Origin of the sequence: Novosphingobium sp. AAP83 (assembly GCF_001295795.1) — a bacterium.
In the GTDB taxonomy this organism is placed as follows: domain Bacteria; phylum Pseudomonadota; class Alphaproteobacteria; order Sphingomonadales; family Sphingomonadaceae; genus Novosphingobium.
This window is the reverse complement of record NZ_LJHY01000018.1, coordinates 1-115,343: the sequence shown is the minus strand read 5'-3', so window position 1 is coordinate 115,343 and position 115,343 is coordinate 1. Positions and strand designations below refer to the sequence as shown.

Sequence of the window (115,343 nt, the reverse complement as noted above, 5' to 3'; positions counted from 1 at the left end):
TCGAGAAGGGTGAGACGAAGCTTGATCATCCTTTGGCCAGTGAGATTGCGACCAAAGTTGCTTCGCGACGCGTCCTTTATATGGCCACGCTTCTGCATGACATTGCGAAGGGGCGGCGTGGCGATCATTCAGTGCTAGGCGCAGAAGTTGCGATGAAACTGTGTCCGCGCCTTGGCATGTCGGCGGCAGAGACCGAACTGGTCGCATGGCTGGTGCGCTGGCACTTGTTGATGAGCGCCACTGCGTTCAAACGCGATCTGGCCGATTACAAGACCATCGCCGATTTCGTGAATACGGTGCAAAGTCAGGAGCGGCTGCGTTTGCTGGCGATCCTGACCATCGTGGATATCCGCGCGGTGGGGCCGGGTGTGTGGAATTCGTGGAAACGGCAGCTGCTTACCGATTTGTTTGTAGCCGCCGAGGAAATGCTGCGTCTGGGCCACAAGACCCATGGCCGCGCTGAACGTATTATTGCCAAGAAGAAGGCCGTGGGCGCGCTCCTGAAGGAACGTTATGCCCTGATCGGCACGGTGGGCAAGCAATTGGGCGATGCTTACTGGATTGCCGAGCCCGAGGACATCATCGCGCTGAACCTGCAACAGATGGATGGCGCATTGGGCGAGCCGCTGTCAGTCGAGGCGCACTGGTATCCGGCGCGCGGCGCTACGCTGGTGACGGTGCTGGCGGCAGATCATCCGGGCCTGTTCTATCGTATTGCTGGTGGCATTCACCTTGCGGGCGGCAACATTATCGATGCGCGCATTCACACCGCGCGCAATGGCACCGCGGTGGACAACTTCCTCGTGCAAGACCCGCTGGGCCGACCGTTGAACGAGGCAAACCAGATTGCGCGGCTCAAGAACGCGATTGCCGATGCCTTGGCCAACCGCGTTAAACTGCAGCCGCAATTGGCCGCGCGCCCGCTCGCCCGTCCGCGCGCCCATGCGTTTGATGTGCGGCCGATCGTGATCTTCGACAACAAGGCGTCGAATCGCTTTACCGTCATTGAGGTTGGCGCGCGTGACCGGCCGGCGCTGCTCAGCACGCTGGCACGTGCTTTGTTCGAAGCGCGGCTTGTCGTTCACTCGGCGCATATCGCAACGTATGGTGAGCGCGCGGTGGATACGTTCTATGTTACAGACGTATTGGGCGAAAAGATTGATAACGAAACGCGTATGAAAACCATCGAGAAGAAGCTGCTCGAGGCTGTCGAGGAGCGCAAAGTCAAAGCGGCTGCTTAAGGGCACCTCGCAATTGCCCCGCCTTGTGCCTATCTGGTGCGATGATGAGCGAAGGTGAATATCTTGGTGGCAGGCTGCTGCTGGCGATGCCCGGAATGGGTGATCCCCGGTTTGACCATGCGGTGATCGCGATGTGCGTGCATGATGCGCATGGCGCGCTGGGCATTGGCGTGGGGCAAGTGCGCGATGGCATTACCTTTCACGGCTTGCTCGAAGATATCGGCATTGATCCCGGCGTTGCGCCCGATGTGCCGGTGCTCAACGGCGGGCCGGTTGAAACCGCACGCGGGTTTGTGCTCCATTCCAGTGATTGGGGCGGCGAGGGCAGCGTGACGGTCAATCCGCTGTGCCAGTTATCGGCATCGCTTGATGTGTTGCGGGCGATTGCCGAGGGGCGCGGCCCGTCCAAGTTCCTTGTCGCGCTGGGCTATGCCGGTTGGGGGGCAGGCCAACTTGAGGGCGAGATGCGGCGCCATGGCTGGTATGCCGCCAAGGGACATCCCGAAGTGCTGTTTGAAACGCCCACCGGCCGTCGCTGGACCACCGCCTGGAAGAGCGAGGGCATCGACCCTGCGCATCTCGTCGCACAGACTGGCAGCGCTTAAGGGGCATTTTCGCGATGCATCCTGTTGCATCGCGAGTATATCGCTCCTAGATTGACCGCACATCGAGAGTTGGGGTGACGCTCCAACGCCAACCTGCCGTTCCGGGCAAGGTGGCGCTTAATCTTGGGAAACCGGGGTTAAGGATGTGGCCGATCCGGCAACGAAACGGACGCAGGTTTGGCCACAGGTTCCAGCGTCTTCCAGCCACAGGTTGAACAGAAAGACGCAGCACCGTGCCGATCAGGATTGCCGACAATCTCCCCGCCCGCCGCACGCTCGAAGCCGAGGGCGTGATCGTGATGAGCGAAACCGAAGCCGCGCGGCAGGATATCCGCCCCATCCGCATCGCGCTGCTCAACCTGATGCCCGACAAGATTACCACCGAAACGCAGATCGCGCGTGTGCTGGGCGCAACGCCTTTGCAGGTTGATCTTGAATTGGTGCGCATATCCGATCACGTCAGCAAGACCACGGCTGCGGGCCACATCGCCTCGTTCTATCGCCCTTGGGAGGATGTGAAGGCCGAGAAGTTCGACGGGCTGATCGTCACCGGCGCGCCGGTTGAGACGATGGCGTTTGAAGACGTTACCTATTGGGACGAACTACGCCGCATCTTTGATTGGTCGCAAAGCCACGTCCACCGCACGTTGACAGTGTGCTGGGGCGCGATGGCGGCGCTGCACCACTTCCACGGCATCCCAAAGCATAACCTTGAAGCCAAAGCCTCGGGCGTGTTCCGCCACGAAAACAAGGCGCCCGCCAATCCGTGGGTGCGCGGGCTGCCCGATGTGTTCGACGTTCCGGTATCGCGCTGGGCCGAAGTACGCTGCGAAGACCTGTCCGAAGGCCGGGGCCTGAGCGTTCTGGCCGAAAGCGCGGAAACCGGGCTGTGCCTGATCGATGACCCCGCGCATCGCACGCTGCACATGTTCAATCACCTGGAATATGATACGCTGACGCTGGCCGGTGAATATGCGCGCGATGCAGCAGGCTATATGCCGCGCCACTATTTCCCCGGCGATGATCCGCAGGCGCAGCCGGTCAATTCATGGCGCGGGCATGGCCATCTGCTTTACGGGAACTGGATCAACGAGGCTTATCAGACCACCGCTTTTGATCTGGCAGACATCGGGGGCTGACGACTCTTCTTGCCTTTCCCGGCAGCTTACCCTATCGGCCCCGCTTCAACCGACACGGATTCGATGATCGGCCTGGCCACAAGGGCTGCCAAGGCGGATCGGACGCGTCGTATACAGGAGACCAAAATGCCCAAGATGAAAACCAAGAGCGGCGTGAAAAAGCGCTTCAAGCTCACTGCCACCGGCAAGGTGAAGCATGGTGTTGCTGGTAAGCGCCACCGTCTGATGAGTCACAACGCCAAGTACATCCGCCAGAACCGCGGCACTGACGTGATCTCCGATGCTGATGCACGGACGATCAAGAAGTGGGCGCCCTACGGGCTGAACTGAGGAGCGCTGACTTATGAGCCGTATCAAACGTGGTGTTACCACCCGTGCCAAGCACAAGAGGATTTTGGATCAGGCGAAGGGCTATCGCGGCCGTCGCAAGAACACGATCCGCGTCGCCCGTCAGGCCGTTGAAAAGGCCGGACAATACGCCTATCGTGACCGCAAGGTAAAGAAGCGCAGCTTCCGCGCCCTGTGGATCCAGCGCATCAATGCCGCTGTCCGCGAAGAAGGCCTGACCTATTCGCAGTTCATCCACGGCACCAAGCTTGCCGGACTTGAACTGGACCGCAAGACGATGGCCGATCTCGCCATGAACGAGAGCGCCATTTTCACCACGGTTATCGCGCAAGCCAAGGCTGCTCTTCCAGCCGCCTGATCTTTGCAGCGTTCCGGATTTAAAGAGGGGTGGGTTCGTCATGAACCTGCCCCTCTTTTTCGTTGCATCAGGGCCAAATGCCGGTCAAGTTGATCCAAAATGGGCTAAAGTGAATGTAAGGCCCGAGCAAAAACAGGGGCGCACCATTTGTCGGCGGACTGTACTGTCCAAGTCCGGTTCCATCGGCCGATTGAGCCGTTGAACCGTTACTTCACAACGTTTTACCTGACCGAGCTTGATGTGCCCGGCGATGCGCGCGTGACGGATTATCTGCACCCCGAATGGGCCAATTTTAGAGCCTACCAAGGCGACTTGCCTGATTCGCAGCTTCCCGACGGCCCCGCAATTTCCGGTGTGACGGCGAACGTTACGGGGCCGACCAGCACAACCTTACGCTTTACGGTTGGCAGTACCCGAATCTGGGGCATCGGCATCTTGCCGTTGGGCTGGGCACGGTTTGTGGGCACGCCCGCAAATCTCCATGCCGATCGTCATTACACAGTGGCAAGCGAGCCGTTCTTGACTCCGTTTCGTGGTCTTGCCGATAGCCTGTTTGGCGAAAAACCCGATGAAACCGCAGAGCTTGGCCGGATTTCCGCCTTTTTCCTGCGGGCATTGGCGCGCAGTGATCGCGAGGATGATCCGCGCATTCTGGCCTGCCATGCCGCGCTGCTGGACCCTGACATCTCCAGTGTCAGCGAAATGGCCGAGGCAGCGCACCTGCCGTCGCATACGCTGGAGCGGATTTGCCGCAAGCACTTTGGCTTTACGCCGCGCCTTTTGCTGCGCCGCCAGCGCTTTATGCGCAGTCTGGTGCAATACATGATGGACCCTTCGCTGCACTGGATCGGGGCGATTGACAGCAGTTATCACGATCAGGCCCAGTTCGTGCGCGACTTCCACCGGTTCATGGGTACCAGTCCCAGCGAATATGCGGCGCGGCCCAAGCCGGTGCTGGAAGCGGTGATGAAAGCGCGGCAGGAATTCATCGGAAGCGCGGTGCAAGCGTTGCACGCACCTTCGGCTGCATGAACTCCACACTTTGATTCTGTCGCATTTGCCGCTAGCGGCTTGCCGCATGGAACAGCTTGATCAACAGCAGACCGAAACCCTTGCCGCCATCGCCGATGCCGCGACGCCTGACGCTTTGGAAGCGATCCGCGTTGCCGCGCTTGGCAAACAGGGATGGGTGAGCGCGCTGCTCAAATCGCTGGGCGGGATGACGCCCGAACAGCGCACCAGCGAAGGCCCGAAAATTCAGGGCGTTCGCGAAGCCGTGACGGCGGCGCTGGCATCGCGCAAGGCGGTGCTGGAAAGCGCTGTGCTGGAAGCGCGGCTGGCGGCAGAGACGGTCGACCTTTCGCTGCCAGCACCCGAAATGCCCAAGGGATCGATTCATCCGGTTTCCCAGGTGATGGACGAACTTGCTGAAATCTTTGCAGATATGGGCTTTGCCGTGGCCAGCGGACCCGAGATCGAGGACGATTGGCACAACTTTACTGCGCTCAATATGCCCGAAACGCATCCGGCGCGCGCGATGCATGATACGTTTTATTTTCCGGACAAGGATGCAGATGGCCGCTCGATGCTGCTGCGCACGCATACCTCGCCGGTGCAGATCCGGACGATGCTGAAAGAGGGCGCGCCCTTGCGGATCATCGCGCCGGGCCGGGTTTATCGTTCGGATTCAGATGCTACGCACACGCCGATGTTCCACCAGATCGAAGGTCTGGTGATCGACAAGGGCATTCATCTGGGCCACCTCAAGTGGACGCTTGAGACTTTCCTCAAGGCATTCTTTGAGCGCGAGGATATCGTCCTGCGTTTGCGCCCGAGCTATTTCCCGTTCACCGAACCTTCGGTTGAGGTGGATGTCGGGTACACTTTGGTGGCGGGTAAGCGCGTTGTTGGTGGCAGCGGTGACGCTGAAAACGGCGGATGGATGGAAGTTCTGGGCTCGGGCATGGTCAACCGCAAGGTGATCGAGTTTGGCGGGCTTGATCCCGATGAATGGCAGGGCTTTGCTTTCGGCACCGGCGTCGACCGGCTTGCTATGCTGAAATATGGCCTCGACGATTTGCGCGCCTTCTTTGATGGCGATGCGCGGTGGCTTGGCCACTATGGTTTCGGCGCGCTTGATGTGCCGACGCTTTCTGGCGGTGTTGGAGTACGCTCGTGAAGTTCTCGCTTTCATGGCTGAAGTCGGTCCTTGATACCAAGGCCGATGCGCGCACCATCGCGGAAAAGCTGACCTCGCTGGGGTTGGAAATCGAAGGCGTCGAAGATGCCTCTGCCGCGCTGACGCAGTTCCGCGTGGCCCGCGTGTTGAGTGCGGAAAAACATCCGCAGGCGGACAAGCTGCAAGTGCTCTCGGTTGATCTGGGGGATGGCACGCCGCTGCAAGTGGTGTGCGGTGCGCCCAATGCGCGCGCGGGGCTTGTCGGTGTGCTGGGCACGGCGGGGGCAGTGGTTCCGGCCAATGGCATGGTCCTGCGCAATTCGGCGATCCGTGGTGTCGAATCGAATGGCATGATGTGTTCGACGCGCGAGCTGGGCCTGGGTGAAGATCACGATGGCATCATCGAACTGCCTGAAGACGCGCCGGTGGGCACAAGCTTTGCCGATTACGTCGGCTCCGATCCGGTGTTCGATGTGGCGATCACGCCGAACCGGCCCGATTGCATGGGCGTTTACGGCATCGCGCGCGATCTGGCGGCGGCTGGCCTTGGCGTGTTGAAGCCGATTGCGGCGCAAGCCGTGGCGGGCAGCTTCCCTTGCCCGGTTGAAGTGCGCACCGATGATGCGGAAGGATGCCCCGCATTCTATGGCCGCGTCATTCGCGGGGTGAAGAATGGCCCCAGCCCGAAATGGTTGCAGGACTTCCTGAAGTCTGCGGGCCAGCGTCCGATCTCGGCGCTGGTCGATGCGACCAACTTCGTCATGCTCGGCTATGGCCGCCCCGCGCATGCTTATGATCTGGCCAAGCTTTCGGGCGCGGTTGTGGCGCGCAAGGCTGTGGCGGGCGAGAAGGTCGTCGCGCTCAATGGCAAGGAATATGGGCTTGAGCCGTGGATGACGGTGATCGCCGATGATGCTGGCGTGCATGACATTGCCGGGATCATGGGCGGCGAGCATTCGGGCTGCGCTGATGACACCACCGATGTGCTGCTGGAGATCGCCTACTTCGACCCGCCTTCGATTGCGCGGACGGGTCAGGCGCTGGCGTTGGCATCGGATGCGCGCGGACGGTTTGAACGCGGGGTTGATCCGGCGTTCCTCGATACCGGGATGGACCTGTTGACCGCGCTGATCCTTGAGATTTGCGGCGGTGAAGCGTCTGAAGTGATCCGTGCGGGCGAACCGCCGGTCGCGCGCAAGAGCGTGGCCTATGATCCGGAACTGGCCGGACGGTTGGGCGGGATCGATGTGGCCGATGCCGAACAGAAGCGCATTCTGGCGGCATTGGGCTTTGAGGTCGCATCAGACTGGGCGGTAACCGTGCCAAAATGGCGGCCCGATGTGGATGGCGCGCCTGATATTGTTGAAGAAGTGATCCGTGTTCACGGACTGGACGCGGTACCTTCCACACCGCTGCCGCGCGCCGATGGCGTGGCCAAGCCGACGGCAACGCCGGTGCAGATGCTTGAGCGCCGTGTGCGCCGGGCAGCGGCGGCGCGCGGGCTGCATGAAGCGGTTACGTGGTCGTTCCTGCCCGAGGCAGAGGCTTCGCACTTTGCCGATGGTGAAGCGTTGTGGACGCTGGCCAATCCGATTTCAGAAGACCTGAAGACCATGCGGCCTTCGCTGTTGCCGGGGCTGCTTTCGGCGGTGAAGCGCAATCTGGATCGCGGCGCATCATCGGTGCGCCTGTTCGAGATCGGGCGGCGTTATCTGCGCGGTGAGGGCGGCGCGAGCGACGAGAAGTTGAGCCTTGGCGTGGTGCTGGCAGGCGAGAAGGTTGCGCGCGGCTGGGCCTCGGGCAAGGCGCAAGTCTTCGATGCGTTTGACGCCAAGGCCGAGGCGGTGGCGCTGCTGGCCGAAGTCGGTGCTCCGGTGGATAACCTGCAAGTCATGGGCGAGGCGGGGCCGCAGTTCCATCCGGGACAGTCTGCGACGCTGCGTTTGGGTCCGAAAACGGTGCTGGCGCGGTTCGGCGTGCTGCATCCGGTGACAGCCAAGGCGTTCGACATTGATGGGCCGGTTGTGGTGGTGGAACTGTTCCTTGACCGGATTCCGGCGAAAAAGGGCGCGGGCGCATTTGCCCGTCCGCACTTTGCGCCGCCGCCGTTGCAGGCTGTGACCCGCGACTTTGCGTTCCTTGTGGCGGCCGATGTGGCGGCGGGCGATCTGCTGCGCTCGGTCAAGGGCGCGGACAAGGCCAATATTGTAGCCGCGCGCGTGTTTGATGATTTCCGTGGGGCTGGTGTGCCGGGAGGCCAGAAATCGCTGGCCATCGAGGTGACGCTGCAACCGGTCGAGAAGTCGTATGACGAGGCCGCTTTGAAGGCGATTGCCGACAAGGTTATTGCAGCCGCCGCCAAACAAGGTGCACAGTTGCGCGGATGACCGAACTGATCGCAATCACCAATGGCGAGCTGACCGCGCGGATCAATCCGCTTGGCGCGGAACTGTGGTCTTTGACGGATGGCGATGCCCGCGAATACCTGACTGATGCCGATCCGGCGTTCTGGGGCGGGCACGCGCCGCTGCTGTTCCCGATTGTTGGGTCGCTGAATGGCGATGTGTTGCGGCTGGATAGGCGCGAATATGCGCTGCCGCGTCATGGCTTTGCCCGCCGCAGCATGTTTGCGCCGGTGCATGTTGAAGGGGCAGAGGCGCGGTTTCGGCTGACTGATTCGCCAGATACGCGCAAAGTCTATCCGTTCGGCTTCGTGCTGGAGATGGCATACCGGTTGGACGGAATGACGCTGGTGATGGAAGCCAGCGTGACCAATCCCAATGGCGAGGCTTTGCCGTTCAACTTTGGCTATCATCCGGCCTTCGCGTGGCCGCTACCGGGCGGGGCGGATAAGGCTGCGCACAAGCTGGTGTTTGAAAAAGCGGAGCCGCAGGATGTGCGCCGCGTTGCCAGCGGCACTGGCGTTTTGCTGCCGGAGGCCGAAGCAACGCCGGTTACGGGCCGCGAACTGGCGCTGTCCGGGGACTTGTTCCGCACCGATGCGGTGATCTGGGACCAGCTTTCCAGCCGGTCGCTGTCCTATGGCGTCGAAGGCGGGCCTTGGCTCGACATTGGCTTTCCCGACACGCATGCGCTTGGCCTGTGGCAAGTGCCGGGTGCCCGCTATATCTGCATCGAACCTTGGGCTGGCCATGCCGATCCCGAAGGCTTTGCTGGCGATTTTCGCGACAAGCCGGGTGTGGTCCTGCTGGAACCTGCCCAATCGCGCAGCTTCCGCATGGACGTAAGCCTTCGCCCCCGCTAGGTGGCAGCCCCATGTCCAATCGCCGCACCTTCGCCATCATCTCCCATCCTGACGCCGGTAAGACGACGCTGACCGAGAAGCTGCTGCTTCAAGGCGGCGCGATTCACTTGGCGGGCGAGGTCAAGGCGCGCGGGGCTGCGCGGCGGGCGCGGTCTGACTGGATGAAGATCGAGCAGCAGCGCGGAATTTCGGTGACGTCCTCGGTGATGACGTTCCAGAAGGATGGCATCGTCTTCAACCTGCTGGATACGCCGGGCCACGAAGACTTTTCCGAAGACACCTATCGCACGCTGACCGCAGTTGATTCGGCGATCATGGTGATCGATGCCGCAAAGGGTATCGAGCCGCAGACGCGCAAGCTGTTCGAGGTGTGCCGGTTGCGGTCGGTGCCGATCATTACCTTTGTGAACAAGGTGGACCGCGAAGGCCGGTCTGTGTTCGAGACGCTCGACGAAGTGGCTGATGCGCTGGCGCTGGATGTGGTGCCGATGTCCTGGCCGATCGGCATGGGCGGCCTTTTTCAAGGCGTGATGAGCTTTGCCGACGAGACGATTGCGCGCCCCGATGGTGATAGCCGCGAGTTTCTGGGAAAAGTTGAGCCTGCCGTTGATATTCCCGACGACATTGCCGAAGAAATCGAGCTGGCGCGGGCAGGCTATCCCGAATTTGACATGGAAGCCTATCGCAATGGTGATCTGACGCCGGTCTATTTCGGATCGGCGCTGAAGAACTTTGGCGTGATCGATCTGATCGAGGCGATTGCCAAGTTTGCGCCGCCGCCGCGTCCGCAATCGTCCGATCAGGGGATTATCGATCCCGAGCGCGCCGATGTGACCGGCTTCATCTTCAAGGTGCAGGCCAATATGGACCCGCAGCACCGTGACCGCATCGCCTTCATGCGCATGGTTTCGGGCACGTTCCGGCGCGGCATGAAGCTGACGCCTTCGGGCCTTGGCAAACCGATTGCGGTGCATTCACCGATCCTGTTCTTTGCGCAGGACCGTGAAATTGCCGATACGGCCGAGGCAGGCGACATCATCGGCATTCCCAACCACGGCACCTTGCGCGTGGGCGATACGCTATCGGAACGCAACGATGTGCGCTTTACCGGGTTGCCCAACTTCGCGCCGGAAATCCTGCGCCGCGTCCAGTTGAAAGACCCGACCAAGACCAAGCAACTGCGCAAGGCGCTGGATGACCTTTCGGAAGAGGGCGTGATCCAGGTGTTCTATCCCGAGATTGGCAGCCAGTGGATTGTCGGCGTGGTGGGGCAATTGCAGCTCGAAGTGCTCGTTTCGCGGCTTGAGGCGGAGTACAAGGTCGAGGCGGTGCTTGAGCCATCACCGTTCGATACTGCGCGCTGGATCAAGGGCAGCGAGACAGCGCTGAAGGGCTTTACAGATTTTAACATGTCGAACCTGGCCAAGGACCGCGATGGCGATCCGGTATTTATGGCGCGTTCTTCGTGGGATGTGAGCTATCAGCAGGAGCGCAATCCTGATTTGATCTTCTCGGCGACCAAGGAAAGGTAGCCCTGCTTTGTTCGGCGCGGGGGTTGAATCCCTGCGCTATCAAGGGCAGGTAGCTGCGATGCAACTCCTTGGCCCCACATCAAACACGTTTATCTCGCAGCGCCAGCGGCTCCACTATGTGGATTGGGGGAATCCCGAGAAGCCCCCGTTGCTGCTGGTGCACGGCGGGCGTGACCATTGCCGTTCGTGGGATTGGACCGCAGAAGCGCTGCGCGAAGATTGGCACATCATCGCGATGGATCATCGCGGCCATGGCGATAGCGAATGGAATTCGGACGGCAATTACCGGACGATGGACCTTGTTTACGATCTTGCGCAACTGGTCCGGCAGCTAGATTTAGCACCGGTGACGATCGTTGCGCATTCATGGGGGGCCAATGTCAGCCTGCGCTATGCGGGGCTTTTTCCAGAAAACGTACGCAAGCTCGTGGCTATTGAAGGTATTTTCCCGACCAATGCGAGCGAGACGTTGATCAAGAATGTGCCGTTTGCGCGGCGGGTCCGCGAATACATCGGCGAAAAGCGCAAAGCAGCCGGGCTTATGCCGCGTCGCTATTCAACGCTTGAAGATGCCTATGCGCGAATGAAAGCGGCCAACCCTTATCTGACTGACGATCAGGCCCGACATCTGACGCTGCATGGCATTAATCGCAATGAAGATGGCTCATTCACTTGGAAGTTTGATCCGCATCTTCACGTCGATGGATCGCCTTACGATATTGCGCCCGGGTTTGTGCAACAGTTGTGGAGCGCGATTACGTGCCCGACGCTGCTGTTAAACGGGGCGGATTCATGGGCTGATAATCCTGATACAGATGGCCGGATCAAGCATTTCAAAACCGCGCAGGTGGTGGAGTTTGAAAACGCGGGGCACTGGTTGCATCATGACCAGTTCGACATGTTTATCAAAACGCTGAAGGATTTCCTCTGAGCGGCGTTACGCTCAAAGTCGCCAGTTACAACATCCATAAGGGCGTGGGGCTGGACCGCAAGCGCGATCCGGATCGTATCCTCAGGGTCCTGCGCGAAATTGATGCCGATGTGATCGCGCTGCAAGAGGCCGACCGGCGCTATGGTATGCGTGAAGCGGTGCTGCCGCGTGCGGCGCTGGATGATCACAGCCCATGGCAAGTGATTGAGCCCGGTCATTACGATAGCGCGCGCACCGCAGCGAGCATGGGTTGGCATGGCAATGCCTTGTTGGTGCGGCGTGATATTGAGGTGCTGGGTGCCTGCGCGGTGCCGTTACCGACCATCGAGCCGCGCGGCGCGGTTTGCGCTTCACTGCGCATAGCAGGCCAAGTGGTGCGGGTGATTGGCATGCATCTCGATCTGTCTGGTCTGCGGCGGTGGGCGCAAGTTGAGGCGGTGTGTTCGCACGTCGCGGACCATGCTGTACAAGGTCACGCCGTGATGATGGGCGACCTTAACGAGTGGTCAGTGAAGGGCGGCGCGTTAGCAGCGTTCCGCCCGCCATTGCGGGTTTTGGCACCGGGTCGCAGCTTCCCTTCGCGCCGGCCGCTGGCGCAATTGGACCGGATTGTGATCAGCCAAGGCTTCGAAGTTGAGGATGCAGGCGTACATCGTAGCGCCTTGGCGGCGGTGGGTTCTGATCATTTGCCGGTGTGGGCCAACTTGCGATTGCCTTGAATTTAGGCGGGCAGATGTGCCTAAACTTTAGGCATTGCTGAATTGTTGCTCAAGAATCGGGCGCGTTCAATTCATGCACGATCAACTTGGTTCCCATAAATACCTGATTCCGTGAAAAATACGTGTTTGGCATGACCCTTGCTTTACTACCTCTGCCGGCAGGTCGCCCGGCGTGAAGGTTCATGAAGGGGGGCGTGAATGAAATTCATCATAGCCATCATCAAGCCGTTCAAGCTCGATGAAGTGCGTGAAGCACTGTCGGCGCTTGGCGTTGCCGGGATGACGGTGTCGGAGGTCAAAGGTTTTGGTCGGCAGAAAGGCCAGACTGAAATTTACCGTGGCGCTGAATATTCAACCAATATGCTTCCAAAGGTGAAGATCGAAATCGCAGCTAGCGATGATCTTGCGCCGCAGATCGTGGAAACGATCCAGCAGGCAGCCAGCACCGAAGCTATTGGTGACGGCAAGGTGTTCGTGCTCGACCTCGCGTCGGCCACCCGCATCCGCACCGGCGAAACCGGGGATACCGCGCTGTGAGCGCGCCTTCCAATTCCGACCTTAGGGGAACCAACATGATCCGTAAGATGATCGGTGGCTTGGCTGGAACGGGCGCTTCGCTCTTCGCCGCAACAGCTGCTTTTGCACAGGATGGGCCGATCAAGGCGCCAACCGTTGAACAGATGGCCGGTATGGTCGATAAGGGCGATACGACCTGGATGCTCATCAGCTCCGCGCTCGTCCTTATGATGAGCGTACCTGCTCTTGCACTTTTCTACGGCGGTCTTGTCCGCACCAAAAATATGCTCAGCGTGCTGATGCAGGTGTTCATGATCGTTTCAGTCGCAGCGCTCGTCTGGGTAAGCTGGGGCTATTCGATGGCTTTCACCAGCGGCGGCCCGTTCGTTGGCGGTTTTTCGAAAATGTTCCTGATGGGCGTGGATGCCACGACCTATGCAGCAACCTTCTCGAACAACGTATATATTCCCGAATACGCGTTCGTGATCTTCCAGATGACCTTCGCTTGCATCACGCCAGCGTTGATCGTCGGTGCTTTTGCGGAACGTGTGAAGTTCAGCTCGCTGATGGTGTTCACGGTCCTTTGGCTGACCTGCATCTATTTCCCGATGGCGCACATGGTTTGGTACTGGGCTGGCCCAGACTTCCTGCCTGACGCTCCTACCGACGCCGGTTTCCTTTGGGCCATGGGCGCGCTGGACTTCGCTGGTGGCACGGTTGTGCACATCAACGCAGGTATCGCAGGCCTTGTTGGCTGCATCATGATCGGCAAGCGCATCGGTTTCGGCAAGGAAGCCACCCCGCCGCACTCATTGACCATGACCATGATCGGCGCTTCGCTGCTGTGGGTGGGCTGGTTCGGTTTCAACGCCGGTTCCAACCTTGAAGCCAACGGCGTAACCGCAGTTGCATTCATCAACACCTTCGTCGCCACCGCTGCCGCAGCCGTCTCCTGGGCGATTGTCGAACAGCTTCACCACGGCAAGCCTTCGATGTTGGGCGCTGCAACGGGTGCCGTCGCCGGTCTCGTCGCCATTACGCCAGCTTCGGGCCTTGGCGCTCCGATGACTTCGATTGTTCTCGGCCTCGTCGTCTCGCCCATCTGCTACCTGTTCGTCAGCACGCTGAAGAGCAAGCTGAAGTATGACGATACACTCGACGTGTTCGGCGTACACGGCGTGGGCGGCATCGTCGGCGCAATCGCCACCGGCATTGTTGCGGCTCCGTCGCTCGGTGGCCAAGGCGTGTTCGATTACACCGTGTTCCCTGCAGGCTTCGACGCTGACAGCTACAGCATCGGCACGCAGGTGATGACCCAGATCAAGGCTGTCTTGTTCACGGTCGTCTTCTCGGGCGTCGGCTCAGCGATCATCTTCTTCATCGTCGACAAGACCCTTGGTCTGCGTCCTTCGGAAGAATCCGAGCGCGAAGGTCTCGACATCTCCGAGCACGGCGAACGCGCTTACAACTACTGAGTTTTTACCGAATTGGCGGAGTGGGGGTTAACAGACCCTCTCCCTCTCAACACCCTCTCCGCCAAACCTTGTTCCTCCTGCGAACATACTAAGGCCGGAAGCGCTAGCCCGCTTCCGGCCCTTTTTTTGTTTTGCGATGGGCGGTCTTGTGAACCGTAAGTTTGCCATTGCGAGCGCAGCGCATAGCCGCTCTGGATTGCTTCGTCGGCTTCGCCTTCTCGCAATGACGAGGGTATGGGTTTCATTTCAAAAATTCCCTTTTTTGGCCCTGTTCCGGCGGGCCGCTTGCCGCAGGGCTGCGCAAACACTAAAGCCCCCACACTATGGCAAACGCACCGCAACCCAAGGACTGGATCCTCGGCATTCACGCTTATGTTCCCGGCAAATCGACCGGGGCCGACGGCAAAGTGCTGACCAAGCTTTCCGCTAATGAAAATCCGCTGGGCAGCAGCGCCCAGGCCTTGGATGCGCGCCTCCATCTGGGCGATCCGGCGCGTTATCCTGATCCCGACAGCGTTGAACTGCGCCGCGCGATTGGCGAGGTGCATGGCATTGATCCCGCGCGCATCGTGATGGGCACAGGGTCTGACGAATTGCTGAATCTTGCAGCCCAAGCCTATGCTGGCCCCGGCGATGAAGTGCTTTACGTTCGCTATGGCTTTTCGGTTTACGACATTGCCGCGCGGCGTTGCGGCGCGGTGCCGGTTATCGCACCCGATGCCGATTACGGCACGGATGTTGATACGCTGCTGGCCTGCGTGACCGAACGCACGCGGGTGGTGTTTCTGGCCAATCCCAACAATCCCACCGGAAGCTGGCTACCCCGCGCGGAAATCGCGCGGCTGCACGCCGGATTGCGCAGCGATATTCTGCTGGTGCTTGATGGCGCTTATGCCGAATACCTTGATCCCGAGCATGATGACGGCGCGCTGGAACTGGCGGCCAATGCGAGCAACGTGCTGGTCACGCGCACGTTCTCGAAAATCTATGGCCTTGCCGGAGAGCGGATCGGCTGGGGCACCGGTCATGCCGATGTGGTTGATATGCTCAACCGTATACGCGGGCCGTTCAATATCTCGATCAGCGGACAGGCAACCGGCCTTGCCGCAGTGCGCGATCAGGCCTTTGTCGAAGCATCGCGCCGCCACAATGCCGAGCAGCGCGCGCGTTTTGTCGAAAAGCTGGAGGCGTTGGGCAATCATGGCGTGCGGCCATTGCCGAGCCAAGCCAACTTTGTGCTGATCCTGTTTGAAGGCAAACTAAGCGCGGAAGCGGTCTATACCGGTCTGATGGACCACGGTTACATCACGCGCTGGTTGCCGGGGCAAGGCCTGCCGCAAGGCCTGCGCATCACCATCGGCACGCCCGAACAGATGGACGAGATTGCCGCCGCGATCCGCGCGATGTGCGAGGCTACGAAGTGAGCGCTGCATCCTTTGCCCAAGTGACGATTGTCGGTTTGGGATTGCTTGGTGGGTCGGTAGGCCTTGCGGTGCAGCGGCATATGCCGGGCGTGCGCGTGGTCGGGTATGATGCCGATGCCGACGTGCGCGGCCAGGCGCGCGAATTGGGCCTTGCGCACAGCATTGCCGAAACGCCGGTCGAGGCCGCACAAGGCGCTGATCTTGTGATACTCTGTGTGCCAGTAGGCGCGATGGGCGCAGCCGCTACGGCGCTGGCGGGAGGCTTGTCTCCTGATGCGGTGATCAGCGACGTCGGCTCGTCCAAGGGTTCGGTTGCGCGCGCTTTGGCCGAGGCTTTGCCGGGCCACCATATCATCCCCGCGCATCCGGTAGCGGGCACCGAACGCAGCGGGCCGGACGCGGGCTTTGCTACGCTGTTCGTCAACCGCTGGTGCATCGTCACCCCGCCGGACGACGCCGATCCTGCGCTGGTGGCGCGCGTCGTGGCGTTCTGGGAGGCGCTGGGCGCGCGGGTCGAGACGATGGATGCCGATCATCACGACAAGGTTTTGGCCGTGACCAGCCACTTGCCGCACCTGATCGCCTATACCATCGTCGGCACCGCGTCCGATCTTGAGGCGGTAACGCAGAGCGAAGTGATCAAATACTCTGCCGGTGGCTTCCGCGATTTCACCCGCATTGCCGCATCCGATCCGACGATGTGGCGCGATGTGTTCCTTTCGAACCGCGATGCCGTGCTGGAAATGCTCCAGCGCTTCACCGAGGACTTGACCGAATTGCAAAAAGCCATCCGCAAGGGCGATGGCGATGCCCTGTTCGATCAATTCACCCGCACCCGCGCGATCCGGCGCGGTATTATCGAGATGGGCCAAGACGATGCACGGCCAGACTTTGGCCGTTCGGATCACAGCGGCAAAGCGTAACCCTCGATAGTTCTGGCCCAAACAGGGCTTGAGATGGTCAATGCGCCGTTGACCGGTCAGATACTTACGGGGTAAGTACGCTGTCAGTACCTTTTGGAGGCGCTGCCATGAAAGATGCTGTGTTTACGATGAAGCTGGAACCGGACTTGCGGGCTGCATTTATGGCAGAGGCCGAGGCCAGCCACCGCCCGGCATCGCAAGTGGTGCGCGAGTTCATGCGTGCATTCGTCGATGAACAAAGAGCAAAGCGCGAGCATGAGGATTTCCTCCAGCGCAAAGTGGAAGCTGCGCGCGCCGCGATGCAGAGTGGATCGGGCCGCACGAATGAAGAAGTCGAAGCTGTGTTTGCTGCCCGGCGTGCTGCCCATTCGTGAAAATAGTCTGGACGCCTCAGGCCGAACAGGATCGCAATGCGGTCTGGGACTATCTTGTTGAATACGATGTTGCCGCCGCGCTTCGCATCGATCAGCTTATCAGCGATTGTGTCGCCCGATTGGCGGATTTCCCCACGCTGGGCCATGTTGGTGCCGTTCCCGGAACGCGTGAGTTAACACCTCACCGGAGCTATCGCATTGTTTATGAAATTGCCGATGACACGGTCTGGATACTGGTCGTCATCCACACGGCCCGGCAGTGGCCGCCTTTGCTTGATTGAAGCAGACTTCGAACGGGCGTTCTGACCTCTATCCGCGTGCAGGGTTAACCAAACAAAAACAGCAGTGCAACGCCGGACATGACCGCAGTCGATAGCCAGCCGCCGATGGCAAGGCTGCCCGGGATGGTGAGGCGGCCCATGATGCGCGGGTTGCGCGCGATCATCATGGTGACGATCATCAGCGGCGGGGCGAGCAGGCCGTTGATCACGGCGGACCAATAGAGCGCGCGCATCGGATCAATGCCGGTGAAATTGAGCGCAACGCCGCCCAGCGTGGCCAATGCGATCACGGCATAGAAGGCTTTGGCTTCGCGCGGTTTGCGATCGAGGCCTTCTGTCCACTTGAATGTCTCGCTGACGGCATAGGCGGCGGAACCGGCCAGCACCGGCACGGCGAGCAGGCCTGTCCCGATGATGCCCAGCGCAAACAGGGCAAAGGCAAATTCGCCCGCGATGGGGCGCAGCGCCGATGCGGCTTGCTGGGCGGACTGGATATCGGTCATGCCGTTGGCGTGGAGCGTGGCGGCGGTTGCCATCATGATCGACATTGCGGTGATGTTGGAAAAGCCCATGCCGAACAGCGTATCGTTGCGGATGCGGCGCAGTTCCGGCCCTGCCTCGCGCGGGGTGATGCACAGCGGCTTGGCGTGGCGGCGCTTGCGCTCTTCCACTTCCTGCCCGGATTGCCAAAAGAACAGGTAGGGGCTGATCGTGGTGCCGAAGATCGCGACCAGCGCCATCGTGTGATCATTGTCGAGCGCGAAGGTTGGCACGGTGAGGCCGCGCACAGCATCCGCCCAATTAACATCGGCGACGAGCACGACCGCGATGTAAGAGAACAGCGAGAGTGTGGTCCATTTGAGGATGCTGGCATAACGCTCATAACTGACCAGAACTTCGGCCAGAATGCTGGCCAGCCCGAACAGAACGACGAACAGGTGCACCGGCCCCGGCAGCAAGAGCGCCAAAGCTGCGGCCATGGCACCAAGGTCTGCGCCCAGATTGATCACATTGGCCACGACGAGCAGCGTGACCATCGTGCGCAACAGTACCGGTGAGTAATGGCGGCGCAGGTTGTGCGCGATGCCTCTGCCGGTTGTGGCCCCGATACGTGCGCAGATTGATTGGATCGAGATCAGCAGGGGCAGCGCCATGACCATTGTCCAAGCCATGCTATAGCCGAACTGTGCGCCGATCTGGCTATATGTGCCGATGCCGGAAGGATCATCGTCCGCTGCCCCGGCAATCAGTCCGGGGCCGAGATTGGCCAGAAGCGGGTGGTCTTCTTGCGTTGAACTGTTCGCGTTATCCACGGTCAACCGTTCAGAGCATTGATGGCGGCTTCAACGCGGGCTTCGATTTCTTCGCGAGGCAGGCCGGGCGGTATCTCTTCGCCGAAGAGGTAGCGGACCGTGCCGGGTTGCTTCCATCGGCGATGATAGAGCGCGCCGGTATCAACCGCGACGGGGATGACGGGCAGGCCTAGCAACTTATAGATCCCGGCAAAGCCTGATTGCAGTGCGCGGCGCTGGCCGTGGGGAATGCGGGTTCCTTCGGGGAAGATCACCAGCGGGCGGCCTTCGGCAATGCGTTGGCGGGCTTCGCTGAGCATCGCGCGCAAGGCTTTGGCCCCGCCATCGCGATTGACCCCGATCAGGCCGAAACGCGCAGCAGCAGGGCCCCAGCCGGGGATGCGCAAAAGCTCGGCTTTGGCAAAGACGACCGGATTGAGGAACAGCCACGGCATTTCAATGGCTTCGAAAAAGGCTTCGTGTTTGACCGCGTAAAGCACGCCGGAGCGGAACACGGGGTTTTCGAGTTCTACCTTGATGCCAAGGATATAGCGGCAGCACAGGCGATGCCAGTGGCTCCATCCGCGCACGATCCGGCGGAGCGTTGGCACCGACAGCTTCATCACCGCCAGTGCGCTCAGCACATAGGGCACCGATAGCGTATAAAATACGGCATAGAACAAGAGGCTACGCAGGATAGACACCAGATTGCGTATCATTACCAGCCTATGGTCCAGGCTAGCAGCCGCGCCACCAACTTGTTGTATTCAAGGAAGAGAATGCGAAAACTGGGGCGCGAGACGACCGCATCTTTGATGATAACGGTGCCTTCGGGCGCTTCTTCGGCAATATCGAAAATCGCGCGGCGCATGTGCCAGTCGGTTGTGACCACGCGGATGGATTTAAGCTTGTTGTCCTTGATCCAGCGCGCGGTTTCCAGCGCATTGGAGCGGGTATCGACGGCATCGTAGCCCAGCGTGATGCAGCAGGACATCTGACCGGAGGGTACTTTGTATTCGGCGGCGAATTCGCGCGGGCGTACTTCGCGGTCTACGCCTGATACGAGCAATCTTTTGGCCGTTCGCGCTTCGAGCAGTTGCAAGGCGCGCGGGATGCGTCCGCCGCCGCCGGTTAGCGCGACAATGCCATCAGTGCGGGCTGTTGCTTCAGCGTGGCGAGGCAGAGCCATGGCGAACCATATGAAGCCCAGTGCCCAGATCACCAGCAACAGCGAAAGCAGCCTGCGGAAGATGCCACGCTGTGTCACAGCATGCCCCGCAGCGCAGCCAGCACGGTAAGCCGCGCCGTGATGACGGCGAGCAGGACACCGGCGAGCGGGATGCAACAGATAATCAGCCAATCCGACACCCCGAGGCCGACAGATGTCATCATGCCCGAGCCGAGCGCGGCGAACTGGTGGCCCAGCAGCGAAATCGCGACCAGCCCCAGCAGCAAACCGCCAATGCCGCCCGCCGCCGCATCGACCGCCATGGAGCGCTGGAAGATGCGGGCGATCTGGGTATCAGTACCGCCGAGCATGTGGACGATCTCTATCGTGCTGCGATGATTGCCAAGCGCATTACGCGATGCGAGCAAAACGGTGGCGACCGTGGCGAAAGCCAACAATGCGATCAGGCCGCCTGCCAGCCATTGCAGCCCGCCAATCGCCTCGAAAACGGGGGCGAGCCACGCGGCCTGGGCATCGATTCGTGCCGCAGGTGCAGGGGATTTGAGGCGCTCGCGCAAAGCTTCGAGTTGCGCCTGATTGGCCGCATCTGACAGGCGGACATCGATCAGCGCAGGCACGGGCAGGGCGTTGATATCATCACCGGCATTGGTGCCCAGCCAAGGTTCGACCAAAGCATCGAGTTCGGCCTGAGGGACGAGGCGTGCAGACAATATGCCTGGCGCACTTTGCACGCTGGCAAGCGCTGCTTGTGCCTGCCGGTCGCGTTCTTTTGGGGCACCGTGGACGATCTGGACCGTGACGCCGCCGGCAACATCGACGCTGGCGACGCGGGCGGTATTGCGCAGGGCAAGGCCGCTGGCGGTGGCAACGACGGTAAGCCCGATCATGATCGCGATGACCCACGGCATCGGGCCGGACAGCTTGCCTTGCGGCAGCAACCGGCTTTCGGCGCGGGCACGTTCGCGCCATTCGCCGCGGACGGATTCCCATGCAGCGGGAAGAATGTTCATGCGCTGGGCAATTCGGGACGCGAGAGCGTGGAGCTTTTGCGTGGGGGATAGCGTAGTGCGCCGGTGGGGTCGGACAGGCGGCCCTTATCCAGCCGCATGATCAGCGATTCGGGCATCTTTTGAATCAGGTGAATATCGTGCGTGGCCACCACCACAGTGGTGCCCAAACGGTTCAGCGCTTCAAACAGGCGGAGCAGCTTTTCCGCCATATCGGGATCGACGTTGCCGGTCGGTTCATCGGCGATCAGCATATCGGGGCGGCCGATGACGGCGCGGGCGATGGCGACGCGCTGTTGCTCTCCGCCCGAAAGCGTTGCGGGGCGTGCATGGCTGCGATCACCCAAGCCCACCCATTCGAGCATATCGTTGACCGGGCGGACGATGTCTTTTTCGGGAACGCCAGCGACACGCAAAGGCAGCGCGACATTATCGAAGGCCGAGAGATGCTGGACCAGGCGGAAGTCCTGGAACACTACGCCTAGGCGGCGGCGGAAACTGGGCAGCCTTTCGCGCGGCAGGGTGATCGCGTCGGTGCCGAACATGCGGATCAGCCCGCGCGAGGGACGCTGTGACAGGTAGAGCAGTTTGAGCAGGCTGGTCTTGCCTGCGCCAGATGCGCCGGTGAGGAAATAAAAACGACCGGAAAACAGGGTGAAACTGACATCGGTCAGCACCTCTTTGCCTGTGCCATAGCGCAAGCCAACATTGTCGAAATGGACAATCTCTGCATCATCGGTTTGGTTCATGTGCAGAAGACTATATCCGGTTGTTGCGGGCATTTGGCTATGCCGAAATGGCTATACGCGGCAATCCATGTGGAAAAAAGGGTATGAAAGCGTTTCTTCGTGGTTGTTGCTATTGTTTCTTTCGCAAAGGACATGCTTTACCAAGATTATGATCATCGCGTGCCCAGCCTGTTCGACGCGCTATGTCGTCCCTGATACTGCAATCGGTGTGGACGGCCGTACCGTGCGGTGTGCCAAGTGCCGCCACTCTTGGTTCCAGCACGGCCCCGAGCTTGCCGAACGCCCAGTGGCGGACCCTGAGGCCAGTGTTAATGCGCAGCCTTCGCCAGCAACCCCGCCAGTTCCGCAACCAAGTGTTGCAGCGGCTGCCGCACCCAGGCTTGTGGCTGAACCCGACCTGCCATTCCGGCAGGCTGCGGAAGAGCCGCCAGCACCGCCGCCACTGCCGCGCTCTATCCGGCGCAGCAGCGAGGCAGATTTCGATGACGGGCATTCGCCGTTCGATCATGAACCGCCGTTCCGCCCACGGCGCAATCCGGCGAAGCTTTGGACAATTGCAGGGGTGGCCTTTGCGGTGTCGATTGCGGGACTGGGTGCTGCGGTGTGGCATTTCGGGGTGCCGCAGTGGCTACCCGGTGCCGGGCAGACCTTTGGCGCGGATCGGCCCGATCTGGAATTGTCATTCCCACCCGAAAAGCAGGATCGCCGCCAGTTGCCCAATGGCACGGAATACTTCGGTGCAAGCGGGACGGTGAGCAATGTGGGCAAAGATGTGCGCACAATTCCTGCGATCCTGATCGTTTTGCGCGATTCGCGTGACAAAATCGTGAAGACCTGGGAAGTTCCGGCACCGCAAGAAGAGCTTGCGCCGGGTGACAGCGTGACAATCAATGCCGCCGTGACTGATGTTCCCAAGAGCGCGAAGGTCGCCGAAATTGGCTGGAAGCCGGATTAATCACCGGGCGGGACATAAAAAAGTTCCGATGGTTGTTGCGCCCTTCAAACCTGTTTGCTAGTGGCGCGCTCCTACCCCCCACAGGGAGCCCTGCTTCGGTCAGGCACTCTGTATGATTATGCGGTCGTGGCGGAATTGGTAGACGCGCAACGTTGAGGTCGTTGTGGGCGAAAGCCCGTGGAAGTTCGAGTCTTCTCGACCGCACCATCACCCTTGAAATCCTCCTTATCCTGATGAAATCGCCAAAACTGGCGCGGGCTGTCTTGGCCAGCAGAAGGTTACATCGCCTCGTCCGGGGCTGCGAGCAAACATGTAGAAATATCCAAAAAAGAATCCACAACGGATTTAACCTTGTTTATGGCTTTCCATTCCGGTGATCGGGTTTGAGTCGTTGGCGGTGCATTCTTGTTGGGGGCAATAGCTTGGTACCTTCGGCGAAACTGGCTCGTGCCGGTTGGGCGCTTTGTGCGTTTGGTTCTGCACCCTTCATTTCGGGCGAGGCTTTGGCGCAAGCGGCACCGGGCCGTATCGCCCCTGAAACCCTGCGCCCGCAAACCCCGCAGACCGGGACCGACATCGTCCTGCCAGAAGTCCAGTTCGGTGCAGTCCCCGCAGGGGCTGCCGATCTGTCGGTCACGGTGTCTTCGATCGTAGTGGATGGCGGCACTCCTGAATTCCAGCCTGCGATTGATGAAGCGACGGCCACTGTCGTCGGCAAGCAGGTTACGATTGCCGAACTCTATGCCGTCGCGAGCCGGATCGAGGCGGCTTATGCGCGGGCAGGCCATGTTCTGGTGCGGGTGACGGTGCCGCCGCAGCGCATCCGTGATGGCGAGGCGTTCCGCATCATGATCGTCGATGGCTTCATCGAAGCAGTAGATGTCAGCGCGATCCCGGCTCGCGCGCGTGAGGCGGTACGCAGACGCGCGGCAACTCTGATCGGCGCGCGCGGGCTCACCCTGTCGAAGATCGAAAGGCATGTGCTGCTGGCAGGCCAGGTGCCGGGCGTGACCTTGCGCAGCACCTTGGTGCGCGGCGAGGCAGTGGGCGCGACCCGGCTGGTGCTCAATGCGGAATGGAAGCCGCTTGCGCTGACCGTCAGCGCCGAAAACAACATCGGCAGCGCCTTTGGCAATCTGGCATTTTCGGCGCAGCTTTCCTTGAACAACGTGTTCGGTCAGGGTGAGCAGGTTTATGCGCAGGCGACGACAGGGCGCGATCTGGGTACGTTATTCCAGCCCTTCCCGAACCGGCGCGTGGTTGGCGTTGGTGCAGTGGTGCCGCTGGGCGCAAACGGGCTGACGTTTAACCCTGAATATACCGTGGTCGATACCAACCCGATGGTACCCGCAAGGGCGTTGACGACCACCGGCAAGTTCAAGCGGGTCGCGCTGCGCCTACAATATCCGCTGGTCCACAGCCGCTCCCAAACGATCGATCTGACCGGCGGGCTTGATCTTGTCAGCGAATTGTCGGTTGCAAGCCAGTTTGGCGTGGCGCTTAGCCGAGACCGGCTGCGTATTGCCAACTTTGGTATCAAGTGGTCCGGGCGTGTAGGCAGCAATAGCGGCTTTACCAGCGACTTGCAGTTCAGTCAGGGCTTGGCTGGCCTTGGCGCGCGGACACAGGCTGATGCGCGGGCCAGCGGCACCCCGCTTAGCCGCCAGGGATCGCAGCCCGATTTCAGCAGGCTTTCTGCGCGGCTGCGGCTGGACCGGCAACTGGGCGCTGGCTTTACCGCCACCGGAATCGTGCGGGGGCAAACCTCTTTGAGCGGGGCGCTGCCGACGGTGGGGCAATTCTCGCTCGATGGTGGTGAAGGCCTTTCGGGCTTGTCACAAGGCAGCGTCAACGTGGATACCGGCATGGCCACCCGTGCGGAACTGTCACGCGCGGTTGCAATCGGCAAGAAGGCCCCGCTCGTGGTTACGCCCTATGGCTTTGCGGCTTATGCCACCGGCCGATTGAGCCAGCCGACCGTGGCTGAAGCGCGCAGCCGCGAAGGCTGGTCTGCCGGTGGTGGCGCGCGGGTGCTGTTGAATCCCGGCTTCGGCGGCGTGATCGGCTATGGGGCGGTCGAGGTGAGCCGCAACCATGTTTCGACAGTGCCAAGAGACACCACCCGCGTCGTAGCGAGCCTGTCTTTCCGGGTCTAAAGAACAACGGCACCGCGCTGGTTCAATTCGCGCCGCCGCCAGAAGGCGGCTTCCTCGTGCTGGTTGAACAGATCGGGCGGGATCGCCAGCGGACGCGGTGCCGCTTCCAGTTTCGGGCGCACGCGGTGCAGTCCTGGCAGGCCAATCTGCGTATCATATTCGGGGGTATCAAACGCCAGGTTATCGAAATCGTGGGCAAACGGTTCCTCGCCCAGTTCCTTGTAGAGTGCGGCGATGATCGCGCGCGGGTTGGCGGTCAGGCGTTCGTAATCGATCACGATCAGCGCCGGGGCCAGTGCGCTGAACCATGCCTCGCGCATCAGGCTCCATGGTTGGCCGATCAGCCCTTTTTCGGCGTTAAGCAGATAACTCGCCCGCTGGTAGAGTGATGATTCCGCCGGCAGCCCGGCAAACAGCGTACTTTGTTGCAGAGGGTTGGCGCGTACCAGCCGTTCGATACTGTCGATGATCCAGCCGACATGGCGCACGCAGCAGATTACCCGCGCGTCCGGGTAAAGCGCGCGAAGGATCGCCAGCTTGCCCGTCCACAACCGGTTGCTGTCAAAAGCCACACCGTCCGGTGCTGGCCGGTGATAGCCATCGACAAGGCTGCGCAGCACCCCGGCGCGGCGTTCGTCGTCGAAGAAGGTGGCAAATTCGCCCGCCCCCATGACCGGCAGCACGCCGTTGAACATGCCTTGCACCGGACTGACGACCCCTGCCGCAAAGCGCGGGTTCTGTGCCAGCAATGCGCTGAGCAGTGTCGAGCCGGACCGGGGAAGGCCCGAAATGAAATGGATCGGTGACCGGTTCACCAGTCCTCGCCTTTGGGCATCGCCTTTGGCTGTCATTACGATGCTTTCCTTTGTGCTGCGCCATGTGCGCTTCCCCGATGGAAGCAAGCCGGTTGCCCCACAGCAACCCGAATACGAGGGAAAGTCTCCATTCTGGACAAAAAATATTAATGGTAAGTAAACGAATTTTACATCTGGCAAAAGTGAGGCATAGTAAAGGTACTTAGTGAAATGCGCTTCTCTTCCGAGTCGCGCTTAAGTTTTGGGGCATTTCAAGACGGTAAATTGTTCACGCAGCAAGAATTTTCTGCGCGAAAATGGGTGGACCTGAGTGGGTTCAAGTCCCGGTCGAACAAGGCTGCTGCACCCCGGTGTAGCGGCCGAAATAGTTAATGTTTTTAGATGGGTCTGCCTGCCGAACCAATGCCCTTGTTTCAGAATTCCGTCGTCTACGTACGCAATACCCGGAGCCTAATTCGATGACCAACCGCTTCCTCCGTCGCAGCCTCGGCCTTTCGGGCAGCACCATCGCGATGCTTGCGGGGGGGCAAATGGCACCAGCGCATGCGGAGGATGTCCCTTCGACGGCCATGCCGACCGCCGGTAGCGTGGTGAGCGGAAGCGTGGCGCTGCCGGTGCCGACATTCGGTAACCAGACGGTTACCCAGACGAGCGAGCGGGCGGTAATCAACTGGGGCAGCTTTAGTGTTGGCTCGGGCCAGACGCTGACTTTTGCGCAGCCAAGCGTGAATTCGGCCACACTGAACCGGGTAACGGGCGATACCACTTCGACCATTGCGGGCACGGTCAATGCCACCGGCAGCGTGTTCCTCATCAACCCGAACGGCATCCAGATCACCTCATCGGGCGCGGTCAATGTCGGGCGCGGGTTTGTGGCATCGACGCTGGACATCAACGACGCCGACTTCATGAGCGGCCAGGGCACTTTCACCGGCAATGGCGGCCTTGTTAGCAACAGCGGAACGATCACCGTCACCGGCAGCGGCGGTTTCGTTGGTCTGCTTGGCGGTCAGGTCAACCATACCGGCCTGATCGCTGCTCCAGCAGGTCAGGTTACCATCGGCGCGGTGACCAAGGCGACGCTTGACCTTAACGGTGGTGGGTTTCTCAGCATCGCCCTGCCCGATGCGGCGCGGGTAAATGCCGATGGCACGGCCGCGCTGGTCAGCACGGCAGATGCGCAAAACGCGGTGCGCAACATCGTCAACCTGCCGGGCAGTGTCGCCGCGCAAAGCGCCAGCGGCAACAACGGCGATGTCACGCTTTCGGGCACGGTCGATGTTTCGAATGACGCCGGCAAGGGTGGCACGATCATGGCCATCGGCAACGCGATGACCGCCAACGGCACATTGCTGGCGCGCGCCACCGGGACAACCGGCGATGGCGGCTTTATCGAAACATCGGGCAACACGGTCGATTTCGCAGGGCTGACGGTTGACACGTCGGCGCGCGGCGGCGCGCTGGGCACTTGGTTGATCGATCCGGTTGACATTACGGTTGATGAAGCAGCGGCAGCAACGATCAGCAACGCGCTGGACACCAGCAACGTTTCATTGCTCACTACCGTCGACTCTGCCAGCGGCCCCGGCACGCAGTCCCCCGGCTCGGGCGATATCAACATCAACAGCGCGATTAGCTGGACCGGTAATGGCGAACTGACGTTAACAGCCTTTAACGAGATCAATTTCAACGCCTCGATCACCGGCAATAACGGCTCCCTCATTCTATCGGCCCGGCTGGTCAATCCGAACAGCGCTATTTCTGTAAACAACTTCTTGCTGCAAAGTGGTACCTGGTCCCAGAATTCCGCCGCATTGCCGGGCTTCACGGTGCATCGCGATTTCACCATTGCCCAGAACGGCACGGCCTTCTTCAACCGGGTTCTGGGTGGTGATGGCGAAGCGGCAACGCCCTTACAGATAGCAGACGTCTATGGCCTCCAGGGGTTGTTTGATAAAACGTCGGCGACGAGCATCGTACTGGCCAATGATATTGACGCCAGCGGCACGGAGTTCTGGAATGGCGGGGCCGGCTTCGACCCGCTGGGTGGCGAGACTTACGGATCTTTCACCGGCAGTTTCGATGGTCAGGGCCACTCGATCACAGGGCTGACCATCAACAGGGAGAATGCCGACAATATCGGCCTTTTCGGCAGGGTCTTCGGAGGTTCGATCCGGAACGTCGATCTTGTCAACGTGCAGGTAAACGGTAGAGTAAGCGTCGGTGGCCTGTTCGGCCACGCGGTTTTTGCAACAATCGAAAATGTATCCACATCCGGTCAGGTTACCGGGGGGGTCTCGGTTGGTGGCCTCGGTGGCTATGTCTACTCAGGCAGTGTCAGCAACGCCTCTTCATCGGCAACGGTGACTGGAACCCAGTCAAACTACAGCTTTGGTACAGGCGGGCTATTTGGTTATGCTAACGGCTCCACTATCAGCGGCTCCCACGCAACCGGCTCGGTCACTGGCGTTGATGCCTATTACACTGGCGGGCTTGTCGGGTTTTCTTCAGCTTACATCTCGAACTCATACGCCACGGGCAACGTCTCGATGTACGGTTATGGTGGTTATGTCGGTGGTCTGACAGGCTATAACGCAGGCGGCACAATCGTTGATTCGTATGCCAATGGCAATGTTGAAGCACACAATAGCTCCGGCAACAATGCAGGGGGGCTGACCGGCATCAATACCGGCACGATCGAACGCGCCTATGCCAGCGGGAATGTCAGCAACTCGGGCGGCGGCTTTACAGGCGGTCTTGTCGCCGACAATTATGGCTTGATAACCGATGCTTATGCCACAGGCGCGGTTACCCGCGCTAACCTTGATCTGCCTTACGCCTATTCCGGCGGTTTGGTTGGCACCAATTACGGTACAATCAACAGGACTTATGCCACAGGTGTGGTGGCATGGGACGGTAACAGTGCAGGTGGTCTGGTGGGCAACAACTATGGCCAGGTGGAGAACAGCGCCTGGTTAAGCGGCAATGCCAATGGCGATAGCTCCGCGACCGAGTTGACCGCGTTCGAGATGCAGGATTCAGGTTTCTTCCAGGGCAGCGGTTGGGATATCGCCAACACGGGCGGATCATCTTCCGTCTGGCGCATTTATGAAGGGCAAACCGCGCCGCTGCTGCGCTCCTTGCTCACCCCGCTGACCGTCGCCGCCAACAGCGCCACGGTCACCTATAATGGCTTTGCGCAAATGGTCACCGGCTATACGCCCTCGATCAGCGGTGCCAGTTTGCAGGGCAACGCAGTTTACAGTGGCGGCACCGGCACCAATGCCGGTAAGTATGATCATAGTGTCAGCGGGCTCTATTCAGGCCAGCAGGGCTACGACATCACCTTTGTGACGGGTGCGCTTACCATCAATCAGGCACTGTTGACCGCGATCACCTATTCGGTCGCCGATGCCACATCCACGTTCGGCACGCTGGCAACACTGGGCGCTGTAACGCTGAGCGGGCTGGCATCGGTTGACATCGGGAATGTCAGCGGCACGGTCGGGCTATTCTCAGGCCCTACAGAATATGCGCTCAGCGCCACGCTGGGCGCTGGCACGTACTCGCAGCGCGTCACCGGCCTCACCGGCAGCGCGGCCAGCAACTATACGATCGCCAGCAGTGGCAACACCGATGGCATACTGGTCGTCAACAAGCTGGCGCTGATCGGCACAATCGCCGAATCCAGCTCGACTTACGGCTCTGCGCTCGCCCCGGGGGCCGCGATCTTCACTAATATAGTTGCAGGGCACGAAGTAACCGGCAACGTCTCGATCGACACCACCGGCGTCCTCAGCAGCAGCGGCCACCTCAAGGCCGGATTCTACAACGGCGGCTATCCCGGCGGCCAGCTCGTCAGTTCGCTTAACGGGGCAAGCGCGGGCAACTATACATTCGATACCGTGGTCGGTGCTTACTTTGTCAACCAGAAGGTGATTGGCGCTTCCATCGCGTCGGCCTCGTCAATCTACGGCAGTGAATTCATTCGCGGTTCCGTTACACTGACCGGCTTGATCGACGGCGACGATGTCCAGTCAGGCGAGATGGAACTCGACACCGAAGGTCTGACCAGCAGCAGCGGCCACCTTAGGGTTGGGACCCATACCGAAGTGCAACGCCTGCTTTCCCTGGCTGGCACGGATTCTGAAAACTACGCGTTCAATAGCGTGCTTGGTGGCGATTATACCGTCACGCCCAAGGCGCTTGGCGGGTTTATCTCTACCGGATCCTCAACCTATGGAAATGATTTTGTCCTGGGTTCGGTAACGCTGGATGGCGTGATTGGCGGTGATTTCGTCTTCGGTGATAAGGTCTCCATCGACACCACCGGCAAGACCAGCAGCAGCGGTCACCTCAGGGCAGGCAGCTATACCGGCCTGCAAAGCCTGTCGTCGCTGACAGGCACTGATGCTGACAACTACAGCTTCGAAAACGTGGTGGGCGATTATACCGTTGATAAATTGTACTCCGACGGCTTCGTCCAGTCACTGGTCTCGGTCTATGGCGATGCTGTAAGAGGCTCGGAGGTGGTCCTGTACAATGTGATCGCGGGCGATATCGTTACACCCGAGACAACGCTTATCAACACCGATCACCTGCTCAGCGGCAGTGGCCACATCCGTGTCGGCTCGCATGGCATTGTCAGGGTTTCGGCCTTGGGCGGTGCTGATGGCGACAACTACGGCTATGCCGGTAATGACGGCTTCTACGATGTTACGCAGCGCGTGATCGGCGGCCCGATCAATGTCGGCAGATCGATTTATGGCGACGACCTAAGCGCATCGGAAGTTGCGCTGACCGGCGTGCTTGATGGTGATGCGGTATTTGCCCTAACATCGATCAATGCTAGCGACAGCCAAGTCAGTGGCGCTAACAAGTTGAAGGCCGGCTACCATATCGGTATCGTCAACGTCTCTGGTCTGGAAGGCAATGATGCCGGAAACTACATCTACCAAGGTGATGCCGGTGACTACCTCGTAGAAAAGCGGGCGCTTACCAATGGGTTTATCGGCACAGGTTTTTCGACATACGGCCAGCTTCTTGCAGTTGGCCCGGCGTTTCTTGATACTTTGTCCGGCGATCAGGTGGCCGGCAATGTCAGCATCGATACCGCCGGAAACACCAGCACCAGCGGCAACCTCAAGGCGGGTTATCACTTGGGCATCCAGTCGGTCTCGTCGATCGACGGTGCGGATGCGGACAACTATGAACTGGGCCGGATAACCGGCGACTACTTCGTCGAGAAAGCATTGCTCAACGGATTTATCCTCCCTGGTCAGACAACGTACGGCGAAACTCTCGTTACATCACCGGCGTATCTTTTTACCGAGTATAACTATTCGGCTACTAACAACACGTTTGCTTTTGATCAGGTTTACGGCACGGTCGCTATCAATACCGACGGCCTGACCAGCAGCAGTGGCAACCTGAGGGCTGGTTATCACGCAGGCATCCAGTCAGTCACGTCGATCAGCGGCGCGGACGCCGACAATTATGATCTGGGCGTCATAACCAGCGATTGGACGGTGACGCCCAAATTGATCAGCGCTTCGATTGAAGCGGGTTCGTCGGTCTATGGCGATGTACTGGCCCCCGGTGCCGCGACGTTGAGCGGCCTGATCGACGGTGACCAGGTTGACCCGGCCAACGTTATTGTCGACACGTCCGGCCTGACCAGCAGCAGCGGCAACCTGCGCGCTGGCACCCACACCGGTATCCAGCAGCTTGCCAACCTTTCCGGACTTGATGCAGCCAACTATATCATTGTGCCTCAGTCCGGTAACGACACCCCTGTGACGGCTGATTATACCGTCACCGCCAAAGTGGTGGACGCTACGATTGAAGCGGGTTCGTCGGTCTATGGCGAGGCGCTGACGCCGGGCGCGGTGACGCTGAACGGCGTGGTTGATGGCGATAGCGTCGGCGCAGGCAATGTGACGATCGACACCACCGGCCTCACCAGCACCAGCGGTTACCTCTGGGCGGCCCTGCATGTGGGTATTCAGCGTCTTGGCGATCTGGTCGGAGCGGACGCGGGCAACTACAGCTTTGCTGGCGCTTCCGGCGATTACACAGTCAAGCAGCGGGAGCTTGGCGGGTCCATCTCGGCCGGTACTTCGGTCTATGGCACGGGTCGTCTCAATCCCGGTGAGGTGACGCTTACCGGTGTGCTGGCTGACGATGTCGTAATCGGCAATGTCCGGGTTGATACTTCAGTCAGCCTGAGCAGCGCAGGCAGGCTCAATGCCGGTAGCTACCAGGGTATCCAGCATATCGGATGGTTCAGCGGAGCTGATGGCAGAAACTACACGGCGCCCAGTGTCCTTGGTGATTACACCGTCACCCCCAAGGCCTTGACCGCCAATATCGGAACCAGGACCGCGGTCTATGGCACGGCCTTTACCCTGCCCGATGTAGCGCTGTTCGGTATCTTGAGAGGTGACAGCGTCTCAACCGAAGTTACTGCCAATGACTCCGGCCTGCGCAGCTCCAGCGGTAACATCATTGCGGGCAAGCACAGCGGATTTATCTCGGCAAGCTCGAACCTCAGCGGCACCGATGCAGGCAACTATAGCTTTGCCGGCGCCTCGGGTGATTACATCGTCACGCCCCGCGCGCTTACCGCAACCATTGCCGATACCACTGCCATCTATGGTGACAGCATCACCGCGGGTGACCTGACCATGACCGGATTGCTGGATGGCGATATTGTCGTGACAGATAGTGTATCGATCAGTTCGACGGCCGGCTTGCGCAGCACAAGCGGTCAATTGCGGGCTGGTACGCATAAGAATATCCAGCAGGTCTCCAGCCAACTCTCCGGCCAAGATGCAGCCAATTACCTATTCCGGGGTGCGGCCGGCGATGTCACGATCACACCGCGCTCGATCACCGGCAGCCTCGAAACCGGCACTTCGGTCTATGGCCAACGGCTGACCCCCGGCAAGCTGACGCTTAACGGCCTGCTGGATGGTGACCTCGTTTCCGGCCCGATTGCGCAGGTTAACGTCACCGGCAACACAAGCGCCAGCGGTTTCCTGAACGCGGGCGAGTATACCGGCATTGTCAGCGTCGGCTCCAATCTCGGAGGAAGTGACAGGGCAAACTACAGATTTGCCGGTGCCACGGGCGATTATCAGGTGACCCAGGCGAACCTGAACATCACTTACACCGCCAGGAGCGCAAACCGCCGATATGGTGCTGCTGATCCGGTCTTTACCGGCGTTGCCAGCGCCAGCGGGCTTGCTCGCGGCGAAACGCTGGCTGATGTCACTACCGGCACCGCCACCTTTGCCACCGATGCCACTGCCACCACCAATGTCGGCAGGGCGGGGGTCTTTGGCTCGGGCCTTTCCGGCAACAGCGGCAACTACCGGTTCAATTTCGGACAGGCCGCGAACAATAGCACTGCGCTGAACATCACTCAGGCCACGCTGAACATCGTCGCCACCCCGCTGAGCCGCCGCTATGGCAGCGAGAACCCGCTGCTGGTCTACACCCAGACCGGACTGGTCAACGGAGATACCCTAACGGGCGCGCTGGCAACCACCGCCACGCAAACCTCGAATGTGGGCAGATATGCGATCACGCTCGGCACGCTGAGCGCAGGGGACAACTACCGGATCAGGTTCAACAGTTCGGTGTTGAATGTGACTGCCGCGACGCTGACCTACACCGCCGATCCGGTCTCGCGCCTGTTCGGCACGCCTAATCCGCTGTTGACCGGCACAGTCACCGGCTTCGTTCTGGAAGATACGCTGGCCTCTGCCACCACCGGCACCGCGCGCTTCAGCCCGGGCACCAACGGTCTCCTGACACCTGGCTCTTATGCCATCAATGGCGCTGGCCTGACCGCCAACAACAGAAACTATATCTTCGTGCAGGCTGCGGAGAACGCCACGGCGCTCACCGTAACTAAACCATAAAAATCAGGCTCTTAAAAGTGAGGGCCTAGAAAACCGGGGGCGGCGATACATATTGTGTCGCCGTCCAACCCGACCGAACATTTTTGCGGCGATGGAATCGATCAAGGCTCATGCTTGATCGGTGCCGGAGTTTTTACGCGAATTCCTCGATCCGAAACCCCTGCGCAAAGGCAATTGCTAGGCTTTGCGGATTGAGCCGGTCGAGCATGGGTAAGCGCCCCAACCGTTTGACCCCGCCCATCGCGCAGATCGTGGCTTCGCTGTCTTCCACGCCATCGCCAACAAAGGCGACGCCGTGGATCGTTACGCCGCGTGCGCGCAGCGCTTCGATGGTGAGCAGCGAGTGGTTGATCGTGCCCAGCGCCGTGCGCGCGACGATGATCACGGGCAAGTTCCACCATGCGAACACATCGGCATACGTGGTGTGGCGCGTGACAGGGACGAGCGCGCCGCCGGCGCCTTCGACGACCAGCGGGCGGACATCGGGCAAGGCCAATCGCGCAAGGTCTATCTCCACGCCGTCGATCTCTGCTGCGCGGTGGGGCGAGCAGGGGGTGTTGAGGCGGTAGGCTTCGGGTAGCACGTGCGCGGCGGGCAAGCCTGAAAGCCGGGCCACATGATCGCGGTCTGCGCCGTCATCAAGGCCTGCCTGCACGGGCTTCCAGTAATGTGCCTGAAGCGCTCCGGTGAGCGCGGCGGAGAAGATCGTTTTGCCGATACCGGTATCGGTGCCGGTGACGACGAACGCGCTCACTTCATTGCCTCGGCCAGCGCCGTGCCGAGCGCGTCGATGTCTCCTGAGGTGGCATTCAGCGTTAGTGATATGCGCAGACGGCTGGTGCCTTGGGGTACGGTGGGCGGGCGAATGCCGCGCACATCGAACCCGGCCTTTTGCAGCCTGGCCGCAACAGCCATCGTGCGGGCATCGTCATGCAGGATCAGCGGCAGGATTTGCGAGCCTGTGGCTTGCGCGCCATGGCGACCCAGCACGCGTTCAGCATGGGCAACCAGATCGTGCAGGGCATCGCGCCGGTCCGGTTCGTCGGCCAGCATGCGGATCGCTTCGCGCACCGCTGCGGCGACCAGCGGCGATGGCGCGGTCGAGAAGATGAACGGGCGGCCACGGTTGACGAGGAAATCACGCACCACACGCGGCGCGAGGACGAGCGCGCCTTCGCAGCCCAAAGCCTTGCCGCATGTGCGCAGCACGATGGTATCGGGCCGCCCGTCAAGATCAGCCGCCAGACCGCGCCCGTCGCGTCCGAACACGCCGGTTGCATGGGCTTCGTCGATCAGCATCACCGCATCGTGGCGCTCCGCCATTGCGGCCATATCAGCGACGGGGGCCATATCGCCGTCCATCGAATAGAGTGTTTCAAACGCCAGCCAGATGCGCCCGGCATTGCCCGCCGCGCGCCATTCACGCGCCACATCATCAAAGCTTTGTGCGTCGTTGTGGACGGCGCTCAAAGCCGTGGCGCGGGTGAGGCGCAGGCCTTCGTGCATCGATGCGTGGACGAGTTCATCATAGACGATCAGATCGCCGCGCTGCGGCAGTGTGGACAGCAGCGCGACATTGGCGGCATAGCCCGCCGAAAAGAACAGCGCCGATTCACTGCCGAAAAAGCGCGCGGCTTCTTCTTCCAACAATTCGTGTTCGGGGTCATTGCCGCGCAGCAGCCGCGATCCGCCCGAACCCAGCGGAACACCGCGCGCGATGGCATCTTGCACCGCCATGCCAAGGCGGGGTGAGGATGACATCGCGAGATAGTCATTCGAGGCAAAATCGATGCCCCGGCGGGGGGTGAGCGAACGCAGCCGAGCCTTTTCGCCCAGCGCCGCCAGATCGGCGGTGTGGGCGGACCAGATGTTGCCCGTGCGGGTCGATGCGTTAGCCATCAGGCCGCGCAGCCTCCTGAACAGCCCCCTACAGCTTTCATCGCACGAAGCGGCTCTTCGCCTTCCATCGGCTTGAGGCCAAGGCGCGCCATCATCGCGGCATCGGCATCATCGCCCGCATTGGCGGCGGTGAGCAGCTTATCGCCCGTAAAGATCGAGTTCGCCCCTGCCATAAAGCACAGCGATTGGGTCGCCTCGCTCATCGATTCACGGCCAGCAGAAAGGCGCACCATCGACAGCGGCATGGTTATGCGCGCTACGGCCACGGTGCGCACGAATTCGATGTCATCGATCTTGGCGAGCGGCGTATCGGCGAGCATATTGCCCAGCACTGTGCCCTTGACCGGGACCAGAGCGTTGACCGGCACGCTTTCAGGGTGCTGTTCCATCGTGGCCAGCGCGTGGACGAAACCGACGCGATCGGCGCGGGTTTCCCCCATGCCGACGATGCCGCCCGAACAGACATTGATCCCTGCGCTGCGCACATTATCAAGTGTTTGCATGCGATCTGCGAACGTGCGCGTGGTGATCACATCGCCATAGCGTTCGGGTGATGTGTCGATGTTGTGATTGTAGTAATCTAGGCCCGCCTCGGCGAGTTGTTCGGCCTGACCCGGGGTGAGCATACCCAGCGTCATGCAGGTTTCGAGGCCCATTTCGCGAACGCCTTTGATCATCGCAATCACGGCGGGCATGTCGCGTTCCTTGGGATTGCGCCACGCAGCGCCCATGCAAAAGCGCTTGGAACCGGCATCGCGGGCTTGCGCGGCCGATTGCAGCACGGCCTGCACTTCCATCAGCTTGGTCGCCTCGACCCCGCTGTCGGCCTTGACCGATTGTGAGCAATAGCCGCAATCTTCAGGGCAACCGCCGGTCTTGATCGAGAGCAACGTGCAAAGCTGGATCTCGCCTGCGCGGTGATGCGCGCGGTGCACCTCGGCGGCGCGGAATAACAGTTCGGTAAACGGCAGATCAAACAGCGCGGCGATTTCCTCGCGCGTCCAATCAGAACGGACGCCGGTAGGAGCGGTGGTGTCGGCGATGATGGTGGCATCTCGCTGCATAAGCGCGGTTTCCTGCACGGTTGGCGTCCTTGTAACATATGGTCGTTGAGGCCCTTAGCGCAAATATCAGGACGTTGCGCCAGTGAATTAGCAAAGTTGCAATCGGTGAAATTGCAATTGTTGCTGGTACTTGCAAAAACCGGCGGTTGACACAGGCTGCAACTGCGCATTGATAGGCCTAGTCTATCAGTTAAGAACCCCGGTTTCATGCATTTTCGCCAACTCCGCTATTTTGTGACCATTGCCCGTCTGCGCCACTTCGCACAAGCGGCGGCGGAATGCGGGGTTTCGCAGCCGACGCTGTCGGCGGGACTGCTGGCGCTGGAACAGGAGGTCGGGCGCCGTCTGGTTGAACGGGATCGCCGCTTTATCGGCCTGACCAGCCATGGCGAGGCGATGTTGCCCTGGGCCGAGCAAATCCTTGGTGCGGTGAACAGCATGGCCAGTTCGGTCGCGGCCAGTTCCGCGCCGATCAGCGGCGAATTCGGGCTGGCCGCCATTCCTGCTGCGCTGCCCTTGGTCGGGCTGTTTGCCGAGGCCTTGCTGGCGCAGAATCCGGGCCTCACCTTGTCGGTAAGATCAGCCACCTCGCGCGAGATCGAACGGTCTTTGAATGCGTTTGAATGCGATGCGGGGTTGACCTATCTTGATCACGAACCCGCCGGAAACGTACTTTCGGTGGCGCTTCATGCCGAACGCTACTTGTTTGTCACGCGCGCCGGTGCAGGGTTTGACGGGCGCGATGCGATCACTTGGGAAGATGCTGTCGCACAGCCGCTTTGTCTGCTCCATCAAGGGATGCAGTTTCGCCGCATTCTGGATTCGCGGGTCAAGGCGCAAGGACTGGCGATTGCGCCGCGCGCGGTGGCTGACAGTTATGTGGCGCTGCTCGACATGGTCCGCTCTGGCGGCTTTTCCACCATTGTTCCTGATACTTACGCGCACCTTTTGGAGGGGCTGGACTGGGCGAGGTTCCTGCCGTTCGAGGGTGAAGCAGAGCGGCGCAGGATCGGTTTGGTGGTGATGAACCGCGCGCCGCTTGGGCCACTGGCCAGTGCTGGCTTGGCTGCGGCGCGGGAGCTCATGACGGTGTAATAGAATTTTCCTATTAGACATCGACTATTTTGATTTGACCTGAGCAGCGTTTGGCTGAAATCAGGCGCTGAGATGGATAGCATTCAACAGATCATCGCCGCCCACGCCGGGCGTGAAGGGCCACTTCTGCCGATTTTGCATGATGTGCAGGCGGAATTCGGCCACGTTTCCGAAGACGCGATCCGCACGATTGCAGCCGCGCTGAACCTCAGCCGTGCCGATGTGCATGGCGTGGTCAGCTTCTATCACGATTTCCATGAAGCGCCCGAAGCGCGCGCGGTGCTCAAGCTGTGCCGCGCCGAGGCGTGTCAGGCGCGCGGGGTTGAGGCGCTGGCGGCAGGGCTGGCCGATAATCCGCGCGTGAAGGTGGAGGCGATCTATTGTCTCGGCCTGTGCAGCGTTGGGCCAAACGCGATGGTAGGCGATAAAGTCCATGCCCGGCTTGATGCCGCCAAACTTGGCGCGCTGGTGGAGGCGCTGGCATGACTTTAGTGCGGATTTCCGATGATGCGCTGGCGCTGGCTTGCGGTGCCGATGATGTGGCTGCCGCGTTTGTCGCGGCGGGCTGCACGGTTGAGCGGGTGTCGTCATGGGGCATGCACTGGCTTGAACCGCTGGTTGAGATTGATGGTATAGGATACGGACCAGTCGGCGTTGCTGATGTTGGGCCAATCCTTAACGATGACGCACAATTGTTGTGCATTGGCCGCATCGAAGACTACCCGTTTATCGCCAAGCAGCAGCGCTTTACTTTTGCGCGTGCGGGCAAGACGCGGCCTTTGAGCCTTGAAGACTATGCCGCGAATGGCGGTTGGCAGGGCTTGGCCAAGGCACGCGAACTGGGCAGTGTGGCCACCATCGCGCAAGTGACCGAATCCGGCCTGCGCGGTCGCGGCGGGGCGGGTTTCCCGGCGGGGATCAAATGGACGACTGTGGCCAATGCCGCAGCCGATCAGAAATACGTGGTCTGCAATGCCGACGAGGGCGATAGCGCGACTTTTGCTGACCGCATGGTGATGGAGGGCGATCCCTTCATGCTGATCGAGGGCATGGCAATTGCCGCGCTCGCCGTCGGCGCATCGCGTGGCTACGTCTATATCCGCAGCGAATATCCGCATGCGATTGCCAAAATGGAAGCGGCGGTGCGGGCATCGGCGCATCTGGTTGCGCCGTTCGTGCTGGAAGTGCGCGTGGGCGCAGGCGCTTATGTCTGTGGCGAGGAAACCTCGCTGCTCAACAGCATTGAGGGCAAGCGCGGCGAAGTGCGCGCCAAGCCGCCTTTGCCCGCGCTCGAAGGCCTGTTCGGCAAGCCCACCGTGGTCAATAATGTGCTGACTTTGGCGGCGGTGCCGTGGATCATGGCCAATGGCGCGGCGGCTTATGCGTCGGTCGGGTTTGGCCGTTCCAAGGGCACGATGCCGATCCAGATCGCGGGGAATGTGAAGTATGGCGGACTGTTCGAGGTCGGCTTCGGCGTGACTTTGGGCGAATTGGTGATGACTGTGGGCGGCGGCACGGCTTCGGGCCGTCCGGTGCGCGCGGTGCAAGTGGGCGGGCCTTTGGGTGCCTATCACCCGCCCGCCGATTTCCACCTGCCGTTCGATTACGAAGCCTTTGCCGCCGCCGATGGTTTGATCGGCCATGCCGGGCTGACGGTGTTTGACGACACCGCCGATATGAGTTCGCAAGCGCGCTTTGCGATGAATTTCTGCGCGGTGGAATCGTGCGGAAAATGCACGCCCTGCCGCATTGGCTCGACGCGCGGGGTGGAACTGATCGACCGCATCCGCGCGCGCGCCGGCCGCGCGGCGGACAAGGTCGAGACGCTGCCGCAGATGCACAATGCGCTCAAAGCCGAACGGTCATTGGGCGATGAAATCACGCTGCTGGAAGACTTGTGCGAGACGATGAAGTTCGGCTCGCTCTGCGCGCTGGGCGGGTTCACGCCTTATCCTGTGCTGTCGGCGCTGCGCCACTGGCCCGAGGATTTCGGGGCACCTGCTGATCGGGAAGCGGCGGAGTGATCCTCGGCGCAGTCCTTGCAGGCGGCTTGTCCACCCGTTTTGGTAGCGACAAGGCGTTGGCCGAGCTGGGCGGGCGCACTTTGCTGGCGCGGGCGGTTGATGCGCTGTCGGGCGTTTGCGAGACGGTTGTGGTGGTGGGGCGCGATGTGGCGTCTGTGCAAACCCTGCCCGATTGGCCGAGCGCCGGGATGGGGCCGCTGGGCGGGATTGCCGCTGCACTGCACCATGCGCGCGATGCGGGTTTTAGCGAAGTGCTGACTTGTGCGGTGGACAGTGTGGGGATGGGCGATGACCTGATCGGCCAGTTAAGCCCTGCGCCTTCCTATTGCGCCGATCAGCCCGTGATCGGGCTGTGGCCGGTTACGGCATCGAATGCAGTGGACGCTATCCTGACCGGCGATGGCCGCCATTCGATGCGCGCCTTTGCCGAAAGGATCGGCGCGCGCGCGGTGCGTTTTGAATCCAAACCTGCTAATATCAATACACCGGCAGACCTGAGCGCTGCCGAGGAGCGATCTCATGGGCTATGAACGTCAAGCAGATTTCGGCACCCCGGAGGTCCGTTCGGACCAGGAGGTGACCTGCTTTATCGATGGCCGCGAAGTGAGCGTGCCTGCCGGAACCACGGTGATGCGCGCCGCCGCGCTGACCGGCGGATCGATCCCCAAGTTGTGCGCAACCGATAACCTCAGACAGTTCGGTTCCTGCCGCCTGTGTCTGGTCGAGATTGACGGGATGCGCGGCACGCCTGCATCTTGCACCACGCCGGTCGCCGAGGGCATGAAAGTCCACACCCAGACCCCGCGCCTGCAAAAGCTGCGCAAGGGCGTGATGGAACTCTACATTTCGGACCACCCGCTCGATTGCCTTACTTGTAGCGCCAACAACGATTGCGAATTGCAGGATCAGGCCGCCGCTGTTGGCCTGCGCGATGTGCGCTTTGGTTATGAGGGCGAGAACCATCTTGGTGCGCCCACCGATACGTCCAACCCTTACTTCGACTTCGACCCTTCAAAGTGCATCGTCTGTTCGCGCTGCGTGCGGGCCTGTGATGAAGTGCAAGGGACGTTTGCGCTGACCATCGAGGGGCGCGGTTTCGGATCGAAGGTTTCGGCAGGGCTGGCGTCTGATGATTACTTCTCGTCCGAATGCGTATCGTGCGGGGCGTGTGTTCAGGCCTGCCCGACTGCCACGTTGCAGGAAAAGGCGGTCAAGGAAATCGGCAAGCCCGAGCGCGCGGTGGTTACCACTTGCGCCTATTGCGGCGTGGGCTGCACTTTCCGCGCGGAAATGCGCGGCGAACAGCTTGTGCGCATGGTGCCGTGGAAGGACGGCAAAGCCAATCGCGGGCATTCCTGCGTCAAGGGGCGCTTTGCATGGGGCTATGCCCAGCATCAGGAGCGCATCCTTTCGCCGATGATCCGCGAGAGCATCGACCAGCCTTGGCGTGAAGTGAACTGGGAAGAGGCGCTGACTTATACCGCCAATGAGATCAACCGCATCCGGGACCAGTACGGTCGCAATGCGCTGGGCGGGATCACGTCGAGCCGCTGCACCAATGAAGAGACGTTTCTGGTGCAAAAGCTGATCCGCGCAGGATTTGGCACGAACAATGTCGATACCTGCGCGCGGGTGTGCCATTCGCCTACCGGCTATGGTTTGAAGACCACGTTCGGAACATCGGCGGGTACGCAAGATTTTGATAGCGTTGAAGATTCTGACGTTGTCCTGGTGATCGGCGCGAACCCGACCGATGGTCACCCCGTTTTCGCCAGCCGGATGAAGCGCCGCCTTCGCCAAGGGGCCAAGCTGATCGTGATCGATCCGCGCCGCACCGATCTGGTACGCAGCCCCCACATCGCGGCAGACTATCACCTGCCGCTGCGCCCCGGCACGAACGTGGCTGTGCTGACCGCACTGGCGCATGTGATCGTGACCGAAGGCTTGGCCGACGAGGCATTCATCCGCGAACGCTGCGATTGGGACGAGTACCAGCACTGGGCCGAATTCGTCTCTGCCGAGCGCAACAGCCCTGAATTCCTTGCACCCGTAACGGGCGTCGAGGCAGATGCGATCCGTGGCGCGGCGCGGCTTTATGCCTCGGGTGGCAATGGCGCGATCTACTATGGCCTTGGCGTGACCGAGCATAGCCAAGGCAGTTCGACCGTGATGGCAATCGCCAACCTTGCGATGGCGACGGGCAACATCGGCAGGCGCGGTGTGGGCGTGAACCCCTTGCGCGGGCAGAACAATGTGCAGGGTGCCTGCGACATGGGCAGCTTCCCGCATGAACTCTCGGGCTATCGCCACGTGTCAGATGCCGCCACGCGCGCGCTGTTCGAAGCAGAATGGGGCGTGGCCATCGACCCCGAACCGGGCCTGCGCATTCCCAACATGCTCGATGCCGCAACCGACGGCACGTTCAAGGCGATCTACATCCAGGGCGAGGACATCCTCCAGTCCGATCCCGATACCAAGCACGTTGCAGCGGGCCTTGCCGCGATGGAATGCGTGATCGTCCACGACCTGTTTTTGAACGAAACCGCCAATTACGCGCATGTGTTTCTTCCGGGATCTACCTTCCTTGAGAAGAACGGCACCTTCACCAACGCCGAACGGCGCATCCAGCCGGTGCGCAAGGTGATGGAACCGATCAATGGATATGAGGACTGGCAAGTCACGCAGGAACTGGCGCGGGCCATCGGCTTGGACTGGAATTATACCCACCCGTCCGAGATCATGGACGAGATCGCGCGGTTGACGCCAACCTTTACGGGCGTGAATTACAAGCGACTTGATGCCGAAGGTTCGCTGCAATGGCCGGTGAATGACAAAGCGCCCGATGGCAGCCCGATCATGCACGTCGATGGCTTCGTGCGCGGGCGCGGCAAGTTTGTGGTGACCGATTATGTGCCGACAGACGAACGCACCGGCCCGCGCTTCCCGCTGCTGCTCACCACGGGGCGCATCCTGAGCCAGTACAACGTCGGCGCGCAGACGCGGCGCACCGCCAACAGCGTTTGGCACGAGGAAGACTTGCTGGAGATTCACCCGACCGATGCCGAAAATCGCGGCGTCAAGTCTGGCGATTGGGTGCGTTTGGCGAGCCGTTCGGGCGAGACGACACTGCGGGCACATGTGACCGACCGCGTGGCTCCGGGCGTGGTCTACACCACGTTCCACCACCCTGCGACGCAGGCCAATGTGGTGACGACTGACTATTCCGATTGGGCGACCAATTGCCCGGAATACAAGGTGACCGCCGTGCAGATCACGCCATCGAACGGCCCGAGTGACTGGCAAGAGGATTACGAGGCGCAAGCCACGCTTTCGCGCAGGATCGAGGGCACGGCGATGGAGCCTGCCGAATGAGTGGGCAGACGGTCGAAAAGCTGGCCTATATGGCCAACCAGATCGCGCGGAACATGACGTTCGACGCAACGCCTGCGGCTTCGATTGCTGAGCATATCACCGCGTTCTGGACGCCGGTGATGATCGACATGCTATTGGCGCAAAGCAACGCCGGGCTAGATCCGCTTGCGGCAGAGGCGATGGCCAAGGTTGCTGCTGCGCGTGCCCATGCCGGTTGAAGGCGCACGCCCTTTTGCCTTGCGCGAACATTATGCTGATGGTTCCCCGGCAAGCGCGATTGCACGCGAACTGATTGAAGAAGCGCCGGTCGCGATCGAGATCAACGGTGTGGGCTATGCCGTGATGATGGCAACGCCGATTGATCTTGAAGATTATGCGCTGGGGTTTTGCCTTTCCGAACAGTTGATTGCATCACCGGATGAGTTCGTCTCCGCGCACGCTGCGCCGGTTGAGGCGGGCGGGTGGATGCTGCGGATACAATTGGCGGCATCAGGTGCTGGGCCATTGCTGGAGCGCGCGCGCTTGCGTTTGTCAGAGGGCAGTTGCGGGTTGTGCGGGATTGAAAGCCTTGAGCAAGTGATGCGCCCGCTGGTGCCGGTTGCGGCGCGGCTTGAGGTGGAACCGGCCGCAATGTTTTGCGCGGCAGAGGCGCTGGGCGATAGGCAAGCGCTGGGCAAGGTAACGCGGGCGGCCCATGCGGCGGCGCTCTGTGCGGCGGATGGCACGATCCTGCTGGTGCGCGAGGATGTGGGGCGGCACAATGCGCTCGACAAATTGCTGGGTGCAGCAGCGCGGGCGGGCGTGAGCGTTTCCGGCCATTTCATCCTGCTGACGGCGCGGTGCAGCTTTGAACTGGTGCAAAAGGCAGTGATCGCGCAAGTGCCGCTGCTGGTGACGATCTCGGCGGCATCGACGCTGGCGGTCGATCAGGCGCGTGCGCATGGCCTTAGGCTGGTGAGTCTGGCGCGGCGGGACAGTTTGCTGGAGGCGTGAGCGCGGCCATTGCTACAATCGCGCAGGCAATGCCATCCATTGACGCGGGCTTGTTGAGCAAAGGTCCCTCGGGTGCGCCTGCGCTTTTATCAAGCGCGCTATGGCCGCTAAGGTATGTGAATGGCACGCATTCCGCCTGCAAACGCTTTGCGACCGGGATAGAGGTGGCATCGCCGCCGAGCGAATAATCGAGCAAAGCGCAATCGACGGGCATTACATCAAGCAGCGCAAAGGCTTGGGCGACAGTAGCAGCGGCGCCTATCGGTTCGTGACCGAGATCGGCAACAGTCTCTTCGAGAAGCATGGCGAGCAATGGCTCGTCTTCGACTATCAGGACTCGCATAGACAATCCTTCTATAGCCAAGACGTTTGCAATTGGCGCGCTGAATATCAGCAAGGCTTTGGCTCTTGCCACTAATATGCAGATACAGCAATTGTTGCGCAGGGCTATGGCGGCGGCGGAGTGTGGTGAGGCGATGCGCTATTCTGACCAATCATCAGCCAGCAAGCGTGAACGCAGTTGGGCCACAGGGTTGGCGATTATGCTGCATCTGGCGGTATTATGGGGCGTCATTCATGGTTTTGGTGGCGTTCCTGCGCTGACTCCGCTGGCGCAAGACGTTTTTACGACCGCCACGTTTGATGTGCCCCTTGAGCAGCCCAAGCCGACGCCCACGCCAACCATGCCGGAACCGGCAGGCGCGTCGGCAGAAGCAGGGCGCAAGGCGGTGGCGAAGGAGACGATTGCCAAAGCCAAAGTGCCCTCCAGGAAAGTTGCTGCTCCGCCGGTTGCATCGACGGGGAATGATGTGCGGTTAGGTGCTGCGCAGCAGGGGCAGGGGACGGGCGGCGGCGGTGAGGGCATGGGAACCGGCAGCGGTGCCAGCGGCAATGGTTCGGGCGGCGGGTTGGCGCGCAAGGCGGAAAAGATCGCAGGCGATATCCGCTCAACCCGCGATTATCCGCGGGGCGGGCAGGACGAGCGCATTGGCAAGCGGGTGGTTATTCTGCTGAGTGTGGGGGCCGATGGCAGAGTTTCGGGTTGCAAGGTGTGGCGCGCCAGTGGTGTGCCCGAAGCCGACGCGGTGACCTGCCGATTGGCGAGCGAGCGCTTCCGGTTCCGCCCGGCGACGGACGGAGATGGCAATCCGGTGGCATCGACTTATGGCTGGGAACAACGCTGGTTTGCACCCTGATTGTTGCGACGCACAATACCTGCAGAGTGAGGAGGGTGTGATAAGGCGATAAGATAACACCGTTTTGCGACGGATGGCAGAGAAACTGCTGTCATATTGCTGCATTGCGGTGCAACCGAATCGTCTGCGGTGCGTTCAATCACGGACGGTAGAGACGCTGCAACCTCGCGCGCCTCCCGCAGCATTTGGAAGAGCATCGGCCATGACCGTCAGCAACAATCGAAGCGGACCTGCCGTAGCTGCCAATCCCGGTTCGGTGTTGTCCATTCTGCGACCGGCGGACGGGGCGGTGCGCCATCGCATTGCCCTGATCGGCGGGTTCCGTCCGCGTATGTGCGGTATCGCGACGTTTACGACCGACATTTACGAACAACTCGGGCATCATCATGACGATGTGATGGTCGATCTTCATGTGATCGACGATCACCGCGCGCCGCTGGTTTATGATGATGTGCGCGGCACGATCCGCTCTGACCGCGTGGAGGACTATCGCAACGCTGCGCGGCAGATCAACGAGGATGCCGTTGATGCGGTGTGGCTGCAACACGAATACGGGATATTTGGCGGCGAGGCCGGCGAGATGGTGCTGGAGCTGGTGAACCGGCTGGCTGCGCCGCTGATTGTGACGCTGCACACGGTGCTGGCCGATCCATCCCCTAGGCAGCGCGAGGTGCTGGAGCATCTGCTGCGCCGTGCATCGCGCGTGATGGTGATGTCTGCCCATTCAAGCCGACTTTTGCGCGATCATTATGACGTTGATGCGGGGCGGATTGCGGTGATCCCGCATGGCGCACCCGACCGTCCGTTCGGACGTGAAGCGGAGCACAAGGCCAAGCTTGGACTGACGGGCAAGCAGGTGATGATGACGTTCGGCTTATTGGGGCCGGGCAAGGGGCTTGAGACGGTGATCGAGGCTTTGCCCGCGATTGTGCAAAACCATCCCGGTGTAATCTACCGGATTATTGGCGCGACCCACCCGAACCACGTTTCCACAGACGGCGAGGGATATCGCGAAAGACTGATGGAGCTGGCGGAGCGGCTTGGCGTTGGCGGCAATGTGCAGTGGGACAATCGCTTTCTGGATAATGAAGAGCTGCTTGACCAGCTTGAAGCCTGTGACATCTATCTGACGCCCTATCCCAACATGCAGCAATCCACCTCGGGCACGCTCAGCTATGCGGTGGCCCTGGGCAAAGCGGTTGTATCAACGCCTTATGTCCATGCGCGCGAATTGCTGGCCCATGGCGTGGGCGTATTGGTTGAACCGCGCCATCCCGAGGTTATCGCCGCAGCGGTCAACCGGCTGCTGGACGATCCGGCAGAACTGAAAGCGGTGCAGCGGCGGGCTTGGGAAAAAGGGCGCGAGACGATTTGGCCGTGCTTTGCCGGGGCTACGCGCGCGCTGGTGGAAAGCGTTGTGGTGCAGCCGGTGCGGGTCATGCCGCTCTTGGCAACGCCGGGTTTCACCGGTGTTGCGGCAATGAGCGATAGCACCGGGATTTTCCAGCATTCGATCCTGACCGTGCCCGATCGCCGCCATGGTTATTGCATTGATGATAATGTGCGTGCGCTGATGCTGATGGGCGTGGCTGACGGTGTGCCCTTGGCCGAACGGCAGCGCTGGGCGACGGTCTATGCCTCGTTCATCCAGCACGGGTGGAATCCTGATCAGGCCGCGTTCCGCAATTTCATGAGCTTTAACCGGACGTGGTGCGAGGACGTTGGTTCGGACGACAGCAATGGTCGCACGTTGTGGGCGCTGGGCCATGCGATGGGCCATGCGCCCGATGAAGGTTTGCGCCACTGGGCCGCGCAATGGTTTGATATCGCGCTGAAGCCGGTTGCTGCGATGGGATCACCCCGCACGGTCGCGTTCATGATGCTGGGCTGTGTCGAGGCTTTGCGCGTCGATCCCGGGCATGAAGCGGCGCGAGGTGCGCTGGCGCAAGGCGCTGCTTTGCTGGAGGGTTTGCTGGCTGTTGCGCGCCGTCCGGACTGGGCGTGGTTCGAGGCGGTGCTTGGCTATGATAATCCCCGCCTTTCGCAAGCCCTGATAGAGGCAGGGGTATTGCTGGGCCGCGAGGATTGGCGGGAAAGTGGCCTGTTGAGCCTGCGCTTCATCGCGCGCCAGCAAGTTTCAGCGCAGGGGCATTTCCGTCCGGTAGGGTCCGAGACGTTCGGCCAGTATTACGAAAGCCTGCCGTTTGACCAACAGCCGGTAGAGGCGTGGGCGGCAATTGATGCGGCGGCCGCAGCCTATGCTGCAACGGGTGATATAGGCTGGTTGCGCCATGCCGAAACCGCTTACCGCTGGTTCCTTGGCGGAAATGATCGCGGCGAAGTTCTGGCCGATATAGCGACCGGGCGCTGCCGTGATGGCGTGACGCCGCAAGGGGTGAACCTGAATTGCGGTGCAGAATCGATACTGGCGTTCCAGCTTTCGCATTATGCCATGTGCAGGCTGGCGAAGCGTTCAGGCGCAGGCAAGACCGTTGCGGGCACGGTGCCCAAAGATGTCCGGCCGGAACATCCCGCTTATAAAGGTACGCAACAGCTTGCGTGTACTTGAACAAAGGCTTCATGCCGATCCATCGCGGGTTGTGCTTCGCCCGTTTCATCTGGGCTGGCAGGGACCGGGAGGCACAACCGCGCGTGCAGAAAAGCTGGTGGCCGATGTTGCCGCGCTGAGCGAAGATGACGCTGCGGCAGAATACACAAGGGTTCTGCATGATTTCGCGGAGCGCCACTGGCAGACCGAGCAGATGTTTGCTGAACGCTATGCCGAAATTGAAACAATGCTGGGCCTAGATGGCAATGCCTATACGGCTTTGCGCAAGCGGCTGATCGGCGCCTATTTCTGCCACGAATACACTTATGCCGCCGCCGCCCTGATGAACCCCAGTATCGTGCCGCACCCCGATCAATCAGGGATGAGCGATGGTGCGGTGCGGTTTGTGATGAGTTTGCGCGCGGTGGGTGAAGGGCACATCAGTTCCATCGTGTTCCGCGAAGGCATTGCTTTGCCCGACGGGACGTTCGAATTGTGGCCGCAAAGCCATTTTGCCACCGCGATGCAGGCCGACGACAGCCTTTCGGCGATGCGCGAGGATGGCGCGGTGGGGGTACACCGTCACGCCGAAAGCAGCCTTTCAAACAGCGTGATCTTTCCGATCACCGAACAGCAGCGCGGGGGCCTTGAAGATTTGCGGCTGGTCCGGTTCGATCATGGCCGCCATGATTACGAATGGGTTGGCACTTATACCGCATACTCTGGCGCTTCGATCCGTTCCGAACTGCTGCGCACATGTGAATTCCGCCAATTCATACTTGAGCCGATTGACGGCAAGGCCGGGCGCAACAAGGGTATGGCGCTGTTCCCGCAAAAGATTGACGGGCAGTACTGCATGGTTGGTCGGCAGGACGGCAAAAATCTGTTCTTGCTGCGATCAGACCGCATGGATTGCTGGGACGATGACGGTGTGCTGTTGATGGAGCCGGAATTCCCGTGGGAATTTGTGCAAATCGGCAATTGCGGCAGCCCGATCCTGACCGAGCATGGCTGGTTGCTGTTTACCCACGGCGTTGGCGCGATGCGCAAATATGCTTTGGGTTGTGCGTTGCTGGACAAGGACGATCCATCGAAAGTCATCGCGCGGTCTGCCAAGCCGATTCTTACCGCGCTTGACGCAGACCGGTTCGGCTATGTTCCCAACGTGGTTTACACTTGCGGGGCGCTGCTGGTTGGGGAGCAGTTGCTTATACCCTATGGCATATCGGACAGCGCAGTGGGTTTTGCATCGACATCTGTCTCCGATCTTCTGGCAATGATGCAGGAAACGCCGTAAGGGCAAAGACAAAATCGAGCGGCACAATTGCGATCAAGGCAGAACATGAACGATATTATTCCTGTTATCCTTTGCGGAGGCAGTGGCACCCGGCTCTGGCCCCGCTCCCGCAAGAATAAGCCCAAGCCATTTCTGCCGTTGGTGGGCAATACCACGATGTTTACCGCAACGGTTTTGCGTTGCGAGGGGCAGCAAGGCTTTGCCCATCCCGTGATCGTGACGGGAACCGCGCACCTCGATCATGTTGAAGAACAACTGCCCGATCGTGAAAACACGCGCATTCTGGTGGAACCGCAGGGGCGCAATACCGCGGCGGCCATCGCGCTGGCCGCGCTTATGCTGCCGGAAGATGCGGTGATGCTGATATGCCCGAGCGATCATCACATTGGCGACACCGATGCCTTTCGTAATGCCGCGAGGGCTGCGGCAAAGCTGGCAAATGATGGCTGGCTGGTGTCTTTCGGCATTTCGCCTACATCCCCTGAAACCGGCTTTGGCTATTTGAAGCATGGGGAACTGATTGCGGGGACGGCGGGCCGCAAGGTTGAGCGGTTTGTCGAAAAGCCTGATCTGGCCCGGGCAATCGAGTTCCTTTCCAGCGGCGAATATGCCTGGAACGGCGGCATCTTTGCTTTCCGGGTTGGCACATTTCTGGAGGAGTTGGGGCGCTATCGGCCTGATATTCTGGAAGCCGTGCGCGCTTCGATTAATCAGGGCCATGCAGATGGCATGCGCTTCCATCCTGATGCGGATGCTTTTGCCAAAGTGCCGAGCCAATCGGTGGACTATGCGGTGATGGAGAACACCGATCGCGCCGCGATGGTTCCGGCAACGATGGCGTGGTCGGACATCGGCAACTGGCAGGCTTTATACGAAGCGCAGGAATTGGACATTGCCGGGAATGCCACTTTTGGCCGCGCAGAACTGGCCGATTGTTCAAACGTACTGGTGATGAGCGATGGCCCACGCGTTTCGGTGGTGGGTGCGTCCGATCTGATCATCGTGGTCGATGGTGACGAAGTGTTGGTCTGCACACCTGAAGGTGCGCAGTCCGTGGGCAAATTGACCGGAGCGGTGAACCAGTGACCTTGCTGACCAAACGGATGGTCGAGAAGCCGTGGGGCAAGGATGTGCTCCCGGCACCGTTTGTTGCACCTGCAGGGCAGCGGATCGGCGAGGTGTGGTTTGAGCCGACGCCGGAAATGCCATCGATTTTGGTCAAGTATATCTTCACAAGCGAGAAGCTTTCGGTCCAGGTGCATCCCAGCGATGCTCAAGCTGCATCGCTAGGCGAAACCAACGGCGGCAAGGAAGAATGCTGGCTGGTTATCGATGCCGAACCGGGCGCAACGCTGGGGGTTGGTTTTAAGCAATCGCTGGATTCTGGCGCTATGCGGCAGGCGGCGCTGGATGGAAGCATCGAGGAACTGATCGAATGGTATCCGGTCAAGCGAGGCGATTTCTTCTACATTCCCGCTGGTACGGTGCATGCCATTGGCGCGGGCATAAGCCTGATTGAAGTGCAACAGACGAGCGATATTACCTACCGGCTGTTCGATTACGGAAGGCCGCGCGAACTGCATTTGGCTGCAGGCTTGTCCGTGGCTTGGGGAGAGCCACACGATCCCGCGCTGCGCTTCGCATTGTCGCTTGACGAAACCGTTGAGCTTGCGCGGAAAACCTATTTTGTAGCCCATTTTGTGAAGGGGCTGCCTTCACCCGCCATCATCGCCGAATATGACCGGCCATGCCTTATCATCCCGCTTTCCGGGCGCATTACGGATGGAAAAGAGGAATGGTTGGCGGGGGATTGCGGCTGGGCCGGGACGATCAGAGCCGTCACGTTTGATCCGGCAGGCGATTGGGTGATTGTCCATCCGGCATAACCGGAGCGTGACTGTTTGCCAAAACAGCCACACCTTATCGGTTAATTCTGCAATGTTTGCACGGCTGCCGTTACTGTCACCAGCGGTGTAAACAACTGGCTGACCAGGTTAAGCAATTTGCTTGGCTGGTTGGCTGCGGCATTGCCGAAATACAGCACGTCCTTATCGTTCATCCGGAAGCGCTGCGTCAGGAAGTAGGACGACGGTTTCATCATGTTGACATGATAGACAACCGGAATCTCCTTGCCGTCCTTGTCAAAGGTATAGCGGAACAAGAACACCGCAGCAGGATCACCCGATCCCGAATTTACCCCGCCAGCCGAAGCAATGGCTTCGGCCAAAGAGACGGTGGAGCGCGGGAAGGCCATTTGCTGGACTTGGCCGGGTGCACCCAGAACCGAGTAGGACTGTGGGCTGCTGATTAACATAAAGCGATCACCGGGATAGGCCGGCACATCGAGCAGGGGATTATCGACAAGATCGTTGAAGCGGATATCCACATTCCGGTTCTGCCGCACCACCCGCAAGGTCAGATCCCGGGCGTTGCCGCGATATCCGCCAGCCAGCGCCACGACATCCGACAGTGTTTCGCGGTTGGTCTGCAAAACGAGACGGCCGGGACGGTTGACCTCACCGCTGACAATTACCGAGTTGGTGATAGATTCTGTAAGGGTGACAAGGACCTTCGGGTTTTGCGACAAGCCGCGCAATGACCGCTGAATTTGCGCTTCAACCTCACCCACGGTGCGGCCAATAACACGCAGTTTGCCAGCATAGGGAATGACGATATCGCCGTTATCGTCAACCCGGCTTGGGGGCAGCTTCTGGACCTGGACGCCGGGCGTTCCGCCTAGTAGCGCAAGACCTTCGCCGCCGCCGCTGCCGCCTGCAAACAGCGTAACACCTGCTTCATAGATGCTGATTTCCAGCACATCGCCGGGGCCGACCATGTCGGTTGGTGGAGGTGTCAGGCTTGGCAGGATAGCGGTTGGCGCGCCTGCATCGGGTACCGGTACATCTGCGATGCCGGCGACTTTGACGAGCGTAATCGGAAGCGTTGGTTCAGGAGCGCGCAATGCCTTTTCGATTTGCTTGCCGGTTGGGCCACTTGTGGGCAGCGAGGCACAGCCTTGCAGCCCGACGAGCAAGATGACAGGTGCGAGGCGTTTTATCTGCATTGCGAAGTTCACTCAATTTGCACCATCTTAGCAAGGCTGCGCCGGTAGCATTATCTGTCCGCATCCGGCAATAGCGTTGCAGCAATATCGGATGCGTCGGCACTGCCAGATACGGCCAATTGCAGGGAAAGCACAAGAAATGCCGCATAACTTGGATAGAGTGATTGCAGGTTATGCTTGTTGCCATCACACAAGCCGCTAATGGCCACACTCATGCGATCTGACATTTTGAGCAGCCGCACCGCGCGGCATCGGTATAGCAAGACCGAGCTATTGATGCGGGCACATATCAGCGCAGCGTGGTTGTTTCCGCGCGCCTGGTTCAAGGCATTGTGGTGGCGAATCCTTGGCAAGAAGGTGCGATCGCGCGCGCAATTCGCGCCGTTGCTGGCAGCATCGTCCTCTATTTACCAATTGTGGATGCTGGCCGAGCCAGCACCGCTCCGAAGCTTGGCCAATGAGCCAGCTATCGTTGCGCTGGTTGTGGTAGGTCCGGGGCAGGATGCCACGCTGGCCAGTGCGGCGGAACAAGGCATTCCGGCGGCGCTGGTGGAGCCCGGCGGTTTGGCTGAAGCGATAGCACGTGTGGACTGGGCCGAGAATTCCTGGCTTATGCCGTTGTTTGCAGGCGATGTTCTGGCGGAAGGTGCGGTTGCGGCCTATCGCGCGGTCGCAGCGAATACGGGAATGTCTGTGATATATGCCGACGATGATTTGCTGGATCGGCGCGGGCACCGGCATTCCCCGCATTTCAAACCGGCCTGGAACACTGAATTGTTCCGTCACTTCGATTTTCTGACAGGGGCTTGCATTGTCCGCGCAAGTGCGGCGGATTTGCCAAGGCGTTCAGGGCCGGATTGGGCGGCAGAACTGGTTGCAGCGGTGGCCGGACGTTGCGAGCCGGTGCGCCTGCCGCATGTCCTGCACCATCGCAAGAAGCGGCCAGAGCCGAAGGTTCCCCTGGCCGCCGAACCTTGCGATCCGATCTTGCCCAAGGTGACTGTTATTGTGCCAACCCGCAATCGCGTCGATCTGTTGCGCACTTGCATCGAAGGTCTGGCGCGGACAGCCTATCCCGATGTCGAGGTCATTGTTGTCGACAATGGAAGCGATGATCCTGCCACGCTTGCCTATCTGGCAAAGCTTGATCCTGACCGCCACCGCGTGTTGCGCGATGATGGCCCATTCAACTTTTCGCGGCTCAACAATCAGGCCGCGCGGCTGGCCACAGGCGAGATGTTGTGCTTGCTGAACAACGATATCGAGATGCTCGGGTCCGACTGGCTGGCGATCATGGTGCGACAGGCGCTGCGGCCCGAGGTGGGAGCTGTGGGCGCGCGGCTGCTTTATCCCGACGGGCGCATTCAGCATGCGGGTGTGGTCATGGGGATCTGCGGGGGCGCAGCGCATGCCCACCGCCTGCTGAAACCCGATGAGCCCGGCTATTTCCGCCGTCATGCCCTGCCGCAATTTGTCTCTGCCGTCACCGCCGCGTGCCTTGTGGTGCGGCGGGAAAGCTTTGAGGCGGTGGGCGGTCTGGACGAGGCCGCGTTTGAAGTGGCGTTCAACGATGTGGATCTGTGCATGCGTTTGAACGCGCGCGGCTGGCAATCATTCTATGAGCCGCGCGCGACGCTGGTGCATCATGAATCGGTGTCGCGCGGGTTTGACCGTGATCCGGTGGGGGCAGCGCGGCTTGGCCGGGAACTGGCGGCCATGCAAGAACGCTGGGGGACCGACGATTTCACAGGTGATGGCGATCCGTTCCATCACCCCCAATTGAGCCGGTATAGCGAGCGCTATGCCTTGGGCCTGCGGTGGTAAGGCGATGAGCGCGGCCACGCGGCTGGACCTGCCGCAGGTGACTTTGTGCGCGGTGACATCGGTCAATGTGGCGGCAACGCTGCGCGCTTTGGCCGTGTCGCTGGGGCAAGTGCGGTTTGGCGCGTGCAAATTGCTGACCGATGCGGTGGTAAGCGCCGACCATCCGGAAATCGAGGTGGTGCCTATCGCAAAGTTGGGATCGGCACAGGCCTATTCAGCGTTTGTGCTGGAGCAATTGCCGCAGCACATTGGCACATCGCATTGCCTGTTGGCGCAGTGGGACGGGCATGTGCTGGATGCAAAGCGATGGCAGCCAGCATTCCTCGATTGCGATTATATCGGCGCCAGTTGGCCCCAGTTTGACGATGGGCGCGATGTGGGCAATGGCGGGTTTTCCCTGCGCAGCAAGCGACTGATGGAACTGTGTGCGTCGCCTGCTTTTGTGGCGAGCCATCCTGAAGACGTGGCGATTGGCCGCGTCAACCGTGCATGGCTGGAGCAACAAGGCATGCGCTTTGCCGCCAAGCATTTGGCTGACCAGTTTTCTGCCGAGCGCAACGGCGATCCCCGCGCCTGTTTTGGCTATCACGGCGTCTGGAACATGCCCCGCGCCATCGGGATCGAGGCGTTCTGGGACATATATCAGGCGCTGGATGATCGCGGCACATTGCGCCGCGATTTTGGCATGCTGTTAAAGGATGTGGCGCGCGGGCCATATGGTATAGGCCGGGCGATGCGTATGCTGGTAGACCGGTATATGCCGAGGGGAATTTGAGGTGCAAGAACATCGTCCCGGCTTTGAATAAAATATAGCGCCAATTTGGCGGATGGTACTTTAACGATGAAATGAAACAGCCTTGATCTGGACAGTAATCCTTGCCTTGGTAAAAGGCTGATCAGTTGTCGGGTGGAAATATTGTGGCAAGATTCGTTGGACTGGAAACCGCAGATGTATTGATCGGCGGTGCTGATGCTGATGAGGTTATCGGCAATGGCGGCAACGATACGCTCAGCGGTGGTGCGGGCGCTGATACGCTGACGGGCGGACAGGGAAGCGACCGGTTCATCGATACGACCGCCAACCTGAACGGCGATACGATCACTGATTTCTCGGCTGATGACGTTATCGTGCTTTCCGATGCCGCCCCGCTTAACGGTTTTGTAGAGTTCACCGGCGGCACGCTCAACTATGCCGGAATGTCGCTTGCCTTACCCGGCCTTGCTCCGGGCGTGTTCGGCATCAGCCCTTTCGTCACCGGCGGCGTGGCGCTTACCTATTACAACCAGCGCAGCATCACCGCCCCGTCCAGTGTCACCAACAGCGTGCTTACCTATGGCGGTATCAGTCTTGATGGCACCGGAATAACCCTCACCAACACCGCATCAGGCCGCATCTTCTTTCGTCCCGTTACGATGAATCAGGGTGGCAACGCCTTCGTCAACGAGACTGGTGGCCAAGTTGATCAGATCACCGGGTCTTCTGGTGATGACGTCATCATAAATCGCGGCACGATCTTTGGCAGCATCACGCTGAGCGACGGGCGGGACACGCTGATCACATCAGGCAGCGCCGGAACCAGAGACCCGGTGAACCTTGGCGGCGGGGATGATACACTCCGCATCGAAGGAGGATTAAACTCGCTTAACGCCGAAGGGGGTATTGGCGTTGATACAGCCACCATCGCGATAACATCCGGACAATTCTTTGCGCACGGCCTTACCGGTTTTGAGCACGCCGTGATCGAAACCAGCCCCGGTTTTACCTCTAACATCAACGGTCTTTCAGGCTATCAGGCAATTTCCATTCTGCCGGCGTCAAACTTCGCTCTGGCCAATTTGATAGATTCTTTCAATCCGCAAGTTGATCTCTCTATTGCAGGCAGCAATACCTCGTTGGTAAGGTCAAGCTTCCGGTCAATCATTGGTGGTGCACAGAGAGATTACTTGTCCTTAAATTCCGGGACAGCAGTGAGCGGAGCAGTGCTGCTTGACGCTGGTGACGATTTTCTGAGTTTTGATGTTTTTAGCACAGGTGCGGTGGCCATCGTGGGCGGGGCGGTTGATGGCGGTGCCGGATTGGATACCGCCGAATTCAACATCTTCACCGCCGGGCAATCGCGTAGCGTTGATCTGGCCAACTTTACCGGTTTCGAAAAGCTGAACTTCAATTCCAGCTATGTCCTTGTCGCCAATTGGACGGCCAGCAATGTGGATGCAGGGGTTGCAGATATCCGGGTTGGTCAGTTAATCGGGCTAACGCTGAATTCGAGCACACTGGCCTCAACCAACCTTGATGCTGTGCACGGCACGCGCCTTGTGATCGGCGCTGACAGCTTGGTTGCAAGCATTAAAAGTGCGAATGCAGAACTGTTCGACTTACAGTTGGATACCCCGCAAGGAGATGTGCGCAGTTCATCATCCATCTTGGTGAATGGCAGCGTCACCGGTGACATTGTTATGGCCCAAGGTGATGATGTGGTCGATGCATCATCGGGCAGTGTTGGCGGGAAAATCTTTGGCAATGGCGGTAATGACACACTGACCGGCGGGGCAGGCGTCAATCAATTGATCGGCGGTTTTGGCAACGATGTGCTGCAAGGCGGCGCTGGCAACGATGTTCTGGATGGTGGTCCGGGCATTGATACCGCCAGCTTTGCAGTAACGCGCGCGCAAGCGACGATTGTGCGCAGCGGCAATGGTTCGCTCACCATCACCGCTGGCGCTGATGGAACCGATACTATTGCCAATGTGGAAAAGCTGCAATTCGCTGATGGATTGTTTGCGGTAAATCGCTTTGCAGATCCCGGCACCCCGCGCGTGGCGAACTTTGCCGCCGGTGCAGGCGGATGGTCTTCGCAGGACCGGTTCCCGCGCATGGCGGCGGACGTGAATGGTGATGGATTGGCGGATATTGTCGGCTTTGGGCAGGCGGGCACGCTTGTGGCGCTGGGGCAGGCGGGGGGCACGTTTGCTGCGCCGGTCACGGCGGTGGCGAACTTTGGTGTTGATCAGGGTTGGTCATCGGACAACATTTTCCGCCGTGAGATGGCTGATGTGAACAACGATGGCCGCGCTGATATCGTGGGCTTTGGCTTTGCGGGCGTGCTCGTATCGCTGGCGCAGGCCAATGGGACTTTCGGTGCGGCTACGCTGGGGTCTAGCAACTTCAATCCGGCGAACGGCTGGACCACGCAAGATAGCTTTGCGCGCACGCTGGCCGATGTGAATGGTGATGGTTTTGCCGATATCGTGGGCTTTGGCGTGGCGGGTACGTTTGTTTCGCTGGGCACGGGGACGGGATCGTTTGGCACGGCCAGCTTGGCGCTGAACAACTTTGGTGCCAATCAGGGCTGGTCGAGCAACAACGTGTTCCACCGCGAGGTGGGCGATGTGAACGGTGATGGCCATGCCGATATCGTGGGCTTTGGCGCTGCGGGCACGCTGGTGGCGCTGGGGCAGGCGAATGGTACTTTTGCCGCCGCCACGCTGGCGCTGGGCAACTTTGGCACCAATCAGGGCTGGAGCACGCAGGACGTGTTCACGCGCGATCTGGCCGATGTGAACGGCGACGGGCGTGATGATATTGTCGGGTTCGGCGTGGCGGGGACGTTTGTTGCGTATGGCTTGGACAACGGCACCTTCAGCACCGCCGCGTTCGATCTTGCCAACTTCGGGCGCGATCAGGGGTGGAGCAGCGACAACACCTTCCACCGCGAACTGGCCGATGTGAACGGCGATGGCTTTGCCGATATCGTGGGCTTCGGCTTCGGTGGCGTGTTTGTGGCATCGGCGTTTGACGGGCTGGTGCTATAAGATGCATTTGTTCTTATGGCCTTACTTGGCGCCATCGCAACGGATACAGCCATATCGAATGTTTTGCGGGTTTTAATGGACTAGCTTAGCGAATTTTTTTTGCCTATCTGCGCTGCGATATGGCGGTACTCAAAACCCTTGCCCATGCGCGGAGAGCTATTTGTGTCTAATGCTTCGATTTTGGCGGCTGACAAAGAGACGCAAGAAACTTCTGGTTGCTTCAAGGTTGCCATTGTTACGCGGACAAAAGATCGCGCGATCCTGTTGAAACGGGCGGCAAAAAGCGTGGCCGCGCAGACATTCAAGGATTATTGCTGGGTCGTCGTCAATGATGGCGGGGACGAGGCGGACGTTCGCGAGGTTGTGGATGGCAGCGGGGTTGACCGCAGCCGCATCCGGGTGGTGTCCAATGCGCATTCGGTGGGCATGGAAGCGGCGTCCAACATTGGCGCGCGCGCGGCCGATTCCGATTTTATGGTTATCCATGATGATGATGACAGCTGGGACCCCGGGTTCCTTGCCCGCACTGTTGATTTTCTCTCGGGGTCGGGCGGCGCTTTATACGATGGCGTGGTGACGCACTCGACTTATGTCTCGGAGCTTATTCGCGACGATCAGGTTATTCAAGTATCTGAAAAACCTTACCAAAACAAGATAACCGACGTTGAGCTCGACACGGTTATCGAGCGTAATCTGTTCCCGCCGATCTCGTTCCTGTTCCGCCGCCGGATTTACAATCAGGTTGGCGGTTTTGACGAGACGTTGCCGGTTTTGGGTGACTGGCTGTTCAGCATGGAGTTCTTGCTTCACGCCAATATCGGCGTGTTGCCGGAAGCCCTCGCATTCTATCATCATCGCGATCAGTCAGACACGACCGCACCGGAATATCGCAATACGGTTGTCGATAAAGTCTCGCTTCATCAGCAGTATACCGCAATTGTGCGCAACAGGTTTTTGCGCCGCAACATCAGCCATTCGGCGGTTTCGCTGCGCATGGCGCTGGGGGCGCAAGCAGCGGAAGCGGGCACAGCACCTGCTGCGCCACGGCTGGCCGCTGCGGCCTTGCCAACGGTACAGATGTTCTCGCGCGGCGATGGCGATCTGGCGTGGACCATTGCTGCGGTGAACGCCGCGCTGGCGGATCGCCGTTTGTCCGCGCTATTCAAGCACCGCAAGTTGGCGCCCGTGCCGCCCAATGGCACCTGGAGCGTGGTCTTGCCGCTGGTCGGCAAATTGGGCGTGACGGTGCCGACGCCCTATGACTTTGATGACAATGCCTATCTCAAGGCCAATCCTGATGTTGCCGCCGAGATCAGTCGTGGCGGGCAGAAGTCCGGTTTCATGCATTACATCCTGCACGGCAGGAACGAAGGCCGCCCGCGCACGAGCGGGGAATATAACCCGCCAAGTGATGGTGTGCACGTGCAGGCCGAGCGGCAGAACCTCAGTTCGGTCCGCCCAGTATTCGATAGCCTTGCGATGGTGCGCAACAGCCATCAGGCCGCCGGGTTTGAAAAGGTGCTGCACATCGCGCATCATGAATGGCACGGCATCCGCCAGTGTTCGGCCTATAGCCCGGGGCACAAGCTGCTGATTTCGGCACATGAAGCCCTATCCGACACGGAAAAGCGCGGCATTGCCGAGTCCATTGCGCGCATGGGGATCGAGCGCGTCTGTTTTCAGGGATATTCCGACAATGCGGATGCGCTGTTGATTTACCTGCGTTCTGTGCTTGGGCCAATGGTGAAATTTTACGTTGTCAGCCATGTCACAGCTGCGATGTTTGGAAATTACTTTGAGACGGTTGTCATTACACGTCTATTGAACCGCCTTACCTTTGGCATTTTGAACGGGATTGCCTCAGTGAAGCCAGGCTTCAGCAAAGTTGTCGAAGGATTTTGGGATAATACGATAGTCAATTTTGCGCCCAAAATTCCAATGCGAGCTAGGCAAATATTGTCTCGCAGCGAAGCCTATGTTCCGCTTGATATCGGCTTTCACAAAAACTTGTTTACAAACATAGTCGCAGGTTCGTTGGCAAAAAATGTTGATGTGGTTAAAACTGCGAACTTTCCAAAGGGATTAGAAAATATACATAACTTACATAAGCTGCGGCTTGTTGGGTATCTGCGTGGACAAGATCTTTTGGACGAAATGGCTAGAAGTACAGTAACGCTGAACGCAACATTGGCGGAATGCCAGCCTATGGTCCAACTTGAAAGTTTTGCTGTTGGCACTCCAGCTATAACTGGCCCATTATACGTTGCTGAATTCGCGAGAGACCCTCTTATAGCTCTTTGTACTACATATCACCTTGATAACTCTGCACTTCTTTCTAAAGATATAGAGAAAGTTATTGGGGTTGTGCGCGACGATCCTAAAGGGATAGAGCAAATGATCGTCGCCCACCTCGAATGCCGTCATGCGGTTGCTACACAGAGCTACGCTGAATTCTTGGAGCTTTAAGTGTTTAAGCCTAAAATAAAAACTTCAGTTTGCTTGGTGACTAATGAGCTTTATCCATTGGGGCCTGGTGGAATTGGTCGGATGCTTTATAACTTTGCCAAGCATAACGAGGACATGGGGCTCCCGGCAGACCTCCATTTCCTTGTTCCGCAAGCTCTGATCGAATCCCGGCCCGATGCCCGTGATCTGCTGCAATCGGCGTTTGACGGCATTGCAACGATCCATGTTTGCCCGTCATTGCAAAACACCTTTACGCCGATGGCGCAGCTTTTGGCGCAGGCGCAGGCGCACCCGTGGACCAGTGAGTGGTTGTTCGGCGATTCCTACCGCTATTATCTGGGCCTGCTGGCCGCCGAAGAACGCTGCGGCAAACCGTTCGATATCATCGAGTTTCCCGATTTTGGCGGGTGGAGCGTGGCCACGGTTGAAGCAAAGCGCGCAGGCATTGCCTTTGCCGATACGCTGATTGCAGCGCGCATCCATTCAACGCAAGGCATGCTCTACGGGGTTGAGCGGTTTGCCTATGATCCGGGTCACTGGGCCGGGATCATGTTCGATGCCGAACGCCACCTGTTTGCCAATGCCGACCTGATCGTGGGCCATGATCCGGCAATCACGGCGCATACCGCGCGGTTTTATGGCCTTGAGGAGCGCTGGCAGGGACGCTCGATGCTTGAATTTCCGCCAGTCTTCGTCAACATCGGGGCAGGCGTTTATGAGCGGGCCGACAAAGTGGTGGTCCCGCGCGATGAGCGGGATTGCAACGATTTCATTTTCGGCTCGCGCTTGCAGCCGGTCAAACGGCCAGACTTGTATATCCGCGCGGCGATCCTGTTCCTGGAACGCCATCCGGACTACAGCGGCATGTTTCGTCTGGTCTGCAATGGCCGGGACCGCAATTTTGACGATGGTTTGAAGTCGCTTGTGCCCGAAGATATGGCCGACAGGATCGTGTTCCTTGAAAAGGCAACGCCGGAAGAGCGGCTGCACTTCATCGACAATTCGATTGTGGTGGTGCCATCGGATTACGAAAGCTTGTGCCTGTTTGCTTTCGAAGCAGCTTTGGCGGGCCGGAGCGTGATCCTTAACGGCGCTTGCCCTGCATTCGGCAATGATTTCCGCTGGCACGATGGCGAAAACTGTTTGCTGTTTGATGGCTCGGTTGAATCCCTGACCGAGACGATGGAGCGCGCGCTGACGTGGAAGGCCGCATCGGTCGTCGATGTCGTCCCTAGCCGACCATACTGGTTGGACGAAACCAGCATTCCGCCTGCCGCACCCTTGCCTGAAGGGCACATGGCGAGCGGCGTTGCCGTGCTGTGCTATGGTGTGCAATCGCCAGCCGAGTTTCACCGGCAGTTTGATTATGCCCGGCGGGTCGAAGAGGAACTGCGCGCGGTGGGCGAGACGTTCGAGATGGTGTTCCAGTTGCCGCACGGCAGCTTTGCGCCGGACGGGCCGGAGTGTGCGCTTGTTCGCGAACGGGGCTGGACGCTGGTGACCAGTTCCGGGAAGCGGGAATGCGCGCAGATGTTTGGCAAGCGCGTGGCATCGCTGGGCAAAGATGCGGTGTTGCTGTTGCCGCTTGGCTTTGAACTGGCTCCCGGTTTTGCCAAAGCGGCGATTGCGGTGATGCGGTCTGATCCGCAACTGGCCTTGGTGACCGGCCATATCGAGATGACCGATCCCAATACCGGACGGAGCGATTACATCCGCACCTATTCCGGCGAAGCGCCATCGACCGCGTTGCTATCAAGCCGGATCGCGCCGCCGCTGTGCCTGCTCAATACCAAAGTTTTGGAGCGTATTGCGTTTGATACGCTGGCCGGCGCGTTCTGGTTTGAAGTGTTTGCGCGAAGCTGCGCCTTGAAGAACGAAAAGATCGTGGTCATGCCAGTGATCGCGGGAACGCTGGATGCGCTGATGCAGCCCCGGCTTGAGACGACCAAGCGCATCTCTGCCGGATTGCTCGACCAGATCGGCTTGGCATCGGGGTGGCAGGCGCGCATGCTCAGCGTTGATCCTGCGCAGATCCCGTCAGATGCTGACGGGCGTCCGCTTGCTTATGATCACGGGCGTTTGCGGCAGGTGTTCCGGATCAATCCGGTAGGGCCGGTGCGGTCGTGGGAACCGGTGGGTTGGCAAGACGGTGCAGACGGTGTGCTGGTGCACCCGCTGGATGGCGAAGTGACGATAGGCGAGATTTCCGGCCCTTACCGCCGTGTCAGCCGGATCGTGAGCAACGTGCGCAATTTTGGCGATCAGAACAGCGGTGCCGAAGCCGCGATTGCCCTGGTGCGTTCGCACGTGAGCGTGGCGCAAATTTTGGACTTTGTGCAGACTGGCGGTGTGAGTGATGACATAGCGCTTTCCGCCTGGCTGTCACTCGCGCCGCTCGAAGCGGCACGCGTTGAACTGCCATGCTACGGGATCAGCAAGGGGCACGACAAAATTTTGCTCCTGACCCGTCCGCTTGCGGGCGGTTCGGATATACATGCGCAAATCGTCTTCACAAGCCTTGATGTTCACTTTGAAAATCTAAGTATTGGCTAACATGGGGATAGTAAAATTTTGAATTTTGTGATGGACAGAAGCTTCAAGTTCTAATGAATGTGTTTTTGAGAAGAAATGTATATTCTCTGTAAATTTTTGGCCATCGAGTCTTAGTGGTGCGAGCATATCTCGTTGATGTAAGGTATTTATTCAGCATGTATGTTGGCTTGAGTATCCTATCGGGTCATGGTTTTCCTTCAGGGCAGGCATGACGACCAAAATTTCGAGATATGCTTCGAGTTCGATGAAGTGTGCTATTTGTGGCCTCGTGGGCGGTTTGCTAACGCCTGTTAGTCCCGTTTTGTCGATGCAGTATATGCGGATCGGGGGTGTTCACTTCATCAGTTCATAGGACGCAATCTGCTCGGAGTCTAATCTTAAGCTCAGAGATTGCTTTAGCAGATGTGTTTTAAAGCATTTGAACGACGCTCATTTTTGATCGGATAAAGACTCTTAAAGATTGCAATAGGTATCAATTGCGATGTCCACATTGTCAAATTCTGTTGCGTGACCACGGTCGAGTAAGAGTGCGCGATTGCAAATTTGGCTTATGGTCGACGTGTCATGCGAGGCGAGGATCAAGGCGCGATCGGCGCGCTTTTCAAAGAGTTCGTAGTGGCATTTGCGATGGAAGTTCTGGTCGCCGACCAGAATGATCTCGTCAATCAGGTAGCAATCGAATTCGATGGCCAGCGATAGCGCAAACGCGAGGCGTGCGCGCATGCCCGAGGAATAGGTCTTGACCGGCATCCGCAACTGGCTGCCCAATTCGGTGAAATCTTCGACGAAGGCGCGGACATCGGCATAGTCACGGCTGTAGATGCGGGCGATGAAGCGGGCATTATCGTAGCCTGTCAGGCTACCCTGGAACCCGCCGGCAAAACCCAGCGGCCATGATACCGACATATGATGGCTGACGGTGCCCGACGTGGGCATTTCCACCCCGCCTATCAGTTTGATCAGCGTGGATTTGCCAGCGCCATTGCGCCCGAGCAAGGCCACACGCTCACCCGGCTTGACCACCAGATTCACGTCTTTGAGAACCTGTTTGCGGCCTGCGCTGTGTTTATACTCTTTCGAGATATTCTTGCAGATGATCATTCGACAGCCAAAGTCCGGCGCACTTTGCGGCACAAGGTAAGGCCCACCAGAATGAGAACCACCGAACAGCCAAGCGGATTCCAGATGTTGTAATAAGCGGTAACATCTTCACCCCAGATGCCTTTGCGCATCATCTCCATGGCGCTCACAAACGGAGAAAGCAGCAGATATTCGCGCAAGTCGGGTGTGAGCCAGGATGCCATGGTGAACGAGCCCGAAAACGGAATCATGATGTACGTGGTCACCGGAATGAACTTTTCCATGACCTCCGAGATTTCGGACAGGGGGCTGATGACAAGGCAAATGGAAAAGCAGAACAAACCATAAAGCGCCCATCCGGCTATGAACAATCCGATGTCTGTCGGAACCGGGAATTCATCCACAGCCATCAAAGCAATCGCGATCAGGAGATAGGCCATCATGCATCCCAGAAATTCGATGACGAATCTCGCGAAGATGAAATCCATGATCTTGATCTGCCGGTGATAGAGCAGGCTGCTGTTAGCGGTGAACACAATGACACTTCGCTGCACGCAGTGTCGGAACAGCGTGATAGGAATATAGCCGGTGGCCACAAAGGCGATCACACTGATCCCGTGTTCCTCGGGCCCCTTTGTCAGGCGCCAGAGAACACCGACCAATACTGCGAACAGCAGCGGCTCAACCATGACCCACAGAAAGCCGATGTTTTCACGCCCGAAACGCGTGGTCAATTCGCGGATGACGAGCGCGTGGATCACGCGGACCTGAACGGACCACGCGCTACGCATTTTCACCCAACCGGCCCCGGCCATGCTTAATCGTCCGATGCGTGTTCAAGAATGCCCACTACAAACATCCATGCGATGAAATAGAGGCACAATGCGACAGCGGCAACGATCAGGATATTGAAAAAGCGGCGGGGCAATAGCGGCATGTCGGGCACATTGGGGTCAACCACGCGCTCAAGATAGAACTGCTGGCGGACAGCTTCGGCGCTGGCTTGGGCCAGAGCGGTGTTGGCGGCATTGAGGCGCTGGGTCGCAAACTCTTGTTCGACGACCAAATTCTCATACCCGCCAAGCTTGGAGGCAATCCCGCTGTTTGATCCCACCACGCGGCCATCCTGCAAGGCGATCTGATTGGAGATCGAGGCGATGCGGTTTTGTAGGGCCGGGAGCGAGGGATTGCCGGGCGTTACCCGCTGCATCTGTTCGAGCTGGGCCTGGAGTGCGGCGCGTTGCGCCACAAGGCCGCTGGAAATTTCGAGCACGCCTACGGCCTGGCGCTCCGGATCGATCAGCGATTGGGCGTTGCGGTATTGCGCCAGCGCCACCCGCGTCTCTTTCGCCTTGATCGTGGCAAGATCGACCTGCTTTTGTGCCTCGGCGATGCCGTTGTTCTGCGCGCGGGAATTCAGGCGGTTTACCAGTCCTTCGCTCAGATTCAGGAGCTTTGCATTGATCGCGTAAGCGTCTTGCGCGCTGAAGGCTTTGACTTTGATGACGGCAAGGCCCGTGTCGCTATCGAGGCGGGCGTCGACCATGTTGCCATAGTACCGGAACAGGTCTTCAAATGTGTTCTGGCTGAGCGGCCCCGGAAAGCGGGACAGGAAGTCCGCGCCGCTATTGGCAAACTGATCACGAATGCCAACGTCTTTTTCCAGCGATTTCAGGGCATCGCGCGAGCGGACAAACCCCAAGACTTCGTTGGTCTGCTCTTGTCCGGCAGACAGGCCGGTTGTCTGGATAAGGTTGGCCAGGGTCGAGGTTTGCGAGCGCTTTTGGTCAGGGCTTTTTATCACAAACCGCGATTCTGAAATGTACACATCCGATGCAATAAATCCGTAATACAGCACCGCGATCAGCGTTGGAACAACAACGCCCAGCATGAACCAGCGCCGCTTTACAAACCAGTCAGCAAACGTGGAGCGTTTAGCCGTGACTTCAGCTTCGAAAGGGAAGGATTGTTCGACGTTCATACGCTTGTTTAAATGAACCTTGGCCAGTTGAATATAGGTTTCAAGTCGCGCTACGCTAACACGCAAGTTGGCGCAAGTTGGGGCAAATCATTGTTCTGGCCAACGCGCCTGAAGATACGGTAACTTGGGCGCTTGCAGCGGTGGTGGGGGAATGTGTTTTGCCCCGTTCTGAGCATCGCGCCGGTTCGTCAACCCGTCACGAATCGCCCCCAGCGGACTGATGCCGCCGGGGTGCAAACCATTTTCTGCGCATTTGTGGCCGGGATTTGGCTTGCGCTGTGTGACCATACCGCGAGGTGAGGCGGCGTTAAATCACCCGCCCCGCTCGGTTACAGACTGGCCGCTTTACAGCATAATCGTGCCGTCGTTGAGCCCGACGAGGACGCCTGCGGTGCCGAAGCCGATAACATCGGCGTATCCGTCGCTATTCATATCGGCAATGGCGCGGTGATAGATGTTGTCGCTGGCCCAGCCCTGGTTTGCGCCAAAGTTCAGGGCCTCCAGACGCGCAGCGGTGAATGTGCCGTCGACCTTGGCATAGCTAACCAAGGTTCCGGCGATGCCGAACCCGATGATGTCATCAAAGCTATCGCCATTCACGTCTGCCACAAGGCGCGGGAAGCTGTCATTGTTTGACCATCCCTGATTTGCGCCAAAGTCGTTGAGGACAAGCTGGGCCGGCGAAAACAGGCCGTCGACGTCGGCGGTGGCGACCCACGTCCCGGCAATGCCGAAGCCGATGATGTCATCTTTGCCATCCCCGTTCACATCGGCCAGTTCGCGGTGGTAGGTGTTGTCGCTGTTCCAGCCCTGGGCCACGCCGAAGTTGGCAACCGCTGTTTTTGCCGCCTGAAACGTTCCGTCTCCGTTGCCGAGCGAGACCAGTGTGCCAGCAGCGCCGAAGCCGATAATGTCTGAAAAGCCATCGCCATTGACGTCACCCAACGCACGGGCAAATCCATCTTGGCTGGCCCAGCCCTGGTCTACGCCAAAGTTAGCGATGCCGATTGCCGGATTGGTGAACGTGCCGTCCGCTCTGGCCAAGGACACCCAGGCTCCGGCCTGACCGAAACCGATCAGATCGGCGCGGCCGTCATTGTTGAGATCGACCACTTCGCGGGGGAACCGGTTGTTGCTTGTCCAACCCGCAGTCTGGCCGAAGTTGGACGAAATCAGCGCGGCATTGGCATATGTATTCTGGCCGGAATTGTAAGATACCAAAACCCCGGAAAAGCCGAAGCCGATGATATCCCCATAACCGTCGCCGTTCACGTCTGCGGCGTAACGCGGGTATTGGTTCTGGCTGCTCCAACCGCTGGCCGGATTGAAATTTGTAATAATCGGCGCGCGCGGCTGGGCAAATCGGAACGGGCCTTCGGGCACATCGTTGACGCTTACCGCGATAGCCTGTGATGTGGTGAAGTTGCCATCGAACACCCCCACGGTCACATCATAGACATTGTTGAGGCCCGCGTCGGCTGGCGCTTCAAAATTGGGTGCCGTCTTGAAGGCGAGCGCGCCGGTGGTGGCATTTATGGAAAACAACGCAGAATCAGCGCCGCCAGTGATCGAGTAGGTCAAGGTGGTATTCGCGTTGGTGCTGGTCGCTGTGACCGTGACGACCGCTGCGTTGTTTTCGTTGATCGCGGTACCGACAACCGCGCCGCCACCCAGTGATGTGATCACCGGCGGACTGACATCGGTATTGGCCTGATACATGCGTGCTTTGATGCTTGTACCGCTGGTATCCCCCAGGGTGCTGCTGGCGTCCTGCCAGCTTACAACAAAGCCGCCGTCAGCCGTTGCAGCAACGGTCGGGTAGGCTTGGGCATTGGCGGTTTCGCCATTGACCAGCACTTCGTTGCCGATCAGGGTTCCATCGGGATTATAGATCTGCATCTTGATGCTGGTGCCGCTGGCGTCACCCAGAGTTCCGCTGGCATCTGTCCACGTGACCACAAAACCGGCGTTAGAAAGGCCGGTGATGGCCGGGCTGGTCTGGTTTCCGGCGAGCTCGGTATTGATCAGCAATTCTGCGCCAACGCGCGCGCCGGCAGCACTGTAGATCTGTGCCTTGATGCTGGAGCCGCTGGCATCAGCCGGAGCGCCGGTGTCGTCTGTCCAACTGATCACAAAGCCGCCGTTGGCAAGGCTTGTGATCACCGGGTCCGACTGGTTACCGGTGATTTGGCTGTTCACCAGCAATTCGCCGCCGATCCGGTTGCCGCCACTACCGTAAAGCTGCGCTTTGATGCTTGCGCCGCTGGCGTCGCCCAAAGTAGCGCTGGCGTCTTTCCAACTGATGACGAAGCCACCGTTGGCAAGCCCGGTGATAACCGGGTCCAGTTGGTCATCGGTTACCGTGGTGTTGACAAGGAATTCGGAGCCGACACGGCTTCCGGCGGCGCTGTAGATTTGCGCTTTGATGCTGGTGCCGCTGGCATCGCCCAAAGTTGCGCTGGCGTCCTGCCAGCTTACCACGAAGCCGCCACCTGTGAGGCCTGTGATGGTCGGCGCGGACTGGTCGCCGGTTGTTTCACTGTTTACGCGAAACTCGGTGCCGACCCGGCTGCCTGCTGCATCATAAATCTGCGCTTTGATGCTGGAACCTGTCAGGTCTTCCAAAGTGCCGCTAAAATCCGTCCAACTGATGACGAAACCGCCATTGGACAATGCGGTAATTGTCGGCATAAATTGATGGGAATCGGTGTTTGTATTGACCAGAAACTCGCCGCCGATCGGCGTGCCGACACTATCAAAAACCCGTGCTTTTACACTGCTGAGACTGAAATCTTCCAGTGTTCCGCTGAAATCAATCCAGCTTATCACGATGTTTCCGTTGCTAAGCCCGACGGCCTTTGGCTCATACTGGCTGCCAGCAACCTCGGAATTGGCCAGAAAATCAGTTCCATTGGGCTCAAACACAACAAACATAACCGAAAAACTCGCGCAATTTGATGATGGCGGTGGAGGAAAGGCCCGCCGAGGCACGCGGCTCTTATCACCAAATTTATCATAAAATCAATTATGATAAATGCGACGGATCGGTAAAAAAATGAGATGAAATCAGGGAGGAGGTCGGATTTTTTCGAAAAATTATGATTAAAGTTAGCGATATTAATATAATTATTCGTATAATTTCAATTAATCAGATTGGGCAGTGGCAGTGGCAGTGGCAGTGCGCTGCCCATAGCCGTCGCCGAAGCCAAGGCCGCGAGGGCCGCAGTTACCGGATGGTCCAGCTAAAACGAAAAGTTTTACCCTCTACCCAAAGCAGTGCAGCGGGGAGGTTTGGGCCGGGCAAGTTTGATTTGCCAAACCCGAACCTTTTTCGCAGGAAATCTATCGCCGATGTTGTGGCTGTTGCGCCAACTCGGTAAGCTATAACAAATCCGTGATGTCGAACCTGTAAAAGCGGTCAGGTCTTCCTATTTGTGAGCGAACATGGCACAGTTTATTGCAAGGACTGATATTACAATCGGTGCGAGCGATGTCTTCAACTTCGTCACATCCCGTGAATATGACGGAAACAGATTCATCAGTCTGGCGTGGTCGGATGACGGGACCAACAACGCGCCATCCATCACAAACCTTGGTAAAGTTTACGTCACGGATTCAGTAGACGACTATTTTTCGATCCATATCATTTTTGTAGATACAGCCAGCTTGTGGCGGGGGTCGGTTATCCGGAATGACGGAATACTGAGCATTGAGGCCAGAGGGTCCTATTTTGATGCCAAAGGTTTTGCCTGGGGGATAAGGGCAAACTCATGGTTTCCGGCCTTTATCAATAATGGCGACCTTCTCGTCTCTTCTAAAGCGCAGGCTATCGGTTTTGAAGGGTGGGGTTATTTCCCGGCACCATTTGGCGTCCTGACTGACAAGGATAGCCTGCCTGCGGTAACCAACAATGGCACCATCCGCGCTTCTGGCGAAACGGCATTTGGCCTTTACGTGCCATATGGCGGACCCATCGTGAATAGCGGCAAGATCATCGCAACCGGCAAGCTTGCTTACGCGATCAGTGAGGCTGCACTTGGGGCAGGCACGATTTACAATGGCGTGAACGGCTTGATCGAAGCCACAGGCACAGACCCTTTTAGCACGGCGATCACGTTTTTCTCGACCGGTAGCTCGCCGACAAGCCATCTGACCATCACCAATTTCGGGACGATTACCGGCAACCGTGCCATCGTTGAAACGGATAATCGGGCCGATGTCGATAACTCGTCGCGTCAAGAGGTCATCAACTATGGCGTCGTGAATGGCTTGGTCAGTCCCGGGCGTGGTAGCGATATCATCCGCAACCGGGGAACGATCAACGGAGATCTGGAACTTGGCACTGCCGATGATATTCTTGACGGCCGGGGAGGAACAATCCGCGGAACCGTGCGCGGCGGCACTGGCAACGATACGCTGATCGGCGGTGCGGGTGATGACACTATCTATGGCGATGGGGGCGATGATACCATAAGTGCAGGAACCGGCACCAATGCGGTGTTTGGCGGCGATGGCTATGACGTCGCGGTGTTTTCGGTGCTGCGCCAGAATGCAAATGTGGCTGACAAAGGCAACGGCGTAACCGAAGTTAGCTGGGCAGGCGGCGGCATTACCACCCTGAACGGAATTGAGGAACTGCGGTTCGGCGAGGACCTGGTGCCAACCCGCTTTGGCAATCCGGGAGGAATTGCGGTGGCCAACTTTGCAGCCGGTGCCGGAGGCTGGACGAGCCAGGATCTTTACCCCCGCCATATTGCCGATGTGAACGGGGATGGCTTCAACGATATTGTCGGTTTTGGCCATGCCGGAGTTCTGGTGTCTTTCGGCGCATCAAACAGCCGCTTCGGGGCCGCCAATCTGGTCATCGCCAACTTCGGGCAGACGGCGGGTTGGGCCAGCGATAACCAGTTTCACCGCGAGGTGGCCGATGTGAACGGTGATGGTCGCGCCGATATAATCGGCTTTGGCGTTGCCGGGACGCTGGTTTCCCTAGCCGGGGCGAACGGCGCTTTTGCCGGACCGGTTCTGGCGGCGATGAATTTTGGCGCAAACCAAGGCTGGACGACGCAGGCAAGGTTTGCCCGCACGGTTGGCGACATCAACGGTGACGGCAAGGCAGACATCATCGGCTTTGGCAATGCCGGTGTAATTGTTTCGCTCGGCAATGGCGACGGGACGTTCAGGAACGCCAATCTTGTCATGGCAAATTTCGGTGTTGTCCAAGGCTGGACAAGCGACGGCCAGTTTCATCGCACGGTCGGCGATGTGAACGGCGATGGTTTTGACGACATCATCGGGTTTGGCAATGACGGCGTCATTGTCGCCCTATCGCGCGGGGACGGAACTTTTGCCGATGGCAAACTGGTTTTGAGGGATTTTGGCAAGGATCAAGGCTGGCCTAGCATGGAGGCTTTTCCGCGTCAGGTTGGCGATGTGAATGGTGATGGCTTTGATGATATCATCGGGTTCGGCAGTGCCGGAACATACATCGCTTATGGACAGGCTGACGGCCGATTTTCCGCAGCACAACTGGATTTGGAAAACTTTGGTACACGGCAGGGCTGGTCCAGTGACACGGTCTATCACCGCGCACTTGCCGATCTTGACAATGATGGTCGCGATGACATCGCGGGCTTTGGCGCGGCTGGCGTAATGGTCGCTTACAGCCACGGTACTGACTGGTTGATCTAGCGGAACGCTGCAACCAAGGGAATTTACGTAAGGTATTCGAGCATAGTCTTTGTAGCCCGATATTATCCGGCCCCTGCCAAATTGCATTGTGACGAAATGCGTTAGCCAGGGCCTGCCACGTTGCGCCGGTCTTTCAGGGACCGTGCGAATTGGCAGAAGGACACAATTTTTGGCAAGCGCTGGTTAGGGTGGTCGTGGCTGGCGGCCATTTCGCCAGCGTAATACGCGCGCTTCTGGCGGGATTGGCGCTGTCGGCAGCGCCATCGATGGCGCGGGCAGGCGCCGGGCCGGTTGATGTGTCTGCCGTGATCACGGTGGATATGGCAAGCGTCATCGCGGGCGACGGCGATGCCCGGCTTCGCGCGCTGACCAATATCGACGTGATGGCCGACATCGATCTGGCGGCGCTTGCCGGATGGCAGGGGGCGCGCGCTTTTGTCTATGTGCTCGACAATCGCGGCGGGCGGCCCAATGATTCAGCGGCCACTTTGCAGGGCGTGAACAATATCGAAGTGCCCAAGGCGGGTCTGCGCCTGTTCGAGGCGTGGATCGAGCAGGATCTGGGCGGCGGCGCGAATGTGCGCGCGGGGCTTTATGATCTGAACAGCGAATTCTATGCCAATGAATCAGCAGGCGTGTTGCTCTCGCCATCCTTCGGAATCGGGTCGGAACTGGCTTCTACCGGGCCGAACGGGCCATCGATCTTTCCATCGAGTGCGCTGGCGGCGCGGCTCTATGTTCCGGTGGGCGATGGCGGCAGTTTTGTCCGCGCGGCGGTGGTCAATGCTCGGGCCAGCACGCTTGGTTATAGCGGCGGGGTGGACTTGAGCTTTCGCGATGGCGTGTTGCTGATCGCCGGGGCGAGCAAGATTGAGGGGCCTTTGCGCGGATCGGTGGGTGTGTGGCATTATTCGCGCAATCCGCATGACATATATGATGCGGGACCTGACGGCAAACCTCTGCGCAAACCAGCGCAAGGAACCTATGTCGTGGTTGAAGGTGACCTGCTGTCGGGCAAGGCGCGGTAACTGACCGCGTTCTTGCGCGCTGGCCTAGCCGATCCGCACACGACGCCGTTTGTCGGAGGGTTTCAGGCCGGGCTGTTACTGGCTCCGGCCATGATGTCGCGCCCTGACAGCAAGTTTTCCATCGGCGTGCAGCACGCCTGGGCCAGCGGTCACTTGCGCGACCAGGTCCGCGCCGATGGCATTGATCCCGCGTCGGGCAAGACGGGCTTCGAAGTGACTTATGCCGATAACCTTGCGCAATGGCTGACCATCCAGCCCGACCTGCAATGGATCCGCTGCCCGGGCAGTGGTCGCGCGGCAAGCGATGCCGTGGTGGCAACGCTGCGGCTGACTGCGAGTTTTTGAGCGTTGCTCGGTCCCCTTCAAATATCGGTGATACCGTAAGGCACCAGATCGCGGATGTGGGGATCGACCACGATGGCGCGGTCGCTGGGCGGGAAGGCGCGTTGATCGCACCTGTCGCGCGGGCAGATGCGGCAGGAGATGCCGATGCGGGTGATGGTTTCGGGGCGGCCAAGGTTGAGGCCATCGGCATAGATGAATTCATCCGCGAGTGCCGCCTCACAGCCCAATGCCACGGCATAGCGGCGTGGCGGGCGATGATAGCTGCCGCTCGGTTTCACCAATCCCTTGGCGATGGAAACATAGCGCACGCCATCGGGCATTTCGGCGGCTTGCACGTGAATACGGTCGGGGATTGCCACGGCTTCATGCACCACCCAAAGCGGACAGGCACCACCGAAGCGGGCGAATTGCAGGCGCGTTGCCGAATGGCGCTTGGTAATATTGCCTGCCATATCGACGCGGCAGAAAAACATAGGAATACCGCGCGCTTGCGGGCGTTGCAGCGTGGACAGGCGGTGGCAGGCCTGTTCGAAGCTGGTGCCGAAAGTCTGGCGCAACCGATCGATATCGTGGCGCAATTCCCGAGCGCGGGCGCGATACCATTCATAGGGCATGAGCAGCGCGCCTGCCGCATAATTGCCAAGGCCGACTGTCAGCAGTTCGCGCGCAGCACCAGATTGCAAAGTTGCCTCCTGCACCAGTCCGGCAATTTCATCGCGCAGAGCGAGGGCCGCCAATTGATAGGCCAACTGGAACCGGCCACTTTCGATCGGCTGGGTGGGATCGAGCGTTAATCGCCGGGCAAGTGGATCAAACTGCCGCATCGCCCCGCCGCTGGCATATTCAATACTAACGCCGTTCTGTTCTAGCCAGCCTGCCATTTGCGCCCATGTGGGCGAAACGCCGGTGCCCGATAGCCGCAGCGCCAAACGCTCTGCCGCGCGGTCAATCGTATCGACATAGTTGTTGGCGTGGTGGAACCAGTCGCGCACTTCTTCCCACGGCAAACGCCCGCCCGAGATGTTGTCCGCTCCCAAAGCCTCGTCGATGATTTCCAGCCGCTGCATCGACCGGCGATGCTGGTCGTGCAGCCGGGCAAAGGCTTGCGCAAACGCGGGGTATTGCTCGGCCACACGCTCAACCATTTCGCTGGATAGATTGCCCGCGATGAGCGGATCGGCAGCGGCATCGCGCAGCGCGGTCAGGACGGGCTCCACCCGGTCAGGCGCAAGGTCTTCCCAATCGACCGGGAAGTTTGCGCGCAACCGGTCTGTCAGTATGGGGGTGAGCGGGCGTTCATCGTTTTCAAGTTGCGAAAGATAGGATGCGCTGATCCCCATCAGCGCTGCCATTTCACCCTGTCGCAGCTTGCGGGACGTGCGAAGGCCGCGCAACTGCTGGCCTGCGAAGAGACGCCGTCTTGCCATTTCAATTAGCCCGGTTTGCAAAGTTCATGTTCGCAAGTTTGCAGAATAACATTGGACTTGGCAAGCGGACTGGCGCATCGGACGCCGTCGAATAAGCCATTCATGCGAGGTTTTGAGGAATGTCTGCCAATATTGCAGAAATGGAAAAGCGGCGTCAGGCGGCGCGCATGGGTGGCGGGCAAAAGCGTATCGATGCGCAGCACGCCAAGGGCAAGTTGACCGCGCGGGAGCGTTTGAAGGTTCTGCTCGACGAAGGCAGCTTCGAAGAAGTTGATATGTACGTCGAACACAACTGCGTCGATTTCGGCATGCCGGACACAGTGATTCCGGGCGATGGCGTGGTGACCGGATCGGGCACGATCAATGGCCGTTTGGTCTATGTGTTTAGCCAGGACTTTACCGTTTTTGGTGGTTCGCTGTCTGAACGCCATGCGCAGAAAATCTGCAAAGTCATGGACATGGCGCTGAAAGTTGGCGCGCCAGTGATCGGGCTTAACGATTCCGGCGGTGCGCGCATTCAGGAAGGCGTGGCATCGCTCGGCGGTTATGCCGAAGTGTTCCAGCGCAATGTGCTGGCATCGGGCGTGGTGCCGCAGCTTTCGCTGATCATGGGGCCATGTGCCGGTGGTGCGGTGTATTCGCCAGCCATGACCGACTTCATCTTCATGGTGAAGGACAGCTCCTACATGTTCGTCACCGGCCCCGATGTGGTCAAGACCGTGACGAACGAAGTTGTGACGCAGGAAGAACTTGGCGGTGCGATCACGCATACCACCAAGACTTCGGTGGCCGATCTTGCGCTGGAAAACGATATCGAGGCGCTGCTGGCAGCGCGCGATTTCTTTGATTACCTGCCGCTGTCCAACCGTCATGATGTGCCTGAACGGCCAACGTCTGATCCCTACGATCGTGCCGAGCATAGCCTTGATACCATCGTTCCGGCATCGGCCGCGCAGCCTTATGACATGCACGAAGTGATCGCCAAGACGGTGGACGAGGGCGAGTTCTTCGAGGTGCAGCCCAAACATGCGGGCAACATCATCGTCGGCTTTGGTCGGATTGAAGGTCGCACTGTTGGTATCGTGGCCAACCAGCCGATGGTGCTGGCGGGTGTGCTCGATATCAACTCGTCCAAGAAGGCCGCACGGTTTGTGCGGTTCTGTGATGCGTTTAACATCCCGATCCTGACGTTTGTAGACGTTCCCGGCTTCCTGCCGGGCACCGCCCAAGAGCACAACGGCATCATCAAGCACGGTGCCAAGCTGCTGTTCGCTTATGCCGAAGCCACGGTGCCGAAGATCACCGTGATTACCCGCAAGGCCTATGGCGGCGCTTATGACGTGATGGCCTCAAAGCATCTGCGCGGCGATCTGAACTATGCCTGGCCCACTGCGGAAATCGCGGTGATGGGGGCCAAGGGCGCGGTCGAGATCATCTTCCGTGGCCTGTCTGCTGAAGAGCAGGCAGTGAAGACCAAGGAATACGAAGACCGTTTTGCCAACCCGTTCGTGGCGGCAAGCAAGGGCTTCATCGACGAGGTGATCCATCCGCACTCCACCCGCCGCCGCGTGGCGCTGGGCCTGCGCAAGCTCAAGACCAAGAGCTTGGAAAATCCTTGGAAAAAGCACGATAACATCCCGCTCTGAGCGCCCTGCCGTTCTTAACGACCTGATCGAAAGGCCTTTTGGCATGGAAGACATCTACATCGTTGGCGGTGTACGCACCGCGATTGGCGATTTCGGCGGTTCGCTGAAGTCATTCTACCCCTCCGATCTTGGCGGCATGGTCGTGGCCGAGGCGCTGAACCGCGCCGGTGTTGCCCCCGCTGATGTGGAGCACGTGGTCATCGGACAGGTCATGCCGACCAGCGCGAAGGACGGGATGCTCAGCCGCGTCATTGCACTGAATGCAGGTATCCCGGTAGAAGTGCCCGCGCTTACGCTGAATCGCCTGTGCGGATCGGGTGTGCAGGCTATCGTTTCCGCCGCACAGATGATGAAGCTGGGCGAGGCTTCGATCACCGTTGCAGGCGGGGCCGAAGTGATGTCGAACGTGCCCTATCACGATCACGGCCAGCGCTGGGGCCGCAAGATGGGCGACAATACGCAAGTCGATGCGCTGATCCAGGGCTTGCAGGACGCCATTGGCGGCTACCACATGGGCATTACGGCTGAAAACGTGGCTGCGCGCCATTGCGTCACGCGCGAAGAACAGGATGCGCTGGCGCTGGAAGGCCATCAGCGCGCCACCCATGCGATCGCCGAGGGCCGTTTCAAAGGGCAGATCCTTCCGGTCGAAATCAAGACGCGCAAGGGCATCACCGTGTTCGATACTGACGAACACCCGCGCGCCGATACAACCTTGGAAACGCTGGCCAAGATGAAGACCGCGTTCAAAAAGGACGGCACGGTTACTGCGGCCAACGCTTCAGGCATCAACGATGGTGCCGCCGCCGTGGTGCTTGCAACCGGTGCGGAAGTGGAAAAGCGCGGGCTTAAGGCTTTGGCGCGCATCGTCGCGTGGGGCCACGCCGGGGTTGAGCCGGATCACATGGGCGAAGGCCCGATCAAGGCCGTGCCGATCGCGCTTAAGCGCGCCGGACTGACACTGGCCGACATGGACGTGATCGAGGCCAATGAAGCGTTCGCCGCGCAAGCTTTGGCTGTGGCCAACGTGCTGGGCTTTGATCGCGAGAAGCTAAACCCCAATGGCAGCGGCGTGGCATTGGGCCATCCGGTGGGCGCAACGGGTTGTATCCTGACGATTAAGGCGATGTACGAGCTGCACCGCACCGGTGGGCGTTATGGCCTGATAACCATGTGCATCGGCGGCGGTCAGGGTATCGCTATGGTCATCGAGAAGGTTTGAGGCGATGAAACTCGGCCGTTTGAACCACGTCGGCGTTGCAACGCCTGATATCGACGCTTCGATCGCGTTCTATCGCGACGTGATGGGCGCTTCGTACATTACCGAACCGTTCGTGCTGGAAAGCCAGCAAGTGCGCGTTTGCTTTGTGAATACGCCGGGTGAGAATGGAACGGCAGGTACGCAAATCGAACTGATTGAGCCGACCAGCCCTGATAGCGCTGTGGGCAAATGGATTGCCGCCAATCCCTTGGGCGGGCAGCACCACCTTTGCTACGAAGTGCCCGATATTCATGCCGCCAAAGCGTGGTTTGAAGCCCAGGGCAAGCGCGTGTTGGGCGAACCGCGCATCGGCGCGCACGGCACGCTGATCTTCTTTGTCCACCCCAAGGATATGGGCGGGCAACTGACCGAAATCATGGAAGTGCCCAAGGACGGGCATCACTGAGGTTTGACCAAACCGTCACCCCGGGCTCGACCCGGGGTCCCGCTGCCTTCGGGCAGAGGTGCGGTCTAAGAATAAGCGGGACCCCGGGTCAAGTCCGGGGTGACGATTGAAGGATAAAATAATGAGCGAGAAGACACTGGCAGACTGGCAGGCCGCTGCCGCCAAGGAAGTCAAGGGCAAGGACCTGACCTGGGCCACGCCGGAAGGCATCGCCGTCAAGCCGCTCTATACGGCGGAGGACGTCACTGTCGACCCGGGGCTGCCCGGTTTCGCGCCATTCACACGCGGCGTGCGCGCCTCGATGTATGCCGGGCGTCCGTGGACCATCCGCCAGTACGCCGGTTTCTCCACCGCCGAGGAATCCAACGCGTTCTATCGCCGCAACCTTGCCGCCGGGCAGAAAGGCCTCTCGGTCGCATTCGACCTTGCGACGCATCGTGGCTATGACTCTGACCATCCGCGCGTTGTCGGTGATGTCGGCAAGGCGGGCGTGGCGATTGACAGCGTCGAGGACATGAAGATCCTGTTCGACGGGATTCCGCTCGATCAGATGTCGGTGTCGATGACCATGAACGGTGCGGTGATCCCGATCCTGGCGTTCTTCATCGTGGCCGGTGAAGAGCAGGGCGTTGATCGCAAGCTGCTCGACGGGACCATCCAGAACGACATCCTCAAGGAGTTCATGGTCCGCAACACCTACATCTACCCGCCCGAGCCTTCGATGCGGATCATCTCGGACATCTTTGGCTACACCAGCCGCGAGATGCCCAAGTTCAACTCGATCTCGATTTCCGGCTATCACATGCAGGAAGCGGGCGCGACGCAGGTTCAGGAACTCGCCTTTACCATCGCCGATGGCATGGAATACGTGAAATACGGCGTGGCCTCGGGCCTTGATATCGACAAGTTTGCAGGGCGCCTGTCGTTCTTCTTCGCCATCGGCATGAACTTCTTCATGGAAGTGGCCAAGCTGCGCGCGGCGCGCGTGCTGTGGCACCGCGTGATGACCAAGCTTGGTGCGCAGGATGAACGCAGCAAGATGTTGCGCACGCACTGCCAGACCTCGGGCGTGAGCTTGCAGGAGCAAGACCCTTACAACAACGTTATCCGCACCACGATCGAGGCGATGGCCGCGATGCTGGGCGGAACGCAGTCGCTCCACACCAACGCGCTTGATGAAGCCATCGCGCTGCCGACCGACTTTTCTGCCCGCATCGCCCGTAACACGCAGATCGTGATCCAGGAAGAGACGGGCATGTGCAACGTGGTCGATCCGCTGGGCGGGTCGTACTACATCGAAAGCCTGACGCAGGAACTGGTCGACAAGGCTTGGGAGATCATCGAACGCGTCGAAAGCGAAGGCGGCATGGCCAAGGCCGTAGCCGCTGGCTGGCCCAAGGCGATGATCGAGGAAGCCGCAGCTGGCCGTCAGGCGCGGGTGGACCGTGCCGAAGACGTTATCGTTGGCGTCAACAAGTACCGCCTCGCCACCGAAGACAAGCTTGAAACGCTTGAAGTGGATAACGTGGCTGTGCGCGAAGGCCAGATCGCGCGGCTAAAGTGGGTACGCGAAAACCGGGACGAAACCAAGTGCCGCGCGGCCTTGAATGCGCTGACCGAAGGCGCCAAGACCGGCGGCAATCTGCTCGAACTGGCGGTTGAGGCTGCACGCCAGCGCGCGACCTTGGGCGAAATTTCGGATGCGATGGAACTGGTGTTCGGTCGCCACGGCACGTTCCCGACCCCGGTCAAGGGCGTCTACAGCGCTTATTACGAAGGCGATGCACGCTACCAGCAGGTGGTTGATGGCGTCGAAGCGGTTGGCCGCCGTCTGGGCCGCGCGCCCCGCATGCTCGTGTCCAAAATGGGCCAGGACGGGCATGATCGCGGCGCGAACGTGATCGCGTCGGCCTTTGGCGACATGGGCTTTGACGTGACAAGCAGCCCGCTGTTCCAGACACCCGAAGAAGCCGCCAAGCTGGCGCTGGAAAACGATGTCGACGCGGTTGGCGCGTCATCGCTTGCAGCGGGCCACAAGACCCTGATCCCCGAACTGATCCGCCACTTGCGCGAAGCGGGCCGCAGCGACATCAAGGTTGTGGCAGGCGGCGTGATCCCGCCGCAGGACTACGACTTCCTGCGCGAGGCCGGGGTGCAGGGCATTTACGGTCCGGGCACGAACGTGGTCGAAGCGGCGGCGGACATGCTGCGGTTGCTTGGCCACAACATGCCGCCGGTGGACGCTTGAGGCATGCCCACGTTGCTGCGCATCGGCGCGTTCCGGTTCTACTTTTACAGTCATGAACCAAACGGGCCGCCGCATGTCCACGTGGATCGCGGAGCAGCAACGATGAAGGTGTGGTTGGGCAGTTTGGAAGTCGCCAGCAGTCGCGGCTTTCGTGCCCACGAAATCAGTGGCATTGTGGCAATGGTCGAAGAACATCGCGGCGCATTTGTGGGGGCTTGGCATGGGTATTTTGGCTAAAGTTGCCGATGAACGCGTGCTGGACGTTCGTTGCAACGAACACAGCCTGATCGTCGATCTGATGGACGGTCGGACCATTTCGGTGCCGCTCACATGGTACCCCCGCTTGCTCCACGCAACGTCCGAACAGCGCGCGAAGTGGGAACTGGCTGGGGCAGGCTTTGGCATCCACTGGCCTGAGATTGACGAAGACCTGAGCACTGAAGGTCTGCTGCGCGGTGCACCTGCGCCGGATGCCAAGTGAGCCGCAATGGGATCATTGCTGGTGTGGATGCAGCGATCCTTTTTGTGTTGATGATGTTTTTTGCTGGCATGTTCATGCACGGCGATTGAGCTTGGAGTAACTGGATTGTTCAAGAAAATCCTCATTGCCAACCGTGGTGAAATTGCCTGCCGTGTGATCAAGACCGCGCGCCGGATGGGTATTGCCACCGTCGCGGTCTATTCCGATGCCGATGCGCGGGCGCCGTTTGTGCAGATGGCCGATGAGGCGGTGCATATTGGTCCGTCGCCTGCTGCCCAGAGCTATCTGATTGCGGACAAGATCATCGCGGCGTGCAAGCAGACCGGCGCGGATGCGGTTCACCCCGGCTACGGCTTCCTGTCTGAACGCACTTCGTTTGCCGAAGCGCTGGCGGCTGAAGGCATCGCCTTTGTCGGCCCGCCAGTGAACGCGATTGCGGCGATGGGCGACAAGATCGAGTCCAAGAAGCTGGCGCTGAAGGCGGGCGTTAACGTCGTGCCCGGCTTCGTGGGCGAGATCGAGGATACCGAACATGCGGTGCGGATTTCGGAAGAGATCGGCTATCCGGTGATGATGAAGGCCTCGGCTGGCGGCGGCGGCAAGGGCATGCGCCTTGCCTATAGCGAACAGGACGTGCGTGAGGGCTTTGAAGCTACCAAGCGCGAGGGCCTGAACAGCTTTGGCGATGACCGCGTGTTCATCGAGAAGTTCATCCTCAACCCGCGCCACATCGAAATCCAGATTCTGGGCGATAAGCACGGCAACATTCTTTACCTGAACGAGCGTGAATGCTCGATCCAGCGCCGCCACCAGAAGGTGGTGGAAGAAGCGCCTTCGCTGTTCGTGACGCCCAAAATGCGCAAGGCGATGGGTGAACAGTGCGTCGCGCTAAGCCGTGCGGTGGGGTATTATTCGGCTGGCACGGTCGAACTGATCGTATCGGGTGCTGACCCGAGCGGCGAGAGCTTTTACTTCCTCGAAATGAACACCCGTTTGCAGGTGGAGCATCCGGTGACGGAAGCGATCACCGGCATCGACCTTGTCGAACAGATGATCCGCGTTGCTTATGGCGAAAAGCTGGCGATGACGCAGGACGACATTAAGATCGACGGCTGGGCGATTGAAAACCGCGTCTATGCCGAAGACCCCTATCGGGGTTTCCTGCCTTCGACGGGCCGCTTGGTTCGCTATCAGCCGCCACTTGCGGGTTGGACCGATGATGGCGCAGAGAATGGCCGTCGTGGTGTCGACGGCGTGCGCGTGGACGATGGCGTCTATGAAGGCGGCGAAGTTTCCATGTTCTATGACCCGATGATCGCCAAACTGGTGACATGGGGGGCAACGCGCGACGAAGCAGCGGACAAACAGATTGCGGCGCTCGATGCATTCGAGATCGAAGGGCTTGGCCATAACATCGATTTCGTTAACGCGATTATGCAGCATCCGCGTTTCCGTTCGGGCGAATTGACCACGGGCTTTATTGCCGAGGAATATCCTGATGGGTTCCACGGCGCTCCTGCGTCTGCTGAACTGGCGCAGACACTTGCCGCGCTGGCGGGTTTCCTCGCCACCGCGCGGTCTGATCGTGCGCGCCGCGTTGACCAGCAACTGGGCGACGAGCTTGATCCGCCATACGAATGGTCGGTCAAGATCGGCGACAGCACCTTTGCCGTGACGCTCGACGAAGATGAGGTTACGGTGGACGGCAAGTCGATTGACCTCGCGCTGGAATATACGCCGGGTGATCGGATCGTGCATTGCGAGATTGATGACCAGCCGCTGTCGGTGAAGGTCGAACCCACGCGCGCAGGCTTCAAGCTGACCACGCGCGGCGCAATCCACAAAGTGCAAGTGCTGCCAGCACATGTTGCGCCCTATACCGAGCACATGATCGAAAAGATCGCGCCCGATCTTTCGAAGTTCCTGATCTGCCCGATGCCGGGTCTGCTTGTGACGCTGAATGTGGGCGAGGGTGATACGGTGGAAGCCGGACAGCCGCTGGCGGTGGTGGAAGCCATGAAGATGGAAAACATCCTGCGCGCCGAAAAATCGGGCAAGGTGAAGTCGGTCAACGCCAAAGCGGGCGATAGCCTTGCGGTTGATGCGATCATCCTTGAAATGGAATAAGGTGTCTGGCGGGGAGGGCTGACCGGTTCCTTCCCGTCAACCTTGGCCAGTTTCCCACCCTTTTTCGGATAAACGCATTTCTGCTATGGCGCATTGCCGTTCAGCCGCGATAAAGCGCCTGTGTCAGAAAGTGGTTCCGGTTCGGTTTTGGCCGGATCGGGCAGGTCCAAATAGACAGGGTTAGTCGATGGCAAAGTTTACAAGTGCAATGGTTGTGGTGGGCCTTGCGGCTTCGGCTCTGGCAGGTGTGGCGATGGCTGCACCGCCCAAGGGTGATCCAGTTCTGGGCAAAAAAGTGTTTATGCGCTGCGTTGCGTGTCACGCAGTCGTACCAAGTGCAGCCGCGAAAATGGGGCCGAACCTGGCCGGTGTTGTCGGCCGCAAGGCTGGCGCGGCGCCGGGCTTCAAGTATTCGGCAGCGATGAAGAAGGCCAATCTGAAGTGGGACGATGCCACGCTGGACAAGTGGCTGGCCAAGCCTTCGGCGGTGGTCCCTGGCACATCGATGGCGTTTGCTGGCGTTCCCAATGCGGATGATCGCGCGGCGGTGATTGCTTATCTCAAAAAGCCGATGCCCTGATCAAGTCCTTGAGGCTTCAAACAAAGAAGGGGCCGGAAGCTGCAAAAGCTTCCGGCCCCTTCTTTGTTTGTGTTTTGATCAAGCTGCCAGCGCGTAAGGTGCGATTTCACCGCTGAGGTATTGCTTCTTGGCTTTGGCGCGGCTGAGTTTGCCCGAGCTGGTGCGCGGCAGAGTGCGGGGGGGCACCAGTTCGACAACGCAGTTCATGCCCGTGATCGAGCGGACTTTGTCGCGGATTTGGTCGCGCAGTTTGACGCGCTCTTCCGGATCGGACACGCGACAATGCACCAATACGGCAGGCGCTTCCTCGCCGTTTTCGGTTTCGACCGAGAATGCCGCAATATCGCCCTGATGGAAGCCGGGGAGCTGTTCCACCGCCCATTCGATATCCTGCGGCCAGTGATTCTTGCCGTTGATGATGATCATGTCTTTGGCGCGACCAACGATGAACAAGTAGCCCTGTTCATCAACGTAACCCATGTCGCCGGTATCGAGCCAGCCATCGACCAGACATTCGGCGGTCGATTCCGGATCGCGGAAATAGGAGTGCATGATCGAGGACCCACGGCACCACACTTTGCCGATGTGATGGTGGGGCAGTTCGTTGCCCTTTTCGCCGCGAATGGCCAGTTCCATGCCCTTGATCGGCACGCCGCAATTGACCATGGCGCGATAGCGGGCAGGGCGCGACAAATCGCGCGGCGTGCCCGAAAGGCGCTCCTCCTCAACCAGTTCGACGCGGATGCCTTCGCCCGGCGGCATGATGGTGACGCCCAGCGTCGCTTCGGCAAGGCCGTAGCTGGGCAGGAAAGCATCAGCGCGGAAGCCCGCCGGGGCAAAGGCGTTGACGAAGTTCTGCATCACATCGGGGCGGATCATATCGGCCCCGTTGCCCGCAACGCGCCAGCGCGAAAGGTCAAACCGTTCGGCCACGTTGGTTTGGCTGGAAATGCGGCGCGCGCAGATGTCGTAGCCAAAGGTTGGCGAATATGACAGCGTGGTGCCCTTATTGCGGCTGACCATATCGAGCCATGCCAGTGGCCTGCGCGCGAAATCTTCGGTCTTGATGTAATCTACCGAAACGCCGTTGGCGATGGGTGAGAGGAAGCAACCGACAAGGCCCATATCGTGATACCATGGCAGCCACGATACGGCACGATCGGGATCGGCAATGGTCATGCCTTGCGAATGTCCGGCCAGATTGGCCATCAGCGCGCGGTGGGTTACGGCAACGCCATGCGGGAAGCGGGTCGATCCGCTGGAATACTGCAAGTAGCTGATCGCATCGGGATCGGGTGTGGGCAGGGCAGTGTCCGACGATTCGCCTGCGTGGAATTCGCTCCACGAAAGACCGGCGCAACCTTGGCGGGCCGCAGCGGCTCCGGCCATTTCGGCGATCTCGTCAGGATAGATCAGCATCTTCGGGTCAGAGCTGCCGAGCTGGATCGTGAGTTGGTCGATATAATTTTCTTTGCCGCCGAAACTTGTGGGCAACGGCAGCGGCACGGGCCATGCGCCGGCATACATTGCGCCACAAAACAGCGCGGCAAAATCAGGGCCGGTTTCGGCGACGAGCGCGACGCGATCAGCCGGGACGACGCCCAGGGCGATCAGCTTGCGCGCGGCGACCAGCGCATCGGCGCGCAATTTCGCATAGGGGTAGGGCTGGGTAAGCGTGCCGCGCGGATCGTGGAAGTTGAATCCCAGCACGCCCTTGGCGGCATAATCCAGTGCATCGCAGAAGGTATCAAAATCTGAATAGCGACGTGGCTGCACGTCGATATTGGGTGTGGGAACGAGCGTCGCCTTATCAGCAACAGCGTCCAAAACAGTCATGCGATACCCCGATCTCTTCTTCAATCGTCCTGCCGCACCTTGTATCAGCGCGTGCAGGTAAACGGCCCATGACGAGTCCGCAGCAATAAAACAACCGACGCCACGGCACGGGCGTTCTCATTTAACGCGGACTGTGGCACGAATGTGGCGGATGGCTCGCAAACCCCCTTATGATCCGGCCAAGCGCCGTGAACTGCCCATACCAAAGCCGATTGATGCGCCGCGTCTGGAGGAAATGGCGCTGGCCTATGTTGCGCGCTTTGCCTCCAGTGCCGGAAAGCTGGCCGATTACCTGAAGCGCAAGCTGCGCGAACGCGGCTGGGAAGGAGAAGATGGCCCCGATATTGCGGCGCTGGTCGAGCGCTTTGTGCAGATCGGCTATGTTGATGATGCCACGTATGCGCGGTCCAAGGCGCAGGGGTTGTTGCGGCGCGGATATGGCGCGCGGCGAATCGATCAGGCGCTGGGCGCGGCTGGCATTGCCGAGCCGCTGCGCGAAGAATCGCGTGGAAATGGGGCAGAGCGCCGCCGCGCGGCCATCGTAATGGCGCGCAAACGGCGCTTCGGCCCGTTTGGTATCGGCGATAAACCCGATCGGGCGTTGCGCGAAAAGCAAGTCGCGGCCATGTTGCGTGCAGGACACCCCCTTGATCATGTGCGTGCGGTAGTGAATGCGGTTTCCGAACAGGCACTGGAAGAATGGGTCGATGAAGCAGATGACTAGATTCGCAAGCCTTGCAGCACTGGCGCTGATCGCAGGGTGTTCACCCGGCACAGCCGATGCCGGGACCAAGCCGGCGCAGGAAAGCGGTGCTGCTGCGGTTCATCCGGTATCAGGCCTGCCGGTTGTCCCGGTAACCGTGCGGGCGGGCGGCAAGGCGTTGGTGTTCCTTACCGAAGTTGCGCGCACCGCACCCCAGCAAGCCAAGGGGTTGATGTTCCGCACCGGGCTTGCCGATACCGAAGCGATGATTTTTCTGCGTGATCCGCCGGATCGCGCGGCGTTCTGGATGCGAAACACGGTCATCCCGCTCGACATCGTGTTTATCGGGCTGGATCACAAGATCATGAATATCGCCGCCAATGCTGTGCCTTATGATGAAACCCCGCTACCGTCTGCGGGCATCACGCTGGCAGTTTTCGAAATTAACGGCGGATTGGCGGCCAAGCTGGGTATCAAACCGGGTGATCAGGTCGATTGGTGAAATTGCAAGACGGGACGCCAAGTGCATCTCCGCGCTTGCCTGAACCCCCTGTGAAAGGCTAAGCGCTGCGGCCATGAGCATCCTAGGCAAGATCTTCACCTGGTGGAATGGTGCCACCCTCACCACCATGCTTGACAGCGCCCTTCGCGGCGAAAAAGTCGGCACTGACGCGCAGGGCAATACCTACCACCGCGCCAAAAAGCCTTATCCCAAGGGCCATCCTTTTGCCGGACGTGAGCGCCGTTGGGTGATCTATAATGGCGCCAACGATGCCAGCCGCGTGCCTGCCGAATGGCACGGATGGCTGCACGGCAGCTTTGACGGCATACCTGAAAGTAATCTGCCGCCCGCGCGCATCTGGGAGGTGGACTACACCCCCAACGCTACGGGCACTTCGGCTGCCTATCGCCCGCAAGGCGCGCTGGAGCGTGGTGGCAAGCGTGCTGCCGCCACTGGCGATTACGAAGCCTGGTCGCCGGAAGCCTGATGTTTTTCGCTGCACCGTCGGCATCCCGCGCGCTCGCTTTAGTGGGGGCGCTGGCTTTGGCAGGCTGTGGCGGAGATAAAGACGCACCGCCGCCTCCGCCCGAAGCAACGCAAACCGGCGCAGTTGTGGCTGCGGCATCGGGTGCGGTGATGGAAAGCGAATATGGTACGCCGGTCAAGGATCGCGTGGCGACGCTTGGCTTGCTGAACAAGCGCAACAACATCACACAGGACATTATCTTGAAAAGCGGAGAATCGCGCCAGATCGGCAACGCGATTGTGAAGCTTGCAACGTGTGAGAAGACGGCGCCTTGGGAAGATCCCCAAGAAATTGGCGCGTTCGTGCAGTTGTTTGTTCAGGAGCGCGCGTCAACGGACGAGAAATTGACGTGGCGCAAGGTGTTTTCAGGTTGGTTGTTCCGCAACACGCCTTCGCTCAACGTGGTGGAGCACCCGATCTATGACGTGTGGGTGAAGGATTGCGCGATGACATTCCCAGGCGAAGAAACGCCAAAAGCGGACGAGCGCAGCGCGGCAAAGCCTGCTGGCAGCCCGAGTGGTGCAGCACCGTCAGCCCCAACGCCCAGCGCGTCGGCCAGCGCCCGCGCCGCAGCGGCTTCATCTGGCGAATAGCGCCGCTGCGCTTGCGAGAGCAGCCTTAAATACTGGCTTTGCGGGATTTCTACAGCCCCCAACGATGCAAGGTGGCTGGTGGTGAATTGGCAATCGAGCAGTTCTGCGTCGATCTGCCGCAATGATGCCACCAGCCATGCCAGTGCCACTTTCGAAGCGTCCGTCTCGCGGCTGAACATCGATTCGCCGCAAAATACCCGCGCAAAACCAACGCCGTAAAGGCCGCCTACCAGTCGCCCGTCGTTCCAGCATTCAATCGAATGGGCGTGTCCATGCTGGTGCAGGCCGATATAGCTTTCGCGGATGCGCATGCTGATCCAGCTATCTTCCGCGCCGGGGCGGGGGGCCGCACATGCATCAATCACGGCTTCGAAGGCGGTATTGCAGGTCACGGTAAAGCGCCCGCGCCTCAATGTTCGCGCCAGAGACTTGGACATGTGAAAGCCATCCAGCGGCAGAATTGCACGCATCTTGGGCTCAACCCAAAAGACATCGGGATCGTCACGGCTATCCGCCATCGGGAAAATCCCTGCACGGTATGCCTTGAGCAGCAGCTCGGGCGGGATAGTGAGGGGTTCGTTGCGCGACATAATCTCTAACTTTGTGTTTCGGCTGGTTGCATCCCCCGCGTCAACCCTCTAAGGGGCCTTTCGAGCACAGGAGCGTAGCTCAGTTGGTAGAGCATCGGTCTCCAAAACCGAGGGCCGTGGGTTCGAGTCCCTCCGCTCCTGCCACTCGCGAGAGTGGCCAGATTTTCAGGCAGACAAATAAACAGGGCGGCGCGCATTTGCGGCCACTCTGAGTCGCCCCGCTCGCGCCCAGTTTGCTTGAGGCTGGTGCCACGCTAATACGAGAAACGGGTTTAGGCCAACTGCATTTTTCAGGTCGGGAAATGCTCGAAAAACGGCTGTTGCAAGCCACTCTTGCCAAATTCGCCTTGCTCGACTACATCAGAGGCACTCCGACATCGGAAAATCGCCAGCCCCTCCCGGACTTGTCCGGGGCGGCGATGCCCCCTAGGCGGAACAGATGAGTTTCATTTCCGGCATCTGCCGCAGTTTGTAAGGCGTTTAGCAATGGCCAAGACCAGCCCCGGCGAGTTCTTCAACCAGGTGAAGGCAGAAGCGCGCAAGGTCGTTTGGCCAACGCGTCAGGAAACGACGACCACCGCGATCTTTGTCGGCATCCTGATGCTGATCCTGGCGGTGTTCTTCCTCGGCATCGATTCGCTGTTCGGCATGACCGTTCAGTTTCTACTGTCGCTGGCTTGATCGCCCTTCGGGATTGATCGCAGCTTTTAGAAATTTCCAGGACCAAAGAGAGACATATGGCCCGCTGGTATATCATTCACGCCTATTCCGGTTTCGAAAACAAGGTTCGCGACGCGATCTTGTCCGAGGCCGAGCGCATTGGTCTTTCGCAATTGGTCGAGGCGGTGGAAGTGCCCACTGAAACGATCACCGAGGTAAAGCGCGGCAAGAAGGTCCAGGTCGAACGCAAGTTCATGCCAGGCTATGTTCTGGCCAAGCTGGCGATGAACGACGACATCTATCACCTCGTCAAGAACACGCCAAAGGTTACGGGCTTCCTTGGCACCAACAGCAAGCCTCAGCCGATTTCCGACAAGGAAGCCGCACGCTACTTTGGCGCACGCGATCAGGCCGCTGCCGAGCCGCGCAAGAGCGTTGTGGTCGATTACGAAATCGGCGACTCGGTCAAGGTCAACGCGGGGCCATTCGCTTCGTTCAACGGCATTGTCGAGGAACTCGACTTCGACAAGAGCCGTGTGAAGGTTTCGGTTTCTATCTTTGGCCGTGCCACTCCGGTGGAACTGGCGTTCGAAGAAGTCGAACTGGTCCGCTAATCCGGCAATTTGGTTGCATTTGCGCGCCGATCCCGTTATCTGCGCGCCTCTTCTACAGCGAATCCCGTCTGTAGAAACCGTGCGGGAGCCTCGGGTTTTGGCCCAAGGCGTTGACCGCTCACTCTGAAGCGCGGCGAGATCTGCGCTAACAGGAAGAAAGGAGGCCCCTCGTGGCCAAGAAAATTGAAGGCTATATCAAGCTTCAGGTGAAGGCTGGTGAAGCCAAGCCTGCACCACCAATCGGTCCGGCGCTGGGTCAGCGCGGCGTGAACATCATGGAATTCTGCAAGCAGTTCAATGCTGCTACGCAGGAAGTTGAGAAGGGTACGCCGCTTCCAACCGTGATCACCGTCTATGCTGACCGTTCGTTCACGTTCGTCACCAAGACCCCGCCAGCCACATTCTTCATCAAGAAGGCCGTTGGCATCCAGTCGGGTTCGAAGACACCGGGCAAGGCTTCGGCCGGCACGATCACGCGTGCTCAATTGTCGGACATCGCACAGGCCAAGATGAAGGACCTGAACGCGAACGACATCGACGCCGCAACGAAGATCATTGAAGGCTCCGCTCGCGCGATGGGCCTCACCGTGGTGGAGGGCTGAGACCGTGGCCAACCTGAGCAAGAAGCAAAAGTCGCTGACCGAAAAGCTGGGCGACAACATGAAGCTTTACGCCGTCGATGACGCGATCAAGCTGTTGAAGGACCTCAAGAGCGCCAAGTTCGACGAGAGCCTTGAAGTTTCGCTGAACCTCGGCGTTGACCCACGCCACGCTGACCAGATGGTTCGCGGCATGGTCACCCTGCCTTCGGGCACGGGCAAGGACGTCAAGGTTGCCGTGTTCGCACGTGGCGACAAGGCCGAAGCAGCGCTTGCTGCCGGTGCCGACAAGGTCGGTGCCGAAGATCTGCTGGAAGACATGCAGAACGGCAACCTCGATTACGGTCGCGTGATCGCAACGCCGGACATGATGGCCATCGTTGGCCGTCTCGGTAAGGTTCTGGGTCCTAAAGGCCTGATGCCAAACCCGAAGCTGGGCACCGTGACGCCAAACGTCGCCGATGCGGTCAAGGCAGCCAAGAGCGGCCAGATCGAATTCCGCGTTGAAAAGGCCGGCATCATCCATGGCGGCATTGGCAAGCTTTCGTTCTCGGACGATGCGCTGCGCGCCAACTTCGACGCATTCGTTGATGCGATTGTCAAGGCAAAGCCAGCTGGCGCCAAGGGCAAGTATCTGCGCAAGATCGGCCTTTCGTCATCGATGGGCCCCGGCCTGAAGGTTGACGTTTCGCAAGTTCACGGCGGTTAATCCAACCACCTGTGATTTGAAAAAGCGGGCCGGGAGGGGAAACCTTCCCGGCCTGTTTTTTGTGTCAGGGTTTTTTCAAGCGCGGCGTGGACATGCCCACCCCGCTGCGACTAACGCCTTATACGAAGACGCAAGTCTCGCTCCCCTCCCGCAAGCGGGAGGGGGTGGGCCGATCTGGACGAACCGAGGATGGACGATGACCGAAAAAGAAGCGCCCAAGAACCCGGTGACAATCGCCCGCCTGCAAGTGGAAGCGGTTATCCCGCCCGAAAAGCGCGGCCCCGGCTGGGACCGGCACTGGCGCGAGCTGGAGCACTATGCCGAAGCGGCGATGGACTGGACGGTTAACCCGAAGCCCTGAGATTGGCTGGCGTATAGCATTCGACCACGAGGCTGATCGCGCTGCCATTGGCCAGGCGCAAGACCGCGCGATGCGATAGTACGGTGCCCTTGGGGCATTCTTCTGCCCGTCCGCGCTGTGCCGACAGCCTCTCGCGCCGGAAGCCGAGCGGGGTGACCACTTTGCCAAACGGCGTATCGGTGGTCTCTAGCGTGCGGTTCATGTCCGACGTCAGCCTTGCGGGCACATACCAATTATGCGCAACGGACAGCACGTGATCGCCGCACGCCAGACGGACGTGACGATAGGCGACTTGCGCATCGTTCGGCACGCCAAGCGCGGCCAACACGGCAGGGGTGGGGATAAGCTTTGCGTCACGGTCCGCCAGTGCGCGGATGACCGGCGGCTGTGCGATCTGCCGAGCCCCGCACCATTGGCCAAGCGCGGCAGTCGCGCTGTCATTGGCCGCCAGCACAGATTCAAAGCGCGGCAGATTGGGGTTGGTGCAGCCGGTTAGAGCGGCAAGCGCGGCCAACAGCACCCGGCGCATCAGGGGGCAGCGGCGGCAGGACCATCGGGCAGGCGGCGCGCAGTGATGATTTTCACTGGTTGCGCGAGCATTTGCCCGCGCATGAAGCCTTCGCCTTCGGTCTCTGAAATGGGGGCGGCAAAGATGGCTTTGACCACATCCATGCCTTCGATCACTTGGCCAAATGCGGCATAGCCTGCTTTGGCTTCTGGGTCGGTCGAATCAGGCTGCGCATCAAGGCCGGGCTGGTCCGATACCATGATTGAAAAGTCACCCGTCGCCGTGCCGGGGGCGTAGCGCGCCATCGAGAGCGTACCTGCCTTGTGCGGAATACCGGTCTGGTCGGTGGGCTCATGCGCCACGGGCGGCAGGTTGCGCTTGGGGTCGTTGCGGGTGCCCGCCTGAATCAAGCCGTTGGGTTGTTCGCCCCATTTGAGGTGCATGGCGCGATAGAACACCGTGCCATCAAAACGCTTTGTTTCGGCATAGCGCACGAAGTTTGTGGCGCTGGCAGGCGCGCGCTTCACGTCAACCTCAACCACGATTGGCCCCATGTCCGTCGTTAGCGCGATCCGCACTTTCTCGGGCAAAGGCGCGGTAGATGGCTTGGCGTAAGCGGGCACCGCAGGCCGGGCCACTGGCGCGCGCTTTTTTACCGGCGCTGCGGCGATCAGCAGAATCGCCAGCGGAGCGAACAAGGCCACACGCCGCGCGATCATCGGATCAGATCCCGCCTGTCACGGGCAAGCGGCCAATCGCCGTCAGCCCTTCTTCCAGCGCATGGGCGCAAGCCTTGAGCTGGTCATCACTGACCGAGCGGATCACGAAATTGGCACCGGTCTTGCCCTCACGGAAGAACGGATAGCTGCCGATCTGGCATTCCTCGAAGGCCTTTTCGGTTTCGCGCAGCAGATCGGCAATCTCGCTTTCAGCCACCCAGCAGCCGACGGTGGTGGACAGCAGCGGCAATCCGCCTTCCAACTGGCCGGTCAAGCCATCAAGCATTTGCGCGGTAATGCCGGGGACGCCAGCCATCAGATAGACATTGCCTGCCTTGATGCCGGGAGCGCCCGATACGCGGTTCTCGATCAGGTCTGCGCCCTGGGGCACGCGCGCCATGCGCAGGCGGGCATCGTTGAGCCCACCGCGCGTTTCGTAATAGCTTTCAAGGATCGCGCGCGCCTTGGGGTGGATCACCACGTCAACGCCGAGCGCCTGCGCCACTGCGTCGACCGTGATATCGTCATGCGTGGGGCCGATGCCGCCGGTGGTAAACAGATAGTCATTGCGCGCGCGCAACGTGTTCACCGCCTCGACAATGGCCTCCATAACATCGGGTACCACGCGCACTTCACGCAGGCGAATGCCTTGCACGCCAAGCCAGGTGGCGACTTGGGCGATGTTTTTGTCCTGCGTGCGGCCAGACAGGATTTCGTCACCCACCACGATCAATGCGGCGGTCCAGATACGGGTTTCATTGGTCATGGCGAACAGCTTAGAGCAAGGCTCGTCTTGGCAAAAGCGCTATTGCGCTGTTTCCAACTGCTCCTTCGGGCGAGAGGCTGCGCGCGGGTGGCCGAATTGCAGCACGCCATCGTCTAGCGGGTCGCTCTGCATCCATGCCTTGTCGCGCACATAGTCCTGATTGAGCCGCCAGCGCATGTCGGTTGCGCTTTTGGGCAGGAGGTGGCGGGCGCGTTCGATATAGCCGGACGAGAAATCGTAGATGTTGTCTTCATCAAGGTGATGATTGGGCGCAAGCTTGGGCACGGCCACTTGCGTGCCATCGGCCTTCATCTTGTTGAGTATATCGCAGATAAACCGCGCGTTGATATCGGCGCGCAAGGTCCATGATGCGTTGAGATAGCCGAACACCGCCGCAAGATTGGGCACGTTCGAGAACATCGCGCCTTTGTAGTAATAGTGATCCGCAAAATCGAGCGGGATGCCATCGGCGCTCAGCGCGATCTTGCCCGCCATGACCATCTTCAGGCCGGTGGCGGTGATGATCACATCGGCATCAAGGTGTTTGCCCGATTTCAGTTGAATGCCGGTGGCATCAAACCGCGCGATATGATCGGTAACAATGCTCGCCTTTCCGGCGTTGATCGCTTTGAACAGATCGCCGTCCGGCACCAGACACAGGCGCTGGTCCCACGGGTCATAGGGCGGGGTGAAGGTCTTGGCGTCGTACTTGTCGCCCAGTTCTTGCCTGATCCGCTTGGTCAGGAAGTCCTTCACCTGCTGCGGCTTGGTCCGGGCGCGTTTGAACACCAGATTCTGCATGCGCACGTTTTTGAAGCGGGTGATCCGGTAGGCCAGCTTTTCGGGCAGGATTTTGCGCAAGAAGTTGGCGATGGCGTCCTTGGCGGGGCGGATACCGTACCATGTTGGCGTGCGCTGAAGCATGGTTACATGCGCGGCCTTGCTGGCCATAGAAGGCACCATCGTCACGGCAGTTGCGCCTGATCCGATCACGACCACACGCTTGCCGCTGTAATCCAGGTCTTCGGGCCAGAACTGGGGGTGGATGATATCACCCTTGAAGTCATCACGGCCTGCAAATTCAGCTTCGAAGGGAGTGTCGTAATCGTAATAGCCAGAGCCGAGGTAGAGCCAGCGCGCGGTCACGCGCGAACGCTGACTGTCGGGGCCTTCAAGCGTCGCAATCCACATACCCGATCCGCTATCGAAGTCTGCGCTGAGCACTTTGCTATCAAAGCGGATGTGGCGGCGGATATCGCGTTCATCGGCGATGCGGTTGAGATAATCGAGGATTGCCGGGCCATCTGCGATGGATTTTTCGTGTTTCCACGGTTCAAATTCAAAACCCAAAGTGTGCATATCGGAATCCGAACGCACGCCGGGATAGCGAAACAAGTCCCACGTCCCGCCAATCTGGGCGCGGCGCTCAACGATGGCAAAGCTGTGATCGGGGCAGAGCATTTGCATGTGCGCGGCCATGCCGATCCCGGAAATTCCGGCACCGACGATAAGCACATCATGATCTGGCGTGGCGGTGACAGGCTGTTGGAGGCCCAAGACTTCTCTCCCGTTATTCTATTTACAGCAATGTTAGCACGACTTTGCGCGATTGCGAGTCTGTTCGCACTTTGCCACTGATGGCCAATGACGATGATCGCTGCCCGCCGCTATAGCCACGGTAACCCCCATGATGAACCGCTTGTCCTTGACGGCAAGCCTGTTCCCGAATTGCCTGCGCACAGTTTCGACTGGATCGGATTGTGCGAACCATCGACGGATGAAATGGAATTGGTGCGCCAGCAATATGGTTTGCACCCGTTGGCGGCAGAAGATGCCCTGAACCCCCGCCAATTGCCGAAGATTGAAGTGTACGGCCGGACACTGTTCGTCGTGGCACGTACCGCAGATCTGCGGCTCGGTGAGGATATTGCTTATGGGCAGACCGCGTTCTTCGTAGGTCCGGGGTATCTGATCAGCGTGCGGTTTGGCAGCCCCCGAGCGCATACATCCTTGCGGCAAGCACTTGAGACGAAGACCGACCGCCTTGCCGAAGGGCCGGACTATGTCCTTCACGCCGTGCTCGATTTTATCGTCGATGGGTATCTGCCACTGCTCGATTCGCTCGATAATGTGGCGCAGGAGATGGAAGAAGCCGCGATTGACGTGTTTCCCGAACAATCGGTGATCCGCCGCATTTTCCGTCTGCGTCGCCAGTTGCGCCGGTTTGAACGCGTGATCGGGCCGATGGAGGAAATGGTGGAGCGGCTGGTCATTGCCGACCTGCCCTGCATTGATCCGGGCGCGCGTATCTGGTTCCGCGATGTGCTCGATCACGTACGCCGGGCCATGGCACGCATGCGCAGCCTGAAAGAGACGCTGGCGGCGATTGTCGAAACCGCCAGCCTGCTCGAACAGCACCGGCAGGGCGAGATGGCGCGGTCCTTGGCGGCATGGGCAGCGATCCTCGCGGTGCCGACCGCCATCGCCGGGATTTACGGAATGAATTTCGACTATCTGCCCGAACTGCACTGGCGCTATGGCTATTTCGCGGTGTGGGGCGCGATCATCACGATCTGCTGCGGGCTGTGGTTGCGGTTCCGCAGCATCGGCTGGTTATAGGCTTACGATCCGCTGGTGAAGCGGGTGGCGGGACGAGCGGGCTTGCGGAACAACGGCACGCGCTTGAGCCATAGTTTCAGCGCCTCCCAATGAATCCCCGCCGTCACCTTGAACGTGACGAGCGGGAAGGCGATGGCTGCGCGTAGCAGTGTGGCATCGGTCATGTCTTGGCGCCGTGCGGTATGGATGGCGGACAGGACCGGGCCTTGCGCGTCCGATACCGCGATACCAATTGCCAGTCGCTCGCCCGGTGGAGCCACGCGGAAAGCATAGGCCATGTCCATCGGCAGGAAGGGCGAAACATGGAAGCGTTTGGGGCTGGTCTGGCGCACTTCACGGGCACCGGGCTCCACCGCCATGACATAGTTGTGCCGCTCGCCAAACGTGTTGGAAACTTCATAAATGATCGCGCGCAAAGCACCGTCACGCCCGTGGCAGAACCAGGTGCTGAGCGGATTGAACGCATAGCCCAGCATGCGCGGCATCGTCAGCAAGTGGATCACCCCGCCATCGGGCACAATGCCTGCCGCCTGCATCAGCCCCTCAACATGGCTGCGCAAGGGCGTGCCATCGCCTGCGCCGTAATCGCGATCATGGAAAGCAAACAGGCCAAACCGGTTATGCGCAAAAAGACGCAAGCCCCGCGCCAAAACATCAAGCCGGTCAATATCCACCAGCACATGCAGCACGCGATAACGCAAGGTATGGACGCAAGGGCGCAAGCGCCGGTGGAGCACATGACCCCTGTAGAGCGCGCCCGCAGCGGTCACGCCATCTCCCGCGCTTGGGCGTGATGCGTCACATGAATGCGACCGGATTCGTCTGCGACCTGCCACGGGCGTCGGATACCGCCCAGTTGCTCGGCCACGGCGAGGCCTGATTGCAGGCCATCTTCGTGGAAGCCTGCGCCGAACCACGCGCCGCAAAACCACGTCCGCCGCCGGCCTTGCAAGGACCACAAGCGCGGCTGGGCAAGGCCTGCGGCGGCATCGAACACCGGATGGTCATAGAATTCGCGGCGGTGGACCAGTGCCGGATCGGGTTCCTTGAGCGGGTTCAGGGTTACGAATAGGTCTTTTTCCGGCGGCAGGTGCTGCAACCGGTTCATCCAATAGGTGACCGATAGATTGTGCTGTGAGGCCGCGCGCTCTGCGGCATAATTCCATGCCGACCACACCTTGCGGCGGCGCGGCATCAGCGCTGGGTCCGAATGCAGCACGGCCTCGTTGCAGCGATAGGGGAACGCGCCGAGCAGTGCGCGCTCGTCCGCATCGGCATCTGTAAGCATCGCCAGCGCCTGATCGGCGTGGGCGGCGATGACGACATGATCGAACCGCTCCCATCCGCGCCCTGCATCAAGTTCCACGCCATCGGGCAAACGCCGCACTTTGCGCACGGGCGAGGAAAGCCGTACGCCATCGGCAAATGGCGCGCTGATCCGCTTCACATATTCGCGGCTGCCGCCTGCCACCGTGCTCCACACAGGGCGTTCGCGAAATTGCAAAAGCCCATGGTTTTCGAAGAAACGGATAAAGGCTGCTGCGGGGTGATGCGGGATATCGGCCACAGGCGTAGACCAGATCGCCGCTGCCATCGGATAAAGGTGATCATCGCGAAAAGCCGCGCCGCAGCCCAGACCATCAAGATAAGCGCCAAGACCTTGCTGGCCAAGCTCGGGCAGATCACGCGGGGCCGCTTTGTAAAACCGCGCCAGATCGCGCAGCATCGACCAGAAGCGCGGTGAAACGAGATTGCGCTTTTGTGCGAATAGCCCGCGCAGATCGCCGGAATACTCCAGCTTGCCATGGTCCAATGACACGGCAAAACTCATGATCGTTTCGCGCGTGGGCACGTCAAGGTGGCGCAGCAGGGCGGTGAGGTTGGGATAAGTCCGTTCGTTGAACACGATGAACCCGGTGTCCACCGGCACGCCACCTGCTTCCACCGTATTGCTGTGCCCGCCCAGCCGGTCGCCTGCCTCAAACAGCGTGACGCGGTGGCCCTTGGCAAGCAACCATGCGGCAGAAAGACCGGAGATACCACTGCCCACCACCGCAATATCAAGCGCGCTATCGCCGCTCATTAAAACAAAACCCCTTCCGCCCGGCCGACATGGCCGCAGCGTCCTTACCGTTCCCGATGCCTTTATAGAGCGCTCCCGTGAGAGCAGCTTGACACAAATCACAGCGCCGTGACTAGACTGGGCGCGTGACTATCTTAAGCTTTGCCACCGCGCTGGTTGAACGCGCGCCGCTGCCCGATGCGCTGACGCGTGCTGGCGTGACCTTCCTGTGCAACCGGCGTTTGCGCAGCCTTTTGCGCGAACAACCCACGGATGCGGATTTTGCCGCGTGGATGGGGCAGCGCCCGGTCGCAGAGCATACCGATACCGCCAACGAACAGCACTATGAACTGCCGCCGCGCTTTTTTGAACTGAGCCTTGGCGAACACGCCAAATATTCCTGCTGCCTCTATCCCACCGGCACCGAAACGCTCGATCAGGCCGAACTAGCTGCGCTGGAGGCCACGGCAGAGCATGCCGCGCTGGCCGATGGGCAAGAGATTCTCGAACTGGGCTGCGGGTGGGGCTCGCTCAGCCTGTTCATGGCGGCACGCTACCCCAATTCGCGGATTACCTCTGTGTCCAATTCACGCCCGCAAGGCGATCATATCCGCGCCAGAGCGGCAGCGCGCGGGCTGACAAACCTGACCGTGTTGACCGCCGACATGAACGCGTTTCGCCCCGAAGGCCGGTTTGATCGCGTCGTCTCGGTCGAGATGTTCGAGCATATGGCCAATTGGCGCGAATTGCTGGGCCGGGTGCGTGGCTGGGTAAAGCCCGATGGCCGCTTGTTCCTGCATGTGTTCAGCCACGCCCGCTATCCTTACCGCTTTGATGTGGCGGATAAATCGAGCTGGATCGCGCAATATTTCTTCACCGGCGGGATCATGCCCAGCCAGGCCTTGATCCGCGAATTTGCCGATCTGTTTGCGGTCGAGGATGAATGGCGCTGGGATGGCACGCATTATGAACGCACAGCGCTCGATTGGCTGGCGCTGTTCGATGCCAACGTGAAGCAGATCGAACCGGTGCTGCGCGAGGTTTATGACAAAGACACCGCGCTGTGGCTGCGGCGCTGGCGGTTGTTCTATCTTGCCACGGCAGGGTTGTTTGGCAACAGCGGCGGCAAGGAATGGGGCGTCAGCCATTGGCGGCTGAAGCCTGCGTGAAAAAGCCCTTGGCTTTGCGCAAGATGGCGGCAAGATAGTTGCCACAGAAACCGATCCGGGGAGCTTTCCAGACATGACATTCCGTTTGCGCGGCGCGGCCAGCGCGGCTGCCATCGCCCTTTGCACTCTTGCTACCCCTGCTATCGCAGGCCCGGCGGAAGACCGTTTGATCGCGCAATTGCTGGATGAAGGGCTAAACCGGTCCGATGTGATGGACACGGCATCCGAATTGATGGACCAGATCGGGCCGCGCCTGACCAATTCTGAAGGCCACCGCAAGGCAGAGGAATGGGCGGTTGCCAAGTTTGCGGCCTATGGCCTCAAAAACATCCACCGCGAGCCGTTCGAATTTGGCCTTGGCTGGAATCTGAAGTCTTATTCCGCCACGATGACCGTGCCGCGTGCCCTGCCGCTCACTGCGCTGCCGGTTGCATGGTCACCTGCCACGGCGGGCAAGATCACCGCGCCTGTCATCGTCGCGCCGATGAGCAAGGTCGAGAATTTCGAGGCGTGGAAGGGCAAGCTTGCGGGCAAGATCGTGCTGGTTAGCTTGCCCGGTGAATCCAGCGAATCCAAAGGCCCGGTGTTTGAGCGGATGACCGCATCGGAGATCGGCGACCTCGATAAATACACCATGCCGCGCCACGATCCCGAAGCCACCGCACTGCAAACCGCGCGGCGCGGTTTCTTGCGGAAGCTGTCGGTTTTCCTCAAAGCCGAAGGCGCGCTGGCGATGGTGCGCATGACTTATCGCGATGGCAAACTGGTCCATGGCGAAGGCTATGATTTTATCCCTGGTGAAACGCTGGCCATCCCGGCGATGGACATGGCGCAAGAAGACTATCGCCGCCTCGTGCGGTTGGAAAAGACCGGCGTTGCCCCGCAATTGTCGCTCGTTATTGATGCCACATTCGATAGCAAAGACGTGATGGCCGACAATGTCATCGCCGAAATCCCCGGCACTGATCCCAAGGCCGGATATGTGATGGCAGGCGCACATTTCGATAGCTGGATTGCAGGGGATGGTGCGGCAGATAACGGCGCAGGCAGCGTGGCCGTGATCGAGGCGGCGCGGCTCATTGCCAAATTGGGGGTAAAGCCCAAGCGCACAATCCGTTTTGCCCTGTGGAGCGGGGAAGAGCAGGGTTTGCTGGGGTCAAAAGCGTATATCGAACAGCACCTTGCCACACGCCCGGTTGATCCCAAGCTGAAAGGCATCGATTCGTATTCGGCGTGGCGCAATGCCTATCCGATCACGCCGAAGCCGGGCTATGCGGATATGAAGGCCTATTTCAACATGGATAACGGCTCGGGCAAGTTCCGCGGGATCTATGCCGAGGGCAACGTCGGCGCGGCCTCGTTGCTGCGGGACTGGCTCGTGCCGTTCAATTCGCTGGGCGCCGATAAAGTGGTCATGAGCAAGACCGGCGGCACCGATCACGTCTATCTTCAGGCGATTGGCCTGCCTGGCTACCAGTTCATCCAGGACCCGCTCGATTACGATACGCGCGTCCACCATTCCAGCCTTGACACGCTGGATCACATGCGCGCCGATGATATGCGGCAGGCGTCGGTGGTCCTTGCCGGTATGCTGCTGCAAGCCGCGATGAGCGACAAGGAACTGCCGCGTTCGCCATTGCCGAGCAAGCCTGACGCAACCGATCCGTTCAAGGTGCAGGACCCGAACCAGTAAGCATGCAGGGCTGGGCGGTACTTTCCGTCCAGCCTTACGTAGATTTACGGATGCGTCATGCTTAACAAGTGATACCAGCGCTACACTAAGGACAGGCTTGCACAATTTACAGGCAGGCCATGCTGAAGCGCGTCACAACAAGCGATATCGAACTCGGCATGTTCATCCATAAACTGGAGGGCAGTTGGTTCAGCCACCCTTTCTGGAAGAGCAAGTTCTTGCTCGACGATCCTGATATGCTGGCCTCGTTGCGCGAAAGTAATGTTGATGGCGTGATCATTGATGTTTCACGCGGTAACGATGTGGTTGAGCGCCAGCAACGCACGCTGGCAAGAGCGGCGAGCGCGCCGGCTGCGATTCCGCCTGCCGCATTGGCCCGCCCAACCTTTGTCCGCCCCCCGCCCACAATGCCGATCACGCGCGAATTTGGCCGGGCAAAACGCACAATGGGCGATGCACTCAAGGTCGTGGGCAAGACGTTTATCGAAGCGCGGCTTGGCAAAGCGATCAATGCCCAAGACGTCGAGCCGGTGATCGATGCGATTTATGCTTCTGTGCAGCGCAATCTCTATGCATTCAACGGTTTACTGCGCTGCCAAAACGGCAGCGAATTCATCTACCGGCACTCACTGGCCGTCAGCGCGCTGATGATTGCGATGGCGCGGCATATGAAGTTTGCCCCGCTCGATATCCGCGATGCCGGCATGGCCGGGTTGTTGATGGACATCGGCGTGGGGCAATTGCCGGTCGACCTTTCGGCGGTTGGATCAGATTACGCGCAACTGCCGCCAGATCTCAAAGACCAGCATGTTTTGCTGGGCTGTTCATTCCTCAAAGCCGCCGGTGACATTCCCGCACCCGTAATAAGCGCCGTTTTGCAGCACCATGAACGGCTCGACGGCAGCGGCTATCCTCATGGAATTTCAGGCGGAGCCATCGACCGGCTCAGCCGCATGGCGGCGATTTGCGATGCCTATGATACGCTCGCGTCATCGTCCGGCGCGGGGCGGGGGCTTGATCCGGCAGAGGCCATCAGCATCTTGCGCGCCCAGCCTGAAAAGTTTGATGCCACGCTGCTGGAAAAACTGGTCGAGACCATCGGCGTCTATCCGGTGGGCGCATTCGTGCGGATGCGGTCAAACCGGTTGGCCATGGTGGTCGATGAAGATCCGTCTGATCCGTTATCACCAACCGTGCGCACGTTCTGGTCCATCGATCTTGGCAAACGCCTGAAAGGCAAAACCATCATGCTGGCGCAATGCTTTGGCGAAGATGCCATTGAAGGCATTGCAGACATGAACGGATTTGACGCCGAAGAGCTGGATAAGCTGCGAGAATCGCTGCTCAATTCAGCTTGCCGCGAGGTTTCCTAGCCTGCAATCACCCCGTAAAGATCATGCGCGTCGGCGTCCTCGATCAGCACCTGCACAAAGGCACCGGCCTTCAGATCGGCTGGCACTTCGCGCAAGTATACCGCGCCGTCGATTTCAGGCGCATCGGCTTGTGAGCGCGCGGTTGCGCCGATGTCGCCATCTTCGTCAGGCTCGCCCACTTCGTCGATGATCACCGGGATTGTGCGCCCTATCTTTGCCGCGAGCTTCGCCGCGCTGATCGCTTCGGTCTTTTCCATCAGGCGGGCATAGCGCTCTTCCTTGATCGCTTCGGGCACCTGATCGGGCAGATCATTGGCAGCAGCACCTGCGACAGGTTCAAATCGGAATGCACCAACGCGATCTAGCTGCGCTTCTTCCAGCCATTCCAGCAGATATTCGAAATCGGCCTGCGTTTCGCCGGGGAAGCCGACGACGAAGCTGGAGCGGATGGCAATATCCGGGCAGATTGCGCGCCACGATTTGATCCGGTCGAGCACTTTGGCTTCGTTTGCGGGCCGCTTCATCGCGCGCAGCACATTGGGACTGGCGTGCTGGAACGGGATATCCAGATAAGGCGTCACCAAGCCTTCGGCCATCAACGGAATCACCGCATCAACGTGGGGGTAGGGATACACGTAATGCAGCCGGACCCAAGGTGTCTGGCCATCGGGCGTGCGCAATTTGCCCAGTTCGCGGGCCAGATCGGTCATATGTGTGCGGACGGGGTTGCCCTTCCACAAGCGCTCTTCATGACGCACGTCCACGCCATAGGCCGAGGTATCCTGGCTGATCACCAGCAATTCGCGGGTGCCTGCTGCCACCAGCTTTTCGGCCTCGCGCAGCACCGCATCAATCCGGCGGCTGGCCAGCTTTCCGCGCAGTGACGGGATAATGCAGAAAGCGCAAGCATGATTGCAGCCTTCGGAAATCTTGAGGTAGCTGTAGTGGCGCGGGGTCAGCTTGACATCGCCGGGTTCAGCCTGCGGGATCAGATCGATATATGGCCCCATGTTGGGCGGCGCGGCTTCGTGGACCGCCTCGACCACCGCTTCATACTGGTGCGCGCCGGTGACGGCCAGAACCTGCGGGAAGCGCGCGCGGATGGCATCGGCTTCGTTGCCCATACATCCGGTCACAATCACACGGCCATTTTCGGCAATCGCCTCGCCAATGGCTGCAAGGCTTTCTTCCTTGGCAGAATCAAGGAAGCCGCAAGTGTTGACCAGCACCACATCGGCACCGGCATAATCTGCGCTCATCGCATAACCATCCGCCCGCAGACGGGTAAGGATGCGTTCTGAATCAACGAGCGCCTTGGGGCAGCCAAGGCTGACCATGCCGACTTTGGGAGCGTCAGGGATTTCGCGCGGGGGAGTTTGCGTTGCCATAATCAGGCGGCCCATAAGGCAAAACGGTGTCCGCGTCACGCACGTTGGCACATGATTGCCAAGCGGCGTTAACGGGCGTAGCAGGTTGGTCTGCGGGGCGCGGAAGAAAGAATACTATGGGTCCGGTCAACTGGCTTGCCGTCTTGGGTGCTGTCATCGCTGCGCTTGCCGTTTCGGCGGCATGGTATGGCCCGATGTTCGGGCGTGCGCGGCTGGAAGAAGTGGGGCCGGGCAATCTCGGGATCCGCCGTTCGCCAGCGCGCACTGCAGCGATTACCACAGCCTTGCTTTTCGTGTCGGCGACAATGATGGGCCACATGTTTGCGCGGGTGGGCACCGATACGTTGGCGGTGAAGTGGTGGCTCTATTTCATGATGTCAGGCGGACTTGCCATCGCCTTTGTGATCCCTTCATTATGGATCAGTTACACGCACCAACGCATCAGCACGCGGCTAGCACTGATTGATGGCGGCTATTGGTTAGCCACCTACCTTGCGATGGGACTAGCGTTTTTGGTACTTGGCTAAACCTTTGTCGGCACAATTTCGACGATGACATCGCCTTGCTGCAAGACGCTCGCTGCATCGTCCCAAAATCCGATGGCCTTGCCGTTGCGATTGATACGCAAACCGCGCCCGCCCGTACTCAACGCCGAAAGCGGCCCGCCGATTTCGCCGGGCCTTACATCACGCTCAACCAACTGCACACGGCCTTCAATCGAGGCAAGGTCGGTAAGGTAATCAGCCACATGCGTGCCGTGGGCTGATCCTGCCAGCAGCAGTCCGGTGAAACGTACAGGATTGATGACCGCGCTGGCGCCCGCCTGCCGCGCCAGCCCTTCGTTATCGACCGCGCGCACTACTGTGCTGATTGGCACGCTGGGGGCAAGATGCCGTGCGGTCAACGTGATCAGGATTGATGTATCATCGCGTCCGGCACTAATCAGAACGGCTGAAGCGCTGCCGATGCGGATATCCAGCAGCGTGGCATCGCGGGTGGCATCGGCGGCCATCACATTGCAACCAAGTCCTGCTGCAATCGTAAGCCGATCTTCGTTCGGATCAAGCACCACGATCCGTCCAGGCTGCGTGCCGCGCGCAATCAGTTCTGCTACGGCTTCCGAACCTGAGACGCCAAAGCCAAGGACGATGATATGATCGGTCAGGTTCTTCTGGATCTGCGCCATGCGCCACCTTTCCCAGGTTCGCTTGATAATGAAATTGTAGGCTGTGCCGACAAAGATGAACAGGACCGCAATTCGGATTGGTGTGACGATCACAGCTTCGATCAAGCGCGACCTGTCACTAACAGGTGCAATATCACCGAACCCTGTGGTAGTGATCGAAATCATCGTGAAATAGACAACATCGAGAAAGCTGATCACGCCATCATGCGTGTCTTTCAAACCCGCACGATCAAACCAGTGGACCATAACCACAAACATGATCAGCGCAAACGCTGCGCCCAACCTGAGGCTAAGATCGGCCCAGACCGGCACTTTCAACGCGCGCCGCAGCAGATTTACCGGGTCGCGCCCACTGGCCCCCTTGCGACGCAGCCCGTGCAAATCCAGCCGCATTATAAACGCGGCGGCAAATAGAGTTCGGGATTGCGCGGGATGTTGTTGCGGCGCAGTTCGAAATGGACGGTCGGACTTTTTACTTCGCCACTTTTGCCGACCAAAGCAATGCGTTCACGTGCCGTAACCACTTGCCCCTCCTTCACGGTCATCGAGCCGAGATAGGCGTAAGCGGTGACAAAGCCGCTACCATGATCGATCAGGATCAATTGGCCGAAGCGTTGGGGTTCATTTCCGGCATAGATTACCGTGCCCGCTGCTGCGGCGCGCACTTTGGTGCCATAAAGTGCGGCCAGATCAATGCCGTTGGACGGGATGCCCCCGCGCAAATCGCCAAAGCGCGAAACGATCGCCCCCTCGGTTGGCCATTGCATGCGCGGCGCGTCGGACTCTCGCGGTGCCAAGCTTGCGCGGGGCGTTGGCGCGGGGCGTGGTGAGGGGGCAGGGCGCGGGGCCGGTTTGGCGACGGGCGTTTCGCGCCCGCCCTTGGTTTCGGGGCGGCGCAACACTTGGCCGATGCGGATGACATAAGGGCTGGGAATGCCATTGGCCGCGCCCAGCACTGCCATGTCCACGCCCCAACGCTTTGCAATCGAAGCGAAAGTATCACCGGCTTCGACTGTATAGCTCCACGAGACAATGGGCCCGCGCACGCTCTGCTGCGCGGCCAGCGGCGCGGCCACCATCAATAACAAAGCTGCGGCGAGCCGCCCTTTCAAAGCAAAGGCACCAGGCGGGTCAATCCGCCCATATAAGGGTGCAGCACTTCCGGCACGTCCACCGATCCATCCTCTTGCTGGTAGTTCTCCAGAACTGCCACCAGTGTGCGGCCCACCGCAAGCCCCGAACCGTTCAGAGTATGAACGAATTCGGTGCTTTTTTCGCCTTCAGGGCGATACCGCGTGTTCATCCGGCGCGCCTGGAAATCGCCGCAGTCGGAGCACGATGAAATTTCGCGATAGGCCGCTTGCCCCGGCAGCCACACTTCCAGATCATAGGTCTTGCGCGCGGTGAAACCCATGTCGCCGGTACACAACAGCATCTTGCGATAGGGCAGGCCCAGCGCCTGCAACACGCCCTCGGCACACAGCGTCATCCGCTGATGCTCGGCCTCGGATTCCTCGGGCCGCACGATCGAGACAAGCTCGACCTTCTCGAACTGGTGCTGCCGGATAAATCCGCGCGTATCGCGTCCGGCAGAGCCTGCTTCGGACCGGAAGCACGGCGTCAGCGCCGTCATTCGCAAGGGCAGCGCTGCGTCGCCAAGGATCTGTCCCTGCACGGCATTGGTCAGGCTGACTTCGGCAGTGGGGATCAGCCAGCGGCCATCAGTGGTCTTGAACAAGTCCTCGGCAAACTTGGGCAATTGGCCTGTGCCAAACACCGCCTCATCCTTCACCAGCAGTGGCGGGATGCATTCCAGATAACCGTTCTCGCCGGTTTGCCGGTCCAGCATGAACTGCGCCAGTGCGCGGTGCAGGCGGGCCATGCCGCCTTTGAGGAACGTGAACCGCGCGCCCGCAATCAGCGCGCCCGTTTCGAAGTCCAAACCAAGGACGGGACCAAGATCGGCGTGTTCTTTTGGTGTGAACGCAAATTCACGTGGAGTGCCCCAACGGCTAACCTCGACATTGTCCGCCTCATCCGCGCCTGCCGGCACACCGGCAGCGGGCAAGTTCGGCCATGCGCTAAGTGCCGTGTTCTGTTCAACCGTGAGGCGGCGCTCATCTTCTTCCAGCGCGGGCAATTCGGTTTTCAGCGTTGCAACTTCCGCCTTGAGCGCCTCGGCAATGTCCTTTTCGCCTTTGCCCATGGCCGCGCCAATGGCCTTCGAAGCTTCATTACGCCGGGCCTGCACCTCCTGCATCCGCGTCGCATTATCGCGGCGCCGGGCGTCGATTACGAGGATGGACTGGGCAACAGGCTCCACCCCGCGCAGGGCGAGGGCGGCGTCAAAGGCTTCGGGGTTTTCCCGGATCAGGCAGATATCATGCATGCGCGGGCTATGCCGCCTTGATCCGCACTAGGCAAGCAGGGCCATTACACGGCTGCCATTTCCGCGTGCAACCAAGCCTTCGATCATGGCTGCGCAGGTTTCGCGGTCGGCCCGATGTGTCCTGACGCTATAAGACAGAAAGAGGGGCGCTAGCGTTTTGCGCCAGCGCCCCTGCAATGCGACCCTTCAGGGCATTTCTTTAACGCGTTCATCGCGTCATCTGAAAATCTGCGTCAATGCAAAAATGATGAGCCAAAGTGCGCAAGATATCGGAATAGCATTTACGCATCCACGAGATGTCTTCGCGCTCATAGCTTGGCATTTTGCTTCGTTTTGATCTCCAGCCTTAAACAATGCTTGCGACTGCATTCAGATCCACAAATGCTAATCCGTAGACAGCGGTTTGCAGTAGGAATACAGTGCGCCATGTTTACCTTTCCGCGGAACTTGTCTCATATTGTCCAGAAGGATTGCGTCCCACCCACCCGAATCGCGTTATAAGCGAAGGAAAAGCCCCAAACATGTAAATGTTTGTAAAATACAAATTAGGGGATGGAGATGTGTGATTGTTGGCGGCTATTTGAACGCTCAAAAAAATAGGGACGCAACCACATGCGGATCGGGGTCGTTGACGACGACGAGGCCACAATCGCTTTCATTTCACAGGTGCTCACAAATAGTGGGCATTCTTGCGTTACCTTCCGCCGTAGCAGCGACGTGATTCCAGCGCTGCGGGATGACACCTTCGATTTGCTCATCTTTGACTGGAACATGCCTGAATTGACAGGCCTTGATCTGGTCACGTGGGCGCATTCCAATATCGTCCCATGTCCCCCTATCATCATCCTGACCAACCGTTCTGACAAAGAAGACATTGCCATGGCTCTCAATGCCGGAGCGGATGACTTCATCATCAAGCCCGAATCAGCAATTGTAATTGCCGCGCGCGTTGATGCTGTGCTGCGCCGCAGCCACACGACACCTTCCACTGCGCGGCTTGATCGGTTCGGTCCTTATAGCTTTGATCGTCAAGCTGAGCACGTAACGCTGCATGATCAGGAGATTGTTCTTACGAGCAAGGAGTTTGCCTTGGCGCACCTCTTCTTCGGCAACCTGCATAAGCCTTTATCAAGACGGTACATTATGGAGAAGGTCTGGAAGTCGATAGCAGACATATCGACGCGCACTCTGGATGTGCACGTTTCGCGCATCCGTTCAAAGTTGCAGTTATGTGCAGATAACGGCTATCGCCTCGAAACCGTGTTTGGTTTCGGCTACAGGCTTGAGACATGCTGATAATCAGGAACGCTAACTTCGCGATATTGGCAAGCCTTGCCGCAATAACCCCGGTTCTGGCGTCTGCCGTTTCGGGTAAAACGCCAACGGCAATTGCAGCGCCTTCGTCAGAAGATAGCGTGACCTATGAGATTAAACGCGGAGAAAATCTCTTTACGCTTGCCGAGCGATATCTTGAACCCGTCGGTGCTTACCGTACGGTGCAGAAACTGAATCGTATCGCAGATCCCCGGCGCATCGCGGTTGGCACGCGCCTGCGCATTCCGCTTACCATTCTGCGCGCCGAGGGCCTTTCAGCCCGCATTCTGGCGATGCGCGGGACAGTTCGTATTCTCCAAAATGGCGAACCAGTTGACGCGAAGACTGGCTCGGACCTGCCGCAGGGCACGGTGATAGAGACTGGCGATGACGGGTTCATAAGCTTGTCCCTGCCCAATGGTTCGCGCACCAGCTTGCCAACCCTCAGCCGTCTTTCGATCATTCACTTGCGCCGTTTTTTGCTTACGCGCAGTATCGATTATGATTTTCAGGTTGAGGCAGGCAAGGCCGATATCAAGGCGGCACCGCTTGGCCCCGGTAACGGCTTTTTCAGGATCAGAACGCCGCGCTCGGTAGCCGCAGTGCGCGGCACAGAGTTTCGTGTCGGGATAAAAGACGCCGCTTCGCTAACCGAGGTTCTTGAAGGGACGGTTGCCGCCGGGGTGACCGAGCAGACAGCGCAACCGTTCGAAACAGGTTTCGGTGCCGTTGTGGCTGACGGCCGCGTAACCAAAGAAGCACTGCTTGCTGCGCCGTCCTTGATCGCACCGGGGAAGGTACAGGTTGATCCGCTGGTGCGTCTGGCATTTGAACCGGTATCCGGCGCTTTGGCTTATCATCTTCAGGTCGCAGCGGATGCCAGTTTTGGCAACGTCATCGCCGAAACCCAAACGCAAGCTCCGAATTTTGAACTGGCTGATATTCCCAATGGCGGTTTGTTCGTGCGCGCAAGTGCGATCGCCAAATCAGGTCTGGAAGGGATGACCCAGACGTATTCGATGCGGCGTTCGCTTACCGGTCTTGGCGGATCGGCAAACGTCGATCCGGACCGGTTGGCCTTCAAATGGGGCGGTCCGGGTGAGGGGCGTCGGCTTTACCGTTTCCAACTGGTGCGCGACCAGAGCAATGGCGTGCCAATCGTGGATGAACCGGGCCTTGAAGGTGATGGCATTTCGCTGCGCGGGCTTGATCCGGGGACCTATCTCTGGCGCGTCGGGGTGCGGCAATTTGCCGATGGTGAAGTCACCGAGAATTGGCTGCCGTTTGAAAAGATCATCATCACCGCGCCGGAGCGTTAAAGTTTGCTGCGGCGTCGGCTTCATTTTGAATGGTTTCTCGTCGCGTTTCTAGCTTGCCTGTTTGTCGTCGTTGCAAGCTTGCAGTCGTGGTTTGGCAGCCTTGATAACCGGATCTATGATTTGGCGTCCGGTCTTGCCGCGCCGCCCGCTGACGAGCGTATCCTGCTGGTCGAGATCGACGAAGCCAGTTTGCGCGAACTTGGACGATGGCCGTGGACGCGCGACAAGCACGCCCGCGCGCTGCAAACTATCGCGCGCTACCGTCCTGCCGCGATCGCCTATGACGTCTTGTTTCTTGAAGCCTCGCCCGAAGACGCTGAACTTCATGACGCACTGATCACGGCGCAACCTATTTACTTGCCAGGGATCGTTGAGGACGGCGTTGATCGCGTTGTGACACCGCCCGCACTGATTGCTACAGGCGCGACCAAAGTCGGCATTTCGCTACTACTTCCCGATAGCGACGGTATTGTGCGGCGTGCAGAGAAGAGCCTGCTGATCGAGGGAAGACAGGTTGACCAGTTGCCGACCTTCCTGACCCATGGGGTGAAGATGGCCAACGCAGGCAGCCTTGCACCCAACGAACGCTTCCTCATTGCTTATAACCCCAACCACGCGTTTCGCCGGATATCCTTTGCCAGTCTTACAAAGGGCGAAGTCCCGGCCAACATGGTCGCGGGCAAATTCGTGCTGGTGGGGGCAAGTGCCGCGGGCATGGGCGATTTTCATTCGGTTCCGATTGCCTTCGGCTCACGGATGGCAGGGGTCGAGGTACAGGCCAATGTGTTGAACACTTTGCTGGGGGGCACCGCCATTGCAACACTAGCGCCGAGCTTAATGGCGGCCATTGCGCTTATCCCGCTGCTCATTCTGCTGGCGGCCTATCTGCGCCTCCCTCCGGGCCGCAATCTCCTGCTGGCGACGGGTTTGGCGGCCGGAACCTTGCTGCTTGCAGTCGCGCTGCTCCCCGCCACGCGGCTTTGGTTACCACCTTCTGCGACACTTGTAGGACTGCTGCTTGTCCACGGTTTATGGGGTTGGCGCCGCCTGAACGCGGTCAACGGGTTTCTGATTTCACAGGCTGACGCATTGCAAAGCGAACCCGGAGTGCTGGCCGGGTTCGATAGCCCCCGCGTGTTCGGCGACGTCATTGAGGCCGAGGCCTTCCGTCTCGAAGCGGTGATCAGCCAAGTACGGAAACTCCGTGGCTTCATCGAGCGCGTCATTGAACGCCATCCTGATGCCTTATTCGTAGTCGATTCCCAAGATCGCGTGGTTCAACGAAACCAGGCGGCAGCCGGTTTGGTGGGCCATGCCGCAATCGGACAGCCAATTAGCGAAGTGATCGACGCTGTTTCGCCTGAAGCGGCGGTTGTCGGCTTGCCACTACGGGGCCATAGCGGTCGCTGGCTGTTGATGGCGGAAACCACAGTGGATAACCGGCATCGTATTGTATCGTTCACCGATATTACCGAGTTGCAACGTGCGGGCGAAGAACGCGACGATCTGCTCCAATTCCTCTCGCATGACCTTCGTGCGCCAAACGCTGCGACCGTATGGCTTTTGGAAGCAGAGGAAATGGGAGGCGAAGGCCAAAACCAGACTGAATTGGCAAAACCATTGCGTGATCGCATTCAATCCAATGCCCGTCATGCTTTGCGTCTGGCTGACAATTTCGTCCAGTTGGTTCGCGCACGCCGCCGCCCGCTCATCCAACAACCGGTCGATCTGTGCGATGTCGCTCGCGAAGCTGCCGATATGGTCACAGCATTTGCCCGCACACGTGGCGCCACGTTGCAAAACAACAGCGATCCGGGCGAACTCTGGGTCTTGGGCGATCACGGCATGTTGTTGAGGGCGGCGATCAATTTGCTGGATAATGCGGTAAAGTTCGCGCCGGAAAATGCGGTTGTCGTCTATGCGGTGAAACAAACTGACGGCAAGGCCATCCTGACAGTCGTCGGTCCAGGACCCTCGATGCCCCAAGGCAGGCAGGAAGATCCTTTCGCCCTTTATGCCGAGGGTCGAAAAGCAGGCAATCAGAGCAGTATCGGTTTGGGGTTATCGTTTGTCCAGACCACAGCCGAGCGCCATGGCGGTAAAGCCATCTATCTCTATCATGAAGGCTACGGTGCAGAGTTCCAGATGAGGCTCCCGACCGCTCTTCTGGTCGATTGACCTTAATTCTTGCCGGTTCGCCGTGTCTTGCCAGCTAATGTTGGCGCGTTCAGAAGCGCAACTGCGCTTTCGGACAGAGCTGTTATGCTATCCTGCACTCTGCTCCTGCAATGCTTCTCCTCGGCCCAAACCCGTGTTGTGCCGGGCTGCCCGTCCGCGTAAACGGCGATGGTTAGGCGTTGGAGTCGATAGGGGCAGGACTGCAAGAACCCTCGTTTCTTCGGTAGCGAAATTGCTTCGCCTGCGGCATTGTCTATTGCAATTTGCGCGCTGCGCTCGGCAATGGCAACTTCAACGTGAATCCGGGCATCGGCCGAAATCGTGTGGCCTTGTTGCACGAGGGCACGTGCGACCGCCGCTTGCGCCAAGCTACTCGCGCCATCCGCTCCAACAGATGATGCGACGACGGAGACAGGTGCGTTAGCTTCTATCGCAGAGCCCGTAATTCCGGTTTGCGTCGCGATTTGGCCGGCGCAACTAGCCGTGCACAGTGCCAAGACGGGAGCGTAGAGGCGGGAGGATCTGGAATTCATTGTTGTTCTCAATTCGTCCAAGAATGTCACTCTACGGGTTTGGCGCGCATGGGTGAAGACAATACTTCGCCAAAATCGGTTTGATCGGCGTTCTGCCTGACCAACATGCGTTAGGGGGTGACCGTTGAGCGCATGGGGTCAAACTTGGATCGGCTGGCGTGATTTTGTCCGGATCAGGTAAGGAATTTGGCAGAAGAATCAATTTTGGCGAAATAAAGCGCCATCGCATTGCGGGCCTTTTCGGTGATTGTGATGAAACTGCGGCGGCGGTCGCTTTTGTCGGCGACCCGCTCAAAAAGGCCGGCTTCCGTCATGAGGCCGATCCAACGCAGCGCGGTAGTCGACGGGACGCCCGAGGCGATGCAAAGCGAGGTGACCGAAATTGGAGTGCCTTCAGCCCGAGCGGCTGTAAGTTCGAGCAGCATGTCCCACGCGGGGTCGCTGAATAGAGATTCATCGAAGAAGTGCGCGCGCATTCGGCGCTGCCGGAGGATTTGGCGCACCAAGCGAGGGTGGGGTTCAGTGACGCTCGTCTCGTTAGCGCGCCGGTCGCTGGGATTGTTCAAGGTGCCGGTTACGTCGTTGAGTATGCGTTCGGCCCGCCGTTTCTCTGCCAACTTAAAGCCTTGGTCACCTTCGATAAAAGTGGCTGCTGACATAGTGTTGTTCATATGCTCACCCCTTGCGGTAAGTCGTTGGCCACGTTTACCGAGAATTGGCCGCGCTTAAGCATCGAGCCAAAAGGCACAAGCATGCGCTGGCAATTGAGCCATTCCCAAACGGTGGCGTCATCGATGACCACTGGCATCTGCGGTGAAACTTGTTTTACCGGGCCTGATGATCGTTTCTGGAGCAACGTGAACTCGGGGCCACGTAGGGTGGTGCGCCAAAGTCCTGCTAAGTAAATTGGCACGGGCAGTGTTGACGACACCCAGATTTTCGATTCCGCACCAGATGTTGTGCTTCGCAATCCGATGCGATTTACGATTACAACAGCGCGCTGCTCGTGATTGAATTTGCCAAGGCGAGGCAGAAGATCATGACGCCACGCGGTCCTCCAAAGAGAGGCCGTTCTTGTTGCGGCCATACTCCAGACCATTTCGCGAGCGCTGATAGCAGACCGGTTGGTGTAAACCACGATGGCCCTGTCACCCGGAACAACAACCCGATCTTCGCAATCAGCGCCTTCAAGGTAGCATTCCGGAAGCACACCCTTAAGTGCCGCCGGCTTGAAATATGCAATTCCAGATTGCGAGTTGTCCGGGCAGCGTGCAGTCGCACCCGACCCGATCGGCTTGAATTCTTGTTCGACGCTGCTGAACAGCGGTAAAAGCGGTTGCATTACGCGACACCATTTTGCGACTTGTCACTGTAAATGAACTGCAGCGGCTTTTTCTTCCAGCACAGAATGCTTCTTGAAAGCGCTATGTTACAACGATTTACACCTCGAACCAAAAATCTCGTAACCTTGAGATCTATCTGCCTGTATCGCGCTTGGCGTTCTCTACAGTGCTTCACGAATGAAGCATCTTTATGGGTGCTCGGGATAATGATGGGAGATCGCTGAAAATGAAAACCACAGGTTTATGCACAAACGGTCCAAGAGGGGCAATGCTTTGGCTTCGTGATGGGAGCACCTTGGTCATCGATACAACAGACGATTTGTCAGAATACTATGATCTTGTCGTCATTGCGGAGGGAATACGTTTCGATGCGTCCCTTGTTCTGCACACAATTACACCAGCCAACGAGAAGCCTGAAAGTTTTTTCAAGTCTGGAGACAGCTGAGGCCGATTCCGTTGGCGGGGAACATGCTTGCCCGGCGCGCAATGGGACGGTCTATGGCCTGAGGTGCCGATCACGATGACATTTGCATTCCATCGGATCCTGCTGATTTCCTCACGCCCTATGACATCGGTCGAAGATTTTGCCCCGTGGCGTCTATAGCCACGGGGCAACGGGGGTTATTACTTGACCAGGTCATTCATCTTGCGGGCGACAGCGTCGCGGCTGCCAAGGCCTACGGCCAGCGCAAACGCAACGGCAGAGCCAGCGGCAATAGCACCGAAAGCATAATCGACGATTTGGCCGCCAATGTTCATCTGCTTCAGGCCGATGAACACGAAAAGGCCGATGGTCAGCCAGTTGACCAGTGCAGGCGCGATACCATCACCGGCTGCGGTGGCGATAAGCCCCTTTAGCACGCGGGCCAGAATGACCCCGGCTCCGATCAGAACAGCACCGAATGTCACATTGGCGCCCTGTTCAAGGATTGTTTCCACGATGCGCGTCAATTCCGGGAAGCCCAGCATGCGGGTGGCAGCGATTGCCATGAACAGCATGATCGCGATTTGGACGATGGTGGCAAGAATGCCGGAAATGCTTTTGCCTTCAGGCATGATGCCCATCGCCGTGACAGAACGGTCCAGCCCGAGCCCGGGCAGCACTTCCTCGATCATCTTGCCCACCCAGCGGGCGATAACATAGCCCAGCCCCAGCAACAGGCTGGCGCCGATGATCAGGGGTACTGCGCCCAGGATGAGTTGGAGCATGCTTTTGGCAGGAACAGTGATCGACGGAATGTTGAGCACATCAAGCGCGGCGATGCCAACGGGCACAATGATAAGAACAAACACGATCGTGCTAAGCGTCTTGCTGATTGTGGCGTTACCGGTCACCGCTTCGGCACCGCCAAGGTTTGCCCATTTGTCGAAGTTGATTGTCAAGAGCGTTGTGGCGACGATATCGCGCACGATCTTGGCAATCGTTCCGCCAACAAAGAAAATGAGCGCCGCACCGAGGATTTTCGGGACAAACGAGACGAAGCTGTTGATGAGTCCCTGAACCGGTCCGATAACGCTGTTCAGGTTCAGCGCCTGAAGGATAGCGACGAGACCGAAGAGCCAAATGAACAGCGAGACGATCCGCCCCAGCGAAGCGCCGACGCTTTCACCTGATGCCGCCGCTTTCTGGAAAAGCGGCACCTTGTCGACGAGTTTGGCGAATGACCATTTGGCAGCCTTTGCAAGTACCCAAGTGACTGCAAGGATCAAGGCAACTGCCAGCACTTTTTGCACCAGCGACGCTGCCAGCGTCGCATCGAACTGATAAGTTCCCATGGATAAATTCTGCATAAAATACCCCGTTAACAGCCATAATGAATAGCAAAACCAATTCGACGCATTAAAGCGCCAAGCAACCCATGATGGGGGAGCCTAGTTTGATGTGCCAAGACAAGCAATCCGTCAGCTTGTTAAACGGAGGCTGATTCAATCGTTGGTATGTAAATAGTTGTAACGTGATTGTGCGTATTCTTCTTTTAAGTCGGGTTAATAATCTAGATATGATCAATAAAAACAAAATGCTATAATCACCATTAGGGCATTTGGCGCAGATCGCGGCTGAGGGTCAGCAGAGTGTTTAGGCCGCGTTGACAAAAGAGGGATTCCCATCTGGCCCGAATTCCGATGAGGAGCAGTCGTGGGGTGTGGAGACTTGTCGGATGGGAAGTGGGAACTGTTCGA

Annotated in this window: 96 protein-coding genes, 2 tRNA genes, 2 pseudogenes and 1 riboswitch (1 of these 101 running past the window's edge); of the genes and pseudogenes, 68 read left to right on the top strand and 32 right to left on the bottom strand. The window is 59.4% G+C overall.

What is annotated here, in order from left to right; all coding sequences use genetic code 11:
• From IP81_RS10160 to IP81_RS10075, 18 genes are all read left to right on the top strand, one after another.
• Positions 1 to 1,241 carry the final stretch of a [protein-PII] uridylyltransferase gene (locus IP81_RS10160; RefSeq protein ID WP_054107878.1) on the top strand. The gene continues 1,504 nt to the left of window position 1, outside the view, so 1,241 of the gene's 2,745 nt are visible here — the last part of the coding sequence; its start codon lies off the left edge, out of view; the stop codon is at positions 1,239 to 1,241.
• 44 nt (positions 1,242 to 1,285) lie between these two features.
• Positions 1,286 to 1,846, top strand: a complete 561-nt coding sequence (locus IP81_RS10155; protein ID WP_054107877.1) for a YqgE/AlgH family protein — start codon at positions 1,286 to 1,288, stop codon at positions 1,844 to 1,846.
• Between the two features lie 54 nt (positions 1,847 to 1,900).
• Positions 1,901 to 2,021, top strand: a riboswitch (SAM-I-IV-variant riboswitch).
• A gap of 58 nt (positions 2,022 to 2,079) precedes the next feature.
• Positions 2,080 to 2,985 carry a homoserine O-succinyltransferase gene (gene metA, locus IP81_RS10150; RefSeq protein WP_054107876.1) on the top strand — a complete coding sequence of 302 codons (906 nt, stop codon included), beginning with the start codon at positions 2,080 to 2,082 and terminating at the stop codon, positions 2,983 to 2,985.
• Between the two features lie 126 nt (positions 2,986 to 3,111).
• On the top strand, positions 3,112 to 3,315 hold the full coding sequence (rpmI, locus tag IP81_RS10145; RefSeq protein ID WP_054107898.1) for a 50S ribosomal protein L35: 204 nt from the start codon (positions 3,112 to 3,114) through the stop codon (positions 3,313 to 3,315).
• Between the two features lie 13 nt (positions 3,316 to 3,328).
• Positions 3,329 to 3,691 (top strand): 50S ribosomal protein L20, encoded by a 363-nt coding sequence (rplT, locus tag IP81_RS10140; protein WP_054107875.1) that lies wholly within the window; start codon positions 3,329 to 3,331, stop codon positions 3,689 to 3,691.
• A 198-nt stretch (positions 3,692 to 3,889) separates the two neighbouring features.
• The gene (locus tag IP81_RS10135; protein ID WP_082356084.1) at positions 3,890 to 4,723 is read left to right on the top strand and encodes an AraC family transcriptional regulator; all 834 of its coding nucleotides are present in this window, start codon (positions 3,890 to 3,892) and stop codon (positions 4,721 to 4,723) included.
• A 46-nt stretch (positions 4,724 to 4,769) separates the two neighbouring features.
• Positions 4,770 to 5,870, top strand: a complete 1,101-nt coding sequence (gene pheS, locus IP81_RS10130; RefSeq protein ID WP_054107874.1) for a phenylalanine--tRNA ligase subunit alpha — start codon at positions 4,770 to 4,772, stop codon at positions 5,868 to 5,870.
• Positions 5,867 to 8,257 carry a phenylalanine--tRNA ligase subunit beta gene (gene pheT, locus IP81_RS10125; protein ID WP_054107873.1) on the top strand — a complete coding sequence of 797 codons (2,391 nt, stop codon included), beginning with the start codon at positions 5,867 to 5,869 and terminating at the stop codon, positions 8,255 to 8,257. The genes pheS and pheT overlap by 4 nt, the downstream gene beginning before the upstream one ends.
• Positions 8,254 to 9,135, top strand: coding sequence for an aldose 1-epimerase family protein (locus IP81_RS10120; RefSeq protein ID WP_054107872.1), 882 nt, complete (start codon positions 8,254 to 8,256; stop codon positions 9,133 to 9,135). Before pheT ends, IP81_RS10120 begins: the two co-directional genes overlap by 4 nt.
• Before the next feature lie 11 nt (positions 9,136 to 9,146).
• Positions 9,147 to 10,667: a peptide chain release factor 3 gene (locus IP81_RS10115; RefSeq protein WP_054107871.1), complete on the top strand. Its 1,521-nt coding sequence runs from the start codon at positions 9,147 to 9,149 to the stop codon at positions 10,665 to 10,667.
• 58 nt (positions 10,668 to 10,725) lie between these two features.
• Positions 10,726 to 11,598: an alpha/beta fold hydrolase gene (locus IP81_RS10110; RefSeq protein ID WP_054107896.1), complete on the top strand. Its 873-nt coding sequence runs from the start codon at positions 10,726 to 10,728 to the stop codon at positions 11,596 to 11,598.
• Positions 11,595 to 12,317: an endonuclease/exonuclease/phosphatase family protein gene (locus tag IP81_RS10105; protein ID WP_054107870.1), complete on the top strand. Its 723-nt coding sequence runs from the start codon at positions 11,595 to 11,597 to the stop codon at positions 12,315 to 12,317. Before IP81_RS10110 ends, IP81_RS10105 begins: the two co-directional genes overlap by 4 nt.
• A 198-nt stretch (positions 12,318 to 12,515) precedes the next feature.
• Positions 12,516 to 12,854 carry a P-II family nitrogen regulator gene (locus tag IP81_RS10100; RefSeq protein WP_054107869.1) on the top strand — a complete coding sequence of 113 codons (339 nt, stop codon included), beginning with the start codon at positions 12,516 to 12,518 and terminating at the stop codon, positions 12,852 to 12,854.
• 35 nt (positions 12,855 to 12,889) lie between these two features.
• Positions 12,890 to 14,308 carry an ammonium transporter gene (locus IP81_RS10095; RefSeq protein ID WP_054107868.1) on the top strand — a complete coding sequence of 473 codons (1,419 nt, stop codon included), beginning with the start codon at positions 12,890 to 12,892 and terminating at the stop codon, positions 14,306 to 14,308.
• 323 nt (positions 14,309 to 14,631) lie between these two features.
• Positions 14,632 to 15,732: a histidinol-phosphate transaminase gene (gene hisC, locus IP81_RS10090; protein ID WP_054107867.1), complete on the top strand. Its 1,101-nt coding sequence runs from the start codon at positions 14,632 to 14,634 to the stop codon at positions 15,730 to 15,732.
• Positions 15,729 to 16,655, top strand: a complete 927-nt coding sequence (locus tag IP81_RS10085) for a prephenate/arogenate dehydrogenase family protein (protein ID WP_157573163.1) — start codon at positions 15,729 to 15,731, stop codon at positions 16,653 to 16,655. Before hisC ends, IP81_RS10085 begins: the two co-directional genes overlap by 4 nt.
• Positions 16,656 to 16,762: 107 nt before the next feature.
• Positions 16,763 to 17,029 carry a hypothetical protein gene (locus IP81_RS10080; RefSeq protein WP_054107865.1) on the top strand — a complete coding sequence of 89 codons (267 nt, stop codon included), beginning with the start codon at positions 16,763 to 16,765 and terminating at the stop codon, positions 17,027 to 17,029.
• Entirely contained in the window at positions 17,026 to 17,310 is a 285-nt protein-coding gene (locus IP81_RS10075; RefSeq protein ID WP_054107864.1) for a type II toxin-antitoxin system RelE/ParE family toxin, read from the top strand. Before IP81_RS10080 ends, IP81_RS10075 begins: the two co-directional genes overlap by 4 nt.
• Positions 17,311 to 17,354: 44 nt before the next feature.
• Here IP81_RS10075 and IP81_RS10070 read toward each other — a convergent pair whose 3' ends face one another.
• From IP81_RS10070 to ftsE, 5 genes are read right to left on the bottom strand one after another with little or no spacing between them, the layout of a single operon-like run.
• Positions 17,355 to 18,623, bottom strand: a complete 1,269-nt coding sequence (locus IP81_RS10070) for an NRAMP family divalent metal transporter (RefSeq protein ID WP_054107863.1) — start codon at positions 18,621 to 18,623, stop codon at positions 17,355 to 17,357.
• Between the two features lie 2 nt (positions 18,624 to 18,625).
• Positions 18,626 to 19,306 (bottom strand): 1-acyl-sn-glycerol-3-phosphate acyltransferase, encoded by a 681-nt coding sequence (locus IP81_RS10065; protein WP_231626348.1) that lies wholly within the window; start codon positions 19,304 to 19,306, stop codon positions 18,626 to 18,628.
• Positions 19,307 to 19,320: 14 nt separating this feature from the next.
• Positions 19,321 to 19,869 carry a YdcF family protein gene (locus IP81_RS10060; protein ID WP_231626346.1) on the bottom strand — a complete coding sequence of 183 codons (549 nt, stop codon included), beginning with the start codon at positions 19,867 to 19,869 and terminating at the stop codon, positions 19,321 to 19,323.
• Positions 19,866 to 20,801, bottom strand: a complete 936-nt coding sequence (locus IP81_RS10055; RefSeq protein WP_054107861.1) for an ABC transporter permease — start codon at positions 20,799 to 20,801, stop codon at positions 19,866 to 19,868. Before IP81_RS10055 ends, IP81_RS10060 begins: the two co-directional genes overlap by 4 nt.
• The gene (gene ftsE, locus IP81_RS10050; RefSeq protein WP_054107894.1) at positions 20,798 to 21,547 is read right to left on the bottom strand and encodes a cell division ATP-binding protein FtsE; all 750 of its coding nucleotides are present in this window, start codon (positions 21,545 to 21,547) and stop codon (positions 20,798 to 20,800) included. Before ftsE ends, IP81_RS10055 begins: the two co-directional genes overlap by 4 nt.
• A 148-nt stretch (positions 21,548 to 21,695) precedes the next feature.
• Between ftsE and IP81_RS10045 the strand changes: the two genes are divergently transcribed.
• The 3 genes from IP81_RS10045 (at position 21,696) to IP81_RS10035 (ending at position 24,658) form a co-directional block, all read left to right on the top strand.
• Complete coding sequence (locus IP81_RS10045; RefSeq protein ID WP_054107893.1) at positions 21,696 to 22,502, top strand: zinc-ribbon domain-containing protein; 807 nt, start codon at positions 21,696 to 21,698, stop codon at positions 22,500 to 22,502.
• 120 nt (positions 22,503 to 22,622) lie between these two features.
• Positions 22,623 to 22,709, top strand: a tRNA-Leu gene (locus tag IP81_RS10040).
• Positions 22,710 to 22,924: 215 nt separating this feature from the next.
• Positions 22,925 to 24,658, top strand: a complete 1,734-nt coding sequence (locus IP81_RS10035; protein WP_054107860.1) for a ShlB/FhaC/HecB family hemolysin secretion/activation protein — start codon at positions 22,925 to 22,927, stop codon at positions 24,656 to 24,658.
• On the opposite strand, the gene IP81_RS10030 is transcribed toward IP81_RS10035, so the two are convergent.
• On the bottom strand, positions 24,655 to 25,509 hold the full coding sequence (locus IP81_RS10030; protein WP_054107892.1) for a sulfotransferase: 855 nt from the start codon (positions 25,507 to 25,509) through the stop codon (positions 24,655 to 24,657). The two genes, IP81_RS10035 and IP81_RS10030, sit on opposite strands and share 4 nt — an antisense overlap.
• A gap of 422 nt (positions 25,510 to 25,931) precedes the next feature.
• Between IP81_RS10030 and IP81_RS10025 the strand changes: the two genes are divergently transcribed.
• Positions 25,932 to 33,401: an MBG domain-containing protein gene (locus IP81_RS10025; protein ID WP_054107859.1), complete on the top strand. Its 7,470-nt coding sequence runs from the start codon at positions 25,932 to 25,934 to the stop codon at positions 33,399 to 33,401.
• Between the two features lie 133 nt (positions 33,402 to 33,534).
• On the opposite strand, the gene bioD is transcribed toward IP81_RS10025, so the two are convergent.
• Genes bioD through bioB form a run of 3 tightly spaced genes read right to left on the bottom strand, consistent with a single transcriptional unit; the run spans position 33,535 to position 36,364 of the window.
• Positions 33,535 to 34,155 (bottom strand): dethiobiotin synthase, encoded by a 621-nt coding sequence (bioD, locus tag IP81_RS10020; RefSeq protein WP_054107858.1) that lies wholly within the window; start codon positions 34,153 to 34,155, stop codon positions 33,535 to 33,537.
• Positions 34,152 to 35,300, bottom strand: a complete 1,149-nt coding sequence (locus IP81_RS10015) for an 8-amino-7-oxononanoate synthase (protein ID WP_054107857.1) — start codon at positions 35,298 to 35,300, stop codon at positions 34,152 to 34,154. Before IP81_RS10015 ends, bioD begins: the two co-directional genes overlap by 4 nt.
• Positions 35,300 to 36,364, bottom strand: coding sequence for a biotin synthase BioB (gene bioB, locus IP81_RS10010; RefSeq protein WP_054107891.1), 1,065 nt, complete (start codon positions 36,362 to 36,364; stop codon positions 35,300 to 35,302). Before bioB ends, IP81_RS10015 begins: the two co-directional genes overlap by 1 nt.
• 207 nt (positions 36,365 to 36,571) lie before the next feature.
• Between bioB and IP81_RS10005 the strand changes: the two genes are divergently transcribed.
• The 7 genes from IP81_RS10005 (at position 36,572) to fdhD (ending at position 43,848) form a co-directional block, all read left to right on the top strand.
• Positions 36,572 to 37,459, top strand: coding sequence for a LysR family transcriptional regulator (locus IP81_RS10005; protein ID WP_054107856.1), 888 nt, complete (start codon positions 36,572 to 36,574; stop codon positions 37,457 to 37,459).
• Positions 37,460 to 37,531: 72 nt separating this feature from the next.
• Positions 37,532 to 37,945: an NAD(P)H-dependent oxidoreductase subunit E gene (locus tag IP81_RS10000; protein WP_054107855.1), complete on the top strand. Its 414-nt coding sequence runs from the start codon at positions 37,532 to 37,534 to the stop codon at positions 37,943 to 37,945.
• On the top strand, positions 37,942 to 39,483 hold the full coding sequence (locus IP81_RS09995) for an NADH-ubiquinone oxidoreductase-F iron-sulfur binding region domain-containing protein (protein ID WP_054107854.1): 1,542 nt from the start codon (positions 37,942 to 37,944) through the stop codon (positions 39,481 to 39,483). The genes IP81_RS10000 and IP81_RS09995 overlap by 4 nt, the downstream gene beginning before the upstream one ends.
• Positions 39,480 to 40,013 (top strand): molybdenum cofactor guanylyltransferase, encoded by a 534-nt coding sequence (locus tag IP81_RS09990; protein WP_054107853.1) that lies wholly within the window; start codon positions 39,480 to 39,482, stop codon positions 40,011 to 40,013. The genes IP81_RS09995 and IP81_RS09990 overlap by 4 nt, the downstream gene beginning before the upstream one ends.
• Positions 40,003 to 42,855: a formate dehydrogenase subunit alpha gene (gene fdhF / locus IP81_RS09985; RefSeq protein ID WP_054107852.1), complete on the top strand. Its 2,853-nt coding sequence runs from the start codon at positions 40,003 to 40,005 to the stop codon at positions 42,853 to 42,855. The genes IP81_RS09990 and fdhF overlap by 11 nt, the downstream gene beginning before the upstream one ends.
• Positions 42,852 to 43,073 carry a formate dehydrogenase subunit delta gene (locus IP81_RS09980; protein ID WP_054107851.1) on the top strand — a complete coding sequence of 74 codons (222 nt, stop codon included), beginning with the start codon at positions 42,852 to 42,854 and terminating at the stop codon, positions 43,071 to 43,073. The genes fdhF and IP81_RS09980 overlap by 4 nt, the downstream gene beginning before the upstream one ends.
• Complete coding sequence (gene fdhD / locus IP81_RS09975) at positions 43,063 to 43,848, top strand: formate dehydrogenase accessory sulfurtransferase FdhD (RefSeq protein ID WP_054107890.1); 786 nt, start codon at positions 43,063 to 43,065, stop codon at positions 43,846 to 43,848. The genes IP81_RS09980 and fdhD overlap by 11 nt, the downstream gene beginning before the upstream one ends.
• Here the strand turns inward: fdhD and IP81_RS09970 are convergent.
• Positions 43,802 to 44,191 (bottom strand): response regulator, encoded by a 390-nt coding sequence (locus IP81_RS09970; protein ID WP_054107850.1) that lies wholly within the window; start codon positions 44,189 to 44,191, stop codon positions 43,802 to 43,804. The genes fdhD and IP81_RS09970 overlap by 47 nt on opposite strands.
• 58 nt (positions 44,192 to 44,249) lie before the next feature.
• Between IP81_RS09970 and IP81_RS09965 the strand changes: the two genes are divergently transcribed.
• The 5 genes from IP81_RS09965 to IP81_RS09945 all read left to right on the top strand — a co-directional run bounded on the left by IP81_RS09965 (position 44,250) and on the right by IP81_RS09945 (position 50,775).
• Positions 44,250 to 45,044, top strand: coding sequence for a TonB family protein (locus tag IP81_RS09965; protein ID WP_231626345.1), 795 nt, complete (start codon positions 44,250 to 44,252; stop codon positions 45,042 to 45,044).
• Between the two features lie 202 nt (positions 45,045 to 45,246).
• Positions 45,247 to 47,613: a glycosyltransferase family 4 protein gene (locus IP81_RS09960; RefSeq protein ID WP_082356080.1), complete on the top strand. Its 2,367-nt coding sequence runs from the start codon at positions 45,247 to 45,249 to the stop codon at positions 47,611 to 47,613.
• Positions 47,600 to 48,889: a glycoside hydrolase family 130 protein gene (locus IP81_RS09955; RefSeq protein WP_231626343.1), complete on the top strand. Its 1,290-nt coding sequence runs from the start codon at positions 47,600 to 47,602 to the stop codon at positions 48,887 to 48,889. The genes IP81_RS09960 and IP81_RS09955 overlap by 14 nt, the downstream gene beginning before the upstream one ends.
• Before the next feature lie 45 nt (positions 48,890 to 48,934).
• On the top strand, positions 48,935 to 49,975 hold the full coding sequence (locus IP81_RS09950) for a mannose-1-phosphate guanylyltransferase (RefSeq protein WP_054107847.1): 1,041 nt from the start codon (positions 48,935 to 48,937) through the stop codon (positions 49,973 to 49,975).
• Positions 49,972 to 50,775, top strand: a complete 804-nt coding sequence (locus IP81_RS09945; protein WP_054107846.1) for a class I mannose-6-phosphate isomerase — start codon at positions 49,972 to 49,974, stop codon at positions 50,773 to 50,775. The genes IP81_RS09950 and IP81_RS09945 overlap by 4 nt, the downstream gene beginning before the upstream one ends.
• 41 nt (positions 50,776 to 50,816) lie before the next feature.
• On the opposite strand, the gene IP81_RS09940 is transcribed toward IP81_RS09945, so the two are convergent.
• Positions 50,817 to 51,953 (bottom strand): polysaccharide biosynthesis/export family protein, encoded by a 1,137-nt coding sequence (locus IP81_RS09940; RefSeq protein ID WP_054107845.1) that lies wholly within the window; start codon positions 51,951 to 51,953, stop codon positions 50,817 to 50,819.
• Between the two features lie 213 nt (positions 51,954 to 52,166).
• On the opposite strand from IP81_RS09940, the gene IP81_RS09935 reads away from it, so the two are divergent.
• The 5 genes from IP81_RS09935 (at position 52,167) to IP81_RS09915 (ending at position 62,609) form a co-directional block, all read left to right on the top strand.
• Positions 52,167 to 53,777 (top strand): glycosyltransferase family 2 protein, encoded by a 1,611-nt coding sequence (locus tag IP81_RS09935; RefSeq protein ID WP_054107889.1) that lies wholly within the window; start codon positions 52,167 to 52,169, stop codon positions 53,775 to 53,777.
• A gap of 4 nt (positions 53,778 to 53,781) precedes the next feature.
• Complete coding sequence (locus tag IP81_RS09930) at positions 53,782 to 54,552, top strand: DUF5672 family protein (RefSeq protein ID WP_054107844.1); 771 nt, start codon at positions 53,782 to 53,784, stop codon at positions 54,550 to 54,552.
• 143 nt (positions 54,553 to 54,695) lie between these two features.
• Positions 54,696 to 57,590, top strand: coding sequence for an FG-GAP-like repeat-containing protein (locus IP81_RS09925; protein WP_157573160.1), 2,895 nt, complete (start codon positions 54,696 to 54,698; stop codon positions 57,588 to 57,590).
• A gap of 162 nt (positions 57,591 to 57,752) precedes the next feature.
• Positions 57,753 to 60,056, top strand: coding sequence for a glycosyltransferase family A protein (locus IP81_RS09920; protein ID WP_197274591.1), 2,304 nt, complete (start codon positions 57,753 to 57,755; stop codon positions 60,054 to 60,056).
• An 81-nt stretch (positions 60,057 to 60,137) separates the two neighbouring features.
• Complete coding sequence (locus tag IP81_RS09915) at positions 60,138 to 62,609, top strand: hypothetical protein (RefSeq protein ID WP_054107841.1); 2,472 nt, start codon at positions 60,138 to 60,140, stop codon at positions 62,607 to 62,609.
• A 453-nt stretch (positions 62,610 to 63,062) separates the two neighbouring features.
• Here the strand turns inward: IP81_RS09915 and IP81_RS09910 are convergent, their stop codons facing one another.
• The 4 genes from IP81_RS09910 to IP81_RS09895 form a co-directional block, all read right to left on the bottom strand.
• A complete protein-coding gene (locus tag IP81_RS09910; protein ID WP_054107840.1) occupies positions 63,063 to 63,710 on the bottom strand; it encodes an ABC transporter ATP-binding protein in 648 nt (215 codons plus the stop codon).
• A complete protein-coding gene (locus IP81_RS09905; RefSeq protein WP_054107839.1) occupies positions 63,707 to 64,504 on the bottom strand; it encodes an ABC transporter permease in 798 nt (265 codons plus the stop codon). The genes IP81_RS09910 and IP81_RS09905 overlap by 4 nt, the downstream gene beginning before the upstream one ends.
• A 2-nt stretch (positions 64,505 to 64,506) precedes the next feature.
• Positions 64,507 to 65,670: a capsule biosynthesis protein gene (locus IP81_RS09900; protein ID WP_054107838.1), complete on the bottom strand. Its 1,164-nt coding sequence runs from the start codon at positions 65,668 to 65,670 to the stop codon at positions 64,507 to 64,509.
• A 345-nt stretch (positions 65,671 to 66,015) separates the two neighbouring features.
• Positions 66,016 to 68,604 carry an S-layer family protein gene (locus IP81_RS09895; RefSeq protein ID WP_054107837.1) on the bottom strand — a complete coding sequence of 863 codons (2,589 nt, stop codon included), beginning with the start codon at positions 68,602 to 68,604 and terminating at the stop codon, positions 66,016 to 66,018.
• A gap of 510 nt (positions 68,605 to 69,114) precedes the next feature.
• Here IP81_RS09895 and IP81_RS09890 point away from each other — a divergent pair.
• Both IP81_RS09890 and IP81_RS21665 read left to right on the top strand, forming a co-directional pair.
• Entirely contained in the window at positions 69,115 to 71,361 is a 2,247-nt protein-coding gene (locus IP81_RS09890) for an FG-GAP-like repeat-containing protein (RefSeq protein WP_054107836.1), read from the top strand.
• Positions 71,362 to 71,627: 266 nt separating this feature from the next.
• Positions 71,628 to 72,734: pseudogene (locus tag IP81_RS21665) on the top strand (carbohydrate porin).
• Positions 72,735 to 72,751: 17 nt separating this feature from the next.
• Here the strand turns inward: IP81_RS21665 and IP81_RS09880 are convergent.
• Positions 72,752 to 74,161, bottom strand: a complete 1,410-nt coding sequence (locus tag IP81_RS09880; protein ID WP_054107835.1) for a short-chain fatty acyl-CoA regulator family protein — start codon at positions 74,159 to 74,161, stop codon at positions 72,752 to 72,754.
• 119 nt (positions 74,162 to 74,280) lie between these two features.
• Between IP81_RS09880 and IP81_RS09875 the strand changes: the two genes are divergently transcribed.
• The 8 genes from IP81_RS09875 (at position 74,281) to IP81_RS09840 (ending at position 82,910) form a co-directional block, all read left to right on the top strand.
• Positions 74,281 to 75,807, top strand: coding sequence for an acyl-CoA carboxylase subunit beta (locus IP81_RS09875; RefSeq protein ID WP_054107834.1), 1,527 nt, complete (start codon positions 74,281 to 74,283; stop codon positions 75,805 to 75,807).
• A 43-nt stretch (positions 75,808 to 75,850) separates the two neighbouring features.
• Positions 75,851 to 77,029 carry a beta-ketothiolase BktB gene (bktB, locus tag IP81_RS09870; protein ID WP_054107833.1) on the top strand — a complete coding sequence of 393 codons (1,179 nt, stop codon included), beginning with the start codon at positions 75,851 to 75,853 and terminating at the stop codon, positions 77,027 to 77,029.
• 4 nt (positions 77,030 to 77,033) lie between these two features.
• The gene (mce, locus tag IP81_RS09865; protein WP_054107832.1) at positions 77,034 to 77,474 is read left to right on the top strand and encodes a methylmalonyl-CoA epimerase; all 441 of its coding nucleotides are present in this window, start codon (positions 77,034 to 77,036) and stop codon (positions 77,472 to 77,474) included.
• Positions 77,475 to 77,595: 121 nt separating this feature from the next.
• Positions 77,596 to 79,722, top strand: a complete 2,127-nt coding sequence (gene scpA / locus IP81_RS09860; RefSeq protein ID WP_054107831.1) for a methylmalonyl-CoA mutase — start codon at positions 77,596 to 77,598, stop codon at positions 79,720 to 79,722.
• A 3-nt stretch (positions 79,723 to 79,725) separates the two neighbouring features.
• Entirely contained in the window at positions 79,726 to 79,959 is a 234-nt protein-coding gene (locus tag IP81_RS09855; RefSeq protein ID WP_054107830.1) for a DUF4160 domain-containing protein, read from the top strand.
• Positions 79,943 to 80,203: a DUF2442 domain-containing protein gene (locus IP81_RS09850; RefSeq protein ID WP_054107829.1), complete on the top strand. Its 261-nt coding sequence runs from the start codon at positions 79,943 to 79,945 to the stop codon at positions 80,201 to 80,203. Before IP81_RS09855 ends, IP81_RS09850 begins: the two co-directional genes overlap by 17 nt.
• A 105-nt stretch (positions 80,204 to 80,308) precedes the next feature.
• Complete coding sequence (locus IP81_RS09845; RefSeq protein ID WP_054107828.1) at positions 80,309 to 82,330, top strand: acetyl/propionyl/methylcrotonyl-CoA carboxylase subunit alpha; 2,022 nt, start codon at positions 80,309 to 80,311, stop codon at positions 82,328 to 82,330.
• A 187-nt stretch (positions 82,331 to 82,517) separates the two neighbouring features.
• The gene (locus tag IP81_RS09840; protein ID WP_082356077.1) at positions 82,518 to 82,910 is read left to right on the top strand and encodes a cytochrome c family protein; all 393 of its coding nucleotides are present in this window, start codon (positions 82,518 to 82,520) and stop codon (positions 82,908 to 82,910) included.
• A 78-nt stretch (positions 82,911 to 82,988) separates the two neighbouring features.
• Here the strand turns inward: IP81_RS09840 and IP81_RS09835 are convergent, their stop codons facing one another.
• Positions 82,989 to 84,746 carry a fatty acyl-AMP ligase gene (locus tag IP81_RS09835; protein ID WP_054107826.1) on the bottom strand — a complete coding sequence of 586 codons (1,758 nt, stop codon included), beginning with the start codon at positions 84,744 to 84,746 and terminating at the stop codon, positions 82,989 to 82,991.
• A gap of 151 nt (positions 84,747 to 84,897) precedes the next feature.
• Between IP81_RS09835 and IP81_RS09830 the strand changes: the two genes are divergently transcribed.
• From IP81_RS09830 to IP81_RS21660, 4 genes and pseudogenes are all read left to right on the top strand, one after another.
• Positions 84,898 to 85,470 carry a regulatory protein RecX gene (locus tag IP81_RS09830; protein ID WP_054107888.1) on the top strand — a complete coding sequence of 191 codons (573 nt, stop codon included), beginning with the start codon at positions 84,898 to 84,900 and terminating at the stop codon, positions 85,468 to 85,470.
• Positions 85,463 to 85,951, top strand: coding sequence for a DUF192 domain-containing protein (locus tag IP81_RS09825; protein ID WP_157573157.1), 489 nt, complete (start codon positions 85,463 to 85,465; stop codon positions 85,949 to 85,951). The genes IP81_RS09830 and IP81_RS09825 overlap by 8 nt, the downstream gene beginning before the upstream one ends.
• A gap of 73 nt (positions 85,952 to 86,024) precedes the next feature.
• Positions 86,025 to 86,438 (top strand): NADH:ubiquinone oxidoreductase subunit NDUFA12, encoded by a 414-nt coding sequence (locus IP81_RS09820; protein WP_054107824.1) that lies wholly within the window; start codon positions 86,025 to 86,027, stop codon positions 86,436 to 86,438.
• Positions 86,438 to 86,860: pseudogene (locus IP81_RS21660) on the top strand (DUF2155 domain-containing protein); the annotation flags it as partial. The gene IP81_RS09820 and the pseudogene IP81_RS21660, both read left to right, overlap by 1 nt.
• A gap of 35 nt (positions 86,861 to 86,895) precedes the next feature.
• Here IP81_RS21660 and aat read toward each other — a convergent pair.
• Entirely contained in the window at positions 86,896 to 87,660 is a 765-nt protein-coding gene (gene aat, locus IP81_RS09815) for a leucyl/phenylalanyl-tRNA--protein transferase (RefSeq protein WP_054107823.1), read from the bottom strand.
• A gap of 68 nt (positions 87,661 to 87,728) precedes the next feature.
• Here aat and IP81_RS09810 point away from each other — a divergent pair.
• From IP81_RS09810 to IP81_RS20900, 6 genes are all read left to right on the top strand, one after another.
• Positions 87,729 to 87,804 (top strand) — tRNA-Trp (locus IP81_RS09810).
• A gap of 342 nt (positions 87,805 to 88,146) precedes the next feature.
• The gene (gene secE, locus IP81_RS09805) at positions 88,147 to 88,341 is read left to right on the top strand and encodes a preprotein translocase subunit SecE (RefSeq protein ID WP_054107822.1); all 195 of its coding nucleotides are present in this window, start codon (positions 88,147 to 88,149) and stop codon (positions 88,339 to 88,341) included.
• A 56-nt stretch (positions 88,342 to 88,397) separates the two neighbouring features.
• The gene (nusG, locus tag IP81_RS09800) at positions 88,398 to 88,934 is read left to right on the top strand and encodes a transcription termination/antitermination protein NusG (protein ID WP_054107821.1); all 537 of its coding nucleotides are present in this window, start codon (positions 88,398 to 88,400) and stop codon (positions 88,932 to 88,934) included.
• Between the two features lie 170 nt (positions 88,935 to 89,104).
• Positions 89,105 to 89,536 carry a 50S ribosomal protein L11 gene (gene rplK / locus IP81_RS09795; RefSeq protein WP_054107820.1) on the top strand — a complete coding sequence of 144 codons (432 nt, stop codon included), beginning with the start codon at positions 89,105 to 89,107 and terminating at the stop codon, positions 89,534 to 89,536.
• Positions 89,537 to 89,540: 4 nt separating this feature from the next.
• Entirely contained in the window at positions 89,541 to 90,242 is a 702-nt protein-coding gene (gene rplA / locus IP81_RS09790) for a 50S ribosomal protein L1 (protein WP_054107819.1), read from the top strand.
• 196 nt (positions 90,243 to 90,438) lie between these two features.
• Positions 90,439 to 90,603: a hypothetical protein gene (locus IP81_RS20900; RefSeq protein ID WP_197274589.1), complete on the top strand. Its 165-nt coding sequence runs from the start codon at positions 90,439 to 90,441 to the stop codon at positions 90,601 to 90,603.
• Here IP81_RS20900 and IP81_RS09785 read toward each other — a convergent pair.
• Genes IP81_RS09785 through IP81_RS09770 form a run of 4 tightly spaced genes read right to left on the bottom strand, consistent with a single transcriptional unit; the run spans position 90,587 to position 94,075 of the window.
• A complete protein-coding gene (locus tag IP81_RS09785) occupies positions 90,587 to 91,132 on the bottom strand; it encodes a hypothetical protein (RefSeq protein WP_054107818.1) in 546 nt (181 codons plus the stop codon). The two genes, IP81_RS20900 and IP81_RS09785, sit on opposite strands and share 17 nt — an antisense overlap.
• Entirely contained in the window at positions 91,132 to 91,830 is a 699-nt protein-coding gene (locus IP81_RS09780) for a peptidylprolyl isomerase (protein WP_054107817.1), read from the bottom strand. Before IP81_RS09780 ends, IP81_RS09785 begins: the two co-directional genes overlap by 1 nt.
• A gap of 4 nt (positions 91,831 to 91,834) precedes the next feature.
• The gene (locus tag IP81_RS09775) at positions 91,835 to 92,596 is read right to left on the bottom strand and encodes a molybdopterin-binding protein (RefSeq protein ID WP_054107816.1); all 762 of its coding nucleotides are present in this window, start codon (positions 92,594 to 92,596) and stop codon (positions 91,835 to 91,837) included.
• 39 nt (positions 92,597 to 92,635) lie between these two features.
• Entirely contained in the window at positions 92,636 to 94,075 is a 1,440-nt protein-coding gene (locus IP81_RS09770) for an NAD(P)/FAD-dependent oxidoreductase (protein ID WP_231626359.1), read from the bottom strand.
• Between the two features lie 165 nt (positions 94,076 to 94,240).
• Here IP81_RS09770 and IP81_RS09765 point away from each other — a divergent pair, with 165 nt between their 5' ends.
• On the top strand, positions 94,241 to 95,215 hold the full coding sequence (locus IP81_RS09765) for a magnesium and cobalt transport protein CorA (protein WP_054107814.1): 975 nt from the start codon (positions 94,241 to 94,243) through the stop codon (positions 95,213 to 95,215).
• 2 nt (positions 95,216 to 95,217) lie between these two features.
• Here the strand turns inward: IP81_RS09765 and IP81_RS09760 are convergent, their stop codons facing one another.
• Together IP81_RS09760 and IP81_RS09755 are read right to left on the bottom strand one after the other, a co-directional pair.
• Complete coding sequence (locus IP81_RS09760) at positions 95,218 to 95,985, bottom strand: DUF1365 domain-containing protein (protein ID WP_054107813.1); 768 nt, start codon at positions 95,983 to 95,985, stop codon at positions 95,218 to 95,220.
• Positions 95,982 to 97,298 (bottom strand): NAD(P)/FAD-dependent oxidoreductase, encoded by a 1,317-nt coding sequence (locus IP81_RS09755; protein WP_054107812.1) that lies wholly within the window; start codon positions 97,296 to 97,298, stop codon positions 95,982 to 95,984. The genes IP81_RS09760 and IP81_RS09755 overlap by 4 nt, the downstream gene beginning before the upstream one ends.
• Positions 97,299 to 97,423: 125 nt before the next feature.
• Here IP81_RS09755 and IP81_RS09750 point away from each other — a divergent pair, with 125 nt between their 5' ends.
• The 3 genes from IP81_RS09750 to IP81_RS09740 all read left to right on the top strand — a co-directional run bounded on the left by IP81_RS09750 (position 97,424) and on the right by IP81_RS09740 (position 101,512).
• A complete protein-coding gene (locus tag IP81_RS09750) occupies positions 97,424 to 98,446 on the top strand; it encodes a cyclopropane-fatty-acyl-phospholipid synthase family protein (RefSeq protein ID WP_054107811.1) in 1,023 nt (340 codons plus the stop codon).
• A gap of 73 nt (positions 98,447 to 98,519) precedes the next feature.
• Entirely contained in the window at positions 98,520 to 100,139 is a 1,620-nt protein-coding gene (locus tag IP81_RS09745) for a M20/M25/M40 family metallo-hydrolase (protein WP_054107810.1), read from the top strand.
• Positions 100,140 to 100,258: 119 nt separating this feature from the next.
• Positions 100,259 to 101,512, top strand: coding sequence for an HD-GYP domain-containing protein (locus tag IP81_RS09740; RefSeq protein ID WP_054107809.1), 1,254 nt, complete (start codon positions 100,259 to 100,261; stop codon positions 101,510 to 101,512).
• On the opposite strand, the gene rimO is transcribed toward IP81_RS09740, so the two are convergent.
• On the bottom strand, positions 101,509 to 102,915 hold the full coding sequence (gene rimO, locus IP81_RS09735) for a 30S ribosomal protein S12 methylthiotransferase RimO (protein ID WP_054107808.1): 1,407 nt from the start codon (positions 102,913 to 102,915) through the stop codon (positions 101,509 to 101,511). The two genes, IP81_RS09740 and rimO, sit on opposite strands and share 4 nt — an antisense overlap.
• Before the next feature lie 101 nt (positions 102,916 to 103,016).
• Here rimO and IP81_RS09730 point away from each other — a divergent pair, with 101 nt between their 5' ends.
• Positions 103,017 to 103,427 (top strand): DUF1761 domain-containing protein, encoded by a 411-nt coding sequence (locus IP81_RS09730; protein ID WP_054107807.1) that lies wholly within the window; start codon positions 103,017 to 103,019, stop codon positions 103,425 to 103,427.
• Here IP81_RS09730 and IP81_RS09725 read toward each other — a convergent pair.
• Genes IP81_RS09725 through serS form a run of 3 tightly spaced genes read right to left on the bottom strand, consistent with a single transcriptional unit; the run spans position 103,424 to position 106,475 of the window.
• Complete coding sequence (locus IP81_RS09725) at positions 103,424 to 104,479, bottom strand: TrkA family potassium uptake protein (protein ID WP_082356076.1); 1,056 nt, start codon at positions 104,477 to 104,479, stop codon at positions 103,424 to 103,426. The two genes, IP81_RS09730 and IP81_RS09725, sit on opposite strands and share 4 nt — an antisense overlap.
• Entirely contained in the window at positions 104,479 to 105,198 is a 720-nt protein-coding gene (locus tag IP81_RS09720) for a M23 family metallopeptidase (RefSeq protein ID WP_231626340.1), read from the bottom strand. Before IP81_RS09720 ends, IP81_RS09725 begins: the two co-directional genes overlap by 1 nt.
• Entirely contained in the window at positions 105,195 to 106,475 is a 1,281-nt protein-coding gene (gene serS / locus IP81_RS09715; protein WP_054107805.1) for a serine--tRNA ligase, read from the bottom strand. Before serS ends, IP81_RS09720 begins: the two co-directional genes overlap by 4 nt.
• A gap of 612 nt (positions 106,476 to 107,087) precedes the next feature.
• Here serS and IP81_RS09710 point away from each other — a divergent pair.
• From IP81_RS09710 to IP81_RS09700, 3 genes are read left to right on the top strand one after another with little or no spacing between them, the layout of a single operon-like run.
• Positions 107,088 to 107,771 carry a response regulator transcription factor gene (locus IP81_RS09710; protein ID WP_054107804.1) on the top strand — a complete coding sequence of 228 codons (684 nt, stop codon included), beginning with the start codon at positions 107,088 to 107,090 and terminating at the stop codon, positions 107,769 to 107,771.
• Positions 107,765 to 109,108: a FecR domain-containing protein gene (locus IP81_RS09705; RefSeq protein ID WP_054107803.1), complete on the top strand. Its 1,344-nt coding sequence runs from the start codon at positions 107,765 to 107,767 to the stop codon at positions 109,106 to 109,108. Before IP81_RS09710 ends, IP81_RS09705 begins: the two co-directional genes overlap by 7 nt.
• Positions 109,109 to 109,111: 3 nt before the next feature.
• Positions 109,112 to 111,286 (top strand): CHASE2 domain-containing protein, encoded by a 2,175-nt coding sequence (locus tag IP81_RS09700; RefSeq protein ID WP_054107802.1) that lies wholly within the window; start codon positions 109,112 to 109,114, stop codon positions 111,284 to 111,286.
• A gap of 2 nt (positions 111,287 to 111,288) precedes the next feature.
• On the opposite strand, the gene IP81_RS09695 is transcribed toward IP81_RS09700, so the two are convergent.
• From IP81_RS09695 to IP81_RS09685, 3 genes are all read right to left on the bottom strand, one after another.
• Positions 111,289 to 111,654: a hypothetical protein gene (locus IP81_RS09695; RefSeq protein ID WP_157573156.1), complete on the bottom strand. Its 366-nt coding sequence runs from the start codon at positions 111,652 to 111,654 to the stop codon at positions 111,289 to 111,291.
• Between the two features lie 338 nt (positions 111,655 to 111,992).
• Positions 111,993 to 112,490, bottom strand: coding sequence for a MarR family winged helix-turn-helix transcriptional regulator (locus IP81_RS09690; RefSeq protein WP_054107800.1), 498 nt, complete (start codon positions 112,488 to 112,490; stop codon positions 111,993 to 111,995).
• Positions 112,487 to 113,161, bottom strand: coding sequence for a hypothetical protein (locus tag IP81_RS09685; RefSeq protein WP_054107799.1), 675 nt, complete (start codon positions 113,159 to 113,161; stop codon positions 112,487 to 112,489). The genes IP81_RS09690 and IP81_RS09685 overlap by 4 nt, the downstream gene beginning before the upstream one ends.
• A 227-nt stretch (positions 113,162 to 113,388) precedes the next feature.
• On the opposite strand from IP81_RS09685, the gene IP81_RS20175 reads away from it, so the two are divergent.
• Positions 113,389 to 113,607, top strand: a complete 219-nt coding sequence (locus IP81_RS20175; protein ID WP_157573155.1) for a hypothetical protein — start codon at positions 113,389 to 113,391, stop codon at positions 113,605 to 113,607.
• A gap of 179 nt (positions 113,608 to 113,786) precedes the next feature.
• On the opposite strand, the gene IP81_RS09680 is transcribed toward IP81_RS20175, so the two are convergent.
• Entirely contained in the window at positions 113,787 to 114,938 is a 1,152-nt protein-coding gene (locus IP81_RS09680; RefSeq protein ID WP_054107798.1) for a mechanosensitive ion channel, read from the bottom strand.
• Between the last annotated feature and the right edge of the window lie 405 nt (positions 114,939 to 115,343).

What these genes read in the sequence shown, in the direction of transcription:
- IP81_RS09950 (WP_054107847.1), top strand. Translation starts at nt 48,935, where the DNA reads ATGAACGATATTATTCCTGTTATCCTTTGCGGAGGCAGTGGCACCCGG.
- IP81_RS09775 (WP_054107816.1), bottom strand. Translation starts at nt 92,596, where the DNA reads ATGACCAATGAAACCCGTATCTGGACCGCCGCATTGATCGTGGTGGGT.
- IP81_RS10120 (WP_054107872.1), top strand. Translation starts at nt 8,254, where the DNA reads ATGACCGAACTGATCGCAATCACCAATGGCGAGCTGACCGCGCGGATC.
- IP81_RS20900 (WP_197274589.1), top strand. Translation starts at nt 90,439, where the DNA reads ATGACCGAAAAAGAAGCGCCCAAGAACCCGGTGACAATCGCCCGCCTG.
- IP81_RS20175 (WP_157573155.1), top strand. Translation starts at nt 113,389, where the DNA reads ATGAAAACCACAGGTTTATGCACAAACGGTCCAAGAGGGGCAATGCTT.
- IP81_RS10000 (WP_054107855.1), top strand. Translation starts at nt 37,532, where the DNA reads ATGGATAGCATTCAACAGATCATCGCCGCCCACGCCGGGCGTGAAGGG.
- IP81_RS09910 (WP_054107840.1), bottom strand. Translation starts at nt 63,710, where the DNA reads ATGATCATCTGCAAGAATATCTCGAAAGAGTATAAACACAGCGCAGGC.
- IP81_RS09850 (WP_054107829.1), top strand. Translation starts at nt 79,943, where the DNA reads ATGGGTATTTTGGCTAAAGTTGCCGATGAACGCGTGCTGGACGTTCGT.
- IP81_RS09755 (WP_054107812.1), bottom strand. Translation starts at nt 97,298, where the DNA reads ATGAGCGGCGATAGCGCGCTTGATATTGCGGTGGTGGGCAGTGGTATC.
- IP81_RS09980 (WP_054107851.1), top strand. Translation starts at nt 42,852, where the DNA reads ATGAGTGGGCAGACGGTCGAAAAGCTGGCCTATATGGCCAACCAGATC.
- IP81_RS10005 (WP_054107856.1), top strand. Translation starts at nt 36,572, where the DNA reads ATGCATTTTCGCCAACTCCGCTATTTTGTGACCATTGCCCGTCTGCGC.
- IP81_RS09905 (WP_054107839.1), bottom strand. Translation starts at nt 64,504, where the DNA reads ATGGCCGGGGCCGGTTGGGTGAAAATGCGTAGCGCGTGGTCCGTTCAG.
- rpmI (WP_054107898.1), top strand. Translation starts at nt 3,112, where the DNA reads ATGCCCAAGATGAAAACCAAGAGCGGCGTGAAAAAGCGCTTCAAGCTC.
- IP81_RS09730 (WP_054107807.1), top strand. Translation starts at nt 103,017, where the DNA reads ATGGGTCCGGTCAACTGGCTTGCCGTCTTGGGTGCTGTCATCGCTGCG.
- IP81_RS09740 (WP_054107809.1), top strand. Translation starts at nt 100,259, where the DNA reads ATGCTGAAGCGCGTCACAACAAGCGATATCGAACTCGGCATGTTCATC.
- fdhD (WP_054107890.1), top strand. Translation starts at nt 43,063, where the DNA reads ATGCCGGTTGAAGGCGCACGCCCTTTTGCCTTGCGCGAACATTATGCT.
- IP81_RS09685 (WP_054107799.1), bottom strand. Translation starts at nt 113,161, where the DNA reads ATGCAACCGCTTTTACCGCTGTTCAGCAGCGTCGAACAAGAATTCAAG.
- aat (WP_054107823.1), bottom strand. Translation starts at nt 87,660, where the DNA reads ATGTCGCGCAACGAACCCCTCACTATCCCGCCCGAGCTGCTGCTCAAG.
- IP81_RS09780 (WP_054107817.1), bottom strand. Translation starts at nt 91,830, where the DNA reads ATGATCGCGCGGCGTGTGGCCTTGTTCGCTCCGCTGGCGATTCTGCTG.
- IP81_RS10045 (WP_054107893.1), top strand. Translation starts at nt 21,696, where the DNA reads ATGATCATCGCGTGCCCAGCCTGTTCGACGCGCTATGTCGTCCCTGAT.
- IP81_RS09880 (WP_054107835.1), bottom strand. Translation starts at nt 74,161, where the DNA reads ATGGCAAGACGGCGTCTCTTCGCAGGCCAGCAGTTGCGCGGCCTTCGC.
- fdhF (WP_054107852.1), top strand. Translation starts at nt 40,003, where the DNA reads ATGGGCTATGAACGTCAAGCAGATTTCGGCACCCCGGAGGTCCGTTCG.
- rplT (WP_054107875.1), top strand. Translation starts at nt 3,329, where the DNA reads ATGAGCCGTATCAAACGTGGTGTTACCACCCGTGCCAAGCACAAGAGG.
- IP81_RS09710 (WP_054107804.1), top strand. Translation starts at nt 107,088, where the DNA reads ATGCGGATCGGGGTCGTTGACGACGACGAGGCCACAATCGCTTTCATT.
- IP81_RS09915 (WP_054107841.1), top strand. Translation starts at nt 60,138, where the DNA reads ATGCTTTATAACTTTGCCAAGCATAACGAGGACATGGGGCTCCCGGCA.
- bioB (WP_054107891.1), bottom strand. Translation starts at nt 36,364, where the DNA reads ATGCAGCGAGATGCCACCATCATCGCCGACACCACCGCTCCTACCGGC.
- IP81_RS09890 (WP_054107836.1), top strand. Translation starts at nt 69,115, where the DNA reads ATGGCACAGTTTATTGCAAGGACTGATATTACAATCGGTGCGAGCGAT.
- IP81_RS10100 (WP_054107869.1), top strand. Translation starts at nt 12,516, where the DNA reads ATGAAATTCATCATAGCCATCATCAAGCCGTTCAAGCTCGATGAAGTG.
- IP81_RS10080 (WP_054107865.1), top strand. Translation starts at nt 16,763, where the DNA reads ATGAAAGATGCTGTGTTTACGATGAAGCTGGAACCGGACTTGCGGGCT.
- IP81_RS09970 (WP_054107850.1), bottom strand. Translation starts at nt 44,191, where the DNA reads ATGCGAGTCCTGATAGTCGAAGACGAGCCATTGCTCGCCATGCTTCTC.
- IP81_RS09830 (WP_054107888.1), top strand. Translation starts at nt 84,898, where the DNA reads ATGGCTCGCAAACCCCCTTATGATCCGGCCAAGCGCCGTGAACTGCCC.
- IP81_RS09820 (WP_054107824.1), top strand. Translation starts at nt 86,025, where the DNA reads ATGAGCATCCTAGGCAAGATCTTCACCTGGTGGAATGGTGCCACCCTC.
- IP81_RS09995 (WP_054107854.1), top strand. Translation starts at nt 37,942, where the DNA reads ATGACTTTAGTGCGGATTTCCGATGATGCGCTGGCGCTGGCTTGCGGT.
- IP81_RS10115 (WP_054107871.1), top strand. Translation starts at nt 9,147, where the DNA reads ATGTCCAATCGCCGCACCTTCGCCATCATCTCCCATCCTGACGCCGGT.
- rimO (WP_054107808.1), bottom strand. Translation starts at nt 102,915, where the DNA reads ATGGGCCGCCTGATTATGGCAACGCAAACTCCCCCGCGCGAAATCCCT.
- IP81_RS09895 (WP_054107837.1), bottom strand. Translation starts at nt 68,604, where the DNA reads ATGTTTGTTGTGTTTGAGCCCAATGGAACTGATTTTCTGGCCAATTCC.
- scpA (WP_054107831.1), top strand. Translation starts at nt 77,596, where the DNA reads ATGAGCGAGAAGACACTGGCAGACTGGCAGGCCGCTGCCGCCAAGGAA.
- IP81_RS10155 (WP_054107877.1), top strand. Translation starts at nt 1,286, where the DNA reads ATGAGCGAAGGTGAATATCTTGGTGGCAGGCTGCTGCTGGCGATGCCC.
- IP81_RS09680 (WP_054107798.1), bottom strand. Translation starts at nt 114,938, where the DNA reads ATGGGAACTTATCAGTTCGATGCGACGCTGGCAGCGTCGCTGGTGCAA.
- IP81_RS10015 (WP_054107857.1), bottom strand. Translation starts at nt 35,300, where the DNA reads ATGGCTAACGCATCGACCCGCACGGGCAACATCTGGTCCGCCCACACC.
- IP81_RS10110 (WP_054107896.1), top strand. Translation starts at nt 10,726, where the DNA reads ATGCAACTCCTTGGCCCCACATCAAACACGTTTATCTCGCAGCGCCAG.
- serS (WP_054107805.1), bottom strand. Translation starts at nt 106,475, where the DNA reads ATGCATGATATCTGCCTGATCCGGGAAAACCCCGAAGCCTTTGACGCC.
- nusG (WP_054107821.1), top strand. Translation starts at nt 88,398, where the DNA reads ATGGCCCGCTGGTATATCATTCACGCCTATTCCGGTTTCGAAAACAAG.
- ftsE (WP_054107894.1), bottom strand. Translation starts at nt 21,547, where the DNA reads ATGAACCAAACCGATGATGCAGAGATTGTCCATTTCGACAATGTTGGC.
- secE (WP_054107822.1), top strand. Translation starts at nt 88,147, where the DNA reads ATGGCCAAGACCAGCCCCGGCGAGTTCTTCAACCAGGTGAAGGCAGAA.
- hisC (WP_054107867.1), top strand. Translation starts at nt 14,632, where the DNA reads ATGGCAAACGCACCGCAACCCAAGGACTGGATCCTCGGCATTCACGCT.
- IP81_RS09960 (WP_082356080.1), top strand. Translation starts at nt 45,247, where the DNA reads ATGACCGTCAGCAACAATCGAAGCGGACCTGCCGTAGCTGCCAATCCC.
- IP81_RS09900 (WP_054107838.1), bottom strand. Translation starts at nt 65,670, where the DNA reads ATGAACGTCGAACAATCCTTCCCTTTCGAAGCTGAAGTCACGGCTAAA.
- IP81_RS09935 (WP_054107889.1), top strand. Translation starts at nt 52,167, where the DNA reads ATGCGATCTGACATTTTGAGCAGCCGCACCGCGCGGCATCGGTATAGC.
- IP81_RS09840 (WP_082356077.1), top strand. Translation starts at nt 82,518, where the DNA reads ATGGCAAAGTTTACAAGTGCAATGGTTGTGGTGGGCCTTGCGGCTTCG.
- IP81_RS10025 (WP_054107859.1), top strand. Translation starts at nt 25,932, where the DNA reads ATGACCAACCGCTTCCTCCGTCGCAGCCTCGGCCTTTCGGGCAGCACC.
- IP81_RS10030 (WP_054107892.1), bottom strand. Translation starts at nt 25,509, where the DNA reads ATGACAGCCAAAGGCGATGCCCAAAGGCGAGGACTGGTGAACCGGTCA.
- IP81_RS09835 (WP_054107826.1), bottom strand. Translation starts at nt 84,746, where the DNA reads ATGACTGTTTTGGACGCTGTTGCTGATAAGGCGACGCTCGTTCCCACA.
- IP81_RS09785 (WP_054107818.1), bottom strand. Translation starts at nt 91,132, where the DNA reads ATGCGCCGGGTGCTGTTGGCCGCGCTTGCCGCTCTAACCGGCTGCACC.
- IP81_RS09770 (WP_231626359.1), bottom strand. Translation starts at nt 94,075, where the DNA reads ATGGCCGCGCACATGCAAATGCTCTGCCCCGATCACAGCTTTGCCATC.
- IP81_RS09930 (WP_054107844.1), top strand. Translation starts at nt 53,782, where the DNA reads ATGAGCGCGGCCACGCGGCTGGACCTGCCGCAGGTGACTTTGTGCGCG.
- bktB (WP_054107833.1), top strand. Translation starts at nt 75,851, where the DNA reads ATGGAAGACATCTACATCGTTGGCGGTGTACGCACCGCGATTGGCGAT.
- pheS (WP_054107874.1), top strand. Translation starts at nt 4,770, where the DNA reads ATGGAACAGCTTGATCAACAGCAGACCGAAACCCTTGCCGCCATCGCC.
- IP81_RS09875 (WP_054107834.1), top strand. Translation starts at nt 74,281, where the DNA reads ATGTCTGCCAATATTGCAGAAATGGAAAAGCGGCGTCAGGCGGCGCGC.
- IP81_RS09745 (WP_054107810.1), top strand. Translation starts at nt 98,520, where the DNA reads ATGACATTCCGTTTGCGCGGCGCGGCCAGCGCGGCTGCCATCGCCCTT.
- IP81_RS09855 (WP_054107830.1), top strand. Translation starts at nt 79,726, where the DNA reads ATGCCCACGTTGCTGCGCATCGGCGCGTTCCGGTTCTACTTTTACAGT.
- IP81_RS10055 (WP_054107861.1), bottom strand. Translation starts at nt 20,801, where the DNA reads ATGAACATTCTTCCCGCTGCATGGGAATCCGTCCGCGGCGAATGGCGC.
- IP81_RS09765 (WP_054107814.1), top strand. Translation starts at nt 94,241, where the DNA reads ATGACGATGATCGCTGCCCGCCGCTATAGCCACGGTAACCCCCATGAT.
- IP81_RS09940 (WP_054107845.1), bottom strand. Translation starts at nt 51,953, where the DNA reads ATGCAGATAAAACGCCTCGCACCTGTCATCTTGCTCGTCGGGCTGCAA.
- mce (WP_054107832.1), top strand. Translation starts at nt 77,034, where the DNA reads ATGAAACTCGGCCGTTTGAACCACGTCGGCGTTGCAACGCCTGATATC.
- IP81_RS09690 (WP_054107800.1), bottom strand. Translation starts at nt 112,490, where the DNA reads ATGAACAACACTATGTCAGCAGCCACTTTTATCGAAGGTGACCAAGGC.
- IP81_RS09705 (WP_054107803.1), top strand. Translation starts at nt 107,765, where the DNA reads ATGCTGATAATCAGGAACGCTAACTTCGCGATATTGGCAAGCCTTGCC.
- IP81_RS10095 (WP_054107868.1), top strand. Translation starts at nt 12,890, where the DNA reads ATGATCCGTAAGATGATCGGTGGCTTGGCTGGAACGGGCGCTTCGCTC.
- IP81_RS09725 (WP_082356076.1), bottom strand. Translation starts at nt 104,479, where the DNA reads ATGCGGCTGGATTTGCACGGGCTGCGTCGCAAGGGGGCCAGTGGGCGC.
- IP81_RS09825 (WP_157573157.1), top strand. Translation starts at nt 85,463, where the DNA reads ATGACTAGATTCGCAAGCCTTGCAGCACTGGCGCTGATCGCAGGGTGT.